The sequence below is a fragment of the Actinoplanes auranticolor genome (assembly GCF_018332655.1).
Taxonomy (GTDB): Bacteria; Actinomycetota; Actinomycetes; order Mycobacteriales; family Micromonosporaceae; genus Actinoplanes; species Actinoplanes auranticolor.
The window spans coordinates 1-84,438 of the sequence record NZ_BOQL01000095.1 but is presented as its reverse complement, the minus strand read 5'-3'; the positions used below and the strand labels follow the sequence as shown (position 1 = coordinate 84,438).

Here is an 84,438-nt window from a genome sequence, read left to right as displayed (position 1 = left end):
GGCCAGCGGCAGCCAGGCCTCAATGGCCCGGTCGCGCAGGCGGGCCCGGCGGCGGTCCCCGGACGGGGTCGCGGCCAGCCGGATCAGGAGCTCGGCGGCGGTCTCGGCACCCTCGGGCGCGGGAGGGCCGGCAGCGGGAGGTACGTCACTGACTGTGGTCGATGGGATCGTGGCAGCGGTCATCGAGGAGGTCCTCCATCAAGCGGGCAGAGAGCCGTGCCCGCACGCGGCGACCGTTCATTTCTCCTTACGCTAGCTGCTCGGACGAACCCTGACTAGCCGAAAGTATGAGTGACGTTGCGTGAGTGAATGTGAAGCCAGGCGGTGAACTCCTCGGCGGGCAGCGGCCGGGACAGCAGGTAGCCCTGCACCACGTCACAGCCCTCGGCGGCCAGGTAGGCGTACGTGTCGGCATCCTCCACCCCCTCGGCGACCACCCGCAGGTCGAGCGCGTGGCCCAGCTGCACCGCCGAGCGCACCACCGCCCGGTCCCGATGGTCGGCGGCGACCCGCTGCACGAACGACTTGTCGATCTTCACCTCGTGCAGCGGCAGTTCGCGCAGCCGGCCCAACGACGAGTAGCCGGTACCGAAGTCGTCGATCGAGATCTCCACCCCCAGCGCGTGCAGCCGTTCGAGGGTGGCCAGGCTGCCGGCCGGGTCGGTGAGGATGGTGCTCTCGGTGATCTCCAGGGTCAGCGCCCGGGCCGGGTTGCCGGTGGCCTCCAGCAGCCGGGCCACCAGGTCGGGCAGCGCGGCGTCGAGCAGGCTGTTCGGCGACAGGTTGACCGCCACGTGCAGGTCGTGCCCGGCCCGGGCCCACTCGGCGCGGCTGCGCAGCGCCCGGTCCAGCACGTGCAGGGTGAGCGGCCAGACCAGGCCGCTGTGCTCGGCCAGCGGGATGAACACGTCCGGCGGGATCGGTCCCTGCTCGGGGTGGTGCCAGCGGGCCAGCGCCTCGGCACCGACCACCCGGCCGGTCCGCGGGTCGACCTTGGGCTGGTACGCGACGGTCAGCTCGCCGCGCTCCACGGCCCGGCGCAGGTCGGCGATGAGCGCCAGCCGCTGCGGGCTGTTGCGGTCCAGCTCGCTGTCGTAGAGACGCAGGCCGTGGCTCTCCTTGGCGGCGTACATCGCGACGTCCGCGTGCCGGATCAGGATCTCGGGGTCGTCGCCGTGCAGCGGGGCCACCGCGACGCCGACGCTGGCCCGCGGAGCCAGCACCAGCGGGCCGATCCGGATCGGCTGGTCCACCACCCCGGCCAGCTCCGCGGCCGCCGCCAGGCCCGCCTCCGGGCTGCCGTCGGTGGGCAGCAGCACGGCGAACTCGTCGCCGCCGAAACGGGCCACCCGGCCGCGCCCGTCGAGGTGGGCCCGCAGCCGCTCGCCGACCTCGCACAGCAGCGCGTCACCGGTCTCGTGACCCAGCGCGTCGTTGATCTCCTTGAACCGGTCCAGGTCCAGCACCAGCACCGCCAGCCCCGGTTCGCCGGCCCGCACCGCCTGCAACCCGGCGTCGAGCAGGTCGTGGAAATGCCGGCGGTTGGGCAGCCCGGAGAGCGGGTCGTGCAGCGCCAGGTGTTGCTTCTCGTCGGCCTCGCGGCGCAGCCGGTCGACCAGATCGGCCCGGCCCAGCGCCGCACCGGCGTGGTTGGCCAGCGCCCCGAGCAGCCGCAGCTTGGCCTCGGTGAAGCCGCCGGCGTCGGTGAGGCTGTCCGCGACGACCAGGACCGCCCGGCGCTCGCCGAAGACCAGCGGCACGGCCATCGCGTCACCCGCCGGGCCGGCCGGGCGCAGCACCGGGGAACCCAGCAGGGCCGGCCGCAGCCAGGCGTCGGCGCCGGGGCTGCCCAGGCTCACCGCCGGACGGCCGGACTGCCCGGTCAGCCGGGTGTGCCGCAGCTCCTCACCGTGCGCGACGACCAGTTCCGCCGTGCCGGCCCGCAGCACGTCGCGGGCCCGGTCCAGCACCACGGCGACCAGCTCGTCGATCCCGCGGGCGCCGTCGAGGGCGCGGGTGAAGCCGTAGAGCTGTTCCACCTCGGCGTTGCCGTCGCCCAGCGCGATGTAGGCGCGGTAGGCCAGCAGCAGCACGACGGCCACGATGCCGATCAGGGCCGGCGCCCACTGCGGCTCGGTGGCGGCCAGGAAGCTGATCAGGGCACCGGTCGTGGTGGCCACGACCAGCCCCGTGCTGCGCAGTGCGGCCGGCAGCCGGCGCCACTCCCCCGGATCGTCGTGCACCGCGATCACGGCGGTGACCAGCACGGCCGCCACCACGTCGGCGGCGATCATGGCCAGATAGGCGCCCAGCACGGTCCGCAGTCCGACGCCCCCGGCGGAGATGCCGAGCTCGTGCGCGGTGACGGCGTGGAAGACCAGGACGCCGACGCAGGCCTGGACGGCGAGCAGGGCGACGTTGAAGGCGAGCTTGGTGCCGCGCTGACCGCGTACGGCGACCAGCCCGGCCCCGCCGGCCAGGGCCCGGACCAGGATCACCGTGACCGGGTCGAAGCCGAGCAGCCCGAAGACCATCGGGAACTCGGAGACGTTGATGCCGTGCGCGCCGCGACGGACGCGGACGTGCACGGTGAAGCCCTCGGTGAGGAAGAACAGCACAGCGAGCCCGGCGAGCCACCACAGCCCGCCGGGCAGCGCGGGCGCGGCGACGCCGTCGGCGGCGAGGACCAGCGCCACGGCGGCGGAGGCCGCGCCCATGCTCGCGGTGAGCAGACCCACCAGGAGCTGCGGGCGCGGCCGCCACCGGCGCCGTGCTAGTGCCATGGCTCCCCGGTCCAGCCGGCCGCCGACCAGCTGCGCCCGCTCCAGGAGCGGCCGGTCCAGGTCTGCGACGACCAGCTCCGTCCGCTCCAGAGGGCACTCGACCAGCTGCGCCCGGACCAGAGGGCGCCCGACCACGACCGGCCGGTCCAGGTGACCGGGGACCAGGTCCTCGGGCCGGTGTACGTGGTGGCCCAGGCGGTGCCGGTCCAGGTCGAGCCGTTCCAGGTGCCGCCGACCCAGCTGCGCTGGATGGCCGAGGCCTGCGTCCAGACCGGGGCGTTCCAGGCCCTGCCGAAGATGTCCCGCTCGCCGGTCAGCGGGGTGCCGGTGACCGAGTCGTAGACGTAAGCGCCGGCCCGCGAGGCCTCCAGCGAGCCCAGCCCGGTGGCCGCGACGTTGACCTGCCGGGTGTAGGTGGTCCGGGCGCGGGCGGCGCGGGCCACGTTGATCTGGCCGGCCCCGGCCGCGTACGGGTCGCCGCCGATGATCGGGTCGGCGGTGCTGGTCAGCAGCTTCTTGACGTCGTCGGGTCGCAGGCCGGGACGCTGCTGCAGCAGTAGCGCCACCGAGCCGGAGACCACTGCGGCCGCCTGGGACGTGCCGCTGCCGCGCAGGAACCGCTGCTCGGGGTCGTCCAGCAGGCTCAGGCGGGCACCCGGGTAGGTCCGGTCGATGTACGAACCGGGGCTGCGCAGCGACACCACGGAACGCCCGGCGGCCAGCACGTCCGGGTGGCGCGCCGCGTTGCCCCGGTTGCTGAAGTCCGCGACGACGTCGTCGGCCCGCACGTCGGTGCCCCGCGGGTCGGCCCCGCCGACGGCGATGACGTCCGGGTCGGCGGCCGGCATGGTGAGCCGGTTCGCCGTGAAGCCGTCGTTGCCGGCGGCGACCACGACGGTGATCCCGGCCTCCCAGGCCTTCTCGACGGCGAAGGCCAGCGGGTCCAGCGACGCCGGCTGGGTGGACTGGGTGCCGTACGACAGGTTCAGCACTTTGATGTTGAGCCCGGGGTCGTTGCGGTGCGCGACGACCCAGTCGATGCCGGCGATGACCTGGGAGACGTCACTGGCCCCGTCGGCCGAGGCGACCTTGACGCTGACGATGTGCGCGCCCGGGGCCACGCCGGTGAACCGGGTGCCGACGGTGAAAGTGGGATCCTGCCCGGCGATGATGCCGGCCATGTGCGTGCCGTGCCCGAACGTGTCGAGATGGCGCAGGTTGGCCGCCTGGGACTCGAAGGACAGGTCCGGTCCGTTGATCACCTTCCCGGCGCCGTCGAGGCCCTTGACCGGCGAGACCCCGGAGTCGATGAGCGCGACCCCGACGCCGGACCCGGTCAGCGCGACCCCGGTGGCGGTGTCACCGTCGTCCGGGTTGTCCTTGTCCGCCTTGTCGGCGCCGGCGCCCCTGACGATGGTGTTCATCCTGGTCGTGCCGGTCTGCACCAGCCAGTTCTTACTCAGCCAGGGCGTGTCCGCGGCCGCGTGGGCGGGGGCGGCGACCGCGAGGGTGCCGGTCACGGTGACAGCGGTGACGGCCAGGGCCGCGAGTTTCCGCATGGATGCTCCTCCGGTGGCACCGCGCCCACGGGTCGGGGAGTCGCCCACGGGCTCAGTGCCGGTACAGCCGCCCTATCGACCGGGACCGGCGGGACTTGAACAGAACGGGCGTGCCACCCGTCACGAGCGCGCGGATCGTCGGATGGCACGATTCGACACCGGGTGTGCGTGGGTACACAGACGTCAAACGCACCGGAGACGGAGTACTGGCATGGCCATTCTGGGTATCGACATCGGTGGTTCCGGCGTGAAGGGGGCGCCGGTCGACACCGTGCGCGGGGAGCTGCTCGAGGAGCGGTTCCGGGTCCCGACGCCGCAGCCGTCGGACGTCGGCAGCGTCGTGGAGGCGGTCGCCGAGGTCGCCGCGAAGTTCTCCGGGTACGACCGGGTGGGGGTCACCTTCCCCGGTGTGGTGGTCGACGGGATCACCCGGAGCGCCGCCAACGTCGACAAGTCCTGGCTCGACGCGCCCGCCGCGCGGCTGTTCACCGAGCGGCTCGGCAAGCCGGTGTCCGTGCTCAACGACGCCGACGCCGCGGGCGTCGCCGAGGTCGCCTTCGGCGCCGGGCACGACCAGCGCGGCCTGACGATGATGCTGACCTTCGGTACGGGTATCGGCAGTGCCCTGTTCCTGGACGGCACGCTGATCCCGAACACCGAGTTCGGCCACCTGGAGCTGGACGGCAAGGACGCCGAGCTGCGCGCCTCCGACCGGGCCCGCGAGCAGGAGGATCTGAGCTGGGAGAAGTGGGCCGGCCGGGTCCAGGACTATCTGCGGCACGTGGAGATGCTGCTGTCGCCGCGGCTGTTCATCGTCGGGGGCGGCGTGAGCAAGAAGGCCGACAAGTGGCTGCCGCTGATCGAGATCCGTACCCCGATCGTCGCGGCGACCCTGCTGAACAACGCCGGCATCATCGGCGCCGCGGTCACCGCCGAGCAGGCGGACGGGCACCCCGGCTCGTTCCCCGTCGACGCCGACCAACCGAGCTGAGGAGTTCCATGCCCCGCACCATCGCCACGAACACCGAGGTCGGCCGCGCGGAACTGCTCGAGTTCCTGCGGCCCCGGCACCACGCGATCCTGATGACCACCCGCCGGGACGGGCGCCCGCAGGCGTCGCCGAACACCTGCGGGGTGGACGCCGAGGGCCGCATCGTCATCTCGACGTACCCGGAGCGGGCCAAGGCGATGAACATCCGCCGCGACTCCCGGGTCAGCGTCTGCGTGCTCTCCGACGACTTCGGCGGCCCGTGGGTCCAGGTCGACGGGACGGCCGAGGTCATCGACCTGCCCGATTCGGTCGAGCCGCTGGTCGAGTACTTCCGCAGCATCTCCGGCGAGCACCCGGACTGGGACGAGTACCGCCAGGCCATGCGTGACCAGGGCAAGTCCCTGATCCGGATCACCGTCGAGCGGTGGGGCCCGATCGCCACCGGCGGCTTCCCGGCCCGCCTGGCCTGACGCGGTTCCTCCGATCGATCCGGACCGGTCCGGTTCGGTGCGGCCCCGGCGGGTACGCCTGCCGGGGACAACCGCCCGACAACCGGCGAAGGAGCCGATCATGACGGACGTCGCGAGCAGGGGCTCCGGCCCCGACGACTCCCGGGACGGGCTGACCACCCGGCAGGGCCATCCGGTCTACGACAACCAGAACCAGCGCACGGTCGGCGCCCGCGGGCCGGCGACGCTGGAGAACTACCACTTCCTCGAGAAGATCAGCCACTTCGACCGCGAACGGATCCCCGAGCGGGTCGTGCACGCGCGCGGGGTGACCGCGTTCGGCCACTTCGAGGCGTACGGCAAGTGGGGTGACGAACCGATCGACCGGTTCACCCGGGCCAAGCTGTTCCAGGAGGCGGGCAAGCGCACCGACGTGGCGCTGCGCTTCTCCACGGTCATCGGCGGGCGCGACTCCAGCGAGGCGGCGCGGGACCCGCGCGGCTTCGCGGTGAAGTTCTACACCGAGGACGGCAACTGGGACCTCGTCGGCAACAACCTGGGCGTCTTCTTCATCCGGGACGCCGTCAAGTTCTCCGACGTGATCCATGCGCTCAAGCCCGACCCGGTGGACTTCGAGCAGAAGCCGAACCGGATCTTCGACTTCATGTCGCAGACCCCCGAGTCGATGCACATGCTGGTCAACCTGTTCAGCCCGCGGGGCATCCCGGCGGACTACCGGCACATGCAGGGCTTCGGGGTGAACACCTACAAGTGGGTCAACGAGGCCGGCCAGAGCGTGCTGGTCAAGTACCACTGGATGCCGAAGCTGGGCGTGCGCAGCATGACCGAGGAGGACGCGGCCAACGTGCAGGCGGGCGGTCTCGGGCACGCCACCAAGGACCTGTACGCGGCGATCGGCGCCGGCGACTTCCCCGAGTGGGAGCTGCTGGTGCAGATGATGAGCGACGACGAGCACCCCGAGCTGGATTTCGACCCCCTCGACGACACCAAGCTGTGGCCGGAGAACGAGTTCCCGCCGCGGCCGGTGGGGCGCCTGGTGCTCGACCGGATGCCGGAGAACTTCTTCGCCGAGAACGAGCAGATCGCCTTCGGCACCGGTGTGCTGGTCGACGGCCTCGACTTCTCCGACGACAAGATGCTCATCGGGCGCACGTTCTCGTACTCGGACACCCAGCGTTACCGGGTCGGCCCGAACTACCTGCAGCTGCCGGTCAACCAGGCCCGCAACGCCCCCGTCCGGACCAACCAGCGTGACGGGCAGATGGCCTTCCACCAGGACCTGGCCGGGCAGAACCCGCACGTCAACTACGAGCCGTCGATCACCGGCGGACTCCGCGAGGCGCAGTATCCGAGCCACGACGAGCAGGGACCGGTGATCACCGGACGGCTCACCCGCAAGCGGATCCCGCGCACCAACGACTACGTCCAGGCCGGTCAGCGCTACCTGCTGATGGAGCAGTGGGAGCGCGACGACCTGGTGAAGAACTTCGTCGATCTGCTGGCGCAGTGCGACCGGCCGATCCAGGAGCGGATGGTCTGGCACTTCCTGCTGGTGGAGAACGAGCTCGGCCTGCGGGTCGGCGAGGGCCTCAAGATCAGCCCGGAGGACGTCCGCGGCCTGCGGCCGCTGAACGGCCAGACGCTCACCGACGAGGACCGTGAGCGCCTGGCCCACCTGGGCACCAACCCGCCCCGGGACGTTGCGGGCCTGAAGATGACCCACTGCGTTCCCGACGAACGCGCCAAGATGACCCGTTAGCCGTGTCTGATGGCCTCGCTCCGCTCGGCGGGGATCGCGCCCCATGAGGTCGGTGTCGAGGCCACCGAAAATGACTACGGCAAGGAGCGCCTGGTCATTTTCGGCGTCCTCGACACCGACGGGCGCGATCCAGGCGGGTCATCCGCGCACGACGGAGGTCGGGAGCAGGTAGAGCAGGGTCTCGCGGTGCATGTCGGCCACGGGCTCCAGCAGGTCCGGGTGGCGGAGCAGGGCGGCGGCCTCCACGTCGCGGGGGTCCGGGGCGGTCAGCCGGCGGAACTCGCTGGGCAGGTCGCCCGCCTTGCGCGGCCGGGGCCGGGGCCGGCCGTCCGCGACCGGCACCGCCGCGGCCACCGAGTCCACCGCCCGGGCGGCCAGCACCGGGTCGGCCAGCAGGCAGGCGGCCCAGCTGACCACGACCTCGTCGACCCAGGTCCGCCAGCCCTGGTCCTCGGCCAGCTCGTCGTCGGGCTCGCTGCCGGCCCGCCAGTCCAGCACCGCGGAGCCGCCCGGCCCCGCCATGGCGACCAGTTCGGCGTCGACCGGTGTCGGATAGCGCAGCCAGGCGGCGACCGTGACGGCCTGGCGGGCCTGCAGCTCGGCCAGGGTGTCCGCGGCCCGGTCGGCGCCGCTGGACGGGTACGCCCGGACCAGCCAGTGCGTGCTCGCCGCGATGACCGGCGACAGCGCGGTGGACGGTCCGGCCATTTGTGCCCCCAAGAGTTGGCGCACACCCCGTCGCGGGGTGCGTCACGCTACCTCTCGGCTCTGACCGGGCCCGCTTGAGTAGCCTCGCCCCGATGGCAACCCACGGCAACCGACGCGCAACGAGCTTCACGCGGGTGGCCTCCGGCACGGCCTCGCTGGAGCCGGACCGCCACCGGCAGCGGGGCTGGACGCTGCTGGTCGAGGGGGTGCCGCAGTCGTACGTCGACCTGGCCGATCCCACCTACCTGGCCTTCTCCTACGTGCGCCGGCTGGCCACGGTGCTGCGGTTGGCGGCTCCTGCGGCCGTACCGTTGACGGTCCTGCATCTCGGCGGCGGCGCGCTGACGCTGCCCCGCTGGGTGGCCGCGACGCGGCCCGGGTCCGCGCAGACCGTGGTGGAACGCGACGGCCTGCTGCTCGCGCTGGTCTCCCGGTCGCTGCCCTGGCCATCCGCCGTCGGGGTCGTGGTGGGTGATGCCCGCGAGTTCGTCGACGCCGGCCCGGCCCGGGGGTACGACGTGGTGGTGGCCGACGTGTTCGAGGGCGCGGCGATGCCGGCGAGTGTGGCCGGGGTGGGCTTCGCGACGGCCGCCGCCCGCCTGCTGCGGCCCGGCGGCGTGCTGGCGATGAACCTCACCGATGTGCCGCCGCTGTCCTACTCCCGCATCCAGGCGGCGACCCTGCGCGCGGCGTTCGGGGACGTGGCCCTGATCGCCCCGCCGGGCATGCTGCGTGGCCGCAGAGCGGGCAACGTGGTGCTCGCCGCGAGCCACGGACCTGGGGTGATCGACATCGAGCGACTCACTCGTTCCGTGGCCCGCGACCCGGAGCCGGCGCGCGTCTGGCACGGCGCGGAATTGACCGCTTTCCTGGCCGGCGCGATGGCGCGCCTCGACGGGCCGCGCTGAATGCTCTCCGGTAGGTTGGACCCACCGGGTGCGCGGCTGTTTGCGGTTGCTCCATAGCGGAGAAACCTGTTCTGACGGCTGCCCAATTCGCCCGTCGCCGTGCCCGCCCCCGCGCTCGAAGATTACGGTGGAGATCATGACCGGTCGCTTTCCCATCGAAGATGTGACGCCATCGGTGTCCTGTGGCCGCTACCCCGCGAAAGCGGTGGTCGGCGAGCTCGTCCCCATCTCGGCGGTGTCCTATCGGGAAGGCCACCACGCCCTCGGCGTGAACGTGGTATGGCAGGGTCCGGAGGGCGAGGCCGAGCCGTTCACCCGGCTCACCCCCGGCGAGCCCGGCCTGGACAAGTGGCACGGGGCGATCAAGCCGGACCGGGTGGGCCGGTGGACGTTCACCATCGAGGCGTTCGACGACCCGTACCAGACCTGGCGCAACGCCGTGACCAAGAAGATCGGCGCCGGGCAGGGGCTCGAGGACCTGGCCAACGACCTGGCCGAGGGGGCCGAGCTGCTCGACCTGGCGGCCAAGATCGTGCCGAGCGAGGAGGAGGAGCGGGTCCGCGACGCGGCCGCCGCCCTGCGCGACCCGCAGCGCTCGCTGTTCTCGCGCGTCTCCCCCGGGCTGGAGCTGGAAGAGCTGCTCTGGCAGCATCCGGTCCGCCAGCTGGTGACCACCACCCGCTCGTACGCGATCTGGGTCGACCGCCAGCGCGCGCTCTTCTCGTCGTGGTACGAGTTCTTCCCGCGGTCCGAGGGTGCCGAGATCGGCCCGGAGGCGACCCCGATCAGGCACGGCACCTTCGCCACCGCCGCCGAGCGCATCCCGGCCGTCGCCGCGATGGGCTTCGACGTGCTCTACCTGCCCCCGATCCACCCGATCGGCAAGATCAACCGCAAGGGTCGCAACAACACGCTGGTGGCCCGCGAGGGCATCGACGTGGGCTCGCCCTGGGCGATCGGCTCCGACGAGGGCGGCCACGACGCCATCCACCCGCAGCTGGGCACGCTGGAGGACTTCCGCGCGTTCATCGGCAAGGCCCACGAGCACGGTCTCGAGATCGCGATGGACCTGGCGCTGCAGTGCGCGCCGGACCACCCGTGGGTCAAGGAGCACCCGGAGTGGTTCACCACCCGCGCCGACGGCACGATCGCCTACGCGGAGAACCCGCCGAAGAAGTACCAGGACATCTACCCGCTGAACTTCGACAACGACCCCAAGGGACTGCGCGAGGAGGTCCTGCGCGTCGTCCTGCACTGGGTGTCCAACGGGGTCAAGGTCTTCCGGGTCGACAACCCGCACACCAAGACGCTGAACTTCTGGCAGTGGGTCATCGCGAAGATCAAGGACGTCGACCCGGACGTGCTGTTCCTGGCCGAGGCGTTCACCCGGCCGGCCATGATGAACGGGCTCGGCAAGATCGGCTTCACCCAGTCGTACACGTACTTCACCTGGCGCACCACGGCCTGGGAGATGAAGGAGTACATGGGCCAGCTCAAGGCCTCGATCGACTGGATGCGGCCCAACTTCTGGCCGAACACACCGGACATCCTGCACGAGTCGCTGCAGCACGGCGGCCCGCCGATGTTCAAGATCCGCACGGTGCTGGCCAGCATGCTCTCACCGTCCTGGGGCATGTACTCGGGACTGGAGCTGTTCGAGCACGTGGCCCGTCCGGGCGCCGAGGAGTACATCGACAACGAGAAGTTCGAGCTCAAGCCCCGCGACTGGGCCGCCGCCGAGCGGGCCGGGCGGAGCCTGGCGCCGTACATCACCAAGCTCAACACGATCCGGCGCGAGAATCCGGCGCTGCACTGGCTGCGGAACCTGGAATTCCATGAGATCGACAACGCCTCTCTGCTGTGCTGGTCGAAGCGGGATCCGGAGTCGGGCAACACCGTTCTGGTGATCTGCTCGTTCGACTCGGCGAACGTGCAATGGGGTAACACGACACTCGACATGCCCGCGCTGGGCCTGGAATGGCACGAGCGGTTCACCGTGACCGACCAGCTCACCGGGGCGACGTACGAGTGGGGTCAGCACAACCCGGTCCGGATCGACCCGTACGTCGAGCCCGCACACGTGTTCGTGGTGCACCCGCGCCGATAGGCAGTACCGAGCGATTCAGTTCCTGCGGGGTGGGGTAGGTGAACGTCTGATGGACCTGACGAGCGAACTCGACGAGAACGTCGAGCACGATCCCGCGGAGGGCAGCCACGTCGAGGACGGTGTGGTCGAGCATCCGACCGCCGACGACTTCGGGCACGCCCGCGCGCTGCCCGCCGACCGGACCTGGTTCAAACGCGCCGTCTTCTACGAGGTGCTGGTCCGGGCCTTCTACGACTCCAGCTCCGACGGCTCCGGCGACCTGCGCGGGCTGATCGAGCGCCTGGACTACCTGCAGTGGCTCGGCGTCGACTGCCTGTGGCTGCCGCCGTTCTACGACTCACCGCTGCGCGACGGCGGCTACGACATCCGCGACTTCTACCGCGTGCTGCCGGAGTTCGGCACAGTCGAGGACTTCGTCGCCCTGCTCGACGCGGCCCACAAGCGTGGTATCCGGGTCATCACCGACCTGGTCATGAACCACACCTCGGATTCGCACGCGTGGTTCCAGGAGTCGCGCCGCGACCCCGAGGGCCCGTACGGCGACTACTACGTGTGGAGCGACACCAGCGAGCCGTACTCCGACGCCCGGATCATCTTCGTGGACACCGAGGAGTCGAACTGGACGTTCGACCCGGTCCGCCGGCAGTTCTACTGGCACCGCTTCTTCTCCCACCAGCCGGACCTCAACTACGACAACCCGGCCGTGCAGGAAGCCATGATCGACGTCCTGCGCTTCTGGCTGGACCTCGGCATCGACGGCTTCCGGCTGGACGCGGTGCCGTACCTGTTCGAGCGTGAGGGCACCAACTGCGAGAACCTGCCCGAGACGCACGCGTTCCTCAAGCACTGCCGCAAGGTGATCGACGACGAGTTCCCCGGCCGGGTGCTGCTCGCCGAGGCCAACCAGTGGCCGGCCGACGTGGTCGAATACTTCGGTGACGCCGACACCGGCGGCGACGAGTGCCACATGGCGTTCCACTTCCCGCTGATGCCGCGCATCTTCATGGCGGTACGCCGCGAGTCGCGCTTCCCCATCTCCGAGATCCTGGCCCAGACCCCGGCCATCCCGGACATGGCCCAGTGGGGCATCTTCCTGCGCAACCACGACGAGCTGACGCTTGAGATGGTCACCGACGAAGAGCGCGACTACATGTTCACCGAGTACGCCAAGGACCCGCGGATGAAGGCCAACGTGGGCATCCGCCGGCGGCTCGCCCCCCTGCTGGAGAACGACCGCAACCAGATCGAGCTGTTCACCGCCCTGCTGCTGTCGCTGCCCGGTTCGCCGGTGCTGTACTACGGCGACGAGATCGGCATGGGCGACAACATCTGGCTGGGTGACCGCGACGGCGTCCGCACCCCGATGCAGTGGACGCCCGACCGCAACGCCGGCTTCTCCACCGCCAACCCCGGCCGGCTCTACCTGCCGGCCAACCAGGATCCGATCTACGGCTACCAGTCGGTGAACGTGGAGGCTCAGCGGGACAGCTCGACGTCGCTGCTCAACTGGACCCGCACCATGCTGGCGGTCCGCCGCCGCCACGAAGCGTTCGCCACCGGCACCTTCCGTGAGCTCGGCGGCTCCAACCCGTCGGTGCTCGCGTTCCTGCGCGAGGACGGCGACGACGTGGTCCTCTGCGTCAACAACCTCTCGCGGTTCCCCCAGCCCATCGAGCTGAACCTGCAGCACTGGAACGGGTACACGCCGGTCGAGCTGACCGGACACGTGAACTTCCCGCGCATCGGCCAGCTGCCGTACCTGCTGACCCTGCCGGGACACGGGTTCTACTGGTTCCAGCTGTGCGGGTCCGAGGAGAAGCAATGACGCTGCCCTACGCCGAATGGCTCCCCCAGCAACGCTGGTACGCGGGCCGCAGCCGCACTCTCGCGGACGTCAAGCAGGCGTCGTCGACGCCGTTGAAGGACGATCTGGACCTGGTGCTGCTGGACGTCTCGTACACCGACGGCAGCTCCGAGCGCTACCAGGTGCTGGTGGCGTGGGACTCGGGGCCGATCTCGGAGTACAGCACCGTGGCCACGATCGGCACGGACGGCGACCGCACCGGCTACGACGGCCTGTACGACCCGGAAGCCGCGACCTACCTGCTGTCGCTGATCTCGTCCGACGCCACCGCCGGGGACATCGTCTTCCAGTCCGAGCCGGAGGCGACCTTCCCGCTGGAGCACGCGTCGCGGGTCTTCGACGCCGAGCAGAGCAACACCAGCGTGATCTTCGAGCAGGAGGCCATCCTCAAGGTCTTCCGCCGGGTCGACTGCGGGATCAACCCCGACATCGAGCTCAACCGGGTGCTCGGCCGGGCCGGCAACCCGCACGTGGCCAAGCTGCTCGGCTCGTTCGAGACCACCGAGGGCGGACAGCCCTGCCCGCTGGGCATGGTGACCGCGTACGCGCTCAACTCGGCCGAGGGCTGGGCGATGGCCACCGCCAGCGCCCGCGACCTGTTCGCCGACGCCGAGATGGGCGCCGACGAGGTGGGCGGCGACTTCGCCGGTGAGTCGTACCGCCTGGGCGAGGCCGTCGCCTCGGTGCACCGCACGCTCGCCGACGAGCTCGGCTCCGGCCCGTCGCCGTTCCCGGTCGACGCCGTCATCGCCCGGCTCGCCAGTGCCACCGCGGCCGTGCCCGAGCTGAGCGAGTACGTCCCGGCCATCGAGGAACGCTTCCGCAAGCTCACCGGCGAACAGGTCACGGTCCAGCGCGTGCACGGCGACCTGCACCTGGGCCAGGTGCTGCGGGTGCCGGCGGCGTGGCTGCTCATCGACTTCGAGGGCGAGCCCGGCCAGCCGCTCGACGAGCGGCGGCTGCCCGACTCGCCGCTGCGCGACATCGCCGGCGTGCTGCGCAGCTACGAGTACGCCGCCTACCAGCTGCTGGTGGACCAGGACGACAACGAGCACCTCGCCGCCCGGGCCCGCGAATGGGTCGACCGCAACCGCACCGCCTTCTGCGACGGGTACGCGGCCGCCTCCGGCCACGATCCGCGCGAGCAGGGTGCGCTGCTGGCGGCGTACGAGCTCGACAAGGCGGTCTATGAGGCCGCGTACGAATCCCGGCACCGGCCCGGATGGCTGCGGATCCCGCTGCGGTCGATCGCGCGGCTCGCCGGCTGATGACCCCGTCCGACCGCCCCGCCACCGCCCTTGACCGGACTGAAGGCCATTCTCAAGGAGTACCGATGCAGACCACCCCGCCGCCGTCCCTGGCCGGCGATCAGCGTGCGATGAACGCCGTGATGGCCGGCGACACGCACGACCCGCACAGCCTGCTCGGGACGCACCCGAGCGGCGACCACACGGTGATCCGCACGCTCCGCAAGGGCGCCAAGGAGGTCACCCTCGTCGTCGGTGACGAGCGCGTCGCGATGACGGCGGTGCACCCGGACGGCATCTTCGCCGCCTCGGTGCCCGGCGCGGTGCTCGACTACCGCCTCGACGTCGACGGCACCGTCTACGACGACCCGTACCGGCACCTGCCCACCCTGGGCGAGCTCGACCTGCACCTGATCGGTGAGGGCCGGCACGAGAAGCTCTGGAAGGTGCTCGGCGCCCAGGCCAGGGACAACGGCGTCGCCTTCGCGGTATGGGCGCCCAGCGCCCGCGGCGTGCAGCTGATCGGCGACTTCGCCGGCTGGGGCCCGTTCGACGGCCTGCCGATGCGCTCGCTGGGCAGCAGCGGCGTCTGGGAGCTGTACGTGCCCGGCGCCTCCTCCGGCACCAAGTACAAGTTCAAGATCCTCGGCCGCGACGGCGTCTGGCGCGAGAAGGCCGACCCGCTGGCCCAGCACACCGAGGTGCCGCCGCGCACGGCCTCGGTCGTGTACGAGTCCACCTACGAGTGGCAGGACGCCGACTGGATGACCCAGCGCGCGACCAAGCAGTGGCACCAGGAGCCGATGAGCGCGTACGAGGTGCACCTCGGCTCGTGGCGGCCCGGCCTGTCCTACACCGAGCTGGCCGAGCAGCTGGTCGACTATGTCGTCGAGACCGGATTCACCCACGTCGAGCTGATGCCCGTGATGGAGCACCCGTTCGGCGGCTCGTGGGGCTACCAGGTCACCGGCTACTTCGCGCCGACCTCCCGCTTCGGCTCACCCGACGAGTTCCGCCACCTGGTCGACAAGCTGCACCAGGCCGGCATCGGCGTCATCCTCGACTGGGTGCCCGCGCACTTCCCCAAGGACGAGTGGGCGCTGGCGCGCTTCGACGGCACCCCGCTCTACGAGCACGGCGACTGGCGGCGCGGCGAGCACCCGGACTGGGGCACGTACGTCTTCGACTTCGGCCGGCGCGAGGTCCGCAACTTCCTGGTGGCCAACGCCAACTACTGGTGCGAGGAGTTCCACGCCGACGGGCTGCGGGTCGACGCGGTCGCCTCGATGCTCTACCTGGACTACTCCCGCAAGGACGGCGAGTGGACGCCGAACCAGTACGGCGGCCGGGAGAACCTCGACGCGATCAGCTTCCTGCAGGAGATGAACGCGACGGTCTACCGCAACAACCCCGGCGTGGTCACCATCGCCGAGGAGTCCACGGCGTGGCCGGGCGTCACCCGCCCCACCCACCTCGGCGGGCTGGGCTTCGGCTTCAAGTGGAACATGGGCTGGATGAACGACACCCTCTCGTACATGGAGAAGGAGCCGATCTACCGGCAGTGGCACCACCACCAGATGACCTTCGCCACCGTGTACGCGTGGAGCGAGAACTACATCCTGCCGATCAGCCACGACGAGGTCGTGCACGGCAAGGGCTCGCTCACCGGCAAGATGCCCGGCGACCAGTGGCAGCAGCTGGCCAACACCCGGGCGCTGCTGGGCTTCATGTGGGCCTTCACCGGCAAGCAGCTGATCTTCATGGGCGCCGAGATGGGCGACGAGCGGGAGTGGAGCGAGGAACGCGGCCTCGACTGGGACCTGCTCGCCGACGAGAGCCGCGGCGGCGGCATCCACAAGCTGGTCAAGGACCTGAACAAGGCGTACCGGGACATCCCGGCGCTGTGGACGCAGGACACCACGGCGAGCGGCTTCCGCTGGATCACCAGCGAGGACTCGCAGCACAACACGTTCTCCTTCCTGCGCCTGGCCCCGAACGGCGACACGATGGCGTGCGTGGTGAACTTCGCCGCGGTGCCGCACGACAACTACCGCATCGGCCTGCCCCGGGCCGGCGTCTGGCGCGAGGCCGTGAACACCGACAGCACCCTGTACGGCGGCTCGGGCGTGGGCAACCTCGGTGAGGTCCACGCCGAGGAGATGCCGTGGCACGGGCTGAACGCGTCGGCGTCGCTGCGCGTGCCGCCGCTGGGCGCGGTCTGGCTGCACTTCGAGGGCTGAGCCCTCTTTGCGGGTAGGCGGGCGAAACTGTCGGTGACCGGGTCTATGGTGCGAGAAGTCGTTCATCCTCGACAAAGGAGCCGGTCATGGCAGTGCGCCTCAATCCCTACATCGCGTTCACCGACGGCAAGGCCCGCGCCGCGATGGAGTTCTACCACTCCGTCCTCGGCGGCGAGCTGAACGTCAGCACCTTCGGTGACTTCGGCGCCCCCGACCCGGCGCTGGCCGACAAGGTCATGCACGCCACGCTGGTCACCGACACCGGCATGGTCCTGATGGGCGCCGACGCACCGCCCGGTCTGGAGCACGTGCCGGGCAACGACATCGCGATCAGCCTCAGCGGCGACGAGGCCGAGGTGATGCGCGAGTGGTGGGCCAAGCTGGCCGACGGCGGCGTGGTCAGCACCCCGCTGGAGAAGCAGATGTGGGGCGACGAGTTCGGCACCTGCACCGACCGCTTCGGCGTGGAGTGGATGGTCAACATCGCCGCGCCGCAGTCCTGATGCTGGACGAGCTGCGCGGCATCTGCATGGCTCTGCCCGAGGTCACCGAGCGGCCCAGTCACGGCGCACCCACGTGGTTCGTGCGGGACCGGCGGACCTTCGTGACCCTGTGGGAGCACGGCCATCATGACAACCAGTTCCCGCACCTGTGGTGTGCGGCGCCGCCCGGGGCCCAGCAGGAGCTGATCGCCGCCGATCCGGAGCGGTTCTTCCGCCCGCCGTACGTGGGCCACCGCGGCTGGCTCGGCGTCCGGCTCGACGGCGACGTCGACTGGGCCGAGATCGCCGAGCTGTGCCAGGACGCCTACGAAACCGTGTCGAGGCCGAAGAAGTCCGTTTCCAACAAGCCGTAGCGCAGATCGTCGGTCCACTCACCCTTGATCCAGGTGTGCTGCCGCAACAGCCCTTCCCGCCGGAAGCCGGTCCGCTCCAGCACCCGGTAGGAGGCCACGTTGCGCGCGTCGCACTCGGCCGACACCCGGTGCAGTCCCTTGACCCGGAAAAGATGCTCCAGCACGGCCCGGACGGCCTCGGTGGCGTACCCGTGCCCCTGCCACCGCGGCGCCACGGTGTAGCCGATCTCGGCCTGCATCCGGTTGTCGTGCAGATTGACGCCGACATCACCGATGTGCGTCCGGGTGGCGGTGACCTCCACGGCGTACTGGAACCAGCCGGGCTGATCCGGATCGGCGGCAGCCATGGACTCGATGGCGTAGCGCGCCCGGTCCAGCGAGTAGGGCGAGTCCCACGACTGGTAGCGCGCGACCGCCGGGTCGGTGCGGTAGGCGGCCAGGGTCTCGGCGTCGGCGGGGCGGAAGCGGCGCAGCACCAGCCGGTCGGTCGTGAGGAGCACGGCCCGAGCGTACGCAGCGGCTGGGTCCGGGGCTTGGCCGACGTCTTGCCCCGGTGTTTCGGGCAGCGCGGCCGCGCGGAGATTGGAGTGGCTGACGCGAGGCTATTGCTCTTCCACGTCCGCGACGATCACCGTGACGTTGTCCGGAGCCCCGGCCTCCAACGTCCGCGCGATCAACTCCGCCGCGCACACCTGCCGGTCCGCGTACGACCGCAGCGTCGTGGCGATCACCTCGTCCTCGACGTAATCGCTCAACCCGTCGCTGCACAGCAGGAACCTGTCCCCGACCCGGACCGGCACCATCCGCCCGGCCGGCCGGAACGGTCCGCCCTGCACAGCCTGGGTCACCAGCGCCCGCTGCGGATGCCGGCGCGCGTCGTCCGGGCTCAGCACCCCCTGATCCACCAGCGCCTGCACATAAGTGTCATCCCGCGTGATCTGCGTCAACTCGCCGTCGCGGCTCAGGTAGCAGCGGGAGTCGCCCACGTTCAGGGCTGCCACCCGGTCCCCGGACAGCATGAGAGTCGTCACCGTCGTGCCCATGCCGTCGCGGGCGTCGTCGTCGGCGACTGCTTCCTCGATGCGCTTGTTCGCTGTTTCCAGCGCCGCGATCAGGTCCTGCAGGGGTTCGCCGGTGTCCGGTTTCACGTCCACGTCGGCGAGGGCGGTGACCAGGATGTCGCTGGCCAGCTCCCCAGCCGGCAGGCCGCCCATGCCGTCCGCCACGACCAGCAACCGGTCGCCGACGAAGACCGCGTCCTCGTTGTTCGACCGGACCAGGCCCTGATCGGAGGCGGCGACCGCACGAAGCACGACACTCATGTCACAAGACTGCCAAAGGGCTGCGGCGGTGTCTGTAGTACGTAGTACGTAGGGTTGGGTGGTGATGCCGGTACCGATGGTGGGACGAACGGACGCGTTGGATGAGCTCCGGCGCGCCTGGGAGCGTGCCGGCGCCACCCGCAGGTGCGTGCCCGCCGTGATCACCGGGCTGCCCGGCACCGGCAAGAGCACCCTGGTCTCGGCCGCGCTGCAGCTCACGACCCCTCAGGTGGTTCTTTCCGGCTCCGCGCGGCTGCACTCCCCCGCTCCCTACGACTGGCTCGCCGCGGTGCTGGCCGGGATCGGCCCCCGGCCCGGCCTGCCGGTGCCGCCGGACGCGCTGGCCTGGCTCGCGCAGGATCCCGATGTCCCCCGGGAGCGGTACACCCCCGACGCGCTGCTGCGGCTGGCCGTCACGACCGTGCGGACGCTGGTGGGCGGTCGTCGCGCCGTACTCGTGGTCGAGGATCTGCACGCGCTCGACCCGGCCAGCCTGAATCTGATCGGTGAGCTCGCCGCCGCGGAGCTGCCGGCGCTGCTGGTCGTGACCAGCCGGCCGCCCGAGGCGGCGGTCTCGCCGCTGCTGACGGCCCGGGTGCTAGCCCGGCTGTCCGGCGCCCCGGGCGCGGTGCGCCAGCATCTAGGTGCGCTGACCGCCGGGCAGGTGAGCCGCATCCTTGGTCACGTGTACGGCGCCAGCTGCCCGTCCCCACAGGTCGCCGAGGCGGTGTGGCGCCGCACCGGCGGCAACCCGTACCGCCTGAGTGAGCTGCTCGCCACGGCGGGCGGACCGGAGGCGCTGGCCGACGCCCCACTGCCCGCCCATCTGCAGGAGCGGCCGGAGCTGACCGCCCGCGAGCGGGAGGTGATCGGCTGCCTGGCCGAGGGCATGTCCAACAAGCAGATCGCCCGCGCGCTGGGCATCTCGGTGCGCACGGTCACCGTGCACGTGTCGAATCTGCTGCGCAAGACGGGGGCCGCCTCGCGCACCGAGGCCGCGCTGTGGGCTGTTCAACGCGATCTCAGGGCCACAGCAGCGTCTTGATCGAGCGGCGCTCGTCCATCGCCGCGTACGCCTCGGCCACCTTCTCCATCGGCAGCTGCAGGTCGAAGACGGCGCTCGCGTCCAGCGATCCGGCCAGCACGTCGGACAGCAGCCCGGGCAGGTAGGGCCGGACCGGCGCGACACCGCCGGCCACCGCGATGTTGTCGGCGAACATCTTCTTGATCGGCAGCGCCGCACCGCGCGCACAGTCCGACCGCGCCGTCGCCGACCACCGCGACCGTGCTGCCCGGGCCCACACCGGCTGAGACGGCGGCGTGGTGGCCGGTGACCAGGACGTCGGAGAGGGCGAGCAGGGCCGGGATCTGCGCGGTGCCGGGATGGGCCGGCGTGGCGACCAGCGTGCCGTCGGCGAGCGGTACGCGCAGGTACCGGCCCTGGCCACCGTCGAGGGTGCGGCCGTCGCGGTCGGTGCCGCCGTACCACTGAGCCTGGACGCACGACGTGGTGACGCCCTGCCGGCAGGGCACGCACGTGCCGTCGCTGATCGAGAACGGCGAGATGACGAAGTCACCGGTCCGCAGGGTGCTCACCCCCGCGCCGATCTCTTCCACCACGCCGACGAACTCGTGGCCGATCGGGTGCGGGTCGGCCGGCGGCCGCGCCCCCCGGTACGTCCACAGGTCGGAGCCGCAGACGCAGGCGGCGACCACTCGCACGACCGCGTCCGTGGGCAGCTGGATCGTCGGGTCCGGACGCTGCTCCCAGCGGATGTCACGGGGCGCGTACCACATCGCGGCGTGCATTCCCCCGACCCTACCCGCGCCCGGGCCGGGGCCGGGTGATCATCCGCGCGCGATTCGCGGGGCGGCGCGACAAGCACCGGGCGCCTCGGTCACAATCGTCGGCGTGACGACCAGCATCCATCAGCGCATTGCCCAGGAGCTCGGGGTCCGCGAGGGACAGGTGACCGCGGCGGTCGACCTGCTGGACGGCGGAGCCACCGTGCCGTTCATCGCCCGTTACCGCAAGGAGGCCACCGGCACCCTCGACGACCAGCAGTTGCGCACGCTCGAGGAGCGGCTCGGCTATCTGCGGGAGCTCGAGGACCGTCGCGCGGCCGTGCTCGAGTCGATCCGCTCGCAGGGCAAGCTCGACGACGCCCTCGAGGCGCAGATCCTCGCCGCGGAGTCCAAGGCCCGGCTCGAGGACATCTACCTGCCGTTCAAGCCCAAGCGCCGGACCCGGGCCCAGATCGCCCGCGAGGCCGGCCTGGAACCGCTGGCCGACCTGCTGCTCGGCGACGCGACCAGGGACCCGAAGGCCGAGGCGGCGGCCTACGTGGACGCCGACAAGGGCGTGGCCGACGTGACCGCGGCGCTCGACGGCGCCCGGGCGATCCTGATCGAGCGCTTCGCCGAGGACCCGGATCTCATCGGTGAGCTGCGGGAACGCATGTGGACCAAGGGCCGGCTGATCGCCAAGGTGCGCGAGGGCAAGGAGACCGAGGGCGCGAAGTTCGCGGACTACTTCGACTTCGCCGAGCCGTTCACCAAGCTGCCCTCGCACCGCATCCTCGCCATGTTCCGCGGCGAGAAGGAGGATGTGCTCGACCTGACCCTGGAGCCCGAGGAGGGCGCGTCGGATCCGGCGGCCGGCCCTTCGTCGTTCGAGGCGTCGGTGGCGGGCCGGTTCGGCATCACCGATCACGGCCGCGCCGGCGACCGCTGGCTGCTGGACACCGTGCGCTGGGCCTGGCGCACCCGCATCCTCATCCACCTGGGCGCGGACCTGCGGGTCCGGCTCTGGCAGGCGGCCGAGGACGAGGCGGTACGCGTCTTCGCGGCCAACCTGCGCGACCTGCTGCTGGCGGCCCCGGCCGGCAGCCGCACGACGATGGGCCTCGACCCGGGCTTCCGGACCGGCGTCAAGGTGGCGATCGTCGACTCGACCGGCAAGTGTGTCGCCACCTCGACGATCTACCCGCACGTCCCGCAGAACAAGTGGGACCAGTCGCTGCACACCCTGGCCACGCTGGCGAGAGAGCACAAGGTCGATCTGGTGGCGATCGGCAACGGCACCGCCTCGCGGGAGACGGACCGGCTGGCGGCCGATCTGATCAAGCTGCATCCTTCGCTGGGGCTGACCAAGGTGATGGTCTCCGAGGCCGGTGCTTCTGTGTACTCGGCTTCGGCGTACGCGTCGCAGGAACTGCCCGGGATGGACGTCTCGCTGCGCGGCGCCGTCTCGATCGCCCGCCGCCTGCAGGACCCGCTGGCCGAACTGGTGAAGATCGACCCCCGGTCGATCGGCGTCGGGCAGTACCAGCACGACCTGTCCGAGGTGAAGCTGTCGAAGTCGCTGGACGCGGTGGTCGAGGACTGTGTGAACGCGGTCGGAGTGGACGTGAACACGGCGTCGGCGCCGCTGCTGACCCGGGTGTCGGGCATCGGCGCCGGCCTGGCCGAGAACATCGTGATGCACCGCGACGCCAACGGCCCGTTCCGCAACCGCTCGCAGATCAAGAAGGTGGCCCGGCTCGGCCCGAAGGCGTTCGAGCAGTGCGCGGGCTTCCTGCGCATCCCGGACGGCGACGACCCGCTGGACGCGTCCAGTGTGCACCCGGAGTCGTACCCGGTGGTCCGGACCATCCTGGCCACCGCTGGCGGCGACCTGAAGACGGTGATCGGCAACAGCCCGCTGCTGCGGGCCCTGCGCCCGGAGAAGTTCGTCACCGACACCGTGGGCCTGCCGACGATCACCGACATCCTCCGCGAACTGGAGAAGCCCGGCCGCGACCCCCGCCCGGCCTTCACCACGGCGACGTTCGCCGACGGCGTGGAGAAGATCGCGGACCTGCGCCCGGGCATGATCCTGGAAGGCGTGGTGACCAACGTGGCGGCCTTCGGCGCGTTCGTCGACGTCGGCGTCCACCAGGACGGCCTGGTGCACGTGTCGGCGCTGTCCAACACGTACGTGAAGGACCCGCGCGAGGTGGTCAAGTCCGGCGATGTCGTGAAGGTGCGGGTCGTGGACGTGGACGAGGCGCGCAAGCGGATCTCGCTGACCATGAAGCTCGAGGACAAGCCGGAGCAGCGGGCGCCGCGGGAGCCGCGGGAGGGCCGGCCGGGCGGTGGTCAGCCTCGCCAGGGCGGCCAGCCCCGGCAGGGCGGGCAGCCGCGGCAGGGCGGCCAGGGCGGGCAGCCGCGGCAGGGCGGCCAGAGCGGGCAGGGTGGCCAGGGCGGCCGCGGGCAGGGCGGTCAGCGGCAGGGCGGCGGGGGCCAGCGCTCCGGTGGCCAGGCGCCCGCCGGCGGCAACAGCTTCGGCAACAGCGCGATGGCCGACGCCCTGCGCCGCGCCGGCCTCACCAAGGACTGACGCCGTGAACCGGGCCCGGCGCGCTTCCGTCGTGCCGGACCCGGCGCGCGTCCGTCGTGCCGGCTCCGCAAGCAGCCGTCGCGCCGGGCCCGCGGCCCGCGGGAACGGCCGTCACGCCGGGCCTGGGGCTCGCCGGGCGGCTGCTCAGCGGTCGATCGGCCAGATCTTGATGTCGTTGAACGCGACCTGGTAAGGACCCTTCACCGGCGCGCTGCGCTCGGTGAAGATCCCGAGCACGACCCGGCCGCCGCGGATGTCCTTGTCCTGCACCGGTACGGCACCCAGCAGCTCGCCGTCGCGCAGCACTTCGAGGGTCTCGCCGACGATGCTCACCGTGATCAGCGTCGCGGGCGCCCCGACGTCGATCGGGCGCTCGTCGAGCGGGAACGTCTTGTAGACCTCTGTGCTGGTCGACTTGTGGGTGCCGACGTACACGTTGCGTTCGCACACGCGTACCTGATAGCCCCGGTTCTGCGCGAAGCGCATCCAGATGGAGGCGCAGCTGTCCGGAGCCAGCAGCCGGACCTTGACCTCCGCCTGCACGTCCGGGGGTTCGTAGTCCTCCGGGCCGCGGCAGCGGAAGACGCCCCGGGTCGCGCGGCTCACCACCAGGCCGCCGTCGAACGAACAGCCGGCCTGCTCCTTCTCCACCGAGGTGGCGTGCCAGAGTCGTTGCGCGGTCAGCGGGTCCGCGAGCAGGACGGTCTCCTCGCGCTCGTCGGCGCGGGGGTCGACCGTGGCGCCGGTGCTCACGTTGCCGTTCGGCCACAGCGTCGCCATCACCCCGCCGACCGCCAGCATGGCGATGACCAGCAGGATCACCGCGACGGGCAGCACCCACGGCCGGCGCGGCGTGGGATCGTGGGTGAACGGCGTGTCCGCGGCGGCCGGCGAGGTCGGCACCGGCTGGGTGACGATCGCGTTCTCCGAATACCCCACCAGCGTGGGCGCGGCGGTGACCGCGGTGAGCTGCCCTGCGGCGTGCACACCGGTGACCGCCTGCGCCTCCTGCGCGGCGAAGCGCAGCCCGGGCTGATGATCAAGTGCGGCCCCGGAAGCAGCCGGCCGCTGCGGCCCGTCGACCAGCAGATCGAGCAGCTCGCGGGCGCTGGGCCGGTTGGCCGGATCCTTCTCCAGCGCGTGCCCGATGAGCTCGCGCAACGGCCCGCTGAGCCCGCTGAGATCCGGCGGCTGGGTCAAGATCCGAGCCGCGGTCGCCGGCGGCGAATCCGCGCTGAAGGGGGTACGGCCGGTGCCCGCGTACGCGACGACGCCACCCCAGGCGAACACGTCGGCGGCCGGGGTGAGCGGCACATCCAGGTCGGGCCCGAACCGCTCCGGCGCCATGTACGCGACCGTGCCGACCATCTGATCGGTATGCGTGTGCGCGCTGGTCGCCTCCAACGCCCGGGCGATGCCGAAGTCGATGACCTTGGGGCTGCCCGGCGCGAGCAGAACGTTACGAGGCTTGAGATCACGGTGAATGACACCGGCACCGTGGATGGCGGTCAGGGCGGTCGCGACGCCGATGGCCACACTGTGCAGATTGGACGCGGTGAGCGGTCCACGCTCCTCGACGACCTCGGCCAGACTGGGACCGTCGACGTACTCGACGACCAGGTAGGGCTGCTCGTGGTCGGGGTCGGCGTCGAGCACCTCGGCGGTGCAGAAGGGCGGAACCTGCCGGACCCGGTTGACCTCGCTGCGGAACCGGCGGCGGAAAGCATCGTCGGGCGCGAGATCGGCACGAACCATCTTGACCGCGACCAGCACACCGGCGGCACTACGGGCAAGGTAAACGGTGCCCATACCGCCCTCACCGAGGCGGCTGAGCAACTCGTACGACCCGAGCCGACGAGGGTCACGCGGGCGCAGCGGGCTGGTCCGCTCGTCCGACATGCCGTTTACTCCTACGCCCCCGGCGACACAAAAGCCGCCCCACCCCCGACAGGAAAGGTCACCCTATAGGGCCTTGTCATCGCCTGCGAAGACCCGTCCACCGGTTGCCGCATAACCGACACAGTGCGCCTCTGCGGGAGCGGATCGCGCCGGAGCCGCGGGAAGGGGTGCAGGGTGTATCGACGGTCATGAAGGCTTCGGTTTGGTGGCACACCGCCACGAGGCGGACGTTCACACGTAGTGAATAGTCCTGGGCCGGACTTTCCTACTTGACGGACGGTGTTGGGCCGGAGGTCCGCGCCTGGTGGACTGTGATCGGCCGACGTTGACGCTTGGCGATGAGCTGCCAGGTGGTCATCCAGTTGGCCCGCAGCTCGCGGACCGTTATGGGCCGGACGTCGGCCGTTGGCCGGACGCCATGGGCCTGACATGACACCTGGCAGACTTGAGCTCCGCCACTGGCGCGCAGACCCCGCAGACCCGTCGGCGCGCTGGTCCCGCTGATCCCCCAGCCCTCTCACCCACCGACCCACTGATCCCCTGGCACGCCGGCCCCGCTGATCCCCCACCCGCCAGCTCGGTTGACCCGCAGGCCCGCTGACCGCGGCCCGCCCGTAGCCGGCGATGTCAGACGGGACGGGGGCTCAGTCAGGTGGGCCAGAGCCGACCGCGGCGATGTCCACATCAGTCTTTCTCATCCCGGTGAGCCCGTTGCGGTGGGCGATGGCCACGAGCTGGGCTCGGCTGCCCGCCCCCAGCTTGGCCAGAAGGCGGCTGACGTAGGTGCGGATCGTCGCCGGGCTCAGCCGCAGAGCCCGGGCGACCGTGCTGTTGTCCTCGCCGTCCGCCAAGGCGGTCAGGACCTCGCGCTCGCGTTCGGTGAGGCCCTCCACTCGCGGGTCCATTCTCAGCGGCCGGACCGAGGACGCGGCGTGGCTCATCACCTGGCGCGCGACTGCGGGAGAGAGCACGGGCTCGCCGTCCGCGGCCGCGCGGACCGCAGCACGCAGCCGGAAAGGGCTGGCGTCCTTGAGCAGGTAGCCGTCACCGGTGAGGCGCCAGTCGCCGGGCGCGAGCCAGGCACCGCAGACGAGCGGGTCGGTGTAGCCTGCCCGGCTGCCGGGAGAGACTGCGGCCCGACTAGCGAATCCGCCGCCGTGAGTCGATCGGTCACGGACAGTGGGAGGGTTGCGCTGACGTGCCACCCGCGTGCTGCCGGGCCTGCGTCGAGACGCCCGCCCAGTGCGGCGACTCGTTCCCGCAGGCCGGTGAGGCCGGCGTGTTCTTCGCCGGAACTGACAGCGATGCCGTCGTCCAGGACGCAGACTTTCAGGTTGTCATTTGCGTGCCACACGTCGATGGTGATCCCCCGGCCACCGGAAGAGTGCCGCAGAGCGTTGGTGAGAGCCTCCTGCACCAGCCGATAGGCAGCCGCCGACACTTCGGACTCGTCCACCGTCTCGATCCGGGTGAGCACGTCGAATCCGGCCGCCCGAGCAGTCTCGGCGAGCGTCTCCACGTCCTGCAGCGAGGGCGGCGGGTCGGTGCGCAGCTCTCGCACTGTGGCACGAAGCTCGGCGAGGGCCTGCGACACCGCATCTGACACGTGGTCGAGCGCCGCGGCGGCGGCCTCCGGATGTCGGCGGGCCTGCTGTTGGGCCACGCTCGTGTGGAGCCGCAGGTGGGACGGCGACCCACCACGGCTCGGCGGCAATCTCGAAGGCCGCCTGTCCACCGGGACAGAGGAGATCATCATGCGCGGCGCGACCACGCTGGGCAGCCTTTTCACCGGCCTGGCGGTCGGCACGATCTGTGGCGTCATCGCGTGGGCGGCTGCTCGCTTGATCAACCGGCAGGCCGGCACGAGAAAGAGCGACGCGCATTAGCCGCACGCGACGAACGACAACCAGCCCGGCGCGAGGAAAGGATCCGGTGTTGCTGAGAGGCCGCGTACTAGAAGGAGCGGATGTCCACGTTCGCGAACGTGACGGCGTAGGGCGGGTCCGTGTCGACGGCTTCGACACTCAGGCCCAGCAACACCTGGCCTTCGTCCGGGCCGTCCTTCGGCAGCCGCACCGACCCCGCGAAGTCACCGCCGCGGAAGACCTGGGCCTCGCCCTCGCGAACGACCAAATGGACACGGACCGACCCGCGCAGGCCGAGCCGCTTCTCGAGCGGAATCCGCCCGTAGACCCGCCGGTCGTCCGGCTTGTCCGCCGCCACCGACATCTCGTTCTGGCAGACGCGCAGCACCTGCCCACCGCGCTCGGGGTCCCAGTGGAACCAGATCGCCGCGCAGCTGCCCGCCGACTGGAGCGCTGTGGTCACCTCGACCCCGAAGTCGTCCGCGATGGACTCCTCCGGCCCCGCGCACTGGTACGTGCCGCGGTCCACCCGGGCAGCGCGCATCACGCCGCGGGTGAAACAGGTGGCGTTCTGTTCACGGATCTCGCTGTCCCGCCACTGGCCGGGCTCACTGAGCGCGTCCTGGATGATCGGCTCGCCGCCGTCCGGCTCCACCGGAGTCTTCTCGGCGCTGTCATCACCAGGCTCGCCGTCCTCGTAGTCGGCCGGCGCCGTGGGCGGCGGGTTCTCCGGGGCCGCCGCTCCCCCTTCCTGTTCCACGGACTGCTCGACACCGGCGGCAGCTCCGCCACGTGGCGATCCTCCGGTCGTCGATGGGCTGCCGGCGTTCCTCTGCGCGTTCAGCACCAGCGCCACCGTGGCGACGCCAGCGAGCACCAGCAGGACGGCGAGCACCGCGAGCATCCGGTGCCCCCGCGGACGTCCACCGTTGGCGGACACCTCACTGCCCGTGCCGGTGAAACGATCGGCGGCGAAAGAACGGTCGGGGACGGGCGAGCGGCCGGAGCCGTCGGAACGCTCGTAAGGCGAGGACCTGCCGGCCGAGGAGAAACGGTCGAAGTCTGCGGAGCGCTCGTAGTCCCGGCCGGAGCGGTAAGAGTCGTCGGACGCCTCCGACGGGTAGGCGTCGTCGGACTCGAAGTACTCGGGAGCGACAGGCGATGGCGGAACCGCGGCAGCGGTGATCACCGCGGTGCGTTGCCGGGCCGGCGGGCGGGATCCCGGATGATCGTGACCCAGCAGCATGTCGAGCAGTTCGCGGGCGGTCGGTCGCTCTTCGGGGTTCTTCGACAGCGACAGAGCGACGAGTTCGCGCAACGACTCCGGCAGCCCGTTCAGGTGCGGTGGCTGGGTGAGGATCCGCGCCGCGGTCGCCGGGGGCGAGTCACCGTGGAACGGTGTCTGGCCCGTGCCGGCGTAGGCGACGACACAGCCCCACGCGAAGATGTCCGCAGCGGCCGTCAGTGGCGTGCCCGGCTCGGAGGAGAAGCGTTCGGGCGCCATGTAGGCGACCGTTCCGACCATCTGGTCCGTGCGGGTGTGCTGGCTCGTCGCCTCGAAGGCGCGGGCGATGCCGAAGTCGATGACCTTGGGGCTGCCGGGCGCCAGCAGGACGTTGTCCGGCTTGAGATCGCGGTGGATGACCCCGGCACCGTGGATACCGCTGAGCGCCGTCGCCACCCCGACCGCCAGCGAGTGCAGTGCCGCCGCCCGCAGCGGGCCGCGCTCCTCCACCACCTCGGCCAGGCTCGGACCGTCGACATACTCGACCACCAGGTACGGGGGGTTATGGTCCAGGTCCGCGTCGAGCACCTCGGCGGTGCAGAACGACGGCACCTGCCGGGCGCGTTCCACCTCGCTGCGGAAGCGGCCGCGGAACTCGGGGTCGTTCACGAGAGCCGCGTGCACCAGCTTGATGGCGACGTAGTTGTCGTCGCGGTCGGTGGCCAGATAGACGACGCCCATGCCGCCCGATCCGAGCCGGCCGGTGAGCCAGTACTCGCCCAGCTGCTCCGGGTCCCCACGGCGCAGCGGAGTCACGCGGTACGCGGTGTCCACGGTCAACTCCCCACTGAGGTACGACGACGCCGCGACAGCAGAAACGCCGTCAGGACCAGTCCGACGAGCACAAGCACGAACCATCCCGCGCCGAGCCGGCCGACCACACCACTCAACTCGCGCTGGAGATCCGAGGCAAGATTCACGATCGGATCCTGCCCCGAAGTCCTCAGATCCTTGACAAGGCGCAGCTCATACCATCCGTAGTAGGCCACGTACGCTCCGGCGATGGTCAGCACCGCACCGCCGATCCGGGGCACGAAAGCCGCGGCCCGGCGCAGCCGCGAGACCGCGGAGACGCGCATCAGAGCGACGGCGAGAGCTGTCACGCCGATGACGAGGCCCATCCCGGCCGCATAGCTGATGAACAGGGCGACACCTTCGACGGTGGAGCCGGCACGCAGACTGGAGACGACGATGGCGAGAAACGGCCCGATCGCGCAACCCAGCGACGCGATCGCGTACGCCATGCCGAAGAGAACCATCGATGCGGTCGTTCCGGTCAGACGCGGCGCGCGCATCCCTGTGCCCAGCGTCGGCAGCGATCGGCCGGCGAGCAACCAGACGCCGAGCGCGACCAATCCGACGCCGAAGACGACTGTGAGCCACGGCAGCCGGGGCATCAGCCACCCGGTCAGCGGGGCCAGCAGCAGCCCGAACACCCCGAAGACCACGACATACCCCGTGGTCAGGGCAACGGTGCACCGCAACGCCCGACCCACAGCCGCAACGGCCGTCCGCGACCCGGCACCGGCACCGGCGGGCGCGGACCCAGCCTGCTCACCCGATCCCGGCGAGTTGCCGGCGACCAGGACCGACAGATACGCCGGCAGCAACGCGAATCCGCACGGATTCACCGCGCCGAGCATTCCGGCGGTCAGGGCGAGCAGCAGTGTGGCCTGCACGGCTCACGCCACCAGCGACTTGACCTTGGTGGTCAGCTGCAGATCGTCCAGATAACCGGTGACGACGACCTTGCCCGCTTTGTCGAGGATCACGTAGGTGCTCTGTTCCTTGATGCCGAACTTCTTCCACAGCTTGCCCGGCTCGTCGTCCAGGTGCGGCACCGCGCCCACCTCCAGATCCGAGACAAACTCGTGCATGTCCTTGTTGTTGCCCATCCCCGCGATCCCCAGGATGTTCAGCTTGCCCGCGTATTCCTCCTGCAGGTCGGCGATCGACATGGCCTCGCTCGCGCAGGTCGCGCACCACGGCGCCCAGAACCACAGGATCGTCGGCTTGCCCGCCATGGTCGCCGCGTCGAAGGCCTTGCCGTCCAAGGTCGTGCCGGTGAACTTCAGCGACGCCGGCACAGCCGCGGGCGCGGCGGCCCCACCGGGCGCGGCCCCAGCAGGCGAAGCGGTCCCGGCGTCAGCCCCAGCGGCCGAAGCGACCCCGGCCGCGGCCGGCGCAGCACCCTCGGCGGCCTGCGAGGTGGCAACCGGCTCCGAGCCGCACCCCGCGAGAAGCCCGGCAAGAACCCCAGCAACCAGCCCGACAAACACCCGCCCACGCCGCCCACCGGGCACCAGCCCGGGCCGGCGACCGAGCACCAGCCCGGAAAACAGCCCGGCACCGACCCTGGACACCGTCACTTCTTCACCGCTTCCGTCAGCCGCAGAGCCAAAGCCGGGCAAACGTTGACGGCCTTGCGGGCACCGTTCTCGAGCCAAGGCGGCAGCGGCGTCTGCGGGAACGCCGGGAAGCCGTTCGCGTCCAGCCGGATGATCTCCGGAGCGACCGCCGAGCACAGCCCATGACCGTCACACCGCGACCAGTCCACAGCCAGCTTCCGCGCCCCCTGATCGGTGTGGTACGGCAGCGGCAGGATGCCTCGCACCTGCTTCCCGCAGCCCTCCCCGTTGGCGTGCAGCTCCACGTCGCGGGCGAAGACCTCGAGTGCCGACAGGGCGAACCGGGCCGTGCCGTCGGGGTGGCTGCAGGCGCCGCGGCCCTTGACCACGCCGGCTGCCTGCCGGACGTTCTCCAGCGCGCTACCGCCCAGCGCCACCAGTGTCACCGCGCGGGCCAGGTCCGGCAGGCCGAGCCGGCACGGGCCGCACTGGCCGGCCGACTCGCCCGCCAGGTACTGCGTGACCTGGGCGACCTCGCCCAGCGGGCAGGTCGACGAGCCGATCGGGATCAGCATGCCGGCGCCCAGCGTGCCGCCGACCTTGGCGAAGCCCTTGCGGGAGATGGTCACCGTCTTCGCCGCCTCGGCGGTGATCCACTTGCCGTGGTAGCCGCCGACCAGCAGGCCGGGGCCGATGTCGGCGCCGCACATGGTGAGCACGTCCATCAGCGGCGTGCCGGTCGGTGCCTCGACCACGGCGGGTGCGGTGGCCGAGCCGCCGACGGTCAGCATGACCGTGCCGGGTTCTTCCGGGATGCCGACGGCGTTGTACTCCCACGGGCCGAGGCGGGCCGCGATGGCGAGCTGCGAGTACGTCTCCGCGTTGGACAGCAGCGTGGGCAGCCCGCCGACACCGTTGTCGCTGGAGCGGACCTTGCGGCCGGGCGGGATGTGCGCCTCGCCGTTGATACCGCGGACCAGGGCGCCGCCCTCGCCGGAGATGAACCGGTGCGGGACCGTGACGATCCGGGTCGGCACCGGCATCCGGCGCTCGGCCAGGGCCGCGGCCAGCGAGTCCTGGCCGATACCGTCGTCGGCGATGCCGATCACGATCTCTTCGGCGTCGAGCGCGGCGGCGGCCAGGGCCGCTCCGTCCAGGATCAGGTGCGGGCCGCGGGTCAGCACGGCCTTGTCCTTCCACGACGGCGGCTCGCCCTCGGTGGCGTTCACCACGATCACCGGCGGCAGGTCCTGGCGCTGGCAGGAGTCGAGCACCGCGCGCACCTTGCGGGCGAACGGGAACCCGGCGCCGCCGCGGCCGCGCAGCTCGATCCGGTCGGCCAGGCCGATCAGCTCACCGCTGGACAGCGCCGCGAAGCCGCCGTGCACCTCCTGGTGCGCGATCAGGTCCAGGCGGCCGTACTCGTCGAAGCCCGCGGTGATCCGCGGTGTTCCGATGCTGGTGACCGGAGGGACCAGATCGGCGCTCAAGACGATGCCCCGCTGCGGGTGGCATCGCCGGGGCGGGCGATCCGGTCGATGGCGCGCTCAGTCACTGTGCTTCCCCTCGCAGCTGACGCCAGTACACGTCGTCAGCCGATTCGTCCGCTCTGCCCCTGCTGCCGCGGCGAGCCCCCCGGCTCGCCGCTCGGGCTGGTTCCTGCTGGGTGGCCCGGCGGGCCCGGCGCGACGCCATGTCGACCAGGGTCGGCGTCTCGTCGGGTTCCAGGTCCGGACCGGCCACGGCGCGGGGCGCCCCGGCCAGATCCACGAATTCACTGCGGCTGTGTCGTCCCGAGTCGGCGCTGTCGACGTCGGCGCCCCGGTCGCGCCGGGTCCGGGGCGCAGTCTCGCCATCGTCGGCGTAACGCGACGAGCGGGACGGGCGCGGTGGCTCGTCGTCCGGGTAGCGGGCGGACCGCCGCCGCGGTGGCGGCGCCTCCTCGTACCGGTCGTCCTCGACGTAGCGACGCTGCCGCGGGGCCGGGACGTCCTCGTCGGCGGCGAAACGCCCGGAGCGCGTGGCTTCCTCCGCGACGACCCGCCGGGAGCGCGGCGCATCGTCCTCGACGACGCGGCGGGAGCGCGGCGCGTGCAGGTCTTCCTCGGCGACGCGGCGGGAGCGCGGGGCGGCCATGTCCTCGTCCTCGGCGTAGCGCCGGCCGCGGACGGGAGCCTCCTCCTCGAACTCGGTGCCGGCGTAGCGCCGGGACCGGGCGACCGGGGCCTCCTCCTCGAACTCGGTGCCGGCGTAGCGGCGCGAGCGGGCCGGGGGCTCCTCGGCGTACGGGTCGTCGGCACGCCGGCGGCCGCGCGGCACCGGCACCTCGTCCTCGTCGGCGTAGCTGCGCAGCCCTTCGTCGAGGGCCCGGCGCGACATGGCGCTGGTCGGCTCGTCGAAACCCTCGGCGGCGCGGCGCTGGCGGGGCGCCGGGGCGTCCTCCTCTGCGTAGCGACGCGAGCGCGGCGCCGGCAGGTCGTCCTCCTCGAACTCCCACCGCTGGGTGGGGGCGTCGTCGAAGTCGCGGCGGCGGCGGACCCGCTCCTCGTCGTCGACGCCGCGGCGCGGCCGGCGCCCGGGCTCCGGCGGGACGCTGATCGGCGCGCTCGCGGGCTTGGCACTGACGGGCTTGGCGGCGGTCTCGGTCAGCGGCGGCGCGCCCGTGGCCCGGGCGGCCGGCGACCAGGTCGCCAGGGCGGCGGAACCGTCGACGACGACCGCGTCGTCGCGGCGGCTCTTGCCGCGGCTCTTGATGCTCGGGGTCGTGGTGGGGACCAGCTTGCCGACCGGCTGGATCTTGCCGGTGCCGGTGCCGGCCTGCGACGCGAAGTCCTTGCGGCGGTTCAGCCGCACGGAGAGGCGCACGGCCAGGCCGACCAGCACCAGCAGGATGCAGATGATGTAGGAGACGATGACCCACGGCTTCGCCGCGCGACCGGCGCCGAGGCCGTGCAGCAGGGCGATCGGCCACATCAGGTACGAGACCGCGTGGATGCCCCGCCACATCCAGGGCTTGCCCCGGCCGATGAACCGCGACCGGGCGATACCGGTCCACATCACCATCACCATGATGTAACCGGAGAGGGTGCCGAAACCGATGAGCATCGTCTTGTACGGCGCGAGGAACGGCACGAACACGTCCATCACGCTGACGTAGTCCATCGCGACCTTCGTCCAGACGTGGAAGAAGAGAGCGACGACCGCGATCACGCCGGTGGTGCGGTGCGCGGACTGCAGCAGCACCCGTTGCCGGATCGACAGGACCAGCCGGTCGGTGGCGACCAGTCCCACCATGATGGTGATCGAGAGCGAGACGAGCGCGACGACGCCCACGTAGAACTCGGTGTACGCGAAGACGTACACGTATGCCTTCTGACCGGCGGGGGTCAGCATCGCAGCGGCCCAGAGCGCGGCGAGGATGGAGACGCCGAGCACCGCGAAGGTGATCATCGACGGCGGTGTTCGGCCGCCGGTAGCGCTCATCGGGACGTCCACACGACTGGCGGATCGCTGGTTCATCTTCGTCCGGGCCATAACTCCTCGTTCTCCGCAGCGGTACGGCGTCCGTCCTGGGCGGTCGGGACGCCGGCATCCGTGGGGGATGCCCCGCGCTCGTTACTGTCGGGCCGGTGTACCGACGGCCTGCCCTTCCTCACCCTGTGTGAAAGCCGGTCTCCTGCCCTCCCCCATCTACGTGTGGGGCCGGGGTTCGGATGAACGTTCGGGAAGTTCTTTGCCGCCAAGTTTGCGCGAGCATGCTAGCGATCTCGCCCAGAAGTACTCTGACCAGGCAGGACACCGCTGGGAAACCCGGGGCTAAGGCAAAAATAAAGTGTTATCGAGGCGGGAATCACCGGTCCGGGGTGAACCTTTCGCCCGGCTGTCCCGAACTACCTCACGTGCGTGCACGTTGACGCCATAGCGTGAGGAGATGATTGCTGTGCGGCATCGCGCTGCTCTGCTGTGCGCCATCCTGGCCGCCACGGCCGCGACCCTGATCATGCCCGGCCGGGCGTCCGCGGTCGAGCCGGGCTTCGAGGTGGCCATCACCGAGCTGCCGGACACCTTCACCGCGGGGGACGACGCGCGCCGGGTCACCGTGGTCGTCACCAGCGAGCAGAACCGGTGCGTCAAGGTGCGCTGGTCGCTGCTCATCGAGGTGGACGGGCCCGGCCTGAACGAGGTGGAGGTGGCCCGCGACGAGGACGGCGACTTCCCCGTCCAGGTGCAGAACGTCGCCGCCGGCACCGCCCGGATCACCGACGTGCAGCTCGACCCCGGCGTGCTGTGCCGTGGCCGTACGGTGACCGCCCGCTACCAGATCGCCTTCGACGACGACGCCGAACCGGGCCGGGTCACCTTCCGCGCGCAGGCCTTCAACGCGGGCCGCACGCTGCTGCAGGAGACGAGCTCGCGCAGCGAGGTCAAGGCCGAGCGGGAGGAACGGGAGGAACAGGAGGAGAGCAAGTCGCCCAGCCCGGAGCCCAGCCCGTCGCCGAGCGAGTCCTCCCCCGAACCGGAGGAGTCGGCGGACGACGAGGCCACCGCCGAACCCGAGCCCACCGACAAGGACGTGGACGTCGCCGCGGTGCCCGCCTCGGGCAACGACACCGGCACGCCCAGCCTGCTCGGGGCCGGGCTGATCGTCGGCGGGATCCTGGTCTTCCTCGGCGTCGGCCTGTTGCTGCGGCTGCGCATGCGCGGCCGCGCCCCGAAGCACAGCACCGAGCTTCCGACGGGCTTCTACCCCACCAACTGAGCGTGCGCGCCCCGGCGCCGGGCGATCTTCCTCCACGAATTCCTGGGGTAAACCTGCGGAAGACTTGAGCCGCAGTTAAGAGACCGTCGCGGACGGTAGCCCTAGGGTGGGTCGGGCGCAACACCCTACTGTGGAGGATCTTTGAAGACCAGGACTGTCCGTATCTCGGCCGGGGTCGGCGCCGCCGCACTGGCGCTCGTCGGCGTCTCCGCCGGCGTCTCCTCCGCTGACGACAAGCCCGCCCCCGCTCCCGCCGCCGTGGCGAGCGCGGCCGACCGGTTCCTCGGCGGTGCCACCACCGTGCCGGCCGCCCTCGTCCCGCCGGCCGGCCACACCCTGAGCTCGGTCTTCCGGGCCAAGGGCGTGCAGATCTACGGCTGTACGGACGCCAAGTGGACCCTGATCGAGCCGGCCGCCTCGCTGACCGGCATCTCCGTGAAGCCGGTCAAGGCCGCCTCGGCGCTGCACTTCCGCGGTCCGAGCTGGCAGTCACCGGACGACGGCTCGCTGGTCGAGGGCACCGGGCCGGTGCCGGCACCGTCGGCGACGCCCAACAGCATCCCGCAGCTGCTCATCACCGCGAAGGCCAGCCGCGGCCCCGGCGTCTTCGGTGACGTCACCTTCATCCAGCGCCTGGCCACGGTCGGTGGGGTGGCCCCGGCCACGACCTGCACCACCGGCGCCACGACCACCGTGTCGTACCAGGCCGTGTACCGCTTCTTCAAGAAGAGCTGACCTTCTTGAGGCACTGAACCTTTCCGAGGGGCCGGATGCCGGTGCCCCGCCGATGCGGCGGTGCACCGGCATCTCTCGTCAGCCGGGTCAGGGCTCGTCCAGGCGCAGGATCGTCTCCTCGATCTCCTCGCCGCGGGCGGTCGCATACGCGATCTCCTTGCCGACCGGCCGGAAGCCGGCCTTGCGCAGCACCGCCAGCGAGCCGGCGTTGTCGCTGGCCGCCCGGGCCGTGATCGGCCGCACCGGCACCAGGTCGAGCAGCAGCTCGACGGCGCGGGTCGCGATGCCCCGCCCCCATCGCGCCCGGTCCAGCCAGTAGGTGATCTCGGTGTCCTCGCCGACCGGGAAACTGGCCACCGTGCCGGCCAGCTCCCCGTCGACGGTGATCGCCAGCATCAGGATCTCCGGGTCGGTGCGCAGCCGGGTGAAGTGCGCGTCGAAGGCGGCCCGGTCGTCGGGATCGTCCGCGGTGAACGCGGCCATCCGCACCGCGACGGGATCGCGCATCTGGTCGTAGAGCAGGTCCAGATCGTCGTCGCGCACCGCGCGCAGCCCGATCTCTTCCATCGATGGCTCCCGTCCCGGCCCGGGTCACCGCGCCGTCGCGTCGTCGTCGCCGGGCCCGCGGGGAACCGCACCTCGGATCCGGTTGCGGCAGCTTACCGAACGACCGGCCCGCAGCACTGCCCATCCGACGGTGAGCAGAGAGACGCCGACCGCGGCGAGCGGACCCGGCCCGGTGACCGGCAGTCCCGGGCCGGCCGCGCGCGGGGTGCCGTGGCTGAGCGCGCTGAAGGAGACGCCGCCGTGGCTGACCGCGGCGACCACCACGGAGTAGCGCGTACCGCCGGTCAGGCCGGTGATGGTGCAGGTGCGGGCCGGGTGGGCGGTGCAGGACCGGCCGCCGTCCAGGGTCCGGCCGGTGAAGGCCACGGCGACGTAGGCCGCGATCCGGTCGGCGCCCGACGTGGCCGGCGCGGCCCAGCCGACCCGCAGACCACCGGACCTCGCTGCGGCCCGCACGCCGGTGACGGGGCCGGGAGCCAGGGGTACGGCCCTGAGCACGCCACCCCGGGTGCAGTAGACGGCCTGCGAGATGTCCACGGCACAGCTGCCACCGGCGCCGACCGAGACATCGGCGACGAGCGGCGCCGGCCGCCCGAGCACCAGCCGGACCAGCGTCGAGGTGCGGATGCCCGTCCGGTCGACCGGCGCCGGCGCGGTCCGGTCGACGGTGTCGCCGGTCGCCAGCTGCCCGCGGTCGTTGGCACCCCAGCAGTACGCCGTGCCGCCGCCGGTGAGCCCGCAGGTGGAGTCGCCACCGGCGCGCAGGCCGGTATAGGCGCGGCTGCCGACCCGGCGCGGCGCCGACGGGTCGCCGGCCCGGCCGAGCTGCCCGCGGTCGCCGGCACCCCAGCAGTAGGCCGCGCCCTTCGGGCCCAGAGCGCAGGCATGGCGGCCCCCGACGCTGATCTCCGTGTACGGCCCCCCGCCGACCGCGACCGGGCTGGGCGCCGGATCACCGGCCCCGCCGCCGTCGCCGAGCCGGCCGTCCGCATCGGAACCCCAGCACCAGAGCTTGCCGCTCTGCTCCAGCGCGCACGTGCTCTCGTCCCCGGCGGCCAGGTCGATGACGCCGGTCAGCCCGGGCACCTGCTGCGGGTTGGCCTCGCTGGTGCCGAGCGTGCCGAAGCCCAGCTGACCGGCGTCGTTGCGGCCGAAGCAGGAGACGGTCAGCTCGACGTCGAGCACGCAGGTGTGCTCGGCGCCGGTGACCACCTGCACGGCGTTGCCGGCGACCTGCGCGGGCCGGTGCCGGTCGGCGAAGCTGCCGTCGCCGAGCTGCCCCTCGTCGTTGCCGCCCCAGCAGTAGACGACCAGCCCCATGGCGGCGTACTCCAGGGTGAGCGCGCACGTGTGCACCTTGCCCGAGTGGACGGCGAGCAGGCGGGCGGCGTCGGCCAGTTTGCCGGTCCCGGTGACGCGCACCGGCCGGGCCGAGTCGCGGGTGCCGCCGTCGCCGAGCTGGCCCTGGTTGTTGCCGCCCCAGCACCAGAGATCGGCGTACTGCACGACGGCGCAGGTGTGCCGGCCCCCGACGGCGGTGAGCCCGGCGCCGGGGCCGGACTCGGCGGCGGAAGGCCCGGGAGCCCAGCCACTCGCCGGACCAGCCGCCGGCGGACTGCCGGCCGGGCCGCCCGCCGGACTGCTCGCCAGGCCGCCCGACGGGCTGCTGGCCGGGCCGGCCGGCCGGGTGGGGGCGAGGCCGGCCAGGCGGAGCACCTCGGCCTGGGCTTCGCTGATCGCCTTCGGTCCAGGTTCGGCGCGCGCGCCGGTGGCGGGCCACAGTGGTACGAGGGCGACCGCCGCGACGGCCCCGGCCACCCGCCGGGCGAAGATCCACATGCGGCTCAGCGAATCACACCGAATCCCCCCGGACAGGCGGAAAGTGCTAATCGCCCCGGCGGGTCAGGACCGGGTCGCGCTCAGGTAGGCCGTCGCCGCCGTGTGCCGGGTCGGGGCGCCGGCCAGCGACAGCACGTGGGCGTCGAAGCGGTCCCGCTCGGCCGGGGTCAGCGCCGTGTCGAGCACTTCCCCGTACGTCGGCACCAGCGGGTTCGGCGCGGTGTTGCGGACGGCGGGCCAGTCGGTGATCGGCGGGCCCGGTACGTCGACCTCCGCGCGGTAGTCCAGCCGTACCCCGGTGAAGCCCGCCTCCGCCGCCCAGCGCACCAGGTCGCGTTCGTCGAAGTCGAGCATCGTCCCGGCCGCCGGCGCGGCCGCGGCGTAGGCCGCGCGGATCTTGGCGATCAGGTCGGCGACCGGCGCCGGGTCCAGGCCGAGCAGGGTGTCCCGGCCCACCCGGCCGGGGAAGTTGTTGATCGGCTCGAAGACCGACAGCCGGCCGCCCGGGCGCAGCACCCGGTGCAGCTCGGCGAAGGCCGCCGGCTTGCGGGCCACGTAGATCAGCACCGACCGGGTCGTCACCACGTCCACCGACGCGTCCGGGATCGGGCTCAGGTCGTCGGCCGCCGCCCGCACGAACGAGGAGCGGGCCGGGTCGGCCAGCCGGCGGCACTCGTCCAGCAGCGCCTCCGAGATGTCGCTGAACACCACCCGGCCGGCCGGTCCGACCCGGTCGAGCGCGCCCAGCCCGATCAGCCCGGTGCCGGTGCCGACGTCGAGGACCGTGTCGCCGGGAGCGATCTCCGCCCGGTCCAGGACGCCGTCGCGGAAGCCGGTGAGCTGGGGGGCGAACTGCGAGCGCAGGCCGGCCGAGCCGCCGTCGCGGTGCCGCAGCAGCCAGCTCGCCCACTTGTCGGTGGTCACCGGGACACGCTAGCCCCGCGGGCCGCTCGGCGGGGGGCCAGCAGCACGGCCGGGATGAGGGTGACCAGGCTCAGGGTCACCACGTTGCCGACCTGGTCGATCGGCGCGTAGTGGGTGAGGTGGCCGAGGTGGTAGATCAGGTGCGGGACGGAGAAGGCCAGCCAGGCGAGGGCGGTCAGCCGTACCAGGAAATCGTCGGCGGGCCGGGCCGCCGCACCGAGGGTGAAAACCGCCAGGGCCAGGTAGAGCGCGCCGACGTCCCGGGCCAGGTGTTCGTTGTAGCTGCCGAGCATCGGCAGCCAGTGGTGGCCGGCGCCCGGGAAGGACCGCCACCAGAAGGCCGGCGCCGCGGCGGCCCAGGCCCCGACGAACACAGCGGTGGCGGCTTGCAGGAGCAGGAGTGTGCGGCGCAGGTTCGCGGTCATGACCCCTGGACGAGCCGGACGGCCCGGTTGTGACAACCGGGCCGTCCGTATCGGGAGAGGGTCAGAGTGCGGGGTACGCGTTGGCCATCAGCTCGCGGAACTGAGCCGAGAACCAGGCGCCGGAGATCGGTGCGTTGGGCAGCGATCCCGTCATGCTGTTGCCGTTGCGCTCGTTACCGGTGTAGGTCGGGTCGCACATCCGGTCGAAGCCCTTGCCCTCGTTGTTCGGGATCAGAGAGCTGGAGCCGTCCGACTCGCCCGGGGGCTTGACCCAGACGTAGGCGTCGATGCCGGTCTCCGGGTTGGCCCGGGGACGCTCGCCCAGGCCGGCACCGGCCTGGTTGCACCAGTTGCCGGCGTGGATCCGGCGGTCGATGCGCGACTCGTTGACGAAGGTGTTCACGTCGGTGGACGTGCTCGCCGCGGCGGGCCGGTTGGCGCCGCCCCAGCCGTTGCGGGAGGTGTCGATCAGCATGCCGATGTTCGAGGCGAACCCGGCCGAGACCAGCTGCTGGCGGAACGCCTGGGCGAAGCTCAGCTCGTCGACGTAGAAGTTCCAGTCGACCCACTTCGACTGGCGCACGGACTGGCCGCCCACCGTCGAGTTGGCCTGGAAGAACGGCTCACGCAGGGCCGAGTAGTTCGCGGTGTTGATGATGAAGCCGGTGACGTTGTTGACACTGCCGGAGGCGCGGGCGGCCTCGAGCAGGATCTGCGCGGTCGGGCCGGAGTTGGTGTCCCAGCCGATCCAGCCGTGGTGCGCCGCGTCCACGTAGTTGTAGACGTTGCCGATCGCGCCGAGCTTGTTCAGCGCGTAGCCGACACCCTGCACGTAACCGCCGTTGGCCTTCATGGTGGCGCAGGTCGCGACGTTGGTGTTGGTGACCAGGTTCGGCAGCGAGTCGATCTCGATGATGTTGATGATCCGCAGGCCCGCGTACTTCGGGTCGGACTGGATCGCCGCGATCGGGTCGATGTAGTCGCTCTTGTACGTCGGCAGGTCGTTGACGCCGAGTTCACCGTTGGAGGCGAGCGCCGAGCAGTCACGGCCGGGCAGGTTGTAGATGACGAACTGCACGTAGCCGGCGCCCTGGGAGACAGCCTCGTCCAGGTGGTCACGCAGGCCCATGCTGCCGTTGGAGCTGCTGTCCGGGGTGCCGTTGATGGCCGCGATGCGGTCCAGCCAGACGGCGGTCGGGTTGCTGGAGACGCGGCTGCCGCCGGGCTCGGCGTCGGCCTTGGCCTTCCACTCCGGGTTCACATAGCCCTTGGCCCCGGCGTACGGGTTGTCGACCTTGGCGCCGGCGGGCGGCGGGCTGGTCGGCGTGGACGGGGTGGTCGACGGGGTCGCCGACGGGTTGCCCGGGTTCGACGGGGTGGCCGACGGGCTGCCCGGCGTCGGGACGTCGCCCGTGCAGGCGGTGCCGTTGAGCGTGAACGTGGCCGGGGTCGCGTTCGTGCCGGAGTAGTCGGCGTTGAAGCCGAACGTCGCCGACGCGTTCGTGCCCAGGTTGCCGGCCCAGGTGGGGCTGGTCGCGGTGACCCGCTGCCCGCTCTGGGCGACGGTGGCGCTCCACCCCTGGGTGATCCGCTGGTTGCCCGCGAAGTCCCAGGTCAGGTTCCAGCCGCCGGAGATCGGGTCGCCGAGGTTGGTCACCGAGACATTGCCGGTGAAGCCGGTGCTCCACTGGTTGACCGAGTAGGTGACCCGGCAACCCGCGGCGGCGCTGGCCTGCTGCGCCGCGACGGCTATGCCGGCGCCGGTGAGGAGGGTGATCGCGGTGGCGGCCGTCAGGCCTCGCACCAGCGTGTGGGGACGTGGACTCATGCGCAAGCGCTCCTGGAAGACATGGCGACGCCCGGGGCAGGCGTGCCGAGGGGAACGAACTTCCGGCGCGGGGATCGATCGCTGTCGCTGACCACCGCGTGAGGCCCACACTATGGGAGCGCTCCCATGACATCAATACGTAATGGCCGCGAAACTTTTTGTGGATTTCTCGGGGCGTTGCCGATGATGATCTCCGTGGAGGAGCTGACGGACCTGATCGTGGCCACCGATCCGGCTTCCGGCGCGCGCCTGCCGGTCCGTCTCGACACCGTGATCGCCCAGCTCACGGCCGGTGGTCAGGATCGGGCGGCCCGGCTGGCGCGGCGGCTGCCGGTCCGCGACGGCGTGCTGGTGGCCGAGGAGATCGACGCGTTGCAGATCCGGGTGCACTGTGAACTCCAGCGGCTCGGCGAGGAGCTGCAACTGCCCCGCCGCGTCGCCGAGTGGCTGCTGCGGTGGCGTGCCGCGCGGCCCGGCGAGCCGCTCCGGGTGGTCGACGTGGGGTGCGGGCTCGGGCACGTGGTGCGCTGGCTGGCCGCGTACGACGCACTGGGCCCCGGCGTCGACCTGGTCGGGGTCGACCTGAACCGGGCGCTGGTCGGACGGGCTGCCGAGCTGGCCGCCGCCGAAGGGCTGGACTGCCGGTTCATTGCCGGCGACGCGCTCGCCCCAGGGGTCGCCGGGGACGACGGCATGACCACCGTCGTCATCTCCTCCGGCCTGCTGCACCACCTGACGGCGTCCGCCCTGCCGGAATTCTTCGCCGCGCAGCGCAGGCTCCGTGTCGCAGCATTCGCACACTGGGACATCGACCCCGGCCCCTGGACGACGGCGGGTGCCTGGATCTTCCACCGGGCCCGGATGCGCGAGCCGGTGTCCCGCCACGACGGGGTGCTGTCGGCCCGGCGCGCTCATCCGGCGTCCGTGCTGCTGGCCGCCGCCCGGGCCGGCGCCCCGGACTACCGGCCGGCCTGCACCGACGGGCCGCGCTGGTGGCCGCGGCTGTCGGAAGTGCTGCGGCCGGTCACCGGGACGGCGCCGTGACCGCGGGGTGGTGGGTGCCGGTGACGCTGGTCGTGCTCGCGGCGCTGGACGGGGCGTTCGCCGGCTTCCGGTCCTCGTGCGGGCGGACCGGCCTGATCCGGCACCGCCGCGAGGACGTCCGGGCGCACCTGCGCGGCCTGGCCACGGCGGCCCTGCTGCTCGGCCCGGTGGCCGTGCTGGTGCTGGCCGACGTGCTCGTCCACCCGCCGCACTGGGACGACTACCTGGTCGCCGGGCGGGCGATGCTTCTGCTCTATCTGCCCTTCGGGGCCACCGTGCTGGCCGCGCTGGTGGCTTACGTGGTACTGGGCTGGCGCCGGCGGTTCCTGGCCACCGCGCTGATCCTCGGCCCGTTCACCTTCGCCCGGCCGTTCGTCGCGGTGGCGGGACTCGTGCTCGCCGCCCGCGCCGGTGCCGGCTACCCGGTGCTCGCCGCGGCCGCCGCGGCGGTGCTCGCAGCCCTGGCCGTGGAGCCGGTCCTGGACCGCTGGCGGGTGGCTGCCGCCGCGCGGCGGCAGCCACCCGCATTGCCTACTGGAACAGCTTCGCCGCGGTGATCGCGGTCTGCACCACGCCGTAGCCGAGCAGCACCACGACCAGCGCCCAGGACAGGGCCAGCCGTACGTTCGACGTCTTCATGCCACAGCCTCCTTCTTCTCCTCGCTGCGCGGCTCGTGGAACCGCTCCGGCACCGGCTGCACCAGCAGGTTCGCGATGAACCCGACGGCCAGCACGCCGACCATGGTGAACAGCGCCGGCTGGTACGCGGACGCGGTGAGCGTGCCCGGCTTGCCCTGGGCGTCCAGGAAGCCGTTGACGATCAACGGGCCCGCCACCCCCGCGGCCGACCAGGCGGTCAGCAGCCGGCCGTGGATCGCGCCGACCTGGTACGTGCCGAACAGGTCCCGCAGGTACGCGGGCACCGTGGCGAAGCCGCCGCCGTAGAACGACAGGATCACGCCGGCGAGCAGCACGAACAGGCCCACGGCGACGTGCCCGACCGAGGCCAGCAGCGCGTACAGGATCATGCCGACGCCCAGATAGACCAGGTAGATCCGCTTGCGCCCGATCAGGTCGGAGGTCGACGACCAGACGAACCGGCCGGCCATGTTGAACAGCGAGAGCACTCCGACGAAGCCGGCTGCCGCGGCCACCGCGACGGCGGACGTGCCGCCGGAGTCCCGGAAGAAGTCCTGGATCATCGGGCTGGCCTGCTCCAGGATGCCGATGCCGGCGGTGACGTTGCAGAACAGCACGATCCAGAGCAGCCAGAACGCCCGGGTCCTGATCGAGTTGGCCGCCGACACACTGGCCGTGGTGACCAGCGGCTTCTCCTTGACCGAGGCCGGATCCCAGCCGTCGGGCACCCAGCCCTCGGCCGGTACGCGCATGTTCACGACCCCGAACATCATCACCACGAAGTAGCCGATGCCCAGGGTCAGGAAGAGCGCCACGAGGGCGCCACCGCCGGCCACCGAGGTCGACACGTTGGGGTCGTAGCCGGAGTCGTAGAACGACAGCAGCTGCCGCGACAGCGGGCTGGCGATCAGCGCGCCCCCGCCGAAGCCCATGATCGCCAGGCCGGTGGCCAGGCCCGGACGGTCCGGGAACCACTTGATCAGCGTCGAGACCGGCGAGATGTAGCCGATGCCGAGCCCGATGCCGCCGAGCACGCCGTAGCCGAGGTAGACCAGCCACAGTTGTTCGGTGCTGATGCCGAGCGCACCGAGCAGGAAGCCGGCGGCCCAGAAGCAGGCCGAGACGAACATCGCCTTGCGCGGGCCGTTCGCCTCGACCCAGGTGCCGCCGACGGCCGCGGACAGGCCGAGCATGACGATGGCGATACTGAAGATGATGCCCACCGACGTCGCACTGGCGTCGAAGTGCGAGACGAACGAGTTCTTGTAGACGCTGGTCGCGTACACCTGGCCGATGCACAGGTGCACGGAGAGCGCGGCCGGGGGGATCAGCCAGCGGCTGAACCCGGGCGGCGCCACGGAATGATGACGGTCTAGCGCGGACAGCATGCGGCGCCTCCCTGACCTGGGAATGATCTATCGAGGCTCATCATCGACCCGCGGGAAAATTGCTGCAACAAATAGCGCCCCGCCGGACACAGCTGGGGTGTGATGACGCAGACCGGCCCGCCCGATCGGGACCTGGTGGCCGCGGTGGCCGCCGGCGACGAGACCGCCTTCGGGACGCTGTTCGACCGGCACTCCCGGGCCGTCTACAACCACGCCTTCCGGCTCAGCGGATCGTGGAGTGTCGCCGAGGACGTCACCCAGGCGACGTTCCTGGTCGCGTGGCGCAGGCGCGGGGAGGTCCGGCTCACCCACGGGACCGCGCTGCCGTGGCTGCTGGTGGTGGCCGGCAACCACGTGCGGACCGAGTGGCGCTCGGCCCGGCGGCGGCGGGCGCTGCTCGGGCGCGTACCCGTGGAGCACGGTCCCGACCCGGCCGACGACGTCGCCGGCCGCCTCGACGACGAGCGCGCGATGGGCCGGATCCTCAGAGCCGTGCGACGGCTGCCGCGAGCGGAACGCGAGGCCGTCGCGCTGTGCCTGTGGTCCGGCGTCGGCTACGCCGAGGCCGCCGCCGCCCTGGGCGTCACCGAGGTCGCGGTCCGCTCCCGGGTGAGTCGGGCCCGCGCCCGGCTCGCCGCTCTGCTCGGCCCCGCCGTCAAGGAGGACCAACGATGACCGACCTGATCGAACCGCCCGCCGACCGGGACCTGCCGCCGGCCCGGGCCGCGCGGATGCGCGCGGAGCTGCTCGCGACGGCCCGCGGCCCGCGCCCGCGGATCTCCCGGCGGCTGCTGGTCGCGGCCGCGGCGGTGCTCACCCTGGTCGCGGCGGTCGCCGTGACTTCACAGGTACGGCATGAGGACCGCACCCGGATCCTGGCGATGAGCCCGGCCGAGCTGGATCCGTCCCTGCGCCGGGCGGTGCAGTACTGCCTGGAGATGACGGCCCCCCGTGACGACGGAGCGCCGGAGCCGGAGTTCGTGCCGGTGTCACCGGCGGACGTCTCGATCGCGGCCCGCCGGGGCTCGTGGATCCAGGTGCTGTGGCTCAACCGCACCGGACACCTGAGCTGCGATCTGCGGCTGGACTCCGGCAAGCCGTCGTCGGGCAGCGTCGGGGGCGAACGCTGGCCGCACCGCGGCTGGCTGCCCGGCCCGGTGCAGCGCCTGAGTCTGTCGTCGACGGAAGCCGACGGGGGCTCGGTCTCGGTGCTCGGGCGGGTGAGCGCCCGGGTGGACCGACTGGTCCTGGAGCACGGCACCGGACGGACGACGACGGCCCGGCTGCGCGCCGGGGCGTTCGGGCTGATCTCGCGGACGGACGACGTGCGCAAGGACGCAGAGCTGGTGAGCTACGACGCGGCCGGCCGGGAGATCGACCGGCGGCGGCTCTTCCAGCATTCGGAGCAGTTCCCGCACTGCTACACCGACCCGGCCGGCACGGTGATCTACGACGGGCCCGGCCCGCGGTGCCTGCCCGCTGATCCCTGGACCAGATAGCAGGCGGCGGGCCCCCGGGGGGAGCCCGCCGCTCGCACCGTTGCTAGTTGCCCGAGGCGTACAGGTCCTTGATCTCCGCCGCGGACAGGGCCCGGTCGTACAGGTGCACCTGGTCGACCGTGCCGTCCAGGTAGTCGACCGGGTTGCCGCCGTACTTGCCGCGGCCGATCACCGTGTTGCCGGTCGGTGCCGCCTGCGGCAGGCAGGCACCGGTCCGGCCGGCGAGCTCACCGTCGACGTACAGCCGCAGCTCACCGCGCACGGTGTCCCGTACGCCGGTGAGGTGGTACCAGCGGCCGACCTCCGGCTTGGCCGGGCCCAGCGCCCGGACACCGGCGAAGCTCATCGCGAACCGCTGGTCGGCCCCCGAGTACTGCAGGAAGAAGTCGCTGACGCTGGCGCCGTCCTGGCTGACGATGGTCTGGAACACGCCGTCGGCCTTGTCGAGCTTCACCCAGGCGGAGGCGGTGTAGTCCGACGCCGTGTTCAGCACCGGTGCCCCGGTGTCGATGAACTGGCTGGAGCCGTTGAGGTCGACGCCCTGGCCCTTCTTGGCGTCCACATAGCCGGGGTCACCGACCAGAGTGGCGTCGTGGTCGCCCGCGGCGTCCTCGGTGTTGCCGTCCAGCGGGTAGAACGCGACGCCGGTCAGACCGGGCGTGCCCGGGCCCGGCTGCGGGGTGTCGCCCGGGGTGCCGTCGGCCTTGGCGATGATCTCCCGGTTGATCGCGCGGACCTGCCGGAAGTCCATCTTGGCGACCTGCCGGTCGTAGGTCCAGAAGCCGTTGAGCTCGCCCTCGACGTCGGTGATCTGGGTGTAGATCGCCGCGCTGATCCCGCAGGAGCGCGCCGAGGTGAGCACGGCCCGCTGGTTCTCCACGTACTTGCGGGTCAGCGTGGCGGAGTCCGGCGTCATCTCGTACGCCTGGCCGTCGCCGAACCACATGTGGTTGGAGGTCTTGAGGCCGTAGCCGCCGTGCTCGCCGTCGATCGACACCCGGTTCTCGTCCGGCGCCGGGGAGGCCGGGCCGAGGTACTGGTGGAAGTCGATGACGTCGCCCTTGCCGGAGTCGCCCTTGGAGTTGCAGCAGTTCACGCCGCTGTGCGCGTTGACCAGCCGGCTCGGATCCTGCTTCTTGACGTCCTCGGCGATGCGGCCGGTGGCCTCGCGGTCCCACTCGCCCCAGCCCTCGTTGAACGGCACCCAGGCGATCACCGAGGTCCAGCTGCGGTGCTCACGGATCATCTCGTGCAGCTCGGCCTCGAACTGCTCGCGCCACTCCGGCGGGATCGGCCCGGTGTTGGCCGACGGCATGTCCTGCCAGACCAACAGGCCCAGCTTGTCGGCCCAGTAGAACCAGCGGTCGGGCTCGACTTTGATGTGCTTGCGGACGGCGTTGAAGCCCATCTCCTTGTGCTGCTGGAGGTCGAACTTCAGCCCGGCGTCGGTGGGCGCGGTGTTCAGGCCGTCGGGCCAGAAGCCCTGGTCCAGCGTGGCCATGTTGAACAGGATCTTGCCGTTGAGGGCAATCCGCAGCTTGCCGTCGGCGCCCTTCTTCGTGCCGATGGCCCGCATGCCGAAGTACGACTTGACCGAGTCGACGGTGCGGCGCCCGTTCAGCAGCGTGACTTCGAGGTCGTACAGGTACGGGTTGTCGGGCGACCAGAGCTTGGCCCGGGGGACGGGCAGGCTCAGCTGCGTACCCGCGGCGCCGGTGACCTTGCCGACCACCTTGCCGCCGGCCTTGGCGACGGCCTGGACCGTCAGGCCCTCGCCCCGCACGGTCTCGGCCGTGAGCTTGAGCGCCGAGGCCGCCAGGTCCGGCGTCATGATCAGGCCGGAGACGCTGGAGTCGGCGACCGGCTCCATCCACACCGTGCGCCAGATGCCGGAGCTGCCCTGGTAGAAGATGCCGCGGTCGGAGACCCGGCGCTGCTTGCCGATCGGCTGGCCGGTGGCGTCGGTGAGGTCCTCGGCCCAGACGATGAGCTCCTGCGGGCCGGTCCCCTTCAGCGCGGCGGTGACGTCCACGTCGAACTTGTCGTAGCCGCCGCGGTGGGTGGCGACCTCGGTGCCGTTCACCCACACCTTGGCGTCGTAGTCGACCGCTCCGAAGTGCAGCACCAGCCGCTGTCCCTGCCCGACCTGCCAGCCGGCGGGCACGGTGAACGTACGGCGGTAGAACATCCGGTCCTCGTGGCGCTGGATCCCGGACAGCGCGGACTCGATCGGGTACGGCACCAGCACCCGCTCCGCCAGGTCCTGGCCGACGGGCGGGGCCTGGCCGGCCGCCGCCTTGCCGAACTGCCAGACGCCGTTGAGGTTCTGCCACTTGCTGCGGACCAGCTGCGGGCGGGGGTACTCCGGCAGGGCGTTCTGCGGTCCGACCTGCGCGGTCCAGGGGGTGGCGATCGGCGGGATGCCCTTGTGCCACTGCGGTTCGGCGGCGCCGGCGGGTCCGGCGCCGGCGGCACCGGCGGTGCCGATGGCGAGAAGGGTGACGGCGGCGGCGGTGACGGCCCGCCGCGCTGTCCGGGGTGTGGTCATGTGCTGTGGTCCTCTCGGTGGGAAAGAACACGGGCAGCACCGGTCCGCACTCGGCCGTCGCGTTCGGACAGAACGGGGAGCGCTTTTCGGGACCACCCAGGAGCAAACACAGTTCAACAAGAATGCTCAGATCCCGTCAAGGCTTGAATGGAAGAACCTCGATGGTCGTGTCGCTGGGGCAAGCCGTTCAGACTGATGTGCGACGATGCCGCGGTGCCTGAATCGATCTTGGAAGTGATCGCGCTGGACGCCGCGGACGCGCGGGCGGCGCGCGACGGCGGCGCCGACCGGATCGAGCTGGTGGCCGACATGGGCCGGCAGGGCCTCACACCCTCGGTCGCGACCTTCGCGGCGGTCCGGGAAGCGGTCGACCTCCCGGTCCGGGTCATGCTGCGCGCCGAGGACGGGTACGCGCTGAGCAACCCCGGCGCCCTGGTCGACGCGGCGACCGGCCTGCGCGCCGCCGGGGCCGACGAGTTCGTCCTGGGCTTCCTCGACGGGCGCGCCGCGGTGGATCTGGACGCCGTCGAGGCGGTGCTCGGGGCCATCGGCGGCTGCCGGTGGACGTTCCACCGCGCGCTGGACCACACCGCCGACCGGCCCGCCGCCCGCCGCGCGCTGGCCGGGCTGCCCGGCCTGGACTGCGTGCTCACCGCCGGCAGCCCGGCGACCGTCGAGGAGGGCCTGACCACCCTGACCGCCGAAGCGGCGTCACCGCCGCGGGTGCTGGCCGGCGGCGGCCTGCGCCGGCACCACCTCGCGCCCCTGCTGGCCGCCGGCGTGGACGCCTTCCACACCGGCAGCGCGGTGCGTCCCGGCGGCCGCTGGGACGCCCCCGTGGACCCCGCGCTCGTCGAGACCTGGCGCGCCGCCCTGCCCTGAGCTGCCCGGCCCTGAGCTGCCCGGCCCTGAGCCGCCCGGCCCTGAGCCGCCGCTCAGCGGCCGGTGACCGCCAGGTAGCGGTAGCCGAGCTTGACCAGGCGCTCCGGGTCCAGGCAGTGCCGGCCGTCCAGCACCACCGGGGTCCGCATCAGCGACGCGAACTTCCCCCAGTCCAGGTCGAGGTACTCCGACCACTCGGTGACCAGCACGACCGCGTCGCTGTCGTCGAAGATCTCCTCGACCTCGCCGGCCAGGTACGGCGCCAGCTCGGGCTGCTCACGGCGGAACCGCTCGGCGGCGACCGGGTCGTGCAGCCGGATCCGGGCGCCGCGGTCGATCAGCATCCGGGCGATGTCCAGCGCCGGCGCGTCGCGCATGTCGTCGGTGTTCGGCTTGAACGCCAGCCCGAGCAGCCCGATCTTGCGGCCCTTGAGGATGCGCAGCTCGTCCAGCAGCCGGTCCACGACCAGCCGGCGCTGCATCTGGTTGACCTCGCGGGCGGCGGTGACGATCGGCATGGCGTGGTGGTACTCGGCGCTGGTGGCGATCAGCGCGGCGGTGTCCTTGCCGAAGCAGGAGCCGCCCCAGCCGATGCCCGGCTGCAGGAAGCGCGGCCCGATCCGGGTGTCCAGGCCGATGCCCCGGGTGACCTGCGAGATGTCCGCGCCGACCTTGCCGGCGAGCTGGCCGATCTCGTTGGCGAAACTGATCTTGAGGGCCAGGAAGGCGTTGGCGGCGTACTTGATCAGCTCGGCCGAGGCCAGGTCGGTCGAGACCATCGGCACCGCGCCGAGCTCGGCGGGCCGCGGCAGGTACGTCGGCGGCGTGAACGTCTGGTTCAGGATCGTGCGGTAGAGGCGGTTGAGCACGTCGAGGCTGCGCGGGTTGTCCGAGCCCACCACGATCCGGTCCGGGTAGAGGGTGTCCTGGATCGCCGCACCCTGGCGCAGGAACTCCGGGTTCGACGCGACGGAGAACTCGCCGTCGCTGCGCCGCTCGTGGGTGCGCTCGAACGACTCCCGCAGGATGGAGTCGACCCAGTTGCTGCTGCCGATCGGCACGGTCGACTTGTTGATCACGACGGTGAACTCGCCGTCGATGTGCTGCCCGACGCTCTCCGCGGCCGAGCGCAGGTACTGGAGGTCCGGGTTGCCGTCCGGCAGTGACGGGGTCTGCACGGCGATGAACACCACGTCGGCGCCGGGCACTGCCGCGCTGTAGTCGGTGGTGAAGGTCATCCGCTCGGCCGAGTCGGCCAGCAGGGCATCCATGTGCGGCTCGTAGATCGGCGAGCGGCCCCCGCTGAGCAGGTCGACCTTGGCCTGGTCGAGGTCCACGCAGGTGACGTCGTGCCCGAGAAACGCCAGGCTGACGCCGGTGGTGAGACCCACGTAGCCGGTTCCTACGACGCACACCTTCATGCCCGCACTTCCCTTCCCTCGGCATCGGGTCCGGGTGTACCCGATCGCTGCACGGTAATCCGTCCTGTCGCGCCGCCGGGTGTCACGGGATCCTCAGGCGAGTCGGATCACTGCCGATCGAACCCACTGTGACAGTGAGCAATGACATGCGTACCGTCGGCGCGGGCGCGCCGGCGGTGGCGGTGTCGTCGCCCGATGACGACCAGGCTCTGTTGCACAACGACCTGATCGCCGTGATGACCCGCGACATCCCCTCGGTCGCCCACATGCTCGCCATCGTCGCCGGGCGCCTCAGCGGCCCGTGCGGGCTGCGCGCCGCCTCCGTCTTCACCCTCGACCCCGACGACGGCAGCCTGGCTCCCGGGGCCACCCACGGCGCCGCCGCACGCGGCGACATCACCCTGGCCGGCGCCGTCTTCCGCGTCGCGGCGGGCGCACCACCGGTCCGCGACGGCGACCGTACGGCGGTACGGCTGCGCATCGGCGGCCGGACCCTGGGCGTCCTCGTCCTCACCGGTGACAGCATCGACGCGTTGCGCCCCGAGGTGGCGGCCACCATCGGCCTGCAGCTGGCCACCACCCTGCAGGCCCTGGCCGCCGAGCAGGACCACCAGTACGTCGCGCGCGCCAACGCCACCATCCGCGGGCTGTTCGAGCAGGGCACCGCCGCCACCACGGTCGAGGAGGCCGGCCGCCTGCTGGCCCGCGCCACCAGCGAGGCGTTCCGCACCGAGCGCGCGGCCGTGCACCTGATCGGCCCGGACGGACGGATCTGCTACGCGGCCGGGGTCGGCATCACCGAGCCGATCAGTGCCGAGCTGGTCCGCAACCTGAACGGCAAGCTCGCCGCCGACTCCCCGGTCTGGCGGGCCATGGCCGCCGGTGCCGGCGAGCCCACCCTGGTCGGCGACGTCACCCGGGCCCAGGTCCGCCCGGGCGGCTTCGTGCAGACCCTGCAACTGCGCTCGTTCCTGGCCATGCCGCTGATGTCCGCGGCCGGGCCGGTCGGCATGGTGATGTGCGGTGACGCCAGCGGCCCGCGGCGCTGGACCGGGCGCGACCACGCGCTGGCCCGGCAGGTGGCACTGGAGGGCGCGATGATCGTCGACAGCGCCCGGCTGCGCCAGGCCCAGCAGCGGCACCTGGCCGAGCTGACCCGCCAGGCGTACCACGACCCGCTGACCGGCCTGCCCAACCGCACCCACCTGCTGGAACGGGCCGAGCAGGAGGTCGCCGACGCGCAGGCGACCGGCGGCCGACTCGCCCTGCTGCTGCTCGACCTGGACGGCTTCAAGCGGGTCAACGACACCGTCGGGCACCACGCCGGCGACGCCCTGCTGCAGGCGGTGGGCCGGCGGCTGGAGAGCAGCCTGCGCGAGCGGGACGTGGTCGCGCGCCTGGGCGGCGACGAGTTCGCGATCCTGCTGGCCCGCGATCCGGACGCCACCGCGGCCCGGTCGGCGGCCGAGCGGCTGCACGCCCGGTTGTGCGAGCCGTACGACATCGAGGGCCGCGAGGTCCGGGTGGGCGCCAGCATCGGCATCGCGCTGTTCCCCGGCGAGGCCGACAGCATGCCGGCCCTGATGCGCGGCGCGGACGCGGCGATGTACCGGGCCAAGCGCGGGGGCGGCGGCGTGCTCTTGAACGCGCCGGCCACGCCCGGCTAGGCTCGCCCGGGATAGTCGATACGTATCGACTGCGGGAGGTGGGCCCGGCATGGTCACCAGCAGAGACGTGGCCCGGCTGGCCGGCGTCTCGCAGAGCACGGTCTCGTACGTGATGAGCGGCCGCCGCTCGATCTCGCCCGAGACCCGGCGCCGGGTCGAGTCCGCCATCGCGGAGCTCGCCTTCCAGCCCAACGCCGGCGCGCGCGCCCTCAAGAGCCAGCGCACCCGCGTGATCGGCCTGGTGGTGCCGTTCGGGCCGGACGCCGACACGTCCGGGCTGCTGCCGTTCATCGAGACCATCGCCCACTGCGCCCGCGAGCAGGACCACGACATCCTGCTGGTCACCCGGGACGAGGGCTCCGCCGGGCTGACCCGGCTGGCCGCACGCTCCCTGTGCGACGCCGTCGTGCTGATGGACATCGAGACGCACGACGCCCGGATCCCGGTCGCCGCCGGGCTGGCCGTACCGGTGATCCTGATCGGCCTGCCCGCCGAGCCGCTCGGCCTGCCCTGCGTCGACCTGGACTTCGAGCGGGCCGGCCGGCTGGCCGTGGAGCACCTGGCGGCCACCGGCCACGACCGGATCGTGCTGATCGGCCATCCGCGGCCGACCGTGGCGCGGGAGGTCAACTTCGTGGGCCGTTTCCGGCGGGGCGCCACCGCGGCGGCGGCGGCTCACGGCGTGCCGTGCACGGTGGTGGACCAGCCGGAACGAGGACCGCGCGGGGTTTCGGCCGCCCTGGACGAGGCACTGGGATGCGGTGAGCCCAGTCCCGGCGGGCGGCTCGGCGTCGTCGTGCACGACACCGAGGCGGTGCAGCCGGTGCTGACCGCGGCGGCCGGCCGCGGGCGGCTGCCGGGCCGGGACCTGTCCGTCGTCGGGCTCTGTCCCGACGTGCTGGCCGAGGGCACCACTCCCCCGGTCACCAACGTCTCGCTGGAGCCGCGGGACGTCTCCCGCCGGGCCATGCGCACGCTGTTCCGGCTCCTCGATCCGGGCGGGGCCGGCCCGGTCGCCCCGGTCGAGCTGATCTCGCCGCGCCTGACCCGGCGCCGCACCACCCTGACCGGCTGACGCGCCGGCACCGCTTGGAGATCAGGAGGGACGCAGCATGGACCAGATCCGCGTGACAGTGTGGGGCGAGAACCGCCACGAACGCACCGAGGAACACGTGGCGAAGCTCTACCCGGACGGCATGCACGGGACCATCGCGGCCGGCATCCGGGAGAACCTCGGGGACGCCGCGGTGGTCCGTACCGCCACTCTGGACGAGCCCGAGCACGGCCTGACCGAACAGGTGCTGGCCGGCACCGACGTGCTGACCTGGTGGGGGCACGCCGCGCACGGCGAGGTGGCCGACGAGGTGGTCGAGCGGGTGCACCGGCACGTGCTGTCCGGGATGGGCCTGGTGGTGCTGCACTCCGGACACTGGTCCAAGATCTTCACCAAGCTCATGGGTACGACGTGCACCCTGCGCTGGCGCAACGAGCACGACCGCGAACTGATCTGGACGGTCGACCCGACCCACCCGATCGCCCAGGGCGTGCCGCACCCGATCGTCGTCGGTGAGGACGAGATGTACGGCGAGTACTTCGACGTCCCGCCCCCGGACGAGCTCATCTTCATCAGCTCGTTCAGCGGCGGCGAGGTGTTCCGCAGCGGCTGCACGTGGCGCCGCGGGCACGGCCGGATCTTCTACTTCAAGCCCGGCGACCAGGACTATCCGGTCTACCACCACCCGGACATCCGGCGGGTGATCGCCAACGGGGTGCGCTGGGCCCGGACCGACCGGCCCGGCCGGGTGCTGCCCGAGCTGCTGCGCTACGACACCGGGGAGTTCTTCGCGGGGCGCTCGTACCAGGGTCCGACGGCATGATCCGGGTGCTGCTGGCCGGGGCCGGCGCAATGGGCCGGGCCTGGCTGGAGGCGATCGACGCCGACCCCGGCGTCGAGCTGGCCGGGGTGGCCGACCTGGACCTGGCGGCGGCCCGCCGGGCCGGACCGGGACTGCCGGTCGGCACCGACGTCGCCGCGCTGGCCGCCGAGACGGGGGCGGACGCGGTGATCGACGTGACCGTACCCGTGGCCCACCACCCGGTCACCACCACCGCGCTGTTCGCCGGGCTGTCCGTGCTCGGCGAGAAGCCGGTCGCGGACACGCTGGCCCAGGCGCTGTCCCTGGTGGCGGCGGCGGACGTGAGCGGCCGGCTGTTCATGGTCAGCCAGTCCCGCACCTGGAACCCGCAACTGTTCACGTTGCGGGCGATGACCGGGCACCTCGGCCCGGTCGGCTCGGTGAGCACCGACTTCCACCGGGCGCCGCACTTCGGCGGCTTCCGCGAGCAGATGGCCCAGCCACTGCTGGTCGACATGGCGATCCACGCCTTCGACGCCGCCCGGTTCCTGCTCGGCGCCGACCCGATCGCGGTCTCGTGCCAGACCTGGAACCCGCCCTGGAGCTGGTACGCCGGCGACGCCTGCGCCGCCGCGGTCTTCGAGATGACCGGCGGCGCCCGCTACGTCTATCACGGCAGCTGGTGCAGCCCCGGCGCGGAGACGTCCTGGAACGGCGAGTGGCGGGTCAGCGCGCAAGGGGGTACGGCCCGCTGGGACGGTGACCACGATCCGGTCGGACCGGCAGTCGACGGGCCGGACGGGCGGCACTCGGGCATCGGCGGCGCGTTGCGGGTGTTCACGGAGGCGTTGCACAGCGGGGTGACGCCGATGGGTGAGGTGCACGGCAACGTACTGAGCCTGGCCATGGTGGAGGCCGCGGTGGACTCGGCGGCGAGGGGCCGGCCGGTGCTGATCGACGACGTGCTGGCGCGGGCGCACGAGCAGGCCGTCCGCGAGGAGAGCCGGCCGGAGGTCCGGGACGAGCTGCGGAGCTGGACCGACGTGCGGGTTGCCCTCCGCGCGGCCTGAGCTTCTCCGCTCGCCGGCCGTGCGCGTGGTTGTCCACAGCTGCCCAGCGGCTGCCGCGGTGAGTGACTAGCGTGCCGGGGGTGAACGCTCTGTCGCGGTTCGTCGTCGCGCACCGCTGGTGGTGCTGGTGTCCTGGTTGCTCCTCGCCGACGCCGGCGATCCCGCCGGATCCCCATCATGGCGAGGCCGACGGCTGCGCCCGAGACCCGGCCGGGCCCGGCCTCGCAAGCAGGCCCGGAGCACAGCCACGCCCGGGATCGCAGCCAGGTCTGAAGCTCCGACCGGCCCGGCCCGGAGCACGGCGGGTCCGCAACACGGCAGAGCCGGGGGCGACCGCCCCCGGAGCACGGCCGGAACCGGAGCGGCAGGACCCGACATCGCGGCCCAACCCGAACATGGCCAGACCCGACATCGCGGCTCGGCTCGGAGCGCGGTCGGGCCCCGGGCGCGCCCAGACTCAGGGGGTGAGGGTCTGGGCGACGTCGTTCGCGTGGTCGGTGATCGCCGCGCCCGCCACGCTTGCCCGGATCGGCAGGAATTCCAGGCAGCGGCGGATGGCCGCGCCGACCAACGGGTTCGGCACCCGCATCGAGATGGTGCAGTGCGGCACCCATCGCCCCGGCCGGTAGTGCTCCCAGACCTCGATGCCGTGCCCACGCCAGCCGGTCGTGCGCTCACCCTATGCGGATCACCGGCTGCGCCTCGCCAGCAGGTACGCCCGGCGGCTCGGGAACTCCGCCGGGTCCAGCGGCGCCCGCAGCATCGTCGACTCGATCTCGAACCCGGCCGCCACCAGGTCGCCGCGCACCACGTCCGGGTCCAGGAAGTGCACGTCGACGTCCACATCGGCGCCGAACCAGCTGGTCAGGTGGGTGGTGCCGCCGGCCGGCACGTCGGGGGCCTCGACGTGGAACGACACCAGCAGCCGGCCGCCGTCGCGCAGGGCGCGGGCCAGTTCACCGAACGCCGCCGCGCGTTCCGGCGGGCTCAGATGGATGATCGAGTACATCGCCACGGCCCCCGCCCACGCGCCGTCGGCGACCGGCAGGGACAGCATCGACGCCACTGTGAAGGGGATCTCCGGCGCGCGCTCCCGGGCTGTCGCGATCATCTCGGGCGACAGGTCCAGGCCGGTCACGTCCGGGTGCCGGGCCGCCAGGAAACGGGTGACGTGGCCGGGGCCGCAGCCGACGTCCGCGATCCGGCCGGGCCCGGCCAGCTCCACGAACGCCGCCAGCAGCGCGCGGTCCAGCGGCTTGTGGTCGAGTTCGTCGGCGAGCCGAGCATCGTAGGCCCGGGCGATCTTGTCGTAGGTGTCACGCAGTCGCCCGGCTCGGCTCAGGTCCACGGCTTCGCTCCGGCGACGGCTGTTGTCGGGGGTGGTGCGTTCGGTCATGCGGCCATCGTCGCCTGCCGGGCGGCGTTGATGCGGGTGCGGGCCAGCTCGTGCGCCGCCGCCAGCGGCGTCGTGCCGTCGCGGCGGGCCGACTCCAGCACCGTGGTCAATGTCCCGGCGATGCCACGTACCCGGGCCGTGGCCTGCGCCGGTGTCTCACCGCGCAGCTCCACCCCGGTCGCGTGGATCACGCCGCCGGCGCTGACCACGAAGTCCGGCGCCCACAGGATGCCGCGCTCGTGCAGCAGGTCCGCCGTCTCCGGCCGGTCCAGCTGGTTGTTGGCCGGGCCGCAGATCTCGGCGCAGCGCAGCCCGGCCACCGTCGCCGCCGTCAGCACCCCGCCGAGCGCCGCCGGCACCAGTACGTCCGCCTCCGCGGTCAGGATGTCGTCGGTCCAGGTGGCACCGAGTTCCGCCGCGAGCTGCCGGCGGCTCTCGTCCACGTCGGTGACCAGCAGTTCGGCGCCCGCCGCGGCCAGCTCGCGGGCCACGTGCGCGCCGACCCGGCCCAGGCCCATGATGGCGAAGCGCCGGCCGGCCACCGGCGCGAGCGCGGCCAGGGCCGCCAGCACCCCTTCGGCGGTGGGACGGGACGAGTCGCCGCTGCCGCCCGCGCCGACCGGGCGGCAGAAGACGTGCGGGGTGCGTTCGCCGATGACGGCCATGTCGTCCGGGCCGGTGCCGACGTCGGGACCGGTCGCGTACTCGCCGCCGAGGGATTCGATCGTGTCGCCGACGTCGAGCAGGACGGCCCGGCGCAGCGCGGGGCCGAGGTCCGTGCCCGGGGGCAGGGCCACGACGGTCTTGGCGCCGCCGTGCGGCAGGCCCGCGACCGCGCACTTCGCGGTCATCGCGGCCGAGAGCCGCAGCGCGTCGGTGAGGCCGTCACGCCAATCCGGGTACGGGGCCAGCCGGCACCCGCCGATGGCCTGGCCCAGGGTGCCCGAGTGCACGGACACGATCACCGGGACGCCGCTGCGGCCACCCCGGCGGGCCACGACCCGTTCGAACTCGTCACCATTTGATGCGGTAGTCATGCCCGAACCGTAGGAGTTCGTTCCGGCCCGTGGCCCTCGTGCCGAACTATATTCGGTGACAAGGGAGAGGCGGCGACCGTGGACGAACTAGATGCGGCGATCATCCGGCATCTGCAGCAGAACGCCCGGCAGACCAACCGGGAGCTCGCCCGGGCGGTGGGCATCGCACCGTCCACCTGCCTCGAGCGGGTTCGGCTGCTGCGCGCCCGCGGGGTGATCACCGGCTACCACGCGGAGATCAGCCTGGCCGCGCTGAACCGGACGGTCCAGGCGCTGCTGCACGTCCAGGTACGCCCGCTGAGCCGGGAGGTGATCGAGAGCTTCAAGACCTCCATCACCGCCCTGCCCGAAGTGCTTTCCGTCTTCGTGGTCGCCGGCGCCGACGACTTCCTGGTGCACGTGGCCGTGCCGAGCGTCGACGCGCTGCACGCGTTCCTGATGGACAAGTTCAGCAAGCGCCGGGAGATCCTCGGCTTCCGCAGTTCGGTGATCTATCAGCACGCCCGCACGATGGTCGTCGAACCGCTCGACGACTGACGCAGTGCTCAGGCCCGGACCGCGGATCCGGCAGCCTCGGTGAGAGCCGCACAGAGGCGCGGCACCGCGACGCCGATCGGCTCACGGATCACCTCGGCCGCCGGCTCGTCGTACGGCGTCGGGTCCCGGTTGACGATCACCAGCCGGTGGCCCGCGTTGAGAGCCACCGCGCACAACGACGCCACCGGCTCGACCAGCAGGGAACTGCCGATCACCAGCAGCACCTCGCTGTGCGCCGCGATCCGCTCGGCCAGTCCCGCCGTACCCGGGTCGAGGTGTTCGCCGAACAGCACCACCGCCGGCTTGAGGATCCCGCCGCAGGCCGGGCAGCGGGGGTCGCCGTCCCCGGCGGCGACCCGGTCGAGGGTCTGGCGGCTGGGTGAGCGCTGCCCGCAGCCGGTGCAGACGACCTCGTGCATGCTGCCGTGCAGTTCGAGCACCTTGCGCGCGCTGGAGCCGGCCCGCTGGTGCAGCCCGTCGACGTTCTGGGTGAGGATGCGCACCGCCACCCCGGTGCCCTCCAGGGCCGCCAGAGCCCGATGCGCGGCGTTCGGCTCGGCCCGCCACGCGCTGTGCCCGAGGTACGTGCGCCAGAACCGCTCGCGGACGCCCGGATCGGCCATGAACGAGTCGTAGGTGAACGCGTCGACCAGCGCCGGGTCGCGGGTCCAGACTCCGTCGGGGCCGCGGTAGTCCGGGATCCCGGAATCGGTGGAGATGCCGGCGCCGGTCAGCACCGCGACCCGCGAGATCCCGTCCATCCAGTTCGTGGTCATGGTCGCCGATGCTAGGAGGACCAGATCCGAAGGTCGAACGGGTTACGGGTGTCCGGCATTCGGCTGAGATTCCTCCGTTCCGGTGGACGGTGGCCCGATCGCACGGCACGGACGGTTGCGGCGCATACGGTGGGCTGGTGTTCGGAGCCCTGCGCGTCACCCGTACCAGAGCAGGGCTGATCGGTCTGGCCGCCTGCGTCGCCGCCGGCGCCGGATTTCTCGGCAGCACCGACGACCGTCCGGCGGCAGCGCCGGCGCCCGCGGTGCCCTCGCCCAGCGTCGCGCCCCGGACCCCGGAGCCGACCCTGTCCGCGGCACCGGCCCCGGCCGGCCTGCCGGTGATCGACTACTGGACGGCACCGCGCGGCTTCCCGGCCGACCCGGCCGCGATGTCCCTGACCGCCGTCACCGAGGGCCTGCACCCCAGCCGCTCGATCCCCGTCTACGACGCACCCGGCGGCCGGCCCCGGGCCCGGCTCACTCCCGAGATCAGCGGCATGCCGCTGATCCTGCCGATCACCGACCGGCGCTCCGGCTGGGTCGCGGTGCTGCTGCCCACGGCCAACCGGCGGATCGGCTGGCTGCCGCCGAAGGGCTGGACGGCCCGCCCGCTGCGCGACCACCTCATCGTCCAGCGCCGCACTCACAAGCTGATCTGGCGCCGCGACGGCGTCCGGCGGGCGGCCTGGACCGTGACGACCGGTACGGCCACCACACCCACCCCGCTGGGCCGCAGCTTCGTGCTCGGCCGCACCCCCACCAGCGGCGCCGCCTACGCGAACGTGGACGCACTCGCCCTCAGCTCGGTGCCGGAGAACCGGCGGGCCCTGCCGGCGTCCCTGCGCGGCGCGCACACGGGCATCCACGGCTGGTACGACGACGGCTCCTTCGGCCGCAGCGCCTCGAACGGCTGCGTACGGATGCCGCCCGACGCCCAGCGCACCCTGCTGAAGCACATCGGCCACGGCACCCTGGTCACGGTCGTCGACTGACCAGGGCCGACGGACACCGGCTGCGCCTCAGGCCGAGCCGCGGACCAGCAGCTGATGAGCGTGCACGTGACTCAGCGCGGCGCGTTCGGCGCTGCCGGATGCCGAGGTCGAGGTGACCCGGCCGCGGTGGCGCCGCACCCGCGAGGTCGTGCGCCGGATCGCCCGAGGGCGCGCATAGCGCCGGCGCGCTCTGGGTAGCGGGACCGGAATGACCACTGTCACGGGGACCCGGGACCGTTCGAGATTTCTGCCGTTGCTGACCGCCGTGCTGCTGCTGGGCATCGCGGATTCGATGATCGGGCCGTACCTGGTGCTCTTCGGGGCCGACGAGGCCGGACTGTCCCCGTTCCAGGTCGGGGTCTTCCTGTCGCTCGTCGCGGTCAGCGGCCTCGCGGTCAGCACCTGGCTCGGCCGCCGCTACGACCGGTCCGCGAGCCGGTGGCCCGCGTTCGTCGCGGTGGCCGCGCCTGCGGTCGGCTACCTGGCGCTGACCACGACCACCAGCTACGCCCTGCTGGCCCTGATCGGCGTCGGGTTGCTGGGGGCCGGCATGGCCGCGTTCCCGCAGCTGTTCACGCTGGCCCGGACCCATCTGGACCGTTCCGGCGGCAACGCCGCCCGCCGCGGCACCCCGGCGCTGCGGTCGGTGTGGTCGCTGGCCTGGGCGATCGGCCCGCTGGCAGGCGCGGCCGTGCTGTCCTGGCGCGGCTACGACGCCCTCATGGTGCTCACCGCGGTCGCGTTCGCACTGGTGGCGTTGCCGTTGCTGGTGCTCGGGCCGACGCCGGCTCCGCCCCCGGTCGCGGCCGCTGAGACCGGACGCGTCCGGCTGAGCCGTCCGATGTGGCTGGTGGTCGGCAGTTTCACCTTGTTCCACACCGCGATGCTGGCCGGCTCGGTCGCGCTGCCGCTCTACGTCACCAGGACGCTGGCGCGCCCCGAGAGCGACGTGGGGCTGCTGTTCAGCGTCTGCGCGGTGGTGGAGATCCCGGCCGCGCTGGCCCTGATCCTGCTGCCCGCCCGGATCGCCAAGCGGGGCGTGATCCTGCTGGGCATGCTGCTGTTCACCGCCTACTTCGTGCTGGTGGCGATCAGCACGAGCATGCCGCCGCTGATCGGGACCCAGATCGCCCGGGGCGTGGCGCTGGCCGTGGTGGGCGCGCTCGGCATCACGTACGTGCAGGACCTGCTGCCGCACGCCACCGGCCGGGCCACCACGTTGTACGCCAACACCCTGACCATCGGGTCGCTGATCTCCGGCGTCCTGGCCGGCGCCACCGCCCAGGCCCTGGGTTACCGGTCAGCGCTGCTGCTCTGCGGGGCGCTCACCGCCGCCGGGTGCGTGCTGTTCGCCGCCGCCCGGATCAGCGGACGCGACGCAGCACGTCCAGCAGGAACCATTCGTCCTCGTGATGGATCCGGCGTTCCAGACCCGGTCGCGCCGCCAGCGCCTCGTGCACGCTGAAGCCGTCGTAGTTGCCGCCGCTCTGCCGGTCCCGGAAGTGCACGGAGACGATGTCACCGTCCGGCTCCAGCCGCTGCACCAGGCCGTCGAGCAGGGCCTCCAGGTCGTCGGCGGACAGGTAGTAGAGCAGGTCGCCGATGACGATGAGGTCGAAGGTCGCGTCCGGCAGGCCGGCCGGCAGCATCGCCGATTCCACCCGGGCGTGGGGGAACTCGCGGACCTCCTCGCGGGCCGAGACCACGGCCTCGTCCACGCAGTCGACCGCCAGGATCTGGTCGCACCGCTCCGCGAGCATGCGGGTCAGCAGCCCGATCGAGCAGCCCGGCTCGTACGCGCTGCGGTAACGCTCGCGCGGCAGGCCGGCCATGGTGACCGCGTACTTGCGCCGGTTGTGCCAGCTCGTGGCGACGTCCCAGGGGTCGGTCTTGGCCAGGTACATGCCGATGAAGTGCTCCTGGGAGACCGTCGCCGTGGGAGGGCGGGCCGTGTCTGCTTCTGTCACGCCGAGATTGTGCCCGACGCCCCGGCGCGCTCCCCGCTCACCCTGAACAGTTCGCAGGTCATCCGGTAATAGCGGTCCGTACGCCCGAGGTGCGTCATGCCGAGCCGACGGCAGAGCCGCTGGGAGGCGACGTTGTCGGGGTGGGTGACCGCGTAGACGGTCTCGAGGCCCGCACCGAAGGCGTGGGCCAGCACCGCCGCCGCGCCTCGCGGGCGTAGCCGTGGCCCCAGGCGTCGGGATGGAAGTACCAGCCGATCTCCGTCTCGTCGCTGTCCGGCAGCGCGACCAGCAGCAGCGTGCCGAGCAGCTCGGCCCGGTCGCGCTCCTCGACAGCCCATACCGCGTGCACGTCGTCGGCCCGGCTGCGCCAACGGGCAATGGTGGCCAGGGCGCCGGCGCGGTCCCGCAGCACTGCCGGCTGCGCCCCGATGAACCGCTGGACCTCCCACCGTGAGCACATGTCCAGCACGAAATCGGCGTCCTCGGCGCGCCACTCCCGCAGCCGCAGACGGTCCGAGGTCAGCACTTCCATGGACGAATCTTGACACGCGGCATTAACGTACGAAAGGCAAGTCCACTAGTTGACTATGGGATTGGCTGTTGACGTGATCTTCCGCATCGATCGCCGGACCGGCACCGCCGTGTACGCCCAGCTGATGCACCAGGTCCGGCAGGCGGTACGGATGGGCCGGCTGGCGCCCGGTGATCAGCTGCCGACGGCTCGCGAGGTCGCCGAACGCACCGGCATCAATCCCAACACCGTGCTCAAGGCGTACCGGGAGCTGGAGGTCGCGGGGCTCGTGGAGGCGAGGCAGGGGTCCGGCACGTACGTCCGCGCGCACCTGAAGCCGCTGCCGGACAACCTCGAGGCGTTGCGGCACGAGCTGGCGGCCTGGGCCGAGCGCGCCCGGGCGGCCGGCCTCGACGTCTCGGACATGCAGGATCTGGTCGCCGAGGTGGCAGCGGGGACCGTACCGGCCGGGCAGGAGGCACACCGTGTCGGCTGACCGGACGACGCCCGCGCTGGAGGTCGCCGGGGTCGCCCACACCTTCGGCCGGCGGCGCGCGCTGGACGACTGCTCGTTCACGGTGCCGGCCGGTGCGGTCACCGCTCTCGTCGGGCGTAACGGGGCGGGCAAGAGCACGCTGCTGCGCGCCGCGGCCGGGCTGTTGCGGCCGGACAGCGGCGAGGTGCGGGTGTTCGGGGAGCCCGCCGGTGACGGCTCCCTCCCCCGGATCGGGTACGTGGCCCAGCAGGCCCCGCTGTATCCGATGCTGACCGTGGCGCAGACGCTGACCGTCGGTAGCCGGCTCAACCCACGCTGGGACGCGGCGTACGCGCACCGGCTCGCCGACGACGCAGACCTGCCGGGCGCCGCACGCGTGGGCACTCTCCCGGCAGGGCACCGCAGCCGCCTGGCGCTGGTGATGGCGCTGGCCAAACGGCCCGATCTGCTGCTGCTGGACGAGCCGCTGGCCCCGCTCGACCCGGTCGCCCGCACGGAGGTGGCCGGGACGTTGATGGCCGACGTCGCCGAGCGCGGCACGACCGTGGTGCTGTCGTCGCATGTGGTGGCCGACATCGACGGCGTCTGCGACCGCGTGGTGGTGCTGACCGAGGGGCGCGTACGCCTGGCCGCCGAGGTGGAGGCGGCGCTGGACGGCCATCTGGTCGCGGTCGGCGCCGGCATCGAGTTCAGCGCGTTCGACAGCTCGGAGGTCGTCGAGGTGCGCGCCGCGGGCGCTGACGCCACCGCCCTGATCCGGCCGACCGGTTCGGCTCCGTCCGGTGGGCTGGCATGGCACCGGCCCACGTTGGAGGAACTGCTCCTCGGCTACCTGAGGACACCGACACGACAGGTTCCCACCGCATGAACTGGCTCGCCCTGCGACTGCTCCGGCCGTACCTGATCGTCGCGGCCGCCCTGAGCGCGGTGTCGGCGGCGTTCGTCCTCATCGGCGCCCGGGTCATCCGGCAGCAGGCCGAGGCGCACGGCGTCGTGGTCGCCGACTACGCGCCGGACCGGACCGGCCTGTGCGAGCAGGCCGTCAGCTGCCTGCCCGCGGGCACGGCGACGAACCTCGGGCAGGCCCTCGTCCTCGTCGCCGCGTTCGTGCCGTTGCTGATCGGACTGGTCCTGGGCGTGCCGCTGTTCGCCCGGGAACGGGACGAGGCGACCGACGCCTTCGTCCTCACCCAGTCCGTGCCCCGGTTGCGCTGGCTGTCCACCAAGCTCGGCTGGGCCCTGACCGCCGGCGCGCTCGGCACCGCCACGGTCGCCGTCACCTTCCGCCTGGCCGCCGCGAAATACGCGCTGGTCGTCGACGGTCTCGGCTACGGCCTGCTGCGCGAGGTCCACAAGAACAGCATCGGCTTCATGGTGATGCAGACGGTCTTCATCACCGCCCTGGCCGGCATCGTCGGGCTGGCCGGCGGCCGTACGCTGCGCACCCTGGTCACGGCCGTCGTGGCGTGGCCCGTGGCGCTCGTCGCCGCGCAGCTCGGCGGCCTGCTGCTCGGGATGCTGGCCTACCTGCTGACGTCCTGGTCCGAGTCGTTGTCGCTGATGCTCGGGACGCAGACCGAGAACGAGACCGCAGCCTTCGCAGCCCTCGCCCTCGCCCTGGGCACCGTCGTCGCCGTGCTGATCGGGCGGCGGATCCTCGCCGGCACCACGGCCCGCTCCTAGACGAAGGCGCTCAGGCCGGTCACCGCGCGGCCCACGATCATCGTGTTGATCTCGCGGGTGCCCTCGTAGGAGTAGAGCGCCTCGGCGTCGGCCACGAACCGGCCGATGTCGTAGTCCAGCACGATGCCGTTGCCGGCCAGGATCTCGCGGGCCCAGCCGACCACCTCGCGCATCCGGGTCGTGGTGTACGCCTTGGCCAGCGCCGAGTGCTCGTCGCGGAACTCGCCCGCGTCCTGCAGCTGGGTCAGCCGCACCACCATGCCCAGCGACGAGGTGACGTTGCCGAGCATGCGGACCAGCAGATCCTGGACCAGCTGGAAGGAACCGATCGGGCGGCCGAACTGCTCGCGCTCCTTGGCGTACGCCAGCGCGATCTCGTACGCCGCCAGCATGACCCCGACCGCCTGCCAGGCCACCCCGCTGCGGGTCTGCCGCAGGATCTTGGCGGTGTCCTTGAACGTGTTGGCGTTCTGCAGCCGGTCCGCCTCGGGCACCACGCACTCGGTGAACGTGATGTCGGCGTTCTGCACGATCCGCAGGGCGATCTTGTTCTCGATCTTGGTCGCGGTGAAGCCGGGCGTGTCCTTGCCGACCACGAAACCCTTGACCTGGTTGTCGGCCACGTCGCGGGCCCAGACCACGGTCAGGTCGGCGAAGGTGGCGTTGCCGATCCAGCGCTTCTGCCCGTTCAGCACCCAGTGGTCGCCGTCGCGGCGGGCGGTGGTGCGCAGGCCCGCGGCCACGTCCGAGCCGCCGGTCGGCTCGGTCAGCGCGAACGCCCCGATCTTCTCGAAGCCGGCCATCGCCGGCAGCCAGCGTTCCCGCTGCTCGGGCGAGCCGCAGGTCTCGATGCTGCCCATCGCCAGCCCGGCGTGCACGCCGAAGAACGTCGCCATCGAGGCGTCCGCGTGCCCCATCTCCATCGCCAGCCAGCCGGAGAGAAGGTTCGACTGCTTGCGCCCGGCCAGGCCCAGCCCCGCGAAACCCTGGATCAGGTGGTACGGGAACTCGGCGCGGGCCCAGTGGTCGTTCGCGACCGGCACCACCTCGGCGGCCAGGAACGTGCGGACCCGTTCGACGACGGCGGCCTCCTCGGCGTTCAGCAGGTCCTGGAAGCGGTACAGATCTCCTACCAGCAGCTCCGACATGGGGTTCGTATACCCAGGTGACGGCCTCACTAGACTGTGACTCCATGCTCACCATGCAGGACGCCCTCGCCCGCCTCACCGCGTACTGGACCGATCAGGGCTGCCTGGTCGTGCAGCCGATGAACACCGAGGTCGGCGCCGGGACCCTGAACCCCGCGACGTTCCTGCGGGTGCTCGGGCCGGAGCCGTGGCGGGTCGTCTACGTCGAGCCGTCCGTGCGCCCCGACGACTCGCGCTACGGCGAGAACCCGAACCGGCTGCAGACCCACACCCAGCTGCAGGTGATCCTCAAGCCCGACCCGGGCAACCCGCAGGAGCTCTACCTGGGCAGTCTCGCCGCGCTGGGCATCGACGTGGCCGCGCACGACGTGCGGTTCGTCGAGGACAACTGGGCCTCCCCCGCGCTCGGCGCCTGGGGCCTGGGCTGGGAGGTCTGGCTCGACGGCCTGGAGATCACCCAGTTCACCTACTTCCAGCAGGCCGGCGGCCTGAATCTGGACCCGCCGTCGGTGGAGATCACCTACGGCATCGAGCGGATCATCATGGCGCTGCAGGGCGTCACCCATTTCAAGGACATCGCGTACGCCCGGGGCGTCAGCTACGGCGAGGTGTTCGGCCAGGCCGAGTACGAGATGTCCCGCTACTACCTGGACGACGCCGACGTGGCGACCAACCGCAAGCTGCTCGAACTGTACGCGGCCGAGGCGCAGCGGCTGATCGACGAGGGCCTGCCGGTGCCCGCGCACACGTACGTGCTCAAGTGCTCGCACGCCTTCAACGTGCTCGACTCCCGCGGCGCGGTGTCCACCGCCGACCGCGCCGCCGAGTTCGCCCGGATGCGCCGCCTCGCCGGTGACGTCGCCCGGCTCTGGATGGCCCGCCGCGACGAGCTGGGTCACCCGCTCGGCCTGGTCAGCCCGCTGCCCCCGGCCGCCGCCTTCGAGGCCGCCTCGGCGGGTGACGCACCGCGGATGCTGGTGTTCGAGGTCGGCACCGAGGAGATGCCGCCCAGCGAGGCCCGCGCCGCCCGCACCCAGGTGCAGCGCGAGCTCACCGAGCGGCTCGGCGGCACCCGGCTCGCGCACGGCGACGTCCGGGTGCATGCCACGCCCCGGCGGCTGATCGCGGTGGTGACCGAGGTCGCGGCCCGCGAGCCGGACCACGTCCGTACGGTCAAGGGCCCCAAGACCGGGGCGCCGGCGAAGGCCGTCGAGGGTTTCGCCCGCTCCCAGGGTGTGGCGGTGGAGTCGCTGGAGACGGCCGAGGTCAACGGCGTACAGCATCTGGTCGTGCGCCGGCACGAGGCCGGTCGCGCGGCACCGGCCGTGCTCGCCGACGTGCTGGCGAAGGTCGCCGGCAGCCTGCGCTCGGCGAAGAACATGCGCTGGAACGATCCGCAGCTCGCGTTCACCCGGCCGATCCGCTGGCTGGTGGCGCTCTGGGGCGACGAGGTCGTCCCGCTCGCCGTGTCCGCGCTGCTGGCCGGGCGCGAGACCCGGGTCCTGCGCACCGCCGCGCAGCCGGCGATCAGCGTGACCTCGGCGGAGACGTTCATGGAGACGCTCGCGGTCAACGGGATCGTCGCCGACGCCGAGGACCGCCGCGAGCTCATCGTCACCGGCGCGCAGGACCTGGTCTGGGACACCGGCCGGATCGACGTCGCGGGTGAGAGCGCGCTGATCGACCAGATCACCTACCTGGTGGAACAGCCGACCCCGCTGCTGGGCACCTTCGACGAGAGGTATCTGGAGCTGCCCGCCGCGGTGCTCACCACGGTGATGCGCAAGCACCAGCGGTATCTGCCGGTCCGCGACGCCGACGGCACGCTGCTGCCGATGTTCGTCACGGTCGCCAACGGCCCGGTCGACGTCGAGCGGGTCCGCACGGGCAACGAGGCCGTGCTGCGCGCCCGCTACGAGGACGCCGCGTTCTTCTACCGGGCCGACCGGCAGACCCCGCTCGCGGAGATGCGCGACAAGCTGCAGCGGCTGACCTTCACCGACAAGCTGGGCTCGATGGCCGACCGGGCCGCCCGGATCGCCGAGCTGGCCGGTTCGCTGGCCCCGCAGCCGTCGGCCACCCTGGAACGCGCCGCGCAGCTGGTGAAGTTCGACCTCGGCTCGCAGCTGGTCACCGAGATGACCAGCCTGGCCGGTGTCATGGCCCGCGACTACGCGCTGAACGCGGGCGAGACCCCGGCGGTCGCCCAGGCGGTCTACGAGGCCGAGCTGCCCCGCAGCGCCGGCGACGACCTGCCGGCCTCGGTGCCGGGCGCACTGCTGTCGCTCGCCGACCGGCTCGACCTGGTGGCCGGCCTGGCCGCGACGGTCGGGCTGCCGACCGGCAGCAGCGACCCGTTCGCGGTACGCCGGGCCGTGCTCGGCCTGCTCGCCGTGCACCGCGCGCACCCGGAGCTGACCGGCATCGACCTGACCGCCGCGCTGGCCGCCGCGGGCGCGCTGCAGCCGGTCGAGGTGCCGGCCGCGGTGCTCGCGGACGCCGGTGACTTCCTGGCCAAGCGCCTCGAGCAGGTGCTGGTCGAGGAGGGCCACCCGGTGGACCGGGTCCGCGCGGTGCTGCCGCACGCCGCCCGCCCGTCGTTCGCGGACCTGCTGCTCGCGCAGCTGGGCCGGCTGATCGCCGACCCGCAGTTCCTGGCCCTGGCCGAGGCGATCCAGCGGGCCCGCCGGATCGTGCCGGACGGCACCCCGGCGCAGTACGACCCGGCGGTGCTCAAGGAGCCGGCCGAGGTCACGCTGCACGAGACGGTCCAGGCGGTACGCCGGGAGCTGTCCGCCGACGCCGACCTGAGCCGCTTCACCACGGTCGCCGGCCCGCTGACCGCCCCGGTCAACGCGTTCTTCGACGATGTCTTCGTGATGGCGGACGACCCGGCGCTACGGTCGGCCCGGCTGGGCCTGCTGGCCACGGTCCGCGATCTCGGCGCCGGCCTGCTGGACTGGCCGCAGCTGCGCCTCTGAGCCGCGGCCCGGGCCGGGCGGCCGGGCCAGCCGGGCCGGGACGGCCGGGCCGCTCGGATCAGCCGGGCCGGGCCGCTGAGGTCAGGCGGCGCGGGGCAGGCGGTCCGGCAGGGTCAGGGTGACCCGGTCCAGGCGCTCGCCGTCCACCGCGTACTGGGCGTGCAGGGCGAAGCCGGCCAGCAGCCAGCGGTCCCACGGGCCGTAGTCGCCCAGGAAACGGTCCCGGTACGGGTCGCCCTGCTCGTCGGGGTGACCCAGCGCGGCCCACAGGTGGGTGCGCCGGGCGATGCTGCCCGCGCCGCCCGGGATCTCACCCTGGAACGAGGCGAACCCGTCGTCGCCGTGGAAGTGCAGGAAGACCGTGGTGACCAGGCCGTGCGCGTCGGCGGCGAGCTCCACCCCGGCGTCGCGGGACAGGTACGAGCGGGAGAGCCCGGAGCCGACCGCCTCGCCGGAGCGCGGGATGAGGCCGTACTCGCGGCAGATCTGCTGGACGCGGGCCTCGAGCACGGTGCGGCCGAGCAGCAGGGTCAGGTCGGTGCGGCCGACCGGCCTGGGCGCGGCCGGCTGGTCCGGGACCGGCGCGGGAACCACCTGTGCGGGTGACGGCGCGGCCACCGGCGGGGCGGGCGGTGAGGTGGGCAGACCGACCGGATCGGCGTTGGCCCGGCGCGCGTGCGCCGGCTCGAAGAGGGGCTCGTTGGAACCGCCGGGACGCGGGCCGGGCTTGGTGCCGTACCGGTCCTCGACCCGGGCCGGCCTGGTCACGGCGTCCCCGGCCGGCCGGTGCTGATCGGCGCGACGCTCGAGAAATCCCATGGTGACACTCCACGAAGGCTTTTCACTGTGAGCGTTCGGACCACAACCCTAAGCCGATCTTCGCCCCAACCTCAAGGGGACGAAGGGGCAGCGGACCGGACCTTCCGGACGACCACGGCAGACATCCGGCGTTGCTGGACAAGACGTTCCCCGGACCCCGTCCCGGTACACCCCGCCGCCGGAAGTGAACGCCGGGCGGGGAAACTCACGCCGCGTTCGCCGGGGCGCCACGGCGACTTCGCCTGCCGGTCGGAGTGATCGCCTGAACTCGCTTGCAGGGAGGCCCGGCGACGGTCGCCGGCGGATCCCGTGGAGGAACCGTGGCAGATCGCCGACAGGTGCTGCGCTTCGGCGCGCTGGCCGCCGGCGTACCGGCTGTGCTCGGCGCGGCGGCGACGCCCGCCCTGGCCACCGTCGAGCTTCCCGGGCACGGTGGCGGCCGGGGCCCGCTGATCGTCGGGCACCGGGGCGCGTCGGGGTACCGGCCGGAGCACACGCTGGCCTCGTACGAGCTGGCCGCCCGGATGGGGGCCGACTACATCGAGCCCGACCTGGTCATCACCAAGGACAAGGTCCTGGTGGCCCGGCACGAGCCGGAGATCGGCGGCACCACCGACGTCGCGTCGCGGCCCGAGTTCGCCTCCCGCAAGCGCACGGTGCAGCTCGACGGGGTGTCGGTGACCGGCTGGTTCACCCACGACTTCACCCTGGCCGAGCTGAAGACGCTGCGCGCCGTCGAGCGCATCCCGCAGCTGCGCCAGCACAACACCCTGTACGACGGCCTGTTCGAGGTGCCGACCTTGCAGGAGGTGCTGGACCTGCGCAAGCGGCTCAGCCGGGAGCTGGACCGCGAGATCGGCGTCTTCCCGGAGACCAAGCACCCGACCTACTTCCGCGGCCTCGGCCTGGAGCTGGAGGCGCCGCTGGTACGCGCGCTGCGCCGCAACGGGCTGGACCGGCCCGACGCCGAGGTGCTGGTGCAGTCGTTCGAGGCGACGAACCTGGCCGCGCTGCGCATGAAGTACAAGCTGCGGGCGCCGATGGTGTTCCTGAGCAGTGGGTCGGGCCGGCCGTTCGACGACCCGAAGAGCTACGCCGAGTACCTCACCCCGGCCGGCCTGCGGGAGCTGTCGCGTTACGTCGACGGCATCGGTCCGGAGAAGGGCCAGGTGATCCCGCGCAAGGCCGACGGCACCCTGGGTGCGCCGACCAGCCTGGTCGCCGACGCGCACCGGGCCGGGCTCAAGGTCATCCCGTACACGTTCCGGGCGGAGAACCAGTTCCTCCCGGCCGACCTGCGCTCCGGCACCGACCCGGCGGCCTACGGCCGGGCCATCGACGAGCAGATCACGTTCCTGCGGACCGGCCTGGACGGCCTGTTCACCGACCAGCCCGACATCGGGGTGCTGGCCCGCGCCGCGGCCTTCGCCCGGGTCTGAACCCACGCGGCGCGAGGCCGGCCGCAGCCGGGCCGGCCGCAGCCGGGCCGGCCGCAGCCGGGCCGGCCGTGGCCGGGCCGGTTCAGCCGGCCATCCGGCGGACCAGCTCGGTGCGGGAGCGCACCCCCAGCCGGGCGAAGACGTTGCGCAGGTGGTGGTCGATCGTGCGGGGGCTCAGGAAGAGCTGCTGGGCGATCTCCCGGTTGGTGGCCCCGTCGGCCACCAGCCGGGCGATCCGCTCCTGCTGAGCGGTCAGCTCCCGGGCCCCGGCCGGATCCGGCGGTACGGGCGCCCCGGCCGCCCGCAGCTCCACATCGGCCTGCGCGGCCCACGGCCCGGCCTGCAGCAACCGGAACGTCTCCACCGCGCTGCGCAGGTGCTCCCGGGCCGCCCCGGGGCGCCGCCGGCGTCGCAGGTCCCGGCCGAAGAGCAGCTCGGTGTGGGCGCGGGCGAAATCCGCGTCGCCGCGGTCGTGCTGACGCAGTGCCTCCCGGAAGTGCTCCTCGGCGGCCTGCGGCTCGGCCGACCGCAACGCCCGGCACCGCGACCGCAGCGCCAGCCAGGCCGGCTGCCCGGTCCCGGTGGTCCACCGGTCGAACGGCTCGAACGTCCGGTCCAGCGCCGCCGCCCGCGCGTCGGGGCCGGATGTCCGGGTCGGCGGGTCGCAGCGCCACACCGCCTCGACCAGGTGCGGGGTGGCCGCCACCTGCACGATCAGGTTGCCCCGGGCGGACGCCGCCACGACCAGGGTGCCCAGCCGCTCGACCGTCCGGCGCGGCCGGCCCTCCACCAGGTCCAGCAGCGCGAGTGCCCACTGGCACAGCGCCCGGGCCTCGCCGGGGCCCTGCACGGTGTCCCCCGCGCCGGCCTCGCGGACCCGCAGCACACAGCTCTCCCGGTCGCCGACCAGCGCGGCCAGCACCGCCAGGACGCCGAGCTGGCTGCGGACCAGGGCGGGCTGGCCGGTGGCCCGGGCCAGGGCGGCGCCCTCGGTGGCGGCGGTGGTGGCAGCCTCGTAGTGCCCCTCGGCGAGCCCGGCGAACGCGGTGATCTCCAGGGCCTGTGGCACCAGGGTGACCTCGCCGCGGTCCCGGGCCAGAGCGATCGCCCGGCCGGCCAGCGCGCGGGCGCGGGCATCGTCACCGACCAGGATCCCGGCCCCGGCGGCACGGATCAGCGCGGCGGGCTCCTCGACGCGGCCGGCGAGCCGGAGTACGTCGCGCAGGCGGGCGAACGCGGTGTCGTGCTCGCCCGCGTACATGCCGGCGAGCCCGGCGACCTGCTGGTAGGCCAGCGCCACCGGGGCCGGCTCGTCGCCACGGCGCAACGCCAGGGCCCGCCGGGCGACCTCGCGGTAGCGGCCGTGCTCCCCGGCCAGGTGCACCGCCTCCCCGGCCAGCAGCAGGGCTTCGAGCGCGGCCGGGACGTCGTGCGGCACCAGGTGCGCGGCGGCGTCGAGCAGCATGTCGCGGGCGGTGGCCGGGTCACCCTCACGGAGTTCCATCTCGCCGGTCAGCCCGCCGGCCCGGGCGCGGGCCTGCGGGCGGCGGCTGACCCGGCGCAGCAGCAGTCCGGCCTGGTGCCGCTCCCCGGCCAGCCACGCCTGCCGGGCGGCGGCGACCATCGATCCGGCGGCGCGGTCGGCGTCCGCGGTCAGCTCGGCGGCATAGCGGTACGCGGCCGACGCCGTCCGCGGTGGACCGTCGGCGGCGGCGGCGAGCAGGTCGCGGGACAGGTCCTCGTCGGCTCCCACGGCCGCGGCGGCACGGTGCACGAGCCCGCGCAGCCGTTCGCCCCGCCGGTCCAGCACGTCGGCGAGCAGGCTGTGCGCCGCGCGCCGGGCGGCCAGCGGAGCGTCGTAGTAGACCACCGCGCGTAGCACCGCGGGCGTGAACTGCACGGCGCCGGAGGTGACCGTGACCAGGCCGGCCTGCTCGGCGACCGCCAGGGCCTCGGCGGCGCCGGCGGCCAGCAGTTCACCGGGGGCGAGGTCCGGATCCGTGGCGGCCAGCAGCAGCGCGTGGCGGGTGCGGACCGGCAGCACGGCGAGGGCGGCCCGGCACCGGCGGCCGAGCGGGCCGGCGGCGGGCAGGGTGCAGGGTGGCGGCTGGGTGCCGCGTACCTGTTCGGGGGTCAGGGTGCCGGCGACCTCGCGCAGCACCGCCGGGTCTCCCCCGGCCAGGGTGAGGACCGCGGCGGCGACCTCGGCCGGCAGGCCCGGGACCAGGCCGGTGAGCAGGGTACGGAGCGCCGCGTCGTCACGCGCGGCGTCCCGGCCGTACCGGAAGGCTTCTTGCACTATTGGTGCAATTACCATGCGACACAGTGTCGGCCGGTCCACCCGCCCGGGCAAGACCGCTGATTTCATCGATGTGTCAAAAGTGTTGCCGATCAGGCCGGCTTGATCCAGTCGAAGGTGCGCTCCACGGCACGCCGCCAGTTCTCGTACTCGCGGTCGCGGACCGCCGGGTCCATCGCCGGCATCCACTGGGCCGCGCGGTGCCAGTTGTGCCGCAGGTCCGCCAGGTCCGGCCAGTGCCCGACGGCCAGGCCGGCCGCGTACGCGGCCCCCAGCGACACCGTCTCGCTGGCCAGCGGGCGCACCACCGGCACGTCCAGGACGTCGGCGATGAACTGCATCAGCAGGTTGTCCGCGGTCATCCCGCCGTCCACCTTGAGCGTGGTCATGGCCAGGCCCGAGTCGGCGTTCATCGCGTCGACCACCTCGCGGGTCTGCCAGGCGGTCGCCTCCAGCACCGCCCGGGCCAGGTGCCCCTTGGTGATGTACGAGGTCAGCCCCACGATCACCCCGCGCGCCTCACTGCGCCAGTGCGGGGCGTACAGCCCGGAGAACGCCGGGACGATGTAACAGCCGCCGTTGTCGCTGACGGTCCGGGCCAGCGTCTCGATCTCGGGCGCGGTGGCGATCAGTTCCAGCTGGTCGCGGAACCACTGCACCAGCGAGCCGGTGATCGCGATCGAGCCCTCGAGAGCGTACTGCGCGGGTTCGCCGGCGAGCTGGTACGCGACCGTGGTGAGCAGCCCGTGCGTCGAGCGGACCAGCTCCGTACCCGTGTTGAGCAGCAGGAAGCTGCCGGTGCCGTACGTGCATTTGGCCTCGCCGGGGGTGAAGCAGGTCTGCCCGAACAGGGCGGCCTGCTGGTCGCCCAGCGCCGCACCGATCCGCACTCCGGGGAACGCCGCTGTCGCCGTGCCGAACACCCCGACCGACGGCCGCACCTCGGGCAGCATGGCCCGCGGTACGCCGAAGAACTCGCACGCCTGCTCGGACCACTGCAGGGTGCGCACGTCGAGCAGCATGGTCCGGCTGGCGTTGGTCACGTCGGTGACGTGCAGCCCGCCGGTCAGGTTCCAGATCAGCCAGGTCTCCATCGTGCCGAACAGCACCTCCCCGCGTTCGGCGCGCTCGCGCAGGCCGGGGGTGTGCTCCAGGATCCAGTGCAGCCGCGGGCCGGAGAAGTAGGTGGCCAGCGGCAGCCCGCTGCGGTGCTGCACCTCTTCCGCGCCCGGCTCCCCCAGCAGCGTGTTGACCAGCGCGTCGGTGCGGGTGTCCTGCCAGACGACGGCCCGGCCGATGGGCACCCCGGTACGCCGGTCCCACAGCACGGTGGTCTCCCGCTGGTTGGCGATGCCGACCGCGGCGACCTGGTCGGTCGTGATCCCGGCCCGGCTCAGCGCGAGCGGGGCCAGCCGCTCCACGTTGCGCCAGATCTCCGCCGCGTCGTGCTCGACCCAGCCGGGCCGCGGGAAGTACTGCTTGTGCTCCTGCTGGGCCAGGGAGACGAGCTGGCCGCGCCGGTCGAAGACGATGCACCGCGTCGACGTGGTGCCCTGGTCGATCGCGATGACGTAGCGCTCGGTCATGGTTCCCCTCCCCCTACCAATCGCTCTTGCCTGGGTTTTCCGCCGCGGGTCAGCTCAGTGCCGGGCGGCTCCGAGGTCCCGGGAGACCGCGCGGGCGGCTTCCCGGACGTAACCGACCAGTCGCGGGTGTGGCCGGTACCTGGTGTCGCAGATCCGTTCGACGAGCCCGGAAATGCCGATCGCGCCGACGACGAGGCCGCCGTGACTCCGGATCGGCGCGGCGATCGCGGCCTGCCCGAGAGTCAGCTCCTCGATCTCGGCGGCCCAGCCGGCCGCGCGCACCTCGTCGAGGGCCAGGGCCAGCTCCCGCCGCTCCACCACGGTGCGCCGGGTGAACTGTTCGAGCTCCTCCGGCAGACCGGCTGACCGGTACGCGAGCAGCACCTTGCCCAGCGCGGTGGCGTGCAGCGGCAACAGCGCGCCAATGTCCAGAGTCTGGAACGTGTCGTCGGGACGGAAGACGTGGTGCACGACCAGCACCCGGCCCTCCAGCACGGTGCCGATCCGGACGGCCTCCCCGCTGCGTGCGGCGAGCGGGTCGGCCCAGTTGATCGAACGGGAACGGAGTTCGTTGATGTCGAGATAGCTGGTGCCCAGGTGCAGCAGGGCCGCGCCGAGCTGGTAGTGCCCGGACGCTTTGTCCTGTTCGACGAAGCCCACACCCTGCAGCGTGCGCAGGATCCCGTGGGTGGTGCCCTTGGCCAGATCGAGCGACCGGGCGATCTCCCCGAGGCCGAGCCGGCCCGTACCACCGGCGAGCATCCGCAGGATCGCGGCTGCTCGTTCGATGGACTGCACCGTCCCCGGCATGTGTCGGATGTTATGCCAATCGATTACGGGTTGGTCACGTCAGACGTTCGACAATGCCGAACGACGTTCATTGCCCACCCCCCAGGCCGTCCCTAGCGTCTGAGCCAACCCGCGGCGGAGAACCCATGAAAGGTCGTTGTCTGAGCACATCAGACCCTGGAGGGCAGATGGCAGAACGTCTGAAGATCCCGGGACTACTCGGCGAATGCGCCGCCGAGTTCGCCGGGACCATGATCCTCATTCTCTTCGGTGTCGGCGTCGTCGCGCAGGTGGCGGGCGCCGGCATCGGTGACCACGACAGCATCGCCTGGGCCTGGGGGCTGGGCGTCATGCTCGGCGTCTACGTCGCGGGCCGGATCAGCGGCGCCCACCTCAATCCCGCCGTCACCATCGCGCTGGCCGTCTTCAAGGGCTTCGAGTGGCGCAAGGTGGCCCCGTACTCGCTCGCGCAGTTCCTCGGCGCGTTCGTCGCCGCACTGTTGGTGCGGTGGAACTACACCGAGGTGCTGCACGCGGCAGACCCCGGCCTGACCGTCAAGACCCAGGGCGTCTTCTCCACCCTGCCGGGCAACGGGACATTGCCGGTCAGCGAGTGGGGCGCGCTGCGCGACCAGGTCATCGGCACCGCCATCCTGCTGTTCCTCATCCTGGCCATCACCGACGCGGCCGGTACGCCACCGGCGGCCAACCTGGCGCCGTTCGTCATCGGCCTGATCGTGGTGGCGATCGGGATGGCGTGGGGCACCAACGCCGGCTATGCGATCAACCCCGCGCGTGACTTCGGACCGCGGCTCGCCAGTTTCCTCACCGGATACGGTGGCGCGTTCCGCGATCAGACGGGTTATCTGTACTTCTGGATCCCGATCGTCGGCCCCATCATCGGCGGGATCGTCGGCGCCGGGCTCTACCAGGGCCTGGTCGGCAGGTTCCTGCCGACCGCCGAACCCCCGGAGCCGGGCCGGCTCCCGACATCCGAACCCGAGCCTGTGGAGGCAACCCGTGGCTGATTTCGTCGGTGCCGTCGATCAGGGCACCACCAGCACCCGCTTCATGATCTTCGATCACGGCGGCAACGAGGTCGGCCGCCACCAGCTCGAGCACGAGCAGATCCTGCCGCAGGCCGGCTGGGTCGAGCACAACCCCATCGAGATCTGGGACCGGACCGTCTCGGTCATCCGCACGGCGATGCAGAAGGCCAATCTGCAGGCGAGCGACCTGGCCGCGCTGGGTATCACCAACCAGCGCGAGACCACCGTCGTCTGGAACCGGCGCACCGGGCGGCCGTACTACAACGCGATCGTCTGGCAGGACACCCGCACCGACCGGATCGCCTCGGCGCTGGACCGCGACGGGCGCGGCGACGTGATCCGCCGCAAGGCCGGGCTGCCGCCCGCGACGTACTTCTCCGGCGGCAAGATCCAGTGGATCCTGGAGAACGTCGACGGGGTCCGCGAGGCGGCCGAGCGCGGCGAGGCGGTCTTCGGCAACACCGACAGCTGGCTGCTCTGGCACCTGACCGGCGGGGTCGAGGGCGGCAACCACATCACCGACGTGACCAACGCCAGCCGCACCATGCTGATGAACCTGGAGACCCTGGACTGGGACGACGAGCTGCTGGGGTTCTTCAACATCCCGCGGCAGATGCTGCCGGAGATCCGGCCGTCGTCCGATCCGAACACCTACGGCATGGCCCACGCGCCGGGCCCGCTGGGCGGCGACGTCCCGCTCACCGGTGACCTGGGCGACCAGCAGGCGGCCATGTTCGGCCAGGTCTGCTTCGCGCCCGGCGAGGCCAAGAACACCTACGGTACGGGCAACTTCATGCTGCTCAACACCGGCACGGAGCTCGTCCGGTCGAACAACGGGCTGCTCACCACGGTCTGCTACAAGTTCGGCGAATCGGCCCCGGTCTACGCCCTGGAGGGCTCGATCGCGGTGACCGGCTCGGCCGTGCAGTGGCTGCGCGACCAGCTGCACATCATCAACTCGGCGGCCGAGAGCGAGACCCTGGCGTCGTCGGTGCCGGACAACGGTGGCGTGTCCTTCGTGCCGGCGTTCTCCGGGCTGTTCGCGCCGTACTGGCGCTCGGACGCGCGGGGCGCGATCGTCGGGCTGTCGCGGTTCAACACCGACGCGCACATCGCCCGGGCCACCCTGGAGTCGATCTGCTACCAGAGCCGCGACGTGGTCGAGGCGATGGCCCAGGACTCGGGCGTGACGCTGGACGTGCTGAAGGTGGACGGCGGCATCACGGTCAACAACCTGTGCATGCAGATCCAGGCCGACGTGCTGGGGGTGCCGGTGAGCCGGCCGGTGGTCGCCGAGACGACCGCGCTGGGGGCCGCGTACGCCGCCGGGCTGGCGGTCGGATTCTGGAAGAACACCGACGAGCTGCGGGAGAACTGGAACGAGTCGCAGCGCTGGCAGCCGGGCTGGTCCGAAGAACAGCGGGAAAAGGGGTACGGCCAGTGGAAGAAGGCCGTCCAGCGCACTCTCGATTGGGTGGACGTTGACTGACACGACTCTCTCTCCGGCCGGCCGGGACGCGGCACTGACCGCCCTGGCCGGCAACGAGGTCGACGTGCTCGTCGTGGGTGGCGGGGTGGTGGGCGCCGGCAGCGCCCTCGACGCCGCCACCCGCGGTCTTTCCGTCGGCCTGCTCGAGGCGCGCGACTTCGCCTCGGGCACGTCCAGCCGGTCCAGCAAGCTCATCCACGGTGGCCTGCGCTACCTGGAGATGTTGGACTTCGGGCTGGTCCGTGAGGCCCTGCGGGAACGCGGCCTCATCCTGACCCGGCTGGCGCCGCACCTGGCCCGGCCGGTGCCCTTCCTCTACCCGTTGCAGCACCGTGGCTGGGAACGCATCTACACCGGCGCCGGGGTGCTGCTCTACGACACCATGGCGGCGGGCGAGCCCGGTCTGCCCCGGCACAAGCACCTGTCACGCCGCGGCGCGCTGCGGGCCTGCCCGGCGCTGCGCAAGGATTCACTGATCGGTGCGCTGCAGTACTACGACGCGCAGATCGACGACGCCCGGCACACGATGTTCCTGGCCCGGACCGCCGCGGCCTACGGCGCGCACGTCGCGTCCCGCACGGAGGTCGTCGGCTTCCTGCGCGAGGGCGAGCGGGTCACCGGCGTCCGGGTGCACGACCTGGAACACGACCGCACCTTCGAGGTACGCGCCCAGCAGGTCATCAACGCGACCGGGGTGTGGACCGACGACACCCAGGCGCTGGTCGGCGAGCGCGGCCAGTTCCACGTCCGCGCCTCCAAGGGCATCCACCTGGTCGTGCCCCGTGACCGGATCCAGTCGTCCACCGGGCTGATCAGCCGCACGCCCAGCAGCGTGCTGTTCATCATCCCGTGGGGCCGGCACTGGATCATCGGCACGACCGACACCGAGTGGGCGCTCGACAAGGCCCACCCGGCGGCGTCCAGCACCGACATCGACTACCTGCTCGATCTGGTCAACAAGGTGCTCGCCACCCCGCTGAACAGGACAGACGTGCAGGGCGTGTACGCCGGCCTGCGCCCGCTGCTGTCCGGCGAGTCGGAGTCGACGTCGAAGCTGTCCCGCGAGCACACGGTGGCCAGCCCGACCCCGGGTCTGGTCGTGGTGGCGGGCGGCAAGTACACGACGTACCGGGTGATGGCCAAGGACGCGGTGGACGCGGCGGTGCACGGGCTGGGCCGCTCGGTGCCGCGCTCGGTCACCCAGCGCGTACCGCTGCTGGGCGCGGAGGGATACGCGGCGCTGTGGAACCGGCGCCGGCTGCTGGCCGAGGAGTCCGGGCTGCACGTGGCCCGGATCGAGCACCTGCTGAGCCGCTACGGCTCGCTGGTGCACGAGCTGCTCGACCTGATCGCCGGCGACAAGGACCTGGCCCGTCCGGTCGAGGGCGCGGAGGACCACCTGCGCGCCGAGCTCGCGTACGCGGCCAGCCACGAGGGCGCCCGGCACCTGGAGGACGTGCTCACCCGCCGTACCCGGATCTCGATCGAGACCTTCGACCGCGGCATCGCCGCGGCCCCGGTCGCGGCGGAACTGATGGGTGCGGTGCTCGGCTGGAGCGAGGAGCAACGGCACCGCGAGGTCGAGCACTACCGGCTGCGGGTGGAGGCCGAACGGGCCTCGCAGGAACAGCCGGACGACGAGACGGCGGACGCGGCCCGGCTGGGCGCACCGGACGTCGTGCCGCTGCAGGTGCAGTGACCGGTGGTTGATTGACGTAGATGAATGGCCGGTCCTGCCGTGCCCCACCTGGGCCCACCCGCTGGACCGGCCGTTCGCCCGTTCCGCCGCCTGCCCGCCGCCGGTCCGGCTACCGGGCGGCGAGACCGGCGAAGACGACAGCGAGGGTGCGGGCCTGCAACCCCTCGTCCCAGCCGCCCTGTAGCGCACCCTGGCAGACGCTCACCAGCAGCGCCATCACCTCGGGCCGGCCGACGTCGCCGCGTACCGTGCCCGCCTCCTGGGCCTGACGCAGCAGCTCGCCCACCGCGTCGCCGAGCCGGCCCACCGCCGCCGGGACACTGACGCCGACCAGGTCGACCACCATGCGACGGGCCGCCGCCTGCTGGACCAGGCGGGTGAAGAACGTGTGCAGGCCGTCGGCGCCGCCCAGGCCGGCCGCGTCCTCCGCCAGGCGCGCCAGCAGGCGCTTGAGGATCGCCGCCAGCAGGTCCTCCTTGGTCGGGAAGTGCCGGAAGACCGTGCCGATGGCGACGCCGGCCAGCCGGGCCACCTCCTCGGTGGATGCGGCGGCGCCGCGCTGCGCGAACACCTCCTCCGCCGCGTCGAGGATCCGCCCCCGGTTGCGTTCCGCGTCCGCCCGCACGCACTCCTCCTAGAAATATGAGTCGAGACTCATTATGGTTAGTCGAGTCGTCACTCATCTTAATCGGGAGGCAGCCATGACCCCACGTGCGGTCTTCGCGCGGATGCGCGAGCACTGGATCGCCAACGAAACCACCTTCGACGGGGACTCGCTGGCCGCGGACGTGGTCCTGGAGATGCCGTTCGCGGCACCGGGCCGGCCCGCTCGGATAGCCGGCCGCGACGCGGCACTCGCGTTCACCAGGGCCGGGCACGCCGCCCTGCCCTTCCGCTTCGACGACTGCCGCATCCTGGCCGTGCACGACACCGCCGACCCCGCGACCATCGTCGTGGAGTACGAGCTGGCCGCGACAATGACCGCGACAGGAGTGTCCGCCGCGGCCACGTTCATCGGTGTACTCACCGTCCACGACGGACGGGTCTCGTGCTGGCGTGAATATCAGAATCCGCTCGCGATCGAATGGGCGTTGCAGACCGCGGCGTCCTGAGCCTTACCGGCCGTTGACGACCGCGGCGCGTTCGACCGCCGCCGGGCTCAGTCGCCGGACGACCGCTTCGTGCCCGTGCTGGGTCTCCCAGCCGGTGTCGGCCACGACCACGACGGCGCGACCGGTCCGGGCCACCACGACGTAGGTGTCCTTGTTCGTCTCGGCGTAGTCGATGTACTCCCGCCGCCGCAGCAGCAGCGACTCGTCACCGGCCACGCCGGTGCCGACGAGCGACCATCCATGGCCGCAGGTCGCCACGGCCTTGCGCAGCTGCGTCAGGTAGCGGTGGGCACCGCCGGACGCGTACGTCGCCACGTCGTTCACGATCACCGACGGGCGGTTGTCCACGCCGATCATCGCCTGCACGGTCCGGTGCCCCCGGCGCAGCCCGGCCGAGGAGTACGGGCCACACGGCTGCGGTGGCTGCAACGCGGACCAGTAGTCGTCGGTGACCGTCGTGGGGGGAGTCCCGTTCAGGTCCGCCGGCTGCAGCATCGCCGCGGCGGGCACCGCGTACGCCGGGGTGGAGGCCATGCGGTAGGTGAGGATCGTCGGCCGCTGGTGGCGCGCGGCCCGCCCGATCAGTGCGACACAACCGGCTGTGCCCTGCTCGCCGGTGCGGAACCGCTTCTCGTAGGTGCCGCGGGCGTCGGTGACCACGTTGTTGACGGCACCACCGTCGAAGTCACAGCCGCTGTCGTGCGCGGTGGCCAGCGCCTTCCCGCGCAGCGGCCGCCCGGTGTCGGTGTAGTAGGCACGCCCGTGGATCCGGAACCCGCCCGCTTCCAGCAGCGAGTAGCGCAGCGTCACCGCGGGCCGGTGGGTGCCCCGGACGCGCAGCTTCGGGGACCGGGCACCGGACAGCGCCGTGGTGAACGTGTTGCCGGCCGTGTCCGTCGCCCCGACCGAGACGATCCGCACGGTGCCGTTCCAGGTGGACGGCACGTTGACCGTCGCGGTCCAGGTGCCGTTCGTCGCCGTTCCCGAGGTGCGCGTGAGCACCGGCCGCAGCTTCGACTGGAAGCCCGGGACCGAGCCGATGGTCAGCTGCGGGGACGGGCTCATGTCGTGCGGGTTGTCCAGGACGCCCGAGGCATCGGTCAACCGCAGGGACACCCGTACGGGAACGAGGGCGAGCCCCCGGACCGCGACCGAGCTACGGGAGAACCGGACGTCGCGCACTTGCGGCGGTGACTTGTCCGCCGAGATCAGGGCCGGGCCGTGGGCCGGGGCCCCGGCCCGGGCGGACGGCGATCCGGTGGCGACCAGCGCCCCGGACAGCACTACGGCGAGGGCGAGGGATTTCTGTGCGGGTGCGTACATGTCGGGCTCCGCTTCATGAGTGGACGGTCAGCAAGTTCGTCCACTCGTTCGCACGCCGCGGTTCGCTACTGTCGCCTACCTGACCGTTGCCGTACGGCTACAGAACGTGGCACGGGCGGAGGACATTCGGCCCGGCACCCCGGATGCATACTGAGCGCGGAGAGGACGCGCTATGCACGCTCCCGATGTCGAAGACCTGGCCCGCATCGCCTCCGCCGGCGATCTGGCCGCCCTCAACGTGCTCCTGGTGACGGTCCGCCCCGAAGTCCTGCGGGTGTGTGCCCGCCTGCTGCCCAACCGCGAGGACGCCGAGGAGGCGTGCCAGGACACCCTGCTGGCCGTCGCCCGCGGACTGCCCCGCTTCGAGGGCCGCAGCGCCTTCCGGACGTGGATGTACCGCCTGGCCACCAACCGGGCCCGCTCGGCGTACCGCCGGTCACGCCCGGCCGCGGCGACCGACAGCACCGACGTGCTGGCCGACGTGGCCGACGCGCGCCGTACCAGCGTGGTCGCGACGACCCGGCTGGACCTGCTCGACGCCCTGGCCCGGCTCCGGCCGGAACTGGCCGAGGCGGTGGCGCTGCGCGACGTGCTGGACCTGAGCTACGCCGAGATCGCCGCGCTGCACCGGGTGCCGGAAGGCACCGTGAAGTCCCGCATCCACCAGGCCCGGCGGGAGCTGCGCAAGCTGCTGACAGCCTGATGGGGCCACCGCGAGCGGTGACCCCATCATCGGCAGTGCTGTGCCGTCTGGTTACTCGTTGAGCGAGCAGGTGGCGAACTTCTCCAGGCCCTCCGGCTTGGGCGCGTTGCGGCCGATCGCCGTCTCGATCCGGTTGAGGGTCGCGGTCCGCTTGTCGGCCAGCGGGCCGAGGATCGCGTTCTGGATGAACGCCGGGCCGCCCTGGCCGACGCTCGACGCGATCCGCGCGTTGGCCTCGGCGATCTGGGTGTCCAGCAGCTCCAGGTTGCGGGTGACCTCGGCCGCCGCCTGCGCCGGGACGGCCGGCAGGCCGGTCACGTCGGGGCAGTCGACAGTCGGCGTGGCACCGGCCGCGGCGTCGTCACCACCGGCACCGTTGCCGTTGCCGGCACCGTTGCCCGCCGGGACCTCGGTCGGCTCGGGAGCGGCCTCGCCGCCACCGTTCTCGTTCAGCGAGCAGGTGGCCAGGCCGTCCACGTCCAGCACCGGCTTCGCCGCGTTGCGGCCGATCGCGGTGGCCATCCGGTTGATGGTCGCGACGCGCTTGTCGGCCAGCGGGCCGAGGATCGCGTTCTGGATGAACGCCGGGCCACCCTCGCCCTGGCTGCTGATCAGGCGCTTGTTGGCCTCGGCGATCTGCGTGTTCAGCAGGGCCAGGTTGCGCTCGATCTCGGCCCGGGCCTGCGCGGGCACGGCACCCAGTTCGCCGGCGACCTCGGGACAGTTCACGGTCGGGGCGCCACCGGCCGCGCCGCCGTCGGCGCCGGAGTCGTCGCCGCCGGCCGGGGGCACCTCGGTGGGCTCAGGGGCGGCGGCGCCGCCGCCGTCCTCGTTCAGCGAGCAGGTGGCCAGGCCGTCCACGTCCAGCACCGGCTTCGCCGCGTTGCGGCCGATCGCGGTGGCCATCCGGTTGATGGTCGCGAC

Annotated in this window: 73 protein-coding genes and 3 pseudogenes; 37 read left to right on the top strand and 39 right to left on the bottom strand. The window is 72.2% G+C overall.

What is annotated here, in order from left to right:
• From Aau02nite_RS47165 to Aau02nite_RS47625, 3 genes and pseudogenes are all read right to left on the bottom strand, one after another.
• Positions 1-183 (bottom strand): annotated as a pseudogene (locus Aau02nite_RS47165) (RNA polymerase sigma factor SigF); the annotation flags it as partial.
• Positions 184-275: 92 nt separating this feature from the next.
• Positions 276-1,766 (bottom strand): putative bifunctional diguanylate cyclase/phosphodiesterase, encoded by a 1,491-nt coding sequence (locus Aau02nite_RS47160; RefSeq protein ID WP_246595921.1) that lies wholly within the window; start codon positions 1,764-1,766, stop codon positions 276-278.
• A gap of 1,007 nt (positions 1,767-2,773) precedes the next feature.
• Entirely contained in the window at positions 2,774-4,342 is a 1,569-nt protein-coding gene (locus Aau02nite_RS47625) for a S8 family serine peptidase (protein WP_281421195.1), read from the bottom strand.
• A 211-nt stretch (positions 4,343-4,553) separates the two neighbouring features.
• Here Aau02nite_RS47625 and ppgK point away from each other — a divergent pair, with 211 nt between their 5' ends.
• The 3 genes from ppgK (at position 4,554) to Aau02nite_RS44755 (ending at position 7,562) form a co-directional block, all read left to right on the top strand.
• Positions 4,554-5,333 carry a polyphosphate--glucose phosphotransferase gene (gene ppgK / locus Aau02nite_RS44765; RefSeq protein ID WP_212994792.1) on the top strand — a complete coding sequence of 260 codons (780 nt, stop codon included), beginning with the start codon at positions 4,554-4,556 and terminating at the stop codon, positions 5,331-5,333.
• A gap of 8 nt (positions 5,334-5,341) precedes the next feature.
• A complete protein-coding gene (locus tag Aau02nite_RS44760) occupies positions 5,342-5,803 on the top strand; it encodes a PPOX class F420-dependent oxidoreductase (protein ID WP_212994791.1) in 462 nt (153 codons plus the stop codon).
• A gap of 100 nt (positions 5,804-5,903) precedes the next feature.
• On the top strand, positions 5,904-7,562 hold the full coding sequence (locus Aau02nite_RS44755; RefSeq protein ID WP_212994790.1) for a catalase: 1,659 nt from the start codon (positions 5,904-5,906) through the stop codon (positions 7,560-7,562).
• A 138-nt stretch (positions 7,563-7,700) separates the two neighbouring features.
• On the opposite strand, the gene Aau02nite_RS44750 is transcribed toward Aau02nite_RS44755, so the two are convergent.
• Positions 7,701-8,270 carry a hypothetical protein gene (locus Aau02nite_RS44750; RefSeq protein ID WP_212994789.1) on the bottom strand — a complete coding sequence of 190 codons (570 nt, stop codon included), beginning with the start codon at positions 8,268-8,270 and terminating at the stop codon, positions 7,701-7,703.
• A 92-nt stretch (positions 8,271-8,362) separates the two neighbouring features.
• On the opposite strand from Aau02nite_RS44750, the gene Aau02nite_RS44745 reads away from it, so the two are divergent.
• The 7 genes from Aau02nite_RS44745 to Aau02nite_RS44715 all read left to right on the top strand — a co-directional run bounded on the left by Aau02nite_RS44745 (position 8,363) and on the right by Aau02nite_RS44715 (position 17,492).
• Positions 8,363-9,178, top strand: coding sequence for a spermidine synthase (locus Aau02nite_RS44745; protein WP_212994788.1), 816 nt, complete (start codon positions 8,363-8,365; stop codon positions 9,176-9,178).
• A 136-nt stretch (positions 9,179-9,314) separates the two neighbouring features.
• Positions 9,315-11,285 carry an alpha-1,4-glucan--maltose-1-phosphate maltosyltransferase gene (locus Aau02nite_RS44740; protein WP_212994787.1) on the top strand — a complete coding sequence of 657 codons (1,971 nt, stop codon included), beginning with the start codon at positions 9,315-9,317 and terminating at the stop codon, positions 11,283-11,285.
• Between the two features lie 49 nt (positions 11,286-11,334).
• Positions 11,335-13,110, top strand: a complete 1,776-nt coding sequence (gene treS, locus Aau02nite_RS44735; protein ID WP_212994786.1) for a maltose alpha-D-glucosyltransferase — start codon at positions 11,335-11,337, stop codon at positions 13,108-13,110.
• The gene (locus tag Aau02nite_RS44730; protein ID WP_212994785.1) at positions 13,107-14,417 is read left to right on the top strand and encodes a maltokinase N-terminal cap-like domain-containing protein; all 1,311 of its coding nucleotides are present in this window, start codon (positions 13,107-13,109) and stop codon (positions 14,415-14,417) included. The genes treS and Aau02nite_RS44730 overlap by 4 nt, the downstream gene beginning before the upstream one ends.
• A gap of 110 nt (positions 14,418-14,527) precedes the next feature.
• Positions 14,528-16,636, top strand: coding sequence for a 1,4-alpha-glucan branching protein GlgB (glgB, locus tag Aau02nite_RS44725; RefSeq protein ID WP_212994798.1), 2,109 nt, complete (start codon positions 14,528-14,530; stop codon positions 16,634-16,636).
• An 86-nt stretch (positions 16,637-16,722) separates the two neighbouring features.
• Positions 16,723-17,139 carry a VOC family protein gene (locus Aau02nite_RS44720; protein ID WP_212994784.1) on the top strand — a complete coding sequence of 139 codons (417 nt, stop codon included), beginning with the start codon at positions 16,723-16,725 and terminating at the stop codon, positions 17,137-17,139.
• On the top strand, positions 17,139-17,492 hold the full coding sequence (locus tag Aau02nite_RS44715) for an MmcQ/YjbR family DNA-binding protein (protein WP_212994783.1): 354 nt from the start codon (positions 17,139-17,141) through the stop codon (positions 17,490-17,492). The genes Aau02nite_RS44720 and Aau02nite_RS44715 overlap by 1 nt, the downstream gene beginning before the upstream one ends.
• Here the strand turns inward: Aau02nite_RS44715 and Aau02nite_RS44710 are convergent.
• Both Aau02nite_RS44710 and Aau02nite_RS44705 read right to left on the bottom strand, forming a co-directional pair.
• Complete coding sequence (locus tag Aau02nite_RS44710; protein WP_212994782.1) at positions 17,444-17,992, bottom strand: GNAT family N-acetyltransferase; 549 nt, start codon at positions 17,990-17,992, stop codon at positions 17,444-17,446. The two genes, Aau02nite_RS44715 and Aau02nite_RS44710, sit on opposite strands and share 49 nt — an antisense overlap.
• Positions 17,993-18,094: 102 nt before the next feature.
• Complete coding sequence (locus Aau02nite_RS44705; RefSeq protein WP_212994781.1) at positions 18,095-18,814, bottom strand: PP2C family protein-serine/threonine phosphatase; 720 nt, start codon at positions 18,812-18,814, stop codon at positions 18,095-18,097.
• A gap of 64 nt (positions 18,815-18,878) precedes the next feature.
• Here Aau02nite_RS44705 and Aau02nite_RS44700 point away from each other — a divergent pair, with 64 nt between their 5' ends.
• The gene (locus Aau02nite_RS44700; protein ID WP_246595920.1) at positions 18,879-19,859 is read left to right on the top strand and encodes a helix-turn-helix transcriptional regulator; all 981 of its coding nucleotides are present in this window, start codon (positions 18,879-18,881) and stop codon (positions 19,857-19,859) included.
• Here Aau02nite_RS44700 and Aau02nite_RS47150 read toward each other — a convergent pair.
• Together Aau02nite_RS47150 and Aau02nite_RS47145 are read right to left on the bottom strand one after the other, a co-directional pair.
• Positions 19,837-20,034 (bottom strand): hypothetical protein, encoded by a 198-nt coding sequence (locus Aau02nite_RS47150; RefSeq protein WP_246595922.1) that lies wholly within the window; start codon positions 20,032-20,034, stop codon positions 19,837-19,839. The two genes, Aau02nite_RS44700 and Aau02nite_RS47150, sit on opposite strands and share 23 nt — an antisense overlap.
• A 256-nt stretch (positions 20,035-20,290) precedes the next feature.
• Positions 20,291-20,611 (bottom strand): annotated as a pseudogene (locus Aau02nite_RS47145) (alcohol dehydrogenase catalytic domain-containing protein); the annotation flags it as partial.
• Between the two features lie 115 nt (positions 20,612-20,726).
• On the opposite strand from Aau02nite_RS47145, the gene Aau02nite_RS44690 reads away from it, so the two are divergent.
• Complete coding sequence (locus tag Aau02nite_RS44690) at positions 20,727-23,195, top strand: Tex family protein (protein WP_246595919.1); 2,469 nt, start codon at positions 20,727-20,729, stop codon at positions 23,193-23,195.
• A 144-nt stretch (positions 23,196-23,339) separates the two neighbouring features.
• On the opposite strand, the gene Aau02nite_RS44685 is transcribed toward Aau02nite_RS44690, so the two are convergent.
• The 3 genes from Aau02nite_RS44685 to Aau02nite_RS44675 all read right to left on the bottom strand — a co-directional run bounded on the left by Aau02nite_RS44685 (position 23,340) and on the right by Aau02nite_RS44675 (position 26,847).
• A complete protein-coding gene (locus tag Aau02nite_RS44685) occupies positions 23,340-25,094 on the bottom strand; it encodes a serine/threonine protein kinase (protein ID WP_212994778.1) in 1,755 nt (584 codons plus the stop codon).
• 644 nt (positions 25,095-25,738) lie between these two features.
• Entirely contained in the window at positions 25,739-25,987 is a 249-nt protein-coding gene (locus Aau02nite_RS44680) for a response regulator transcription factor (protein WP_212994777.1), read from the bottom strand.
• A gap of 47 nt (positions 25,988-26,034) precedes the next feature.
• Positions 26,035-26,847: a sensor histidine kinase gene (locus Aau02nite_RS44675; RefSeq protein ID WP_281421196.1), complete on the bottom strand. Its 813-nt coding sequence runs from the start codon at positions 26,845-26,847 to the stop codon at positions 26,035-26,037.
• A 1-nt stretch (position 26,848) separates the two neighbouring features.
• Between Aau02nite_RS44675 and Aau02nite_RS47620 the strand changes: the two genes are divergently transcribed.
• Complete coding sequence (locus Aau02nite_RS47620) at positions 26,849-26,980, top strand: hypothetical protein (RefSeq protein ID WP_281421197.1); 132 nt, start codon at positions 26,849-26,851, stop codon at positions 26,978-26,980.
• 67 nt (positions 26,981-27,047) lie between these two features.
• On the opposite strand, the gene Aau02nite_RS44670 is transcribed toward Aau02nite_RS47620, so the two are convergent.
• The 5 genes from Aau02nite_RS44670 to Aau02nite_RS44650 all read right to left on the bottom strand — a co-directional run bounded on the left by Aau02nite_RS44670 (position 27,048) and on the right by Aau02nite_RS44650 (position 34,075).
• On the bottom strand, positions 27,048-29,018 hold the full coding sequence (locus Aau02nite_RS44670) for a serine/threonine protein kinase (protein WP_246595918.1): 1,971 nt from the start codon (positions 29,016-29,018) through the stop codon (positions 27,048-27,050).
• Between the two features lie 2 nt (positions 29,019-29,020).
• Complete coding sequence (locus Aau02nite_RS44665) at positions 29,021-29,923, bottom strand: cytochrome c biogenesis CcdA family protein (RefSeq protein ID WP_246595917.1); 903 nt, start codon at positions 29,921-29,923, stop codon at positions 29,021-29,023.
• A gap of 3 nt (positions 29,924-29,926) precedes the next feature.
• Complete coding sequence (locus tag Aau02nite_RS44660; protein ID WP_246595916.1) at positions 29,927-30,607, bottom strand: TlpA family protein disulfide reductase; 681 nt, start codon at positions 30,605-30,607, stop codon at positions 29,927-29,929.
• Between the two features lie 2 nt (positions 30,608-30,609).
• Positions 30,610-32,082, bottom strand: coding sequence for an NADH-quinone oxidoreductase subunit NuoF family protein (locus Aau02nite_RS44655; RefSeq protein ID WP_212994774.1), 1,473 nt, complete (start codon positions 32,080-32,082; stop codon positions 30,610-30,612).
• A gap of 61 nt (positions 32,083-32,143) precedes the next feature.
• Positions 32,144-34,075: a translation initiation factor III gene (locus tag Aau02nite_RS44650; protein WP_246595915.1), complete on the bottom strand. Its 1,932-nt coding sequence runs from the start codon at positions 34,073-34,075 to the stop codon at positions 32,144-32,146.
• Positions 34,076-34,523: 448 nt separating this feature from the next.
• Here Aau02nite_RS44650 and Aau02nite_RS44645 point away from each other — a divergent pair, with 448 nt between their 5' ends.
• Both Aau02nite_RS44645 and Aau02nite_RS44640 read left to right on the top strand, forming a co-directional pair.
• Complete coding sequence (locus Aau02nite_RS44645) at positions 34,524-35,351, top strand: hypothetical protein (protein ID WP_212994772.1); 828 nt, start codon at positions 34,524-34,526, stop codon at positions 35,349-35,351.
• Between the two features lie 141 nt (positions 35,352-35,492).
• A complete protein-coding gene (locus Aau02nite_RS44640; RefSeq protein ID WP_212994771.1) occupies positions 35,493-36,086 on the top strand; it encodes a DUF3455 domain-containing protein in 594 nt (197 codons plus the stop codon).
• Positions 36,087-36,173: 87 nt separating this feature from the next.
• On the opposite strand, the gene Aau02nite_RS44635 is transcribed toward Aau02nite_RS44640, so the two are convergent.
• From Aau02nite_RS44635 to Aau02nite_RS44615, 5 genes are all read right to left on the bottom strand, one after another.
• Entirely contained in the window at positions 36,174-36,653 is a 480-nt protein-coding gene (locus tag Aau02nite_RS44635; protein WP_212994770.1) for a GNAT family N-acetyltransferase, read from the bottom strand.
• Between the two features lie 24 nt (positions 36,654-36,677).
• Positions 36,678-38,492 carry an RCC1 domain-containing protein gene (locus tag Aau02nite_RS44630; RefSeq protein WP_212994769.1) on the bottom strand — a complete coding sequence of 605 codons (1,815 nt, stop codon included), beginning with the start codon at positions 38,490-38,492 and terminating at the stop codon, positions 36,678-36,680.
• 63 nt (positions 38,493-38,555) lie between these two features.
• Positions 38,556-39,416, bottom strand: coding sequence for a methyltransferase domain-containing protein (locus Aau02nite_RS44625; RefSeq protein ID WP_212994768.1), 861 nt, complete (start codon positions 39,414-39,416; stop codon positions 38,556-38,558).
• Positions 39,413-39,841 carry a hypothetical protein gene (locus Aau02nite_RS44620; protein ID WP_212994767.1) on the bottom strand — a complete coding sequence of 143 codons (429 nt, stop codon included), beginning with the start codon at positions 39,839-39,841 and terminating at the stop codon, positions 39,413-39,415. Before Aau02nite_RS44620 ends, Aau02nite_RS44625 begins: the two co-directional genes overlap by 4 nt.
• A 61-nt stretch (positions 39,842-39,902) precedes the next feature.
• Positions 39,903-41,669 (bottom strand): glycoside hydrolase family 6 protein, encoded by a 1,767-nt coding sequence (locus Aau02nite_RS44615; protein WP_212994766.1) that lies wholly within the window; start codon positions 41,667-41,669, stop codon positions 39,903-39,905.
• A 195-nt stretch (positions 41,670-41,864) separates the two neighbouring features.
• On the opposite strand from Aau02nite_RS44615, the gene Aau02nite_RS44610 reads away from it, so the two are divergent.
• Positions 41,865-42,713 (top strand): methyltransferase domain-containing protein, encoded by an 849-nt coding sequence (locus Aau02nite_RS44610; RefSeq protein ID WP_212994765.1) that lies wholly within the window; start codon positions 41,865-41,867, stop codon positions 42,711-42,713.
• Positions 42,710-43,270: a hypothetical protein gene (locus Aau02nite_RS44605; RefSeq protein WP_212994764.1), complete on the top strand. Its 561-nt coding sequence runs from the start codon at positions 42,710-42,712 to the stop codon at positions 43,268-43,270. The genes Aau02nite_RS44610 and Aau02nite_RS44605 overlap by 4 nt, the downstream gene beginning before the upstream one ends.
• On the opposite strand, the gene Aau02nite_RS48175 is transcribed toward Aau02nite_RS44605, so the two are convergent.
• Both Aau02nite_RS48175 and Aau02nite_RS44600 read right to left on the bottom strand, forming a co-directional pair.
• Entirely contained in the window at positions 43,245-43,352 is a 108-nt protein-coding gene (locus tag Aau02nite_RS48175; RefSeq protein WP_438841237.1) for an MFS transporter small subunit, read from the bottom strand. The two genes, Aau02nite_RS44605 and Aau02nite_RS48175, sit on opposite strands and share 26 nt — an antisense overlap.
• Complete coding sequence (locus Aau02nite_RS44600; RefSeq protein ID WP_212994763.1) at positions 43,349-44,740, bottom strand: OFA family MFS transporter; 1,392 nt, start codon at positions 44,738-44,740, stop codon at positions 43,349-43,351. Before Aau02nite_RS44600 ends, Aau02nite_RS48175 begins: the two co-directional genes overlap by 4 nt.
• 102 nt (positions 44,741-44,842) lie before the next feature.
• Between Aau02nite_RS44600 and Aau02nite_RS44595 the strand changes: the two genes are divergently transcribed.
• Together Aau02nite_RS44595 and Aau02nite_RS44590 are read left to right on the top strand one after the other, a co-directional pair.
• Positions 44,843-45,415 (top strand): RNA polymerase sigma factor, encoded by a 573-nt coding sequence (locus Aau02nite_RS44595; RefSeq protein WP_246595914.1) that lies wholly within the window; start codon positions 44,843-44,845, stop codon positions 45,413-45,415.
• Complete coding sequence (locus Aau02nite_RS44590) at positions 45,412-46,239, top strand: hypothetical protein (RefSeq protein ID WP_212994761.1); 828 nt, start codon at positions 45,412-45,414, stop codon at positions 46,237-46,239. The genes Aau02nite_RS44595 and Aau02nite_RS44590 overlap by 4 nt, the downstream gene beginning before the upstream one ends.
• Positions 46,240-46,282: 43 nt before the next feature.
• Here the strand turns inward: Aau02nite_RS44590 and Aau02nite_RS44585 are convergent, their stop codons facing one another.
• Complete coding sequence (locus tag Aau02nite_RS44585) at positions 46,283-48,787, bottom strand: LamG-like jellyroll fold domain-containing protein (RefSeq protein ID WP_212994760.1); 2,505 nt, start codon at positions 48,785-48,787, stop codon at positions 46,283-46,285.
• Positions 48,788-49,000: 213 nt separating this feature from the next.
• Here Aau02nite_RS44585 and Aau02nite_RS44580 point away from each other — a divergent pair, with 213 nt between their 5' ends.
• On the top strand, positions 49,001-49,669 hold the full coding sequence (locus Aau02nite_RS44580) for a copper homeostasis protein CutC (RefSeq protein WP_246595913.1): 669 nt from the start codon (positions 49,001-49,003) through the stop codon (positions 49,667-49,669).
• Positions 49,670-49,722: 53 nt separating this feature from the next.
• Here the strand turns inward: Aau02nite_RS44580 and Aau02nite_RS44575 are convergent, their stop codons facing one another.
• On the bottom strand, positions 49,723-51,090 hold the full coding sequence (locus Aau02nite_RS44575) for a UDP-glucose dehydrogenase family protein (RefSeq protein WP_212994758.1): 1,368 nt from the start codon (positions 51,088-51,090) through the stop codon (positions 49,723-49,725).
• 146 nt (positions 51,091-51,236) lie between these two features.
• On the opposite strand from Aau02nite_RS44575, the gene Aau02nite_RS44570 reads away from it, so the two are divergent.
• From Aau02nite_RS44570 to Aau02nite_RS44555, 4 genes are read left to right on the top strand one after another with little or no spacing between them, the layout of a single operon-like run.
• Entirely contained in the window at positions 51,237-52,757 is a 1,521-nt protein-coding gene (locus tag Aau02nite_RS44570) for a sensor domain-containing diguanylate cyclase (protein WP_212994757.1), read from the top strand.
• A 49-nt stretch (positions 52,758-52,806) separates the two neighbouring features.
• Positions 52,807-53,832, top strand: a complete 1,026-nt coding sequence (locus tag Aau02nite_RS44565; protein WP_212994756.1) for a LacI family DNA-binding transcriptional regulator — start codon at positions 52,807-52,809, stop codon at positions 53,830-53,832.
• A 37-nt stretch (positions 53,833-53,869) separates the two neighbouring features.
• Entirely contained in the window at positions 53,870-54,634 is a 765-nt protein-coding gene (locus Aau02nite_RS44560) for a ThuA domain-containing protein (RefSeq protein ID WP_212994755.1), read from the top strand.
• Complete coding sequence (locus Aau02nite_RS44555; protein ID WP_212994754.1) at positions 54,631-55,683, top strand: Gfo/Idh/MocA family protein; 1,053 nt, start codon at positions 54,631-54,633, stop codon at positions 55,681-55,683. Before Aau02nite_RS44560 ends, Aau02nite_RS44555 begins: the two co-directional genes overlap by 4 nt.
• 457 nt (positions 55,684-56,140) lie before the next feature.
• Here Aau02nite_RS44555 and Aau02nite_RS47615 read toward each other — a convergent pair whose 3' ends face one another.
• The 3 genes from Aau02nite_RS47615 to Aau02nite_RS44540 form a co-directional block, all read right to left on the bottom strand.
• The gene (locus tag Aau02nite_RS47615; protein WP_281421194.1) at positions 56,141-56,266 is read right to left on the bottom strand and encodes a hypothetical protein; all 126 of its coding nucleotides are present in this window, start codon (positions 56,264-56,266) and stop codon (positions 56,141-56,143) included.
• Between the two features lie 105 nt (positions 56,267-56,371).
• The gene (locus Aau02nite_RS44545; RefSeq protein WP_212994753.1) at positions 56,372-57,079 is read right to left on the bottom strand and encodes a class I SAM-dependent DNA methyltransferase; all 708 of its coding nucleotides are present in this window, start codon (positions 57,077-57,079) and stop codon (positions 56,372-56,374) included.
• Positions 57,076-58,116, bottom strand: coding sequence for a Glu/Leu/Phe/Val dehydrogenase dimerization domain-containing protein (locus Aau02nite_RS44540; RefSeq protein WP_212994752.1), 1,041 nt, complete (start codon positions 58,114-58,116; stop codon positions 57,076-57,078). Before Aau02nite_RS44540 ends, Aau02nite_RS44545 begins: the two co-directional genes overlap by 4 nt.
• Positions 58,117-58,194: 78 nt before the next feature.
• Between Aau02nite_RS44540 and Aau02nite_RS44535 the strand changes: the two genes are divergently transcribed.
• Entirely contained in the window at positions 58,195-58,653 is a 459-nt protein-coding gene (locus tag Aau02nite_RS44535; protein WP_212994751.1) for an Lrp/AsnC family transcriptional regulator, read from the top strand.
• Between the two features lie 8 nt (positions 58,654-58,661).
• On the opposite strand, the gene Aau02nite_RS44530 is transcribed toward Aau02nite_RS44535, so the two are convergent.
• Positions 58,662-59,429, bottom strand: a complete 768-nt coding sequence (locus tag Aau02nite_RS44530) for an SIR2 family NAD-dependent protein deacylase (RefSeq protein ID WP_212994750.1) — start codon at positions 59,427-59,429, stop codon at positions 58,662-58,664.
• A gap of 137 nt (positions 59,430-59,566) precedes the next feature.
• On the opposite strand from Aau02nite_RS44530, the gene Aau02nite_RS44525 reads away from it, so the two are divergent.
• Entirely contained in the window at positions 59,567-60,421 is an 855-nt protein-coding gene (locus tag Aau02nite_RS44525; protein ID WP_246595912.1) for a L,D-transpeptidase, read from the top strand.
• A 208-nt stretch (positions 60,422-60,629) separates the two neighbouring features.
• Positions 60,630-61,886, top strand: a complete 1,257-nt coding sequence (locus Aau02nite_RS44520) for a sugar efflux transporter (RefSeq protein WP_212994748.1) — start codon at positions 60,630-60,632, stop codon at positions 61,884-61,886.
• On the opposite strand, the gene Aau02nite_RS44515 is transcribed toward Aau02nite_RS44520, so the two are convergent.
• Complete coding sequence (locus Aau02nite_RS44515) at positions 61,786-62,388, bottom strand: SAM-dependent methyltransferase (protein ID WP_246595911.1); 603 nt, start codon at positions 62,386-62,388, stop codon at positions 61,786-61,788. The genes Aau02nite_RS44520 and Aau02nite_RS44515 overlap by 101 nt on opposite strands.
• A pseudogene (locus Aau02nite_RS44510) lies at positions 62,385-62,920 on the bottom strand (GNAT family N-acetyltransferase). Before Aau02nite_RS44510 ends, Aau02nite_RS44515 begins: the two are co-directional and overlap by 4 nt.
• Positions 62,921-62,975: 55 nt before the next feature.
• On the opposite strand from Aau02nite_RS44510, the gene Aau02nite_RS44505 reads away from it, so the two are divergent.
• From Aau02nite_RS44505 to Aau02nite_RS44495, 3 genes are read left to right on the top strand one after another with little or no spacing between them, the layout of a single operon-like run.
• Positions 62,976-63,395, top strand: coding sequence for a GntR family transcriptional regulator (locus tag Aau02nite_RS44505; RefSeq protein WP_212994747.1), 420 nt, complete (start codon positions 62,976-62,978; stop codon positions 63,393-63,395).
• Positions 63,385-64,263, top strand: a complete 879-nt coding sequence (locus tag Aau02nite_RS44500) for an ABC transporter ATP-binding protein (protein WP_212994746.1) — start codon at positions 63,385-63,387, stop codon at positions 64,261-64,263. The genes Aau02nite_RS44505 and Aau02nite_RS44500 overlap by 11 nt, the downstream gene beginning before the upstream one ends.
• Complete coding sequence (locus tag Aau02nite_RS44495; protein ID WP_212994745.1) at positions 64,260-65,078, top strand: ABC-2 membrane transporter-related protein; 819 nt, start codon at positions 64,260-64,262, stop codon at positions 65,076-65,078. The genes Aau02nite_RS44500 and Aau02nite_RS44495 overlap by 4 nt, the downstream gene beginning before the upstream one ends.
• Here the strand turns inward: Aau02nite_RS44495 and Aau02nite_RS44490 are convergent.
• Positions 65,075-66,226 (bottom strand): acyl-CoA dehydrogenase family protein, encoded by a 1,152-nt coding sequence (locus Aau02nite_RS44490; protein WP_246595910.1) that lies wholly within the window; start codon positions 66,224-66,226, stop codon positions 65,075-65,077. The two genes, Aau02nite_RS44495 and Aau02nite_RS44490, sit on opposite strands and share 4 nt — an antisense overlap.
• 44 nt (positions 66,227-66,270) lie before the next feature.
• Between Aau02nite_RS44490 and Aau02nite_RS44485 the strand changes: the two genes are divergently transcribed.
• Complete coding sequence (locus Aau02nite_RS44485) at positions 66,271-69,207, top strand: glycine--tRNA ligase (protein ID WP_212994744.1); 2,937 nt, start codon at positions 66,271-66,273, stop codon at positions 69,205-69,207.
• 81 nt (positions 69,208-69,288) lie between these two features.
• On the opposite strand, the gene Aau02nite_RS44480 is transcribed toward Aau02nite_RS44485, so the two are convergent.
• Positions 69,289-70,026, bottom strand: a complete 738-nt coding sequence (locus Aau02nite_RS44480) for a DUF6392 family protein (RefSeq protein ID WP_212994743.1) — start codon at positions 70,024-70,026, stop codon at positions 69,289-69,291.
• Positions 70,027-70,346: 320 nt separating this feature from the next.
• On the opposite strand from Aau02nite_RS44480, the gene Aau02nite_RS44475 reads away from it, so the two are divergent.
• Complete coding sequence (locus tag Aau02nite_RS44475) at positions 70,347-71,465, top strand: glycerophosphodiester phosphodiesterase (protein ID WP_212994742.1); 1,119 nt, start codon at positions 70,347-70,349, stop codon at positions 71,463-71,465.
• Positions 71,466-71,547: 82 nt separating this feature from the next.
• Here the strand turns inward: Aau02nite_RS44475 and Aau02nite_RS44470 are convergent, their stop codons facing one another.
• From Aau02nite_RS44470 to Aau02nite_RS44460, 3 genes are all read right to left on the bottom strand, one after another.
• Complete coding sequence (locus Aau02nite_RS44470) at positions 71,548-73,764, bottom strand: LuxR family transcriptional regulator (protein ID WP_212994741.1); 2,217 nt, start codon at positions 73,762-73,764, stop codon at positions 71,548-71,550.
• A gap of 92 nt (positions 73,765-73,856) precedes the next feature.
• Positions 73,857-75,350, bottom strand: coding sequence for a glycerol kinase GlpK (gene glpK, locus Aau02nite_RS44465; protein ID WP_212994740.1), 1,494 nt, complete (start codon positions 75,348-75,350; stop codon positions 73,857-73,859).
• 54 nt (positions 75,351-75,404) lie between these two features.
• Positions 75,405-76,160, bottom strand: a complete 756-nt coding sequence (locus Aau02nite_RS44460; RefSeq protein WP_212994739.1) for an IclR family transcriptional regulator — start codon at positions 76,158-76,160, stop codon at positions 75,405-75,407.
• 167 nt (positions 76,161-76,327) lie between these two features.
• Between Aau02nite_RS44460 and Aau02nite_RS44455 the strand changes: the two genes are divergently transcribed.
• Genes Aau02nite_RS44455 through Aau02nite_RS44445 form a run of 3 tightly spaced genes read left to right on the top strand, consistent with a single transcriptional unit; the run spans position 76,328 to position 80,376 of the window.
• Positions 76,328-77,167, top strand: a complete 840-nt coding sequence (locus Aau02nite_RS44455) for an MIP/aquaporin family protein (RefSeq protein ID WP_212994738.1) — start codon at positions 76,328-76,330, stop codon at positions 77,165-77,167.
• Complete coding sequence (gene glpK / locus Aau02nite_RS44450; protein ID WP_212994737.1) at positions 77,160-78,677, top strand: glycerol kinase GlpK; 1,518 nt, start codon at positions 77,160-77,162, stop codon at positions 78,675-78,677. Before Aau02nite_RS44455 ends, glpK (Aau02nite_RS44450) begins: the two co-directional genes overlap by 8 nt.
• Entirely contained in the window at positions 78,670-80,376 is a 1,707-nt protein-coding gene (locus tag Aau02nite_RS44445; protein WP_212994736.1) for a glycerol-3-phosphate dehydrogenase/oxidase, read from the top strand. Before glpK (Aau02nite_RS44450) ends, Aau02nite_RS44445 begins: the two co-directional genes overlap by 8 nt.
• Before the next feature lie 109 nt (positions 80,377-80,485).
• Here the strand turns inward: Aau02nite_RS44445 and Aau02nite_RS44440 are convergent, their stop codons facing one another.
• Positions 80,486-81,001, bottom strand: a complete 516-nt coding sequence (locus Aau02nite_RS44440; protein ID WP_212994735.1) for an SbtR family transcriptional regulator — start codon at positions 80,999-81,001, stop codon at positions 80,486-80,488.
• 76 nt (positions 81,002-81,077) lie between these two features.
• Here Aau02nite_RS44440 and Aau02nite_RS44435 point away from each other — a divergent pair, with 76 nt between their 5' ends.
• Positions 81,078-81,488 (top strand): nuclear transport factor 2 family protein, encoded by a 411-nt coding sequence (locus Aau02nite_RS44435; RefSeq protein ID WP_212994734.1) that lies wholly within the window; start codon positions 81,078-81,080, stop codon positions 81,486-81,488.
• 3 nt (positions 81,489-81,491) lie between these two features.
• Here Aau02nite_RS44435 and Aau02nite_RS44430 read toward each other — a convergent pair whose 3' ends face one another.
• Entirely contained in the window at positions 81,492-82,811 is a 1,320-nt protein-coding gene (locus tag Aau02nite_RS44430; RefSeq protein ID WP_212994733.1) for a hypothetical protein, read from the bottom strand.
• A 172-nt stretch (positions 82,812-82,983) separates the two neighbouring features.
• Here Aau02nite_RS44430 and Aau02nite_RS44425 point away from each other — a divergent pair, with 172 nt between their 5' ends.
• Complete coding sequence (locus Aau02nite_RS44425) at positions 82,984-83,514, top strand: RNA polymerase sigma factor (protein WP_212994732.1); 531 nt, start codon at positions 82,984-82,986, stop codon at positions 83,512-83,514.
• A gap of 51 nt (positions 83,515-83,565) precedes the next feature.
• Here Aau02nite_RS44425 and Aau02nite_RS44420 read toward each other — a convergent pair.
• The coding region (locus tag Aau02nite_RS44420; protein ID WP_212994731.1) for a hypothetical protein at positions 83,566-84,438 on the bottom strand (873 nt) is incomplete at its 5' end.

Excerpts from the sequence above, each read along its gene's own strand:
- Aau02nite_RS44555 (WP_212994754.1), top strand. The coding sequence starts at position 54,631 with ATGATCCGGGTGCTGCTGGCCGGGGCCGGCGCAATGGGCCGGGCCTGG.
- Aau02nite_RS44460 (WP_212994739.1), bottom strand. The coding sequence starts at position 76,160 with ATGCCGGGGACGGTGCAGTCCATCGAACGAGCAGCCGCGATCCTGCGG.
- Aau02nite_RS44570 (WP_212994757.1), top strand. The coding sequence starts at position 51,237 with ATGCGTACCGTCGGCGCGGGCGCGCCGGCGGTGGCGGTGTCGTCGCCC.
- glpK (WP_212994740.1), bottom strand. The coding sequence starts at position 75,350 with ATGACCGAGCGCTACGTCATCGCGATCGACCAGGGCACCACGTCGACG.
- Aau02nite_RS44495 (WP_212994745.1), top strand. The coding sequence starts at position 64,260 with ATGAACTGGCTCGCCCTGCGACTGCTCCGGCCGTACCTGATCGTCGCG.
- Aau02nite_RS44645 (WP_212994772.1), top strand. The coding sequence starts at position 34,524 with ATGATTGCTGTGCGGCATCGCGCTGCTCTGCTGTGCGCCATCCTGGCC.
- Aau02nite_RS44700 (WP_246595920.1), top strand. The coding sequence starts at position 18,879 with ATGCCGGTACCGATGGTGGGACGAACGGACGCGTTGGATGAGCTCCGG.
- Aau02nite_RS44715 (WP_212994783.1), top strand. The coding sequence starts at position 17,139 with ATGCTGGACGAGCTGCGCGGCATCTGCATGGCTCTGCCCGAGGTCACC.
- Aau02nite_RS44565 (WP_212994756.1), top strand. The coding sequence starts at position 52,807 with ATGGTCACCAGCAGAGACGTGGCCCGGCTGGCCGGCGTCTCGCAGAGC.
- treS (WP_212994786.1), top strand. The coding sequence starts at position 11,335 with ATGGACCTGACGAGCGAACTCGACGAGAACGTCGAGCACGATCCCGCG.
- Aau02nite_RS44635 (WP_212994770.1), bottom strand. The coding sequence starts at position 36,653 with ATGGAAGAGATCGGGCTGCGCGCGGTGCGCGACGACGATCTGGACCTG.
- Aau02nite_RS44560 (WP_212994755.1), top strand. The coding sequence starts at position 53,870 with ATGGACCAGATCCGCGTGACAGTGTGGGGCGAGAACCGCCACGAACGC.
- Aau02nite_RS44490 (WP_246595910.1), bottom strand. The coding sequence starts at position 66,226 with ATGTCGGAGCTGCTGGTAGGAGATCTGTACCGCTTCCAGGACCTGCTG.
- Aau02nite_RS44750 (WP_212994789.1), bottom strand. The coding sequence starts at position 8,270 with ATGGCCGGACCGTCCACCGCGCTGTCGCCGGTCATCGCGGCGAGCACG.
- Aau02nite_RS44505 (WP_212994747.1), top strand. The coding sequence starts at position 62,976 with ATGGGATTGGCTGTTGACGTGATCTTCCGCATCGATCGCCGGACCGGC.
- Aau02nite_RS44480 (WP_212994743.1), bottom strand. The coding sequence starts at position 70,026 with ATGGGATTTCTCGAGCGTCGCGCCGATCAGCACCGGCCGGCCGGGGAC.
- Aau02nite_RS47625 (WP_281421195.1), bottom strand. The coding sequence starts at position 4,342 with ATGCGGAAACTCGCGGCCCTGGCCGTCACCGCTGTCACCGTGACCGGC.
- Aau02nite_RS44540 (WP_212994752.1), bottom strand. The coding sequence starts at position 58,116 with ATGACTACCGCATCAAATGGTGACGAGTTCGAACGGGTCGTGGCCCGC.
- Aau02nite_RS48175 (WP_438841237.1), bottom strand. The coding sequence starts at position 43,352 with ATGAAGACGTCGAACGTACGGCTGGCCCTGTCCTGGGCGCTGGTCGTG.
- Aau02nite_RS44675 (WP_281421196.1), bottom strand. The coding sequence starts at position 26,847 with ATGATCTCCTCTGTCCCGGTGGACAGGCGGCCTTCGAGATTGCCGCCG.
- Aau02nite_RS44650 (WP_246595915.1), bottom strand. The coding sequence starts at position 34,075 with ATGAGCGCTACCGGCGGCCGAACACCGCCGTCGATGATCACCTTCGCG.
- Aau02nite_RS44600 (WP_212994763.1), bottom strand. The coding sequence starts at position 44,740 with ATGCTGTCCGCGCTAGACCGTCATCATTCCGTGGCGCCGCCCGGGTTC.
- Aau02nite_RS44530 (WP_212994750.1), bottom strand. The coding sequence starts at position 59,429 with ATGACCACGAACTGGATGGACGGGATCTCGCGGGTCGCGGTGCTGACC.
- Aau02nite_RS44545 (WP_212994753.1), bottom strand. The coding sequence starts at position 57,079 with ATGACCGAACGCACCACCCCCGACAACAGCCGTCGCCGGAGCGAAGCC.
- Aau02nite_RS44760 (WP_212994791.1), top strand. The coding sequence starts at position 5,342 with ATGCCCCGCACCATCGCCACGAACACCGAGGTCGGCCGCGCGGAACTG.
- Aau02nite_RS44590 (WP_212994761.1), top strand. The coding sequence starts at position 45,412 with ATGACCGACCTGATCGAACCGCCCGCCGACCGGGACCTGCCGCCGGCC.
- ppgK (WP_212994792.1), top strand. The coding sequence starts at position 4,554 with ATGGCCATTCTGGGTATCGACATCGGTGGTTCCGGCGTGAAGGGGGCG.
- Aau02nite_RS44740 (WP_212994787.1), top strand. The coding sequence starts at position 9,315 with ATGACCGGTCGCTTTCCCATCGAAGATGTGACGCCATCGGTGTCCTGT.
- Aau02nite_RS44430 (WP_212994733.1), bottom strand. The coding sequence starts at position 82,811 with ATGTACGCACCCGCACAGAAATCCCTCGCCCTCGCCGTAGTGCTGTCC.
- Aau02nite_RS44425 (WP_212994732.1), top strand. The coding sequence starts at position 82,984 with ATGCACGCTCCCGATGTCGAAGACCTGGCCCGCATCGCCTCCGCCGGC.
- Aau02nite_RS44685 (WP_212994778.1), bottom strand. The coding sequence starts at position 25,094 with ATGTCGGACGAGCGGACCAGCCCGCTGCGCCCGCGTGACCCTCGTCGG.
- Aau02nite_RS44485 (WP_212994744.1), top strand. The coding sequence starts at position 66,271 with ATGCTCACCATGCAGGACGCCCTCGCCCGCCTCACCGCGTACTGGACC.
- Aau02nite_RS44720 (WP_212994784.1), top strand. The coding sequence starts at position 16,723 with ATGGCAGTGCGCCTCAATCCCTACATCGCGTTCACCGACGGCAAGGCC.
- Aau02nite_RS44705 (WP_212994781.1), bottom strand. The coding sequence starts at position 18,814 with ATGAGTGTCGTGCTTCGTGCGGTCGCCGCCTCCGATCAGGGCCTGGTC.
- Aau02nite_RS44520 (WP_212994748.1), top strand. The coding sequence starts at position 60,630 with ATGACCACTGTCACGGGGACCCGGGACCGTTCGAGATTTCTGCCGTTG.
- Aau02nite_RS44615 (WP_212994766.1), bottom strand. The coding sequence starts at position 41,669 with ATGAGTCCACGTCCCCACACGCTGGTGCGAGGCCTGACGGCCGCCACC.
- Aau02nite_RS44435 (WP_212994734.1), top strand. The coding sequence starts at position 81,078 with ATGACCCCACGTGCGGTCTTCGCGCGGATGCGCGAGCACTGGATCGCC.
- Aau02nite_RS47620 (WP_281421197.1), top strand. The coding sequence starts at position 26,849 with ATGCGCGGCGCGACCACGCTGGGCAGCCTTTTCACCGGCCTGGCGGTC.
- Aau02nite_RS44755 (WP_212994790.1), top strand. The coding sequence starts at position 5,904 with ATGACGGACGTCGCGAGCAGGGGCTCCGGCCCCGACGACTCCCGGGAC.
- Aau02nite_RS47160 (WP_246595921.1), bottom strand. The coding sequence starts at position 1,766 with ATGGCCGTGCCGCTGGTCTTCGGCGAGCGCCGGGCGGTCCTGGTCGTC.
- Aau02nite_RS44730 (WP_212994785.1), top strand. The coding sequence starts at position 13,107 with ATGACGCTGCCCTACGCCGAATGGCTCCCCCAGCAACGCTGGTACGCG.
- Aau02nite_RS44595 (WP_246595914.1), top strand. The coding sequence starts at position 44,843 with ATGACGCAGACCGGCCCGCCCGATCGGGACCTGGTGGCCGCGGTGGCC.
- Aau02nite_RS44455 (WP_212994738.1), top strand. The coding sequence starts at position 76,328 with ATGGCAGAACGTCTGAAGATCCCGGGACTACTCGGCGAATGCGCCGCC.
- Aau02nite_RS47150 (WP_246595922.1), bottom strand. The coding sequence starts at position 20,034 with ATGTTCGCCGACAACATCGCGGTGGCCGGCGGTGTCGCGCCGGTCCGG.
- glgB (WP_212994798.1), top strand. The coding sequence starts at position 14,528 with ATGAACGCCGTGATGGCCGGCGACACGCACGACCCGCACAGCCTGCTC.
- Aau02nite_RS44745 (WP_212994788.1), top strand. The coding sequence starts at position 8,363 with ATGGCAACCCACGGCAACCGACGCGCAACGAGCTTCACGCGGGTGGCC.
- Aau02nite_RS44585 (WP_212994760.1), bottom strand. The coding sequence starts at position 48,787 with ATGACCACACCCCGGACAGCGCGGCGGGCCGTCACCGCCGCCGCCGTC.
- Aau02nite_RS44575 (WP_212994758.1), bottom strand. The coding sequence starts at position 51,090 with ATGAAGGTGTGCGTCGTAGGAACCGGCTACGTGGGTCTCACCACCGGC.
- Aau02nite_RS44630 (WP_212994769.1), bottom strand. The coding sequence starts at position 38,492 with ATGTGGATCTTCGCCCGGCGGGTGGCCGGGGCCGTCGCGGCGGTCGCC.
- Aau02nite_RS44620 (WP_212994767.1), bottom strand. The coding sequence starts at position 39,841 with ATGACCGCGAACCTGCGCCGCACACTCCTGCTCCTGCAAGCCGCCACC.